We start from the raw sequence: 115,343 nt of genomic DNA, 5'->3' as shown, positions 1-115,343 counted from the left end.
GGGGCTGACGGTCGCCGAAGCCCTGCGTCACCTCTATGTGCTGCTCCCCGTCCTCGACGACGCCAAGCACTACTGGGTGTCGTCCGACGAGGTCGACAAGCTGCTGCGGGCGGGCGAGGGCTGGCTGCCGGACCACCCGGAGCAGAAGCTGATCGCCGGCCGCTATCTCTCCCGGCGCTGGTCGCTGACCCGGGAGGCCCTGGAGCGGCTCGAACTCGCCCGGCTCGCCGAGGCCGACGACATCGCGGTCGAGGAGATCGACAACGCGGTCGACGAGGAGACCGACACCGAGGAGAAGCCGGTGCCGCTCGCCGTGCTGCGCCGGGACGCGATCCTCGCCGCGCTGCACGCCTCCGGCGCGAGCCGGGTCCTCGACCTCGGCTGCGGACAGGGCCAGTTGGTACAGGCGCTGCTCAAGGACACCCGGTTCACCGAGATCGTCGGGGTCGACGTGTCGATGCGCGCGCTCACCATCGCCTCGCGCCGCCTCAAGCTGGACCGCATGGGTGAGCGGCAGGCGGAGCGCGTCCGGCTCGTCCAGGGCTCGCTCGCCTACACCGACCGCCGTCTCAAGGGGTACGACGCGGCCGTGCTCAGCGAGGTCATCGAGCACCTCGACCTGCCCCGGCTGCCCGCCCTGGAGTACGCGGTGTTCGGTTCCGCCCGTCCGCGGACCGTTCTCGTGACGACCCCGAACGTCGAGTACAACGTCCGCTGGGAGAGCCTGCCCGCCGGACACTCCCGGCACGGCGACCACCGCTTCGAGTGGACCCGCGAGGAGTTCCGCTCCTGGGCCCGCGAGGTGGCCGGACGGCACGGCTACGACGTGGAGTTCACCCCCGTCGGCCTCGACGACCCCGAGGTCGGCCCGCCCACCCAGATGGCCGTCTTCACCCTGGCCACCGGCACCACCGGCACCACCGGCACCACCGGCACCCCGAACACGAAGGAGGAGAAGGCCGCATGAGCGAGCGACACGACCAGGGGCGCGTACTGCCCGTCACCGACCTCTCCCTCGTGGTGCTGATCGGCGCCTCGGGCTCCGGCAAGTCGACCTTCGCCCGGCGGCACTTCAAGCCGACGGAAGTCATCTCCAGCGACTTCTGCCGGGGTCTGGTCGCCGACGACGAGAACGACCAGAGCGCCAGCGGCGACGCCTTCGACGTCCTCTACTACATCGCCGGCAAGCGGCTCGAGGCCGGCCGCCGGACCGTCGTCGACGCCACCAGCGTCCAGCAGGACAGCCGTCGCCGGCTCATCGAACTCGCCAAGAAGTACGACGTGCTGCCCATCGCGATCGTGCTCGACGTGCCCGAGGAGGTCTGCGCCGAACGCAACGCGGGCCGCACCGACCGTGCCGGGATGCCGCGCCGCGTGATCCAGCGCCACATCCGCGAACTGCGCCGCTCGCTGCGCTCCTTGGAGCGCGAGGGCTTCCGCAAGGTGCACGTCCTGCGCGGGGTGACGGACGTCGAGAACGCGTCGGTGGTGACCGAGAAGCGGTACAACGACCTGACGCACCTCACCGGACCGTTCGACATCGTCGGCGACATCCACGGCTGCGCCTCGGAGCTGGAGACCCTGCTCGGCAAGCTCGGCTACGTCGACGGCGTGCACCCCGAGGGCCGTACGGCCGTGTTCGTGGGCGACCTCGTCGACCGCGGTCCGGACTCGCCCGGCGTGCTGCGCCGCGTGATGTCCATGGTCGCCTCGGGCAACGCCCTGTGCGTGCCCGGCAACCATGAGAACAAGCTCGGCCGCCACCTCAGGGGCCGCCAGGTCCAGCACACCCACGGACTCGCCGAGACGATCGAGCAGATGGGCGCGGAGAGCGAGGAGTTCCACGCCACGGTGAGGGAGTTCATCGACGGACTGGTCAGTCACTACGTCCTCGACGGTGGACGCCTCGTCGTCTGCCACGCCGGCCTGCCCGAGAAGTACCACGGCCGCACCTCGGGCCGGGTGCGCTCGCACGCCCTGTACGGCGACACGACGGGGGAGACCGACGAGTTCGGGCTGCCCGTGCGCTACCCGTGGGCGGAGGACTACCGGGGCCGCGCCGCGGTCGTCTACGGCCACACCCCGGTCCCCAACGCCACCTGGCTCAACAACACCATCTGCCTGGACACCGGCGCGGTGTTCGGCGGCAAGCTCAGCGCCCTGCGCTGGCCGGAGCGCGAACTCGTCGACGTCCCCGCCGAGCGGGTCTGGTACGAGCCGTCCAAGCCGCTGGCCACCGAGGCGCCGGGCGGTCACGAGGGCCGTCCGCTGGACCTCGCGGACGTGCACGGCCGCAGGGCCGTCGAGACCCGGCACGCCGGACGGGTGGCCGTCCGCGAGGAGAACGCGGCGGCGGCCCTGGAGGTCATGAGCCGTTTCGCGGTGGACCCCCGGCTGCTCCCGTACCTCCCGCCGACCATGGCGCCGACCGCGACCTCGCACGTCGAGGGCTATCTGGAGCACCCCGCCGAGGCCTTCGCCCAGTACCAGGAGGACGGGGTCGCGCGGGTCGTGTGCGAGGAGAAGCACATGGGGTCGCGGGCGGTGGCCCTGGTCTGCCGGGACGCGGACGTCGCGCGTGCCCGGTTCGGCGTCGACGGCCTCACCGGCTCGCTGTACACCCGTACCGGCCGCCCCTTCTTCGACGACGCCGCCGTCACCGAGGAGATCCTCGGCCGGGTGCGGGCCGCCGCGACCGAGGCCGGGCTGTGGGAGGAGCTGAACACCGACTGGGTGCTGCTGGACGCCGAGCTGATGCCGTGGTCGCTGAAGGCGTCCGGGCTGCTGCGCAGTCAGTACGCCGCGGTCGGCGCCGCGTCAGGGGCGGTGTTCCCGGGAGTGCTGAGCGCGCTCGAAGGCGTGGCGGCGCGGGGCGTCGACGTCACGGAGCTGCTGACGCGCCAGCGTGAACGGGCCGCGGACGCGGCCGCGTTCACGGACGCGTACCGCCGCTACTGCTGGACGACGGACGGCCTCGAAGGCGTCCGCCTGGCACCGTTCCAGATCCTGGCCGTCCAGGGCCGGAGCCTCGCCGGGCTGCCGCACGACGAGCAGCTCGCCCTGATCGACCGGCTCGTGGAGAACGACGGGAGCGGACTGCTGCACACCACCCGGCGGCTCTTCGTCGACACCGGTGACCCGGAGTCGGTGCGGGCCGGTGTCGACTGGTGGCTGGAGATGACCGGCCGCGGCGGCGAGGGCATGGTCGTGAAGCCGGTCGGCGCGGTGGTGCGCGGCGAGAACGGGCGCCTGGTGCAGCCCGGCATCAAGTGCCGGGGCCGCGAGTACCTGCGGATCATCTACGGTCCGGAGTACACCCGCCCGGAGAACCTCGCCCGGCTGCGCGGCCGCTTCCTCAACCACAAGCGGTCCCTGGCCCTCCGTGAGTACGCACTCGGCCTCGAAGCGCTGGACCGCCTGGCCGAGGGCGAGCCCCTCTGGCGCGTCCACGAGGCGGTCTTCGGAGTCCTCTCCCTGGAATCCGAACCGGTGGACCCCCGCCTGTAGAGGTACACCCCGGCGGGCCCCGTCAGGGGCGCGGGGAACGGCGCGCCCGGCCCGCACCGGGCGGGCGGCCGAACCCCGCACTCCCCTCGGGCGGGGCGCTGTGCCCCGGTCCGGGCCCCGTCAGGGGCGCGGGGAACGGCGCGCTCAGCCCCCACCGTGCGGACAGCCGAACCCGCCCCCACCGGGGCCGCGGCCGGGGACCCGCCCCCCACCGGGGGCACGCGACCGACCCCGGCCGGGGAGAGCCCGGTCCGGGGCGGCGGGGTTCGGCACGGCCGGTCGGTGAGGGAGCGAAGCGAACCTAACCGACCAGGCGGAGCCGAACCCCGGCCACACCCACGTGCACCGTCTGCCCCCAGACCAGCTCCACCGCATCCCCCTCCATCCCGTCCCCGAAGACGATGAGCCGGTCCGACTCCACCGTGAGGGACAGCTTTCCCGAGGCGGTGAGTTCGCCGGCCACGAGCGAGGTGCCCGTGGCCGGCGACGGCCAGGCCTCGCGGACGAACCAGAGCAGCCGTTCGTCCGTGGGCCCCGGCAGCGGCATCCGCTCGCCCCGCTCCTGCCACACCGACCGGAGCCAGCCGGTGGCCCCGGTCCCGGTCCCCACCAGCACCCCGGAGGACGCCTGGGACTCGACGGCACCCCCGTACTCGTCGAGCCCCAGCCGATAGCGGGCCGTCTGATGGCCCGCGGCTCCCAGATAGATCTCGTTGAGCGCGACCAGCCGCTGGGTGTCGTCCGCGACCGCCTCGACCATGGTCAGCTCGTCGGCGCCGCCCCCGTGCGCCGAGGCCAGCAGCGCGCCCGCGTCCCGGGGCCGGTGCCGCACCAGCACGCCGGGATTGCGCCCGGGGTCGGCGTCGATCCCCACCACCGGCTGGCCTTCCAGGTACTTGGCGACGTTCGCGACCAGCCCGTCCTGCCCGACCACGACCACCACGTCCTCCGGCGCGAACAGGAAGCGGTCCAGGTCGGAACGTTCCACGCGCGCCTGACGCCAGGTCAGCGGAATGGCCGCGACCACGGCGGCGAGCGCCTCGCGGGAGCGCCGGTGCCGTTCGGCCACCTCCGCGATGTCCCGGCCGCGCGAGGCCAGGAAGAACGCCGCCTGCCCGTGCGTGCCGTGCCGGGCCGTCAACTCCTCGTACTCGGTGGTCCGGTGGACGAGGACGACCCGGGGGGCGAGACTCACGCCCGGTCCTCGGCGGCCCCGTTGCCCAGCTTGGCGAGCAGCCCGGTGAGGACGTCGGGCGAGACGGTGAGGTTCTCGATCCGCGGCAGGTTCTCCGCGAGCCGGCTCCCGGTCAGGGCGTGCAGCGTGGCGACGTCGACGTCGCCGTGGACCCGCAGCCAGGCCGCCTGCGCCTCGGCCCGCGCCGCGCCGACCTCGCGCTCGGCCTGCGCCTCGGCCCCCGCGAGCCGTACCTTGCGGGTGGCCTCCGCCTCGGCGAGCCGCAGCGACCGGGTGGCCTCGGCCTCGGCGAGCCGGACCGTGCGGGCCGCCTCCGCCCCGGCGCGCACCGCGTCCGCCGCCGCGTGTTCCTCGGCCTCGCGGCGCGCGTTCGTGCCCTTCTGCTCGACCAACTGCTCCTCGCGCCGGGCGAGTTCGATCTGGCTGGCGAGTTCGTTCTCGGCGATGGCGCGTTCCCGTTCGACGGCGACCGCCCGGCGTTCGTACGTGGCCTTGTCCGCGTCCTGCTGGATCTGCTCGCGGGCGGGGGTGCGCAGCGCCCGTTCCACCTCGGGCTCCGGGCGCAGCGCGACGACCCGTACCGCGACCACCTCGATGCCGGTGGCGGGCAGCCGGGGTTCGGCGGCGAGGCCGCCCGCGATCCGTTCCCGCACCGCGGCGACACCGTCGACCAGTGCGGACGCCAGCGATGTGCGGGCCAGCACGTCGAGCGCGTGCTGCTGGGCCGTCTCGGTCAGCAGCGAGCCCAGCTGCTCCAGCGGGGTGCCGCGCCAGGCCCCGGAGTCGGGGTCTATGGAGAAGTCGATGCGGGAGGCCGCGACCGCGGGGTCGCTGATCCGGTAGGTGACGGTCGCCTGCACCGCGATGTCCTGGAAGTCGGACGTACGGGCGTGGAAGGTCATCGCCAACTCACGGTCGTCGACCGGTACTTCGGAGAGAGCGGCGGTCAGTGAGCGGTACCAGAAGCTGAGTCCGGGGCCGTCGTGGACCAGTTGCCCCGACTTGTGGTGCCGGATGTGGGCGGTGGGCGCCCCGCGCAGATGGCGCCAGCCGAGGCGTCGTGTGATGTCGGCCATGAGTACCCCCTCGGCGCCGGGCGGTCCCGGCGGCTCCACGTCCTTCGTTGTCGTCATCAAGACGATAATGGGGGACGTGCTTATCGTCAAGGGGACGAAATGAATCCGGTGTCACGGAGGAGACGTCCCTGCCCGAAGGGCCGGGGGAAGCGCGCGCGGTGTCGTGGGGCGGACGGGAATTGTCGGGCGGACCCTGACGATCCACGGGTGAACACGCGTCCGGATGGTCAGGATGGAGGCATGGGATTCCACGTCGACTCCGAGGCCGGGCGGCTGCGCCGCGTCATCCTGCACCGGCCCGATCTCGAGCTCAAGAGGCTCACCCCCAGCAACAAGGACGCGCTCCTCTTCGACGACGTGCTCTGGGTGCGCCGGGCGCGCGCGGAACACGACGGGTTCGCCGACGTGCTGCGCGACCGCGGGGTCGTCGTCCACCTCTTCGGCGACCTGCTCGCCGAGACCCTGGCGATCGGGGCGGCCAGGTCGCTCGTCCTGGACCGGGTCTTCGACGAGAAGGAGTACGGGCCGCTCGCCACCGACCACCTCCGGGCCGCCTTCGAGGCCATGCCCGCCGCGGAACTGGCGTCCGCACTGGTCGGCGGCATGACCAAGCGCGAGTTCCTGGAAGCGCACGCGGAACCGACCTCCGTGCGCTTCCACGTCATGGACCTCGACGACTTCCTCCTGCGGCCGCTGCCCAACCACCTCTTCACCCGTGACACCTCGGCCTGGATCTACGACGGCGTCTCCATCAACGCCATGCGCTGGCCGGCCCGGCAGCGCGAGACCGTGCACTTCGAGGCGATCTACCGGCACCACCCGCTCTTCCGCGAGGAGGGCTTCAACCTCTGGTCGGAGGGGCAGGCGGACTACCCGTCCACCATCGAGGGCGGTGACGTCCTGGTCATCGGCAACGGCGCGGTGCTCATCGGCATGAGCGAGCGGACGACGCCCCAGGCCGTCGAGATGCTCGCCCACAAGCTGTTCGCGGCCGGCTCGGCGCGCACCATCGTGGCGCTCGACATGCCCAAGCGGCGGGCGCTCATGCACCTCGACACCGTGATGACGATGGTCGACGGCGACATCTTCACGCAGTACGCGGGGCTCGGCATGCTCCGCTCGTACACCATCGAGCCGGGCGCGGGCGACAAGGAGCTGAAGGTCACCGACCATCCCCCGGAGCACATGCACCGCGCCATCGCCGCGGCGCTCGGCCTGAGCGAGATCCGGGTCCTGACCGCGACGCAGGACGTGCACGCGGCCGAGCGGGAGCAGTGGGACGACGGCTGCAACGTCCTCGCCGTCGAGCCGGGCGTCGTCATCGCCTACGAGCGCAACGCCACCACCAACACCCATCTGCGCAAGCAGGGCATAGAGGTGATCGAGATCCCGGGCAGCGAGCTGGGCCGGGGCAGGGGCGGCCCGCGCTGCATGAGCTGTCCCGTCGAACGCGACCCCGTGTGAACGCGACCCCGTGCGGAGGTCCCGCCGGGGCTCCCGCCGGAGTCGCGCACGGGCTCGCGCGGGGGGTTGGGTGCGGGGGGCGGGTGCGAGGGGTGGGCGCGTGCGGGACCTCGGGCGGGGCTTCGTGCCGGGCCGCCGGTGGAACCGATGGGGGAGCGGCGCGTGGGGTCGGCACACGAGTCGAACTATTGGCCGCATATAAATGCTAGGCGTCGTATAGAATTCCAGAAGTCCGGTCCCGCCCTCACCCCGTCATCCCTGGAGCGCCCCCATGGCGACAGTCCCGACCGCCCTCGTCGGCCGTCACTTCCTCAAGGAGCTGGACTTCACGGAGGAGGAGTTCCTCGGCCTGGTCGAGCTGGCCGCCGGGCTCAAGGCGGCCAAGAGGGCCGGGGCGGAGACCCGGTATCTACAGGGCAGGAACATCGCGCTGATCTTCGAGAAGACCTCGACGCGCACCCGCTGCGCCTTCGAGGTCGCGGCCGCGGACCAGGGTGCCTCGACGACGTACCTGGACCCGTCCGGCTCGCAGATCGGCCACAAGGAGTCGGTGAAGGACACCGCCCGCGTGCTCGGCCGCATGTTCGACGCCATCGAGTACCGCGGCGACAGCCAGGCCGCGGTGGAGGAGCTGGCCGCCCACGCCGGAGTGCCGGTCTACAACGGCCTCACGGACGACTGGCACCCCACCCAGATGCTGGCCGACGTCCTCACGATGACCGAGCACTGCGCCAGGCCGGTCGGTGAGATCGCCTTCGCCTACCTGGGGGACGCCCGTTTCAACATGGGCAACTCGTACCTGATCACCGGGGCCCTGCTCGGCATGGACGTGCGGATCGTGGCCCCGAAGGCCTACTGGCCGGCCGACGAGATCGTCGAGCGGGCCCGCGGACTCGCCGCGGAGAACGGCGGCCGCGTCACCCTCACCGAGCAGGTGGACGAGGGGGTGCGGGGGGCCGACTTCGTGGCCACCGACGTCTGGGTCTCCATGGGAGAGCCCAAGGAGGTGTGGGCCGAGCGCATCGCCGCCCTCGTCCCGTACGCCGTGACCATGGACGTGCTGCGCGCCACCGGCAACCCGGACGTGAAGTTCCTGCACTGCCTCCCGGCCTTCCACGACCTCGGCACCCGGGTGGGCCGTGAGCTGTACGAGGTGCACGGACTCGACTCGCTCGAGGTCACCGACGAGGTCTTCGAGTCGGCGCACTCCGTCGTCTTCGACCAGGCCGAGAACCGGCTGCACACCATCAAGGCGATCATGGTCGCCACGCTGGCCTGACCGCTGCGGCCGCCCGGGCGGGCACCGCTACAGCACCGGCTGCCGCTGGGCGGGAATCACGGGCAGCCGGAACCAGACCGCCTTGCCCGAATCGGTGGGGCGGTGCCCACAGGCGGAGCTGAGGGCCCGGAGCAGCAGCAGGCCGCGCCCGTGCTCCTGCCAGGGGTCCGGCTCACCGGGCGGGTGCGGCAGGGTGAGGTCCAGCGGCGGCGCCGGGTCCGGGTCGTGCACCTCGACCCGGCAGCCGGTCGGCATCAGTTCCACGACCAGCTCTATCGGTCCGTCGCCCGCGGTGTGCTCGACGGCGTTGGCGACCAGCTCCGCGGTGAGCAGCTCTGCGGTGTCGCTGTCGGCCGCGTGCTCGCGTTCCGAGAACGCCCTGCGGACCAGGGCGCGGGCCACCGGCACGGCCGCGAAGGTGTGCGGCAGCGCGATGCGCCAGAAGGCGGGTGCTGGAATGTCGTGCAAGGCGGGTCCGTTCGTGGAGCAGGGCGTCCTGCTTACAACCTTAGGAATGGTACGGCGCACTCCGGGGAACGCGCGCGGTGGGCTTTCTCGGGACATCGGCCGATGTGTCCCCGGGCGGCCGCGGCCTCCTTTCGGGACGTTCGGTCCGATACGGGTCCTGTACCCGGACGAACGGTCCCCCTCCCGCGTCCGCTCCCGCCGTTACACGGCTGTCGACGACCGGTGACGCGGTGACGGACCGCGCCTCGCCCGCGGCCGTCCCTTCACTTTCTGTGGCCGCACCCTCACCGCACGCGCCCGTCGCTTCACGAATCGCAGCCATCACCCCGCACCGTGTCACCCCGCGCCGCGCCTCCCCGCCGCGTCACGTCCCGCCGCCCCCGGAGCGCCCCGGCTGCCGGTACACACGAGTGCGCGATCACTCTATCGCGGACTCGTGACGACAGTCACAAATCGGTGATAGCTTGGTAGGACAGCCGCATCGCGTCGCCCCCGCCCTAGGAGGCCGCCCGCCATGAGTCCCTTCACCGGCTCCGCCGGCCGCACCCCCGACTGGCACCATCTGAGGTACGAGCTCACCGACGGCGTCGCCACGGTCACCCTGACCCGCCCCGAGAAGCTCAACGCGCTCACCTTCGGCGCCTACGCCGACCTGCGCGACCTGCTCGCCGAACTGTCCCGCGAACGGTCCGTGCGCGCCCTGGTGCTCGCCGGCGAGGGCCGCGGATTCTGCTCCGGCGGCGACGTCGACGAGATCATCGGCGCGACCCTCTCGATGGACACCGCCCAGCTCCTCGACTTCAACCGGATGACCGGGCAGGTCGTCAGGGCCGTACGGGAATGCCCGTTCCCGGTGATCGCGGCGGTGCACGGGGTGGCGGCGGGCGCCGGGGCCGTGCTGGCGCTGGCCGCGGACTTCCGGGTGGCCGACCCGAGCGCCCGCTTCGCCTTCCTCTTCACCCGGGTCGGGTTGTCCGGCGGCGACATGGGCGCGGCCTACCTGCTGCCCCGCGTGGTCGGGCTCGGCCACGCGACCCGGCTGCTGATGCTCGGCGAACCGGTGCGCGCGCCCGAGGCCGAGCGCATCGGGCTGATCAGCGAACTCACCGACGAGGGGCACGCCGACGAGGGCGCCCAAGCACTGGCCCGCCGCCTCGCCGACGGCCCGGCCCTGGCGTACGCCCAGACCAAGGCGCTGCTCACCGCCGAACTGGACATGCCGCTCGCGGCCGCCGTCGAACTGGACGCCGCGACCCAGGCCCTGCTCATGAACGGCGAGGACTACACGGAGTTCCACGCGGCCTTCACGGAGAAGCGGGCCCCGAAGTGGCGGGGGAGGTGAGTCCGGGATGCGCGTGAACGGCGGCGCGAGGCGGGTCGCGGTGATCGGCGGGGGCCCCGGCGGCCTCTACGCCGCGGCCCTCCTCAAGCGCCTGGACCCGGACCGTGAGATCACCGTCTGGGAACGCAACGCGCCCGACGACACCTTCGGCTTCGGTGTCGTCCTGTCCGACGAGACCCTGGGCAACATCGAACACGCCGACCCGGTCGTGTACGCGGCGCTCCAGGCCGAGTTCGTCCGCTGGGACGACATCGACATCGTGCACCGCGGAGTGCGGCACACCTCCGGCGGCCACGGCTTCGCCGCGCTCGGACGGCGCCGGCTCCTGGAGATCCTGCACGAGCGCTGCCGCTCGCTCGGCGTCGACCTGCGCTTCACGGCCGAGGCCCCGCCCGTGGACGAACTGATGGCGGCGTACGACCTCGTCGTCGCCGCCGACGGCGTGCACAGCCTCACCCGCGAGGCCCACGCGGAGGTGTTCCGGCCGTCCGTCGAGGAGCACCGCTGCCGCTACGTCTGGCTCGCCGCCGACTTCGCCTTCGACGCCTTCCGCTTCGAGATCGCCGAGACCGAGCACGGCGTGATGCAGCTGCACGGCTATCCGTACTCGGCCGACGCCTCCACCGTCATCATCGAGATGCGCGAAGAGGTCTGGCGCGCCTCGGGGTTCGCGGACCTCGACGAGGCGGAGTCCGTCGAACGGTGCGGCAAGATCTTCACGGACGCGCTCGGCGGACGCCCGCTGCGCTCCAACAGATCGGCGTGGACGACGTTCCGGACGATCGTCAACGACCGCTGGTCGCACGGCAATCTGGTGCTGCTCGGCGACGCGGCGCACACCGCCCACTTCTCCATCGGCTCCGGCACCAAGCTCGCCGTCGAGGACGCGCTCGCGCTGGCCGCCTGTCTGGAGGAACAGCCCTCCCTGGAGGAGGCGCTGACCGCGTACGAGGAGGAGCGGCGCCCGGTCGTCGCCTCCACCCAGCGGGCCGCCCGCGCCAGCCTCGGCTGGTTCGAGGACCTCGCCCGCTATCTCGGCCAGCCCACCCGGCAGTTCGCGTTCAACCTGCTCACCCGCAGCCGCCGCGTCACCCACGACAACCTGCGGCTGCGCGATCCGCGTTTCGTGGCCGCGGTCGAGCGCGAGTTCCGCTGCCCGCCCGGCACCCCGCCCATGTTCACCCCGTTCCGGCTGCGCGGACTGACCCTGCGCAACCGGGTCGTCGTCTCACCGATGGACATGTACTCGGCCGTGGACGGCGTGCCCGGCGACTTCCACCTCGTCCACCTGGGCGCACGGGCCCTGGGCGGCGCGGGACTGGTGATGACCGAGATGGTGTGCGTCAGCGCGGAGGGCCGCATCACGCCCGGCTGCGCGGGCCTCTACACCGCCCGGCAGGCCGAGTCCTGGCGGCGGATCGTGGACTTCACGCACCGTCAGGCGCCGGGCGCCGCGATCGGTCTCCAGCTCGGCCACGCCGGCCGCAAGGGATCCACGCGGCTGATGTGGGAGGGCATCGACGAACCCCTGCCGGACGGCAACTGGCCCCTCGTGGCCGCCTCCCCGCTCCCGTACAAGCCGGGCAGCCAGACCCCCCGCGAGCTCTCGCGCGCCCAGCTCACCGATCTGCGCGAGCAGTTCACCGCGGCCGCCTGCCGCGGGGCCCGCTGCGGTTTCGACCTCCTCGAACTGCACTGCGCCCACGGCTACCTGCTCTCCGGCTTCCTCTCCCCGCTGACCAACCGGCGCACCGACGCCTACGGCGGATCGCTGGAGAAGCGGCTGCGCTTCCCGCTCGAGGTGTTCGACGCGGTGCGGGCGGTGTGGCCCGCCGAGCGGCCGATGACCGTCCGCATCTCCGCCACCGACTGGGCCGAGGGCGGCACCACCGGGGACGACGCGGTCGCGATCGCGCGGGCCTTCGCCGCGCACGGCGCCGACGCGGTGGACGTGTCGACCGGCCAGGTGGTGGCGGACGAGCGGCCCGAGTACGGCCGCTCCTACCAGACGCCGTACGCGGACCGGATCCGGCACGAGACCGGGCTCCCGGTGATCGCCGTCGGCGCGATCTCCTCCTGGGACGACGTCAACTCCCTGATCCTGGCCGGGCGCACCGATCTGTGCGCGCTCGCCAGGCCGCACCTGTACGACCCGAACTGGACCCTGCACGCGGCGGCCGAACAGGGCTACGAGGGGCCGGGCGCCGACTGGCCGACGCCCTACCGCGCGGGCAGCCGCCGCCCGCAGACCGGCCGCACCGACGCGCCCAAACCCCGTCTCACCCTGGGGACTTGAGCGCGTCCGGGGTCAGGACCACACCGGCACCCCGGCGAACTCCGCACCCGCGTCCCGCAGTCGCTCGTGGAGCGCCTGGAAGACGGCGGCCGAGCGGGCGCCGGGCCAGTCGCCGGGGAGCAGGGCCGGGGGCAGCCCCGGGTCGGTGTAGGGGAGGTGGCGCCAGGAGTCGAGGGCGAGCAGATAGTCGCGGTAGGCCTCCTCCGGCGGGGTGTCCGTCCGCTCCTCCCAGGTGTGCAGCACGCGCGCGTGCCGGCCGAGGAACGCCTCGTGCTCCGCGGCGATCGCGGTCAGGTCCCACCAGCGCGCCACCGCGTCGACGGTCGCGGCGAACCCCAGGTGCTCGCCGCGGAACAGCTCCACGTACGTGTCGAGCCGCAGCCGCTCCAGGGTGTGCCGGGTCTCCTCGTACAGCCGTGCCGGGGCGATCCACACCCCGGGAGCGGCCGTGCCGAAGCCGAGACCGGACAGTCGCGAGCGCAGGACGTGCCGCTTCTGCCGTTCCGACTCGGGCACGGAGAAGACGGCGAGCACCCAGCCCTCGTCCTCGGGGGGCGCCGTCGCGTACACCCTGCGGTCGCCGTCGTCGAGCAGCTGCCGTGCGTCCGGCGACAACGCGTATCCGGCCGCGCCCGCCGGCGTGCGCGCCGGCTCCAGCAGTCCGCGGCGCTTGAGCCGGGACACGGAGGAGCGCACCGAGGGTGCGTCGACGCCGACCGCGGCGAGGAGCCGGATCAGCTCGGCCACCGGCACCGGGCCGGGCGCGAAGCGGCCGTAAGCGCCGTAGAAGGTGACGATGAGGGACCGGGGGGTGTGGTGCTCTGACACGTTGATCACTCTAGTGCGCCAAGATCACTTGGGATCGCCGCTCGGGGGCAAGCCGTCCTCGGGAGCGGGGGCCGGCTCCTCGGGCACCGGGGCCGGTTCGTCGTGCGCGGGGGCCGGCGTCCCGGCGGCGCCGGAAGGGGGCTCCTCCCGCAGTCTGAACCGCTGGAGCTTGCCCGTGGCGGTCCGTGGCAGCGCGTCCAGGAAGACGATCTCGCGGGGGCACTTGTACGGTGCCAGCTCGGACTTGAGGAAGGCGCGCAGCGCCTCCGCGTCCCGGCGGGCATTCTCCTTGAGCACGGTGTAGGCCACCGCGATCTGCCCGCGCGCCTCGTCGGCCCGCCCCACGACGGCCGTCTCCAGGACGTCCGGGTGCCGCAGCAGCGCGTCCTCGACCTCGGGGCCCGCGATGTTGTACCCCGCCGAGATGATCATGTCGTCGGCGCGGGCCACGTAGCGGAAGTAGCCGTCGGGGTCGCGCACGTAGGTGTCGCCGGTGATGTTCCAGCCGCCGCGCACGTACTCCCGCTGCCGGGGATCGGCGAGATACCGGCAGCCGACCGGACCGCGCACGGCGAGCAGGCCGGGCTCGCCGTCCGGCACCGGCGTCCCCCCGTCGTCGACCACCCGCGCCTGCCAGCCCGGCACGGGCACGCCCGTCGCACCCGGGCGGATGTCCTCGTCGGCGGCGGAGATGAAGATGTGCAGCAGCTCGGTGGCGCCGATGCCGTTGATGATGCCGAGCCCGGTGCGCTCCCGCCAGTCCTGCCAGGTCGCGGCGGGCAGGTTCTCGCCCGCGGACACACAGCGCCGCAGCGACCCGATGTCGTGCCCGGACTCCGCGAGTTCCGCGAGCATCGCCCGGTAGGCGGTCGGCGCGGTGAACAGCACGGAGACCCGGTGCTCGGCGATCGCGGGCAGCATCTGCCGGGGCCCCGCCTGCTCGAGCAGCAGGGAGCAGGCGCCGGCGCGCAGCGGGAAGACCACGAGACCGCCGAGCCCGAAGGTGAACCCCAGGGGAGGACTGCCCGCGAAGACGTCGTCCTCGTGGGGCCGCAGCACGTGCTCGGAGAAGGTGTCCGCGATCGCCAGCACGTCACGGTGGAAGTGCATGCAGCCCTTGGGCCGGCCGGTGGTGCCCGAGGTGAACGCGATCAGCGCCACGTCGTCGGCGGCCGTGTCCACCGCCTCGTACGGCTCGTCCGGGGCGCCGGTGATCCGCAGCAGCAGATCGCCGGGCCCGTCGCCGCCGTACGTCGTGATCCGCAGCCCCGGGACCTCGGCCTTGACCAGGTCGTCGACCGAGCGGACGTCGCACAGTGCGTGCGTCACCCGCGCGATCGAGCACATCGTGCCCAGCTCGTGCGGCCGCTGCTGCGCGAGCACCGTGACGGCGACCGCGCCCGCCTTCAGCACCGCCAGCCAGCAGGCCGCCAGCCACGGTGTCGTCGGGCCGCGCAGCAGCACCCGGTTGCCCGGGACGACACCCAGCTCGCCGGTCAGCACATGGGCGATCCGGTCGACCCGGGCGCGCAGCTGCCCGTACGTCCACGGCGGGCCGGAGGGGGTGCGGAACACCGGCCGTCCGGCGTCGGTGCCCGCGAGGAGTTCGGCGGCGCAGTTGAGCCGGGCGGGGTAGCGCAGCCCGGGCAGGTCGAAGCGGAGCTCGGGCCACTGGTCGGGAGGCGGGAGGTGGTCGCGCGCGAAGGTGTCGACGTGGGCCGAGCGGGCCGGCTCCGGGGTGTCTTCGGGATCCAGGGGATCCACAAGGTCCATGGCGTCTCGCCCCCTTGCCTTGGTGGGCCGCCCCGGTGGGCGTCGTGGTGGGCTCGCACAAGGAGCGTATCGTGTTGGTGACGACAGTCAACGGTTCGCGATAGCGTGGGTGGCGTCCGATGGGGAGAGAGGACGGGCAATGACCGCATTCTCGCTCGATCCGGGGCAGACCGCCTGGTGTGCCGAGCTGCGCGCGCTGGCCGGGCAGCAGCTGCGCCCCCTGGCCGACAAGGGCGAACCGGGCCACGTCAACCGCCCGCTCGTCGCCGCGCTCGGCCGGCTCGGCCTGCTCTCCCGCCTGTTCTCCTCGGGCGCCCTCGACCTCTGTCTGATGCGCGAGTCCCTGGCCCAGGTCTGCACCGAGGCCGAGACGGCGCTCGCCCTCCAGGGACTCGGCGCCCATCCCGTCCACGCGTACGGCACCGCGGCCCAGCGCGCGCGCTGGCTGCCCGGGGTCACGGACGGCGACGCGGTGGCCGCCTTCGCGCTGAGCGAGCCCGGCGCGGGCTCGGACGCCGCCGCGCTGGCGCTGCGGGCGGACGAGGACGGCACCGGCGGCTGGCGGCTGACCGGCGAGAAGTGCTGGATCTCCAACGCCCCCGAGGCCGACCTCTACACCGTCTTCGCGCGCACCACGCCCGGCGCGGGAGCCCGCGGGGTCACCGCCTTCCTCGTCCCCGCCGACCGCCCCGGCCTCACCGGCACCCCCCTCGACATGCTCTCCCCGCACCCCATCGGCGCCCTCGCCTTCGACGCCGTACCCGTCACGGCGGACGACGTCCTCGGCGAGCCCGGCCACGGCTTCCGGGTCGCCATGAACACCCTCAACCTCTTCCGGCCGAGCGTGGGCGCCTTCGCCGTCGGCATGGCGCAGGCCGCGCTGGACGCCACCCTCGCGCACACGTCCCGGCGCGAGGCGTTCGGCGGCCCGCTGAAGGACTTGCAGACCGTGGCCCACCAGGTCGCCGAGATGGCACTGCGCACCGAGGCGGCCCGCCTGATGGTGTACGCGGCCGCGGCGGCGCACGACGAGGGGGCCCAGGACGTGCCCCGGCGGGCGGCGATGGCGAAGCTGCTCGCGACCGAGACCGCCCAGTACGTCGTCGACACGGCCGTCCAACTGCACGGCGCCCGCGCCCTGCGCCGGGGCCACCTGCTCGAACACCTCTACCGCGAGGTGCGCGCGCCACGCATCTACGAGGGCGCCAGCGAGGTCCAACGGGCCATCATCGCCAAGGAGTTGTACAGGACGGCCGAGCGGCCGGAAGGCGCGGTGTCCCGGTGACCGCCGGGTGTCCGGAAAGAAAGGTGTCCAGGTGACCGCCGAGCGCGTCAACCCGCCCGAACTCTCCCCGCCCGCCGGCTTCTCCCACGCCGTCGTCGCCACCGGCTCCCGGGTCGTCTTCCTGGCCGGACAGACCGCGCTGGACGTGGACGGGAAGGTGGTGGGGGAGACCCTGCCCCAGCAGTTCGAGCGGGCGCTGGCCAACCTGCTGACCGCGCTGCGTGCGGCGGGCGGCACTCCCGCGGACCTCGCCCGGGTCACGGTCTACGCCACGGACGTCGCCGACTACCGCGCCCACGCCGCCGAACTGGGCCGCATCTGGCGCCGGTCGGCGGGCCGCGACTACCCCGCGATGGCCGTCGTCGGCGCCGTGCGCCTGTGGGACGAACAGGCGCTGGTCGAACTCGACGGCTTCGCCGTGCTGGCGTAGGACCGCGGGGGAACGGGGTCCGGGCCCGGGAGCGGGCGGGTCCGGACAAGGAGGCCCGCCGCCGGGACAGCCGGGCCGGCCACTGGTCCGGCACCGGTGGACCGGGGCGGGGCCGGCAGAACGCACTCACGGCAGTCGGGCCCGCGCGGCCTCACATCCGGGATCTGAGCACGTCGACCTCGTCCATGGGCGATCAGTATCCCGGGGACGACCGCCGACGTCGCCGGGTTCACCGCGTGCGATTGCACGGCTGACCGCGTCCCGCCACCCGGCCGAGACGCTGTGTTCTGCGTCGAGGCGGCCGATACAGCCATGTCGAGCAGGAGCAGGGCGTCGTGGTCAGCGCTGCCGGGGACGGCGGTGTAGACACCGATGCGCTGGCCGGGGGTGCCTTCGACGTGCAGTGACTGCGAGGTGAGGGTGACCGTACCGACCTGCGGGTGCTGGAAGACCTTCTGGGCGGGCTTGCGTCCGGTGACTTCGTAACGTTCCCACAGGCCCGCGAAGTCGGGGCTCTTCAGGAGCAGTTCGCCGACGAGGTTGGTGAGGTCGGGGGCGTCGGGGGCGGTTCCGGCGACCGCGCGCAGCCGGGCGACACAGCCGGTGATCTGGCGGTCCCAGTCCGGGAACAGGGCACGCGCGGCCGGGTGGAGGAAGAGGTAGCGGGCGAGGTTGCGGTGCTTGGCCGGCCAGTCCTCCAGGCCCGCGTAGAGGGCGAGGCCGCCAGGGTTCCAGGCCAGCATGTCCATGCTGCGGCTGATCACGTAGGCGGGGTTCGGGCGCAGCGATTCCAGCAGCAGCTTCAGGTGGGGGCGCACGGTGCGGCTGGGGGCGGGTGGCGGTTCGGGCGCGTAGCGGGCCGCGCGGGCGGCGAGCTCACGCAGATGTTGATGCTCCTGGTCGTCCATGCGCAGGGCGCGGGCGAGAGAGTCGAGGACGGCGGGGCTGGGGCGGGTCTCCTTGCCGCGTTCCAGGCGCACGTAGTAGTCGATGCTGATGCCGGCGAGGGTGGCCAGCTCCTCGCGGCGCAGGCCGGGGGTGCGGCGGATGCCGGCGCCGACGGTGAGGCCGACGTGTTCGGGGCTGGTCTGGGTGCGGCGGGCGCGCAGGTAGTGGCCCAGCTCGGCGCCCTCGCTGTGCGCGTTCGTCGATGCCATGACTCCAGTCTCACCCGATGAGCACCCGCCCCGCGGGGCCGAGGGGGGCCCTGTCATTACCCCTGAAGAGCCCGCCCTGCCACATGGACGCGATCAGGGCGAAGGTGAAGGAGCAAGACGCCGGTACCCCGGTCTCTTCCCCGACAGCTCAGGCGCGATCCGCCGGGCCGGGTGAGAGTGAGGGGCCGGGTACGCCACGGATCGAAAGAGGGCGAGATGCGGTACATAAAACTGCGTGACCTGGAGGTTTCCCGGATCGGGCTGGGCGCGATGGGCATGTCCCACGGCTACACCGGCTCGGGCACCGACGACGCTGAGTCGATCCGGACCGTGCACCGGGCGCTGGAACTGGGCGTCACCCTCGTCGACACCGCCGAGATCTACGGCCCCTACACCAACGAGGAACTGCTCGGCCGGGCGCTGAAGGGGCGCCGGGACCAGGTGGTGCTGGCCACCAAGTTCGGCCTGGTTTCGCACGGCGGCGACGGCGCGTGGAACCTGGACTCCGGCCCGGCCAACATCCGCACCGCGGTCGAGGGCTCGCTGAAGCGTCTCGGCACCGACCACATCGACCTGTACTACCAGCACCGGGTCGACCCGAACATGCCGATCGAGGAGACCGCCGGCGCCGTGGGCGAGCTGATCGCCGAGGGCAAGGTGCGCGCCTTCGGCCTCTCGGAGTCGGGCCCGGACACGATCCGCCGCGCCCACGCCGTCCAGCCCGTCACCGCCGTCCAGTCCGAATACTCCCTGTTCACTCGCGGTATCGAGGAGCGCGTGCTGCCCGTCCTGCGAGAGTTGAACATCGGCCTAGTGCCGTTCTCCCCGCTGGGCCGCGGCTTCCTGACCGGCACCGTGCGCTCCACCGACCAGTTCGACGAGAACGACTTCCGGCGCGACAACCCCCGCTTCACCGGTGAGAACTTCCAGCACAACCTCGCGCTCGCCGACGAGGTCAAGACCCTTGCCGACGAGGCCGGTGCCACACCCGGTCAGGTGGCACTGGCCTGGCTGCTCGCCCAGGGCGACGACATCGCCCCGATCCCCGGCACCAAGCGCGTCAGCCGGGTCGAGGAGAACACCGCCGCCGACGCCGTCACGCTGACCGCCGAGCAGCTCGACAGGCTCTCCAGCCTGCCGCCCGCCGCCGGCGCCACCCACACCGAGGCCCAGGCCCGAATGCTCGAACGCTGACACCCGTCACGACCCGGTACGACCCCCGTTTGGAGCGGCACCCTCATGCGTGCAGCAGTGATGTACGGAGCCGGCGACGTCCGCGTCGAGAACCGGCCCGACCCGAAGATCGTCCAGCCTGCCGACGCCGTGGTACGCGTCGTCGCCGCGTGCGTGTGCGGCAGCGACCTGTGGCCGTACCGGTCGATGCCCGCCACCGGCACCGGCCGCCCCATGGGGCACGAGTTCCTCGGCGTCGTCGAGGAGACCGGCACGGACGTGACCGGTCTGAAGACCGGTGACCTGGTCGTCGCCCCGTTCACCTACAGCGACAACACCTGCGACTACTGCGCCAAGGGCCTGCACATCTCCTGCCGCAACGGCGGCCGGTACGGCTTCGACGACGTGGACGGCGGGCAGGGCGAAGCCGTCCGTGTCCCCTACGCCGAGGGCACCTTGGTGAAGCTGCCGGTGGCCGCCGACTCCACGCTGCTGCCGTCACTGCTGGCGCTGTCGGACGTGATGACCACCGGCCACCACGGCGCCGTCACCGCCGGCGTCGGCCGCGGCGACACGGTGCTGGTCGTCGGGGACGGCGCGGTCGGCCTGTGCGCGGTGATCGCCGCCAAGCGGCTCGGCGCCGAACGGATCGTGCTCGCCGGCCGACACGAAGCCCGCACCGGCCTGGGCCGCGAGTTCGGCGCCACCGACGTGGTCGCCCGACGTGGCGAGGAGGGCATCACCCGCATCCGCGAACTGACCGGCGGCGTCGACAAGGTGATCGAGGCCGTCGGCACCCGCCAGGCCCTCGACACCGCGCTCGGCGCGGTCCTGGACGGCGGCACCATCAGCCGCCTCGGCGTCCCGCAGTACGAGCAGGGCCCGATCGGCCCGGCCGAGTTCATGCGGAACATCACGCTGACCGGGGGCGCCAGCCCTGCCCGCGCCTACATCGAGCAACTGCTGCCCGACGTCCTGGACGGCACCATCGTCCCCGGCCGCGTCTTCGACCAGACCTTCCCCCTCGACCAGACCCCGGACGCCTACCGGACCATGGCCGACCGCCAGGTACTCAAGGCCCTCATCCGTCCCTGACCCCTGACTCGCCCGCACCACAGAGGACTTCCCCATGCAGTACGTGACCTTGAACAATGGTGTCGAGATGCCACTCCTCGGCTTCGGCGTCTACCAGATCCCCGCCGAGGACACCGAACGCGCCGTCTCCGACGCGCTGGCCGCCGGCTACCGCCTGCTGGACACCGCAGCCGCCTACGGCAACGAGGAAGCCGTCGGCCGCGCCATCGAGTCCAGCGGCATCCCGCGCGAGGACCTGTTCGTCACCACCAAGCTGTGGGTCCAGGACGCCCCTGCCCAGGACAACGCCGAGCGCGCCTTCGAGACGTCCCTGAACAAGCTGGGCCTGGACCACCTCGACCTGTACCTGATGCACCAGCCCTTCGGCGACGTCTACGGCCAGTGGCGCGCCATGGAGGCGCTCAACCGCGAGGGCCTGGCCAAGGCGATCGGCGTGGCCAACTTCTACCCCGACCGCCTGCTCGACCTGATCGTCAACAACGAGATCACCCCGCAGGTCAACCAGATCGAGACCCACCCGTTCTTCCAGCGTGCCGACTACCAGGACCTCATGCGCGAGCACGGCGTGCAGCTCCAGTCCTGGGGCGGCTTCGCCGAAGGCAAGAACGACCTGTTCACCAACCCGCTGCTCACCGGGATCGGCAAGGAGCACGGCAAGTCGGTCGCGCAGGTCGTGCTGCGCTGGCTGACCCAGCGCGGAGTCGTCACCATCCCCAAGTCCGTACGCGCCGAACGCATGGCGGAGAACATCAACGTGTTCGACTTCCAGCTCACCGACGAGCAGATGGCCCGGATCGCCACCCTCGACACCGGCGGCTCCCTGTTCTTCGACCACCACGACCCCGAGATCGTCACCTGGCTGGCCAAGCGTCGGCTGAACGACTGACCCGCACATGCACGGGGGCGAGCCGTCGGTCACAACTCCGTGGCCGTCTCGTCGGGTCCGGTCGCGGGCCTGGCCGAGCCGCTCGGGAATCGTGTGGGCGATGCCCCGCCGACGGAGCCGGTGCGGATCGCGACGGCCCCTGCGGCAGGTTCAGGCCGCGACGGCCAGCCGGTCGGCGAACACCCGGTGCGGAGCGATCACGCTGCCGTCGGGGAGCAGTTCCCCGCTGTCGTCGAAGACGATCGCGCCGTCGCACAGCAGGTTCCAGCCCTGCTCGGGGTGGGCCGAGACGATGTGCGCGGCGGCGGTGTCCGCGGACGGGCACGAAGACCGGTGTGAGCACATGGTGCACCTCCACCTGGGATGCGAAGAGTGTCGGCGGCGCTGTCGTCGCCCTCGCATGTACAGAAGATGCGCCCACGGCGAACCGAACGGAACACCCGGCCGGGAAGCGTGACAACACGAGGACAACTCTCGGACGCCCCCGAGACGGACGGTTTCGACCGGCCACGAGGGAGAGGTGGCAAATCGCCACCAAAGGGGTGATGGTCACCGCTCTCGGGACCTTGGACCGGTACCTGTTGAGCACCCTTTGCAGATCCCCGCTCCAGGAGGTACCCCATGTCGTTCCGCCAGGCCGCCAGCGCGGCCGCCGCCGGCGCCGCGCTGCTCCTGCTCCTCGCCCCCTCCGCCACCGCCCTGTCCGCCCCGTCCGGCGAGATCACCGTCGACCCCACCGTCACGGTCGCCGCCGACGGCACCATCACCCTTTCCGGCACCTACCGCTGCACGGGCGCCGCCGGGCCCGTGTTCGTGTCCTCCACGGTGACCCAGGGCGATCCCTCGGTCAGCCACCCCATCGGCGGCTCCTCGGCGGTCTGCGACGGCGCGGAGCACCGCTGGAGCAACGCGGAGAAGAACGAGCCCCACACCCTCGTCCCGGGACCGGCGCAGGTCGAGGCCACGGTGTTCGACCTCAGCGCCACCGGCCTGCCCCTGCCCACGATCCACTCCACCCGGAGGCAGGACATCACCGTCGTGCAGAACTGAACGGACGCGAGGAGGGGGCCGCCGACACCACGAGCCGGCGGCCCCCTCTCATCGGTCAGGGGCCGGAGCGCCGGTCCCCGCCCCGTCGGCTTCCGTCCGGGTGCGCCACGTTCACCGGGAAGGCACGGCCGGATTGGGTACGCGTCGGTTGAAGACCCACACGCCCTGAGACTGGGTCGCCCCCATGACCCGCCCGGCCGTCCGGAGCCATGGATTGGCCTTCTGGAACGGTGCGAAGTTGTCGTTGGAGACGATGACCCCACCGACCTCGTCGGCGATGCTGATCACCAGCGCGTCGCCCCGGCCCTCGGTTCCGGCCGGGGGCTGCACGACGGTCCCGTCCGCGATGGCCGCCTCCACGCGGGGCCGCTCCTCGGCGGACACGTCGTGGCGGAGGGTGGCGTCGACCACCACGTGGATGTCGCGGTCGGCGTGCTTGAACCGGAGCGACCGCACAGCAGCCTCCAGCGCCGCGAAACTCGGCTTGCCGCCCGCCGTGCGCGGAGGCCGCCCGTTCCAGGCGAGGTTGGACCCGTCGATCACGAGCGGCGGTGTGCCCGAAGCCGCGCCCGCAGGCTGCGGCGAGGAGCGCGGAGGCGCGGGCTTGGGCGCCCCCGGGCCCTGACCCTGACCCTGCTTCTCGGGCCGGGCCTGCTGCGGATGCGTCGGCGTGGCCGCGGGACGGGCCGTCGGGGCGAGGGCGAGCAGTCGGTCGAGCTCCTTCCTCACTTCCGGCAGGACGTTCCCGTCCCCGAACACCTTGACCTCGCCGTCGAGGACGACCTCGCCGGTCTTCTGCAGGGTCGCCCGGACGGTCAGCAGGCCTTCCTTGCTGTACGTGTACTCCAGGTCGAAGACACCGTCCTCGGCCCGGCAGCGCTGGGGGTACGTCAGGACGAGGTCGGTCAGTTTGACGTTGTCCGGGTGGTCGACGTCGCGGTCCGGGTCCCCCTCCCAGACCTCGACGGTCAGCTGGGAGATGTTGTCCTTCGTCGGCTCGTACGACTTCACGCGTTGCTGCGGCAGGTGCTGGTTGCGGTCGATGAGGGCGCTGAAACTCCGCTTGCCCTCACGGTCCTTGGTGACCGTTCCCAGGGCGTGCGAGTTGACGACCCGGATGATGCTCGGCAGTTCGCCGTCCATGGCGGCGGCGGTGATCGCCGCACCCTCGGCCACCGCGGTCATCGGGTCGCACAGCGAGGTGTCCACGAGTTCGCAGTCGAGCGCCTCCGACACCGCTGCGCGCACCGCCGGGATCTGGCTGCTGCCACCGATCATCAGCACCGCGGTGAGGTCCCGCGGATCGATACGGGCCTGCTCCAGGCACTCCTCCACCGGGTCGAGCGCACGGTTGATGAGGTCCTGGATGGCGTCGGAGAACTCGTCCTGCCCGATCTCGACCGCGACGTCGTCGGGAGTCAGGACGGTGACCGACTCCTGCTGGGAGAGCAGGATCTTGGCCCGCTCGATCTCCAGGGCGAACATCCGCTTCTCGGAATCGCTCCAACGGCCGCGTGCGGGTGCCCGGTCGAGGACCATGCCGCGCAGCCGGGCGTCGATCTCCAGGCCGCCGAGACGGTTGACGCCCCGGCTCGCCTTCTCGTCGAAGAAGCCGTTGTCGTGCAGGAGAAGGGTGGCGTCCATCGTGCCGCCGCCCCAGTCGAAGACGAGGAACTCGCCGTCGACCTCCATCTCGTGCGCGTACGAGATCGCCGCCGCCGTCGGTTCGTTCAGCAGGGTACGGACCGTGAGCCCCGCTGCGCGCGCGGCCTCGCGGGTCCGGAAGCGGGCGGCTCCGGTCGCGTTGGCGGGCACGGTGATGACGGCCTCGCGGATCTCGGTGGCCGCCTCCTCCTCCGCGGCGCCCGCGATGGCGTGGAAGACGCCGGCCGCCGCGGTGGTCGCGGCGAACCGTTCACCGCCCAGCTTGACGAAGGGCTCCTCGCGCAGCATGCGCTTGCACGCCTCGACGGCCTGCTCGGACCGGAGTTTCGCCTCCCAGCCGAACAGGGTGCCCGGCCGCAGCGAACTCGTGCCGACGACCGACGGGTAGAGGAGTTCGAACCCCTCGCGCCGCCAGTTGGCGTCCAGGCCCTGCCCGCCGATCTCCAGGACCTCGACGTACTCGCCGTTCCACTGGGCGGCGACCGAGTTGGTGGTCCCGAAGTCGATACCGGCAGCCGTCATGCTTCCTCCCCAGCCCTCACACCCGCGGATCCGGCGACGCGCCGGAGTTGCCCCGCGAGAATGACCTTTCCTGTCAACTCGTCCACGTACGCCGGACTCAGCAACTCGAAGGCGTCTCCCTCGCCCTCGGTCACCACGAACCGGTCGCTCTCCTCGGGCTCCGTCACCCGCAGCAGCCGCAACTCCCGCAGGTGCGCCGTCATCGCGCCCTCGACGGTCTCTCGGCTGTCGCCCGCGCGGGACCAGAGCAGCGCGTCGATCTCGGCGAGGCGCCCGGCGAACTGGGCACGGGTGCGGAACTCGTCGAGGACGGCCCGGCGGACGGCCGCGGTCAGCGCGCCCGCCGCGGGCACGTCCTCGGCTCCGGCGGCCGCCAGCGCGTCGGGCACGCGCGCCGCGACCCCCTTGATGACCGTCATCGCGTCGATGGGGTCGGGCTGGTGCGGAGTTTCGGGAACCCCGGTCCCCACGGTGCCGGCGGTCTCGTCCGCGCGCTTGCTCCAGCGGCGCTTCATGCCTCCGGGCTTGTGCGGGGGCGGTGCGGTCTGTGCCCCGGGCTGGATCTGACCGCACGCCGGGCACGGACGGTGCGGCCGTTTTTGCTTGTGGACGGCCGCGGGCTTCTTCTTGGAAGGCATCAGGGTTGCTCTGCTTCGTTCGGCTGGGGCGGTCGGTCAGGACTACGGCGCGGTCATGGCGCGGAACTGTGGCGGTCCAGGCGCGGCACGGTGGCCCGGAAGTCGTCGAGCAGTTCGACGGCGGCACGCGCGCGGATGGCCTCGAGGTCACCGCCACTGGTGACCGGCGTCCGGCGCGGCAGGGGTTCCACCGGGGGCACCAGATGCTTCGGCACCTCGTACGGCACCTCGTACGGCGACCGGTCGAGCGGCAGCCGGTAGAAGACGTCCCAGCCCGTGTCGCCGCGCAGCGCCCCACGGATACGCTCCTCGGCCATGTTCAGTTCCGACTGGGCCCTGGCGTCGCCCTCGCGCTGCCGGAACAGGTCCCGGCAGCGTTCCTCCCAGCCTTCGGCTCCGTGGTCCAGGCCGATGTCGAGGAAGGGATTGCCGAACGGGCCGCGGTCGTTCCTCCGCGTGCTCCTCCAGGTGCGCAGGAGCCGCAGGTTGCGCTCGGCCGATGCGTCGCCCCGTGCGGCGGCCCGCTCGGCGTGCTCCTCGGCGGAGTCCAGGAGCCGGTCCCGCGCCGCAGGGGAGTCGACCCGCTCGCTCTGTGCCACGGCCACGTACGCCGCGAGGGCGTGGGCCTCCTGTACCAGGTCCGCGGGAACCTTGCGGTTGTTGGTGCTGTCCCGGGTCAAGGAGCGGGCCTGCTGGGCCGCCTCCTCCAGGTCGCCGGCCTTCACCAGGCCGTAGGCCCGGTTCAGGGCGACGAGCGCGTAGAACGGACTGCGTCCGGCGTCGACGAGCCGCGTCGGCTGCCAGAGGCTGGTCATCAGCAGCCAGAGTCCCCGGTCCTCTGTCATGCTCGGCGGCCACTGTCCGGACAGCGCGCCCGACCGCAGGTCGCGCAGCTCGACCTGCTGGGGCCGGGGCAGGACCGCGTCGAGCGCGCCCAGGGACGCCAGGTCGCCGTCCATGACGACGTCGTACAGCAGGTCCCACACGTCGTCGGGTTCCTGCCGGACTAGGGTCTCGTCGCGGAGGAAGGAGCGTCGGCGCAGGTAGGCTTGCCAGCCCAGACGCTCGGCCTGTTCACCGGTGACCTGTGTGGGGGCGAGCCGGGCACGCAGGTAGAGGCCTTCCTCGGAGTCCCGTCGCTCCCAGGGGGCGTCCTCGGGCATGAGGCCGCCGTGGTCGATCAGGTCGTCGACGACGGACAGTGGCGCCCATGCGAGGAGTTCGTCGAGAAACCTGTTCGGCACGGGTATCGCGCCCCGTGTGGCCGCGGTCGCGAAGAGGCTGAAGGCGGGGCCGCCCGCGATCGCATGGGAACGCTTGCCGGCCAGCTCCGGACCGGGCGTCGCCGAGCACAGCACCCTGCACCGCTCCAGGCCCGCCTCGTTGAGCCAGCGCACGCCGCCGGCCCACAGACTCCGCAGATGACCGAGGACGGACTCCGGCGGCAGGGCGCTCAGACCGGCGCGCACCGCGGGCAGCAGGTTCTCGCGGTCCGGATCGCCTGCCAGGGCCTGCGTGAGGACCGCCCGTTCGGTCTCGGGCACACCGGTGGCCGCCACCGCCTCCGTGAGCATGCCCAGTACGGCTTCCACCGCCTCGGCGCCCCCGACGCCGAGCCAACGCCACTTGCGCTGGACGAATCCGCTCACGCCGGAGGAGTCCTGGCTCTCCCGGCGTTCACGCGCGCGCCTCAAGCGTTCCTGTTCAGCGGCTTTCGCAGCTCGGCGGGCGGCGACCGGGTCCGTCATGTCGTACACGCCGACAGGTTAACCGTGTGGTCTGACAATCCATATGCCCCCGCACATATCGTGACCATGGACGATGACTGTTCGAGCGTTCCTGGCCGAGTGCCGGCGGAGTGGTGTTCTCCGCGTTCCGCCGGGCACGTGCCGGACGCCGTCCGTGTCACCTTCGGGGCATCACGACATCAGTCCGTGCCCTCCACAGCGGGGCGTGCCGAACGGCGCAGCGGAGACGTCCTGTCCCGTACGTGCCGGCGCGCACCGCACAAGGGATGGGTCTCGTACGTCACTTCGGCCGGGAACCCGTCGGTCCTGAACCGCTCGGACGGGGAAGGGGATGACGACCGGCCGGGCCGGGCGGACGCCGCCCACCCGCTCACGGCGGCGGTGTCGCCGTCGCACGCCGACAGGCGCCACGCGTCCGGGGTCCAGGTGAAGATCGCGTCCTGGCCGAAGCGCCGCCCCAGTTCCCGCGCGGCGTCCTCGCTCATGCCGACGACGGCGACGCTCTCCTCGGTGTGCGTGCCGCTCGTGTCGCCTCCCGTCGCGGGCCACCAGGCGAGCCGTCGCCGGTCGAGCTCGTCGAGCAACAGGCCGTGGGCGTGGGCGTTGTACTCGGCGGAGGAGGTACGGCCGCGCGGATTCCACGCGGTGATGACATGAAGGGCGGCGCCGTCGGCCGGTTCGGGGAAGGTTCCCTCGACGGTGCCCGGTGAGCGTGGTCCGACCCGTACGGTCCGGTCGGGGAAGTGGATGTCCACGACCGCGTGACGGTAGAGCTCCCAGTTCTGGGGCGTGTCGGGTGTGCCGATGGCGTGCACAAGGGCCTCCTGTGGAACGAAGGACCCCCTTACACGTCATGCAGGGAGATCGGTGCCTGCTCCCGGCCGTGCTCGGCCGGGTCGGCCTGCTCGGCCGAGCGGCAAGGTGTCACGAATCCGGCCGCGAGACAAGGGCTTTGGATCATATTGCAAAGGCCCGTGACGGATGTTGACTTCCCGCTCGGTCGTGAGTTCCAGCGCCAAGTCCCGGCTCGCTGGACGGCATCCAGCCCGTCGCTTTCCGTACCTCGACCACTGCCAAGGCCGACTACGGAGGTGGGCGCCTCGTGCGGCCACGGCCACACGAGGCTGCCAGGTGTTCTTCAGTTGGGCTGTGCCTCAACGGAAGACGGCGATGTTGCGGGCGACCCAGCCGCCGAAGGGGCTCGGGGCGCGGCCGAGGACTCGTTCCACGTCCGGACTGATCCGCAGTTCCGCCGGGTTCGGGGCGGAGATGATGTCGAGGGTGTCGTCGGCGAGTTCCACCGGCACGAACCGGGTCATCATGGCCTTGGCCTCGTCGCGGGCGAGTTCGTGGAACCGTACGGGCGAGCCGAGCGCGGCGGCGATCGCCTCCGCCTGCTGACGCGGCGTGATCACCTCTGGCCCGGTCAGCTCGTACACCCCGCCGGTGTGCCGGTCGTCCAGCAGGCAGGCCGCCGCGACCTCGGCGATGTCCGCCGGGTCGATGACCGGCACCCCTACGTCGCCGAAGGGCGCGGCGACCGTCCCTTGCGTGCGGACGGACTCCGCCCAGGCCAGGGCGTTGGAGGCGAAGCCGCCCGGGCGCAGGACGGCCCAGGCCAGGCCGGACTCCCGCAACGCGTCCTCCACCGCGCGCATCGCGACCCGCGACGGGCCGAGCGGCCTGGTCGCCACGCCCTGCGAGGACAGCAGGACGACTCGGCGGACCCCACTGGCCGCGGCCAGGCCGATGATGTCGGCCGGCCTGGCTTCGGGGGCGTGCAGGTCGCCGGACAGCAGGAGGAACAGCGCCTTCGCCCCGTCCAGCACGGGTGTGAGGCTTGTCGGTTCGGCCAGGTCGGCCGCCACGTGCCGGACTCCGTCCGGCATCGCCACCGCGTGCCGCGACACCGCCGTCACCTGCTCGCCCGCCTCGGCCAAGGCTTGCGTCAAAGGTCGGCCCACATTCCCGGTAGCCCCGGTCACCACGATCATGTTCAGCTCCTGTTCGGTCGTGTACTACGGCGATCGACGCTAGGAGTCAGGCTTACTTTTCGTAAGAACATACCCAAAGGTAAGCTCCAGGCATGGGAGAAGGCGCGCAGCTCAGGCAGGCCGAGGTGGGCGATCGGTATGAGGTGTTTCACACCGACTGTCCCGCGCGTGACATGGTCGACCACGTGACCAGCAGATGGGGTATCTGGGTGCTGATCTCCTTGCGGAGCAACGACCTTCGGTTCTACGAGCTGCGCAACAGCATCCAGGGCATCAGCGAGAAGATGCTCGCTCAGACCCTGCGTGCGCTGGTCCAGGACGGCCTGATCTGGCGGGAGGTGGAGCCGACGACGCCGCCCCAGGTCACCTACAGACTGTCCGAGTTCGGCCAGGACGTCAGCGAGCCGCTGACGGACTTGTTCGACCGGATCACACGGCGGCTGTCGCCGCACAGCCCGGGATAGTGCGGTAGTGGCCGGCCTCGAAACCGGAGCCCACCGAGCGGGCCGCGCTCGGCCAGGGGGTGACCGTACGGCGCGGCCAGGGCCGCACCCTGCGCGTCACCGCCGCCGATACGCCCCGGCGACCGCACACGATGACACCAGAACCGACTTCAACGAGGAATACGCGACACCTCAACACGCGAGCCCACCAGTCTCGCACCCGGACTCACAGGACACACTCCGCCCACACCGTTTTCCCGGGCCCCTTCGAACGTGGCACGGAGCCCCACCGGTCGGCCACCACGGCCACGATCATCAGCCCGCGGCCGGACTCGGCGTCGCCGGGAGGCTCACTCAGGGACGGCAGGGGCACTCGCTCCGCTCGCGCGTCGGAGACCTCCAGGCGCACCAGTTCAGCCGTGGCGACGAGCCGCACCTCGAAGTCACGGCCCGGTACGCGTCCATGGCGCACCGCGTTGGTGGCGAGTTCGGCCGTGATGAGGGTCAGGGCCTCGTTGGCGGGGGAGTCGTAGGCGTGCCCCCAGGCGTCGAGCCGGTGCGACACCAGGCGTCGGGCGAGACGTGCCCCGCGCGGTGTGGAGCTGAAGCGCATCACGAACTCACGTGAGCCGAAGAGAATCTCCGGGAGGCCCGGGGCCGGGGGTGTCGTCTCGGGCGGCGGGAGTTTGCTGTTCATGCCCTCCACGCTGGCGTGATCGCAGTGCCGGCGCACAGGTCCGACGCGCGTACAGCGATGGTGTGTGGGCGGAGCCGTGTCGCCTGTACGCGGTGTACATACGGTGACAGGCGGAGCGTTGTGAACCCTTCCCTCCCCTGCTCTTCTCTCCGCTCTCCCTGCATGGTCGCGCGCACGTCCCCACCGGGACGCGGAGTCCCGCGTCCTGGTGGCGCGCGATGCCTTTCAAAGCCTTTGGGGAAATACCGACCCACCAAACCCGACCTGCTCGCCCGCGAGTTGGGGTGCCACTCGTTCGGGTGATGGGAGCCTCGATCGGCCGGTTTGGTGGGGTACGGTCGCGGCACACGACCACAAACAGAGAACGGCCCCCGGCAGGACGGCAATCCCGACGAGGGCCTGACCACTCAGGAAGAGATACCTTCCCAATGGCTGATCCGCAGTCTAACGCGGCCCTGCCCGCGTACCCGTTGCCCGAGTTGCACTCGCAGCCCGCGCCTCCAGAACTCCCGCCGGACGCACCCCGAGCCGGAGTCCTCCACGTACGGCACCGCCACGCCGAGCGGTACACCGTCGTCGGCAACCACCTCGCCCAGCACCCCCGCCTCTCCGCCGTGGCGATCGGCGTCGGCGTCCACATCCAGTCCCTCCCGGACGGTGCCTCGGTCACCGTCAAGGCACTCACCCTGCGCTTCCCGGAGGGCGAGGTGACGATGGGCAGGGCGTTGCGCGAACTGGAGGCCGCCGGGTACCTCGTCCGCTGCCGGGTGCCGCTGGGAGGCGGCCGTATCGCCACGCGTACGTTCTTCCTCGACTGTCCGGTCACGGCTGTACGGTCCGCTGCGCGAGGCAAGGGCAGCGCCGGTGGCAGTGGTGGCAGCGGTGGCAGTGGTGATGGCGGTGGTGGTGGCGGTGATGCGGAGATGGCCGGTCCTGTTCCGCCCGTCGCCGAAGTCGATCCCGAACCTCGTTCCGCACCAAGGCCGTTGGCTGCTCCAAAGCCGACTGAGGGCTCACGTCCCGACTCGCCGGCGGCTCCCGTACGTACGAGGCGCGTCACCCCCGACCCCGTCCCGACGCCCACCGGACCGGCGGCCGACCTGCTCGCACGCCTGCGTATCGCGGACCCCCGACTGCTGCTGTCCGAACGGGACGTCCGGCGACTCGCGCCCGCCGTCGAGGCCTGGCTCGCCCGCGCCGCGACGCCGGACCAGGTCACCCGCACACTCACCGCGGGCCTTCCGCCCGAAGCCGACCCCGTCCGCCACCCGGCGCGCTTCGTCGAATACCGCCTGACGACCTTCCTCCCGCCGCCGTTGCCGGCAGCGCTCCCACCTGCGGTGAGTGTGCCGACTTCGCCGCGACCGCTGCCGCTGGCCACCTGCGACGGCTGCGAACGCGCCTTCCGCACGCACGATCCGAACGCACTGTGCCGAGAGTGCCGAGATGCCCGGGCGGCGGCAGCCCACCCGGCCGCCTGAGCCGTTGCTGTTTCGGCAACTGAATGGCGTTGACTCAGGGCTTGGTTACCTCGTGGCCCGAGACGGGCCGCGCTATCCCTGTTTGGCCGCGCTCCGCAGTGATGACACCACAAGTCGTCCGTACCGGGTGGTGAGGACTGCTGCCGTTGCGACGACGGACAGGCCGACGGCGAGGAGCAGATGAGGCACGGAGTGGTCGTCGAGGACCTGAAGAACGCCGAGGGCAGTGCCGAGTGGCAGGCCGAGGATCGTGAGGACGCCGAGAGCACCGCTGATCTGCTGGCTCTCTTGGGTTTGAACAAGTCTGCTGTAGTCGGCGGCCTCGGCGAGAATCTCCTGGAAGCGCGCGGGCAGCCGGTACTGGTTCTGGAACGCGAGCAGCAGGTCGTTCGCGGCGCCGTGTGCGGTCAGGTGCTGCCGCCAGTAGGTGCTGCGGAAGACAGCGATGTTCTGTTCCAGCACGGCAACGCGGCGGGCCAGCCGTGAGGAGGCGAACACCTCGGAGAGCTCGTCGGTGAGCTCGTCGATGTGATCACGCTGAAGGGCACCGAGGAGCAGGGCGTCGAGATAGACGGTACGGGAGTGCAGCGCACCGAACTCGTAGAAGTCGCCCGCGCCGCTGTCAGGCCGATGACCGAGGAAGGCAGCTCCCTGTCGCAACACCAGGGCGCTCCAGTCCGCTGAGATCCGTAGGACGTCTTTGAGCTGATCACGCGCGGTCTCCGGCGGGAGCGGGAAGTCGGCCGACGTCGAGCGCGACGCGAGCTTCCACAGCCACCGGTCGGCAGTCGGGGGAAGTTCTCCCTCCGTGCCGTGGCGAAGCGTAGGAGCGTGTCGTGCGGTCGGCGTCATGAAAGCGATGGAATAGGGCCGGGCGATGCCGAAAGGCCCGTCGGTGTCGCGCGCGTCGGCTATGCCGGCGAGCAGCCCGGCCGGGTCGAATGCCCCGGTCAGCGGATCTTCGGTGGAAGTCTGCCGCCGTCCTGCCAACGCCCGCAGGACAGGTAGCAAAGGTCGTTCCACCCTGAAGTGCATTACCGCGAGGGCGTGTTCGGGCTTGCGGGCGGTTGCGGCGTGCAGGATCTCCATGCCGAGCAGGTGCAGCCCGTCCTGCTTGACGTCCAACGGAAGGTACCAGCGGCGGGGGCGTCCGGGGGTCCCGTAGAGGGCCCGCGCGGAGGCGGGGGCGAAATAGGTCGATCGGGTTTCGGCGTCGGTGCGTCGGCTGCCCAACTCGAACGGGAAGGGGCCTTCGTTCCAGCCGGGAGCGCGAAGCAGCCGTACCGGCAGGACGACTGTCAGTTCTTGCCGTGCCCCAGTGATGTCGTCAAGTGGCGGAGTGCTGTTGGTCACCGGTAGTACTCCGCCGGTTCGGGCTGGTCGAGTCGGATGACGAACTCCGCCCGGTCGGGACTGTCGGCACGGATGTGGAAGCGGACGCGTTCACCGGTGCGGACGGTCCGGAACCCCTCCGTCACGATCTGGCGGTAGTCGAAGGTGTAGTACCGCTCGTCCTCGTCGTCCCGCACGATGTACAGGCCGGACGCACCGCTGAGTCCGCCACCGTTGGGGCGCCTGTCGACGATGGTTCCGTGGTGCGGTCCGCCGCCGGTCATGCTGTCGTCTCCTCTGCTTCAAGGCTGTCGGTGATGTCCTGCACGCACCGGAAACCGACGGCGTTGCTTCCGCCGCGCTTTCGGTAGATGCCTTTGGAGCTGGTCTGCACAGCTCGCAGCGGATTGTCGTAGCTGCCACCGCAGATGACGGCCTCACCGGGATCGTCGAGGCTGGTTGAGGTCCATTCCCAGCAGTTGCCGACCATGTCCCGCACACCGAAAGGCGAACGGTTGTTGACGCGTTCACCGTCTGGCGTCACCCCGGCTCGACGTAGGGCGTCGCCCGCGAAATCGTGGTACCACGCCTGGTACGTCACGACAGGCCGGCCGACCCAGGAGTCGGCGCAGTTGACGGCTTGATCGTCGGGATTGTCTCCCCAGGGAAACAGCCGACCGTCCGTTCCACGTGCAGCGGCCTCCCATTCGAGGGAGGTCGGCAGACGCTTGCCGTCGAACGCGGAGAAGGCGTACGCGCTCCACCAATTGACGCAGATCGCAGGGTGGGCGTCGTAGCGAGGGTCGGTGTAGTAATCGGGCCACCGCAACCGGTCGGTCCATGGGCGGTGAGTGACGTGGGCCGGCTGGTCAGGGTGGTCCCACTGAGAGGTGCCGTCCGGGTCGAGGGCTTCCAGAAAGCGACGGTAGCGTGCGACGGTCACGGCATGCCGGTCGAAAAGGACGGGGTGTGCAATGCTGCGGAGCAGTAGCCGTTCGGCCGGACCGACCAAGTACCTACCGGCGGGCAGCACACAGTCGTTCGTCTCGGGGACGGTGGGCATGGCAGCGAGGAAGGCACGCACCTGCTCGGTGAGGAAGGCTCCGTCGGCAACGTCCAGCGCCGTGTCACGGCCCGACTCAGCGAGATACCGGGCGGCCAGCAGTTCCTGGTACGCCGTGTGCGCGAATGCGACGTGATCCGGACCTACTGGTCGCAGCAGCGGCGCGAGAACGCACGCAGCGAGGCTGAGGTCCCCGGTGGTGAAGGCGTCGGCGCCGAGCAGACGGTGCAAGTCGAGGTAGGAGAAGACCGTCCGGTCCGTGAGAAATGCGTGTCCGAACGTGGCCGCCAGCCGCCCCTCCAGATCGGGTCGGCCCTGTTCGGCCAGGGTCCGGGTGATGTGGGCACCGAGGATGTCCGCGAGTGGTTGTTTCGGCGGAAGTGCCAGAGCGTTGCTCAGCCGCCTCTCCAAAGGGGTGGTTCCTGGCTCAGCCAGGCGTACGACATGGAAGTGCGGAACGCGTGACGGCTCGACGCCGTTCGCGTACATCTGCTCGACCAGTTGCTCGGAGCGACCGGCGCCGCTGTCGAGCAGTTGACGTACCTGGGGCGAGTCGGCGAGGAAAGACACACGTGAACTCATGACCACCGCCGACTCGGCGGACAGGACGGCAGCAAGATCGGTGAAGAGCCGAAGGAAACCTGCTGGGCTGGGTTCCTCAACGCCTTCGTCGACTGCGTCGAGCACGCACAGCGCGGACCCGGAACGGATCAGATACAGGAAAAGGTCGTACGCGCGTGAGCGGTCCGATGCCATGGCCGGCGCCAGCAGACGGGCCGCGTATTCGGAGAACGGTTCATCCTTCGGTTTGAGGCCGAGGTCGAAGTAGAAGCGGAAGCGGCGGATATCCGGACTCACGGCGAGTGAACGCAGGAGGGTGCTCTTGCCGCTCCCCGGACGGCCCGTTACCAGGACGTTCGCACTGTCCTGCACCAGACGGGCCAACAGCCCGGCCGCGTCCTCGGACTGCTCCACCCGCGCTTCGCCGGTGTGTGAGTCGGTGGACATGACTGCCGCGGCCACCGCTGTGCGTGGTTCGGCCTGTTCAGGGGAGAGTAGATCTGCGAGATGCGTTTCAAGGTTGACGATGGTGTCGACGAAGCCTTCATAGCGCACGATCCGGAAATCCATGCCCAGCATCTGGTGGAGCGGCCCGGTCGTCGCGTCGTCCCCCACGTCGTCCAGGATGACGAACCGGGTGAGCTTGGGCAGTCGGGTGTGCAGCAACTGGCCCCCGCTGGAGGCGAGTACGGTATTCAGGTCGTCGGCCTTCTTGGAGAGCATCAGCTCCACGTACTCCAGGCGCATCCCCGACTCACGGCAGAACAGCTGATACACCGTGTCGGGACTGAGGACGAACCGTTTGGCTTGACGGTAGCCCAGGGTGACGTACAGTCCGGCCAGGAACTCGCACCTGCGTGCCACCTCGGGTGCCATGTCCGGCTCACCGCCGAGCAGTGCCGCGCTTCCTGTGTCGGTGAACCACACCAGCACGTCGACGAGCCTGCGGACCGCCAGCAGTCCGTCCTCGTCACTGATGTCGTATCCGTCGTGCGTGGATCGGTTGCGAAGCCGCCGGATGTCCTCGAGCGCGTCCACGACGGTGCTGCTGCGGATGTGCGGACGGCAGCGTTTGACGAGATCGTTCAGAGCCTTCGTCGAAGGGTCACCCTCGACGCCATGGTGACGCCACAACTCTTTGAGAAGCTTCTCGGTCAGCTTTCCCACCAGGGCGACCGCGTTCTCGGGGTAACCGTCGTTGAGGGATCGCAGCGGCCGTTCCAGATCGAGCCCTAATCGGTCGGCGATCCGCGTGTGATCGTCGAGTTCACTCCTCAATCGCCGTAGACGCTCATCGACCACTGTGCTCACGTACCCTCCTGCCCTCGCCTGCCGAGGATGAACGCGAACCGGTCGGGGAACACCAGGACAGGCTCCGGGTGAGAGACCCGCATCTCTTCGATGCCCTTCTCGATCTCACTGTCTGTGAAGGTGGAGAGCAGCGACATGTAGCGAGCGCGAACCATGCCGAAGTACTTGTCCCGGTCGATGCGCAGCTCATGCTCCACATGAGTGAGCGAGGCCTCCAGTCCGGCTGCGCGCAGGTGTTGCTCGATACCGGTCGGGTCAGGTTGCAATTCCTCGAAGCGCACGAGGGCCGCCTCGAAGAGCGGATATCGGATGGTGGCTGGAAGCATCACAACCAACACGCGGCCGCCGGGAGCCAACTGGTCGGTCAGACCTCGAAGGGTGTGTGCGGGGTCGGCCACATGGTGCACCGACTCCTTCAGCCACATGGCGTCGAGTTTCTCGTACGGTAGATCGGCGCGCCCTTCGGCGAGATCCTCCGCGGAGGCGACGATCGGTGTCAGATCAGGTGGCGGCGGACTGCCGAGTCGACGGAGCATCGCCTCGGACGGATCGACGCACAGAATGGGATGGAGCGGCTTGAGCCGTCTGGCTACTTCCCTGGCGAACAGGCCTGTGCCCGAGCCGATGTCGGCAACGCGGTCCGCGGGATCGAGCTGTAGGGCCTCGGCGATCCGGCCGGCCATCCAGGGAACGTAGTTGGAGTCATAGACCCAGTGCTCGTCGTACTCGGCGGCAAGGCCTTCGTAATGCCCCCGCACGTCGCGCCGCTCCACGATCCCCCTCGCGTCCCGTCCACGTCCCGGCTGTGGCGTGCCGGATCCTGGCAGGTTATCGCGGGTACGAAGGCGGCGACAGCGTGTAATCGGTCGGTGGTGGGTGAGCAGTGCCGGATTCCCAAGGCGCGCGGCGGTGAACGTGCGGTCATGCGATGAACCCTCATACCCCGTGTGAGGGAAGTTCCCTCGTTGATCGGTCCTGTGGCTCGGCGGCTTCTAGCGTGAAGGTCGCGATCTGACGGGTTCCAGGCGGCAGGTTTCTGCCAGCAGTGAGCTGTGCGTGCAGTTGATCGGGTGGGTGGTGGAGTTGAGCGGGCGCGTAAGCGAAGTGCGGGGGTGGGCGGAACAGTGACTCCGAACGCGGACACAGGCATGGAGGCGGATACCACCGCGTCGCCTGAACCGGAATCGGGCATCCTGCGGGTGTTCGGACGGCAGTTGAAACGGTTCCGGCTGCGGGCGGGTCTGGAACGAGCGGAGTTCGGCTCGGGGACCGGTTACTCGGCTTCCACGATCGCGGCGTTCGAGCAGGGGCGGAGGGTGCCGCCACCTCGGTTCATCGACGTGGCGGACAAGATGCTGGATGCGGGCGGAGTTCTTCAGGAGATGAAGGAGGAGGTCGCGAGGGCTCAGTTCCCAGCGTTCTTTAGGGATGCGGCGAGACTGGAGGCGGAGGCGGTCGAGCTGCATGTGTACGCGAGCCAGGTGGCACCAGGTTTGTTGCAGACGAAGGAGTACGCGCGGGCGGTCTTTCGCATGATGAGGCCCCCGTTGGATGATGCAACGGTTGACGAGCGAGTGGTGGGACGGCTGGCTCGTCAGGAGTTCTTCGCCCGGCGTCCCACGCCCCTTGCCACCTTTGTCATCGATGAGTCAGTGCTCAAGAGACCGATCGGTGGACGACAGGTGCTTCGTGAACAGTTGGAGCACTTCCTTCTGGCTGGCCGCAAGAGAACCGTCGACGTACAGATCATGCCTCTGGATCGAGAGGAGAACGCGGGCCTGGCAGGTCCTTTCACCTTGATCGAAACAGGTGCTGGGCGGAGGACCGCGTACGTTGAGGTGCAAAGCGCGAGCCGGCTGTTCGTCGAACGGGACTCCGTCCGCAGCTTGGAGACCAAGTACAGCAGCCTCCGGGCGCAAGCGCTCACGCCTAACGAGTCGATGGCGTACATCGAGATGTTGCTGGGAGAGCTATGAACGACGTGAGCACCAAGCGGGTCGATCCTCGGCTGCTTTGGATAAAGAGCAGCTTCAGCAGTGAGGAAGGCGGTGAATGTGTGGAGGTGGCTACCGACACCAACACTGTTCACGTGCGGGATTCCAAGGACATCACCCGCCCTGGACTGACCGTTGGCATGGACGCCTGGGCGATGTTCGTCGGTCACACGGCCAACGAGCTCCACTGAGTCGAATGAGTTGGGGCCGGGCCTGAAGCCGGCGCCCCCTGCGTCCGCGCAGTCGTCCGGACTCGGACTCCTGGCCCGCAAAAGCTGCCCGTCCGTTCTGCCGGGTTTGGCTAAGCTGCTCGGCTGTGTGGAGACAAGTAGCGCTGGAAGCCTTTCCCGATGCAGGGATCCGGGAGCCCATAGGTGCGTCGGCGCTTGCCGAGGCTGAGTTGCGGCTCGGGCGAAGTCTGCCGACGGAGCTCAAGCAGTTGCTTCTGGAGAGCAACGGTGTGATCGGCCGCACTCACGTCGACACTGTCTGGACTGTCGACCAGATCGTCGAGCAGAACCTCTTCTTCTGGTCCGACGAATCCTTGGCTCGGCTCTATATGTCTTTCGATGCCTTCTTGTTCTTCGGGGACAACGGGGGCGGTGATCAGTTCGCCTTCGTGCAGAAGCCGGAGCGTGCGGACGTGTTCGTCTGGGAGCACGAGAGCGACAGCCGCCGATGGGTGGCCAACGACCTGCGGGACTACCTCGGTCGTTCGCTGAGTGCTGGCGGCGACGACTGGTATCAGTAGTGGTAGGCAGCTCCCCATGACCTCGACGTGCCGATAGCTGGTGAGCGATCGTCAAGAGTTGTGGATCGGCTGAGATGCTGGTGTGTTCTTGCGTTCCAGCAGCGTGATGGTGATGCCGGGCGCGATCTGGCGCTCGCCGACAGGTATGAATCCGCGCCGACGATAGAGCGCGACGGCGGGCAGGTTGGCGGTTCCGGTGGAGACGACGGTCAGTTCCGCAGGCTCGATCGAGTCCAGAGCATCGAGCAGTGCCGTTGCGACGCCGCGGCGATGCGCGACGGGATGGACCACGAGGCGGCAGATGTCTAGAGCACCATTCGGCAAGCGGGTCCAAGCGACCGCTCCGAGGAGCCTCGACTCGTCGCGGATCCCGAGGAAGAACTCGTCACATGCGCGCAACTCCTCAAGGGACTCGTGCAGGGGCGGGATGCCGTCGAAGCCGATGAGCCGGGCTTCGACCGCGTAGGAGGCCCGTTGAAGATCCCACAGATGAAGCAGGGTGTCTGGATCGGACAGGTCGAGCCGGACCGGTTCGACAAAAAGCCGGTGGGATTCGGTGGCTGCGTGGCGTCGGCCGGTCATGCTGCGATCTTCTCAGAATGCTCAGCCAGGAGGCCGTTCTCGAACTTCGCGCCGGAACGGACCAGGGCAACCAGGCAAGCTCAGGTCAGGTCGCCCAGAGCGCCTATCAGGAGGATCAGTACCAGTGCCCCGTAAGCGACGATTCCGACAGCCGCCGAGACCTTGACTCCCTTGCTCAGCCGTCCGCTGCGCCGGGTGACGGCCGAGCACGACAGCCACAGCCCCAGCACCGGCGCGACCAAAAACCCGAATATCACCAACCCGCTGCTGCTCTCCTCGCTTTCCATCTGCGAAATCATCAGCCCCATGAAAGGGAGGAGCGCAAGGGCGAGGACCAGTCGGCAGACCCGGGACACTGGCCCTCTGGGGGCCTTGCTCCCCGGGGACCGAGGCGGTTGCGGCGGCACGAAGGTGGTCTGCTGCGACGGGCCGAGCGTGATCTGCTGCGACGGGCCGAAGGCGGACGGCGGCGGGCCGAAGGCGGACTGTTGTGGTGGCCCGAAGGCGGGCTGCGGCGGCGCCGGTGTCGGAGCCGGTTCCCGCAGTGCCGCACGCATCGACTCCGCGTCCGGGTAGCGCTGGTCCGGGTCCTTCGCCAGGGCGCGGGCCAGGACGGCCTCCACCACGGGGCCCGCCGCGACACCCAGGGAGGCGAGGGTGGGCGGCGGGGCGGTGAGATGCAGGTACCCGATCGAGTACCCGGAGTCCGCCTCGAAGGGGAGGCGGCCGGTGAGCATCTGGAACAGCATCACGCCGACCGAGTAGAGATCGGAGCGGGGGTCGATGCCGGAGCGGCCGAGCACCTGCTCGGGCGACATGAAGTGCGGGGTGCCGATCATCAGGCCGGTTCGCGTGAGAATGGTCCCGGTCCCCTCGGCGGCCCGCGCGATGCCGAAGTCCGCCACCTTCGCGGTGCCGTCCGCCGCCAGCAGTACGTTCCCCGGCTTGATGTCGCGGTGGACCAGCCCGTGCGCGTGGGCCGCGGCGAGTCCGGCCAGCACCTGCGAGGCGAGATCGAGGGCCTGGGGCACCGGCAGTCGGCGCCGCGCGACCAGCAGATCGGCGAGGCTGTGGCCCTCGACGAGTTCCATCACGATGTACGGGACGGGTTCGTCCCCCATGTCATGGACCGCCACCACCTGTGGATGGCTGAGGGCGGCCATGGCCCGGGCCTCCCGCCGGAACCGGGCCGGATACCCGTCGTCCGACGACAGGTCGGCGAGCATCACCTTGAGCGCGACCGTACGGGCCAGCTTCGTGTCGTAGGCCCGGAAGACCTCGGCCATGCCGCCGCTGCCGAGCTTCGCATCGATCCGGTAGCGGCCGTCGGCCAGTACCGTTCCAGGTCCCCATGCATCCCCCACGGCGCCGATCATGACACCGGCCGCCCATCACCGGGCGAAATTGATCAATTGTTCCGGCAAGGTCCCGAAAATGGTCGGATCGGACATCGGATGACTTCCGTCTGCCAAGCCGGTGGCCGGCTCACGGGAGAGGTGGTTCCACGGGACCGGCCCACACCGTGCTCACCCTTTCGGCCGCCCGCACATGCGCCCCCCGCCCGTCGATGGTGCCCTGGGGTGAGACCGGCCGAGAGGAGCACCCGTGCCCGTGACCAAGGCCGAGACCGCCGGAGGGATGGACGGCACGGCCAGTGACCTGCTGCTGCGTGGTGGGCGGTTCTTCCGGCGGGGCGAGACCTCCGCCGATCTGCGCACGCTCACCAAGGAGGGCGGGCGGAGCGGTGACGTCTTCTACCGGGACCGGTGGAGCCACGACAAGGTCGTGCGCTCCACGCACGGGGTCAACTGCACCGGTTCCTGCCGGTGGAAGGTGTACGTCAAGGACGGCATCATCACCTGGGAGACCCAGGAGACGGACTACCCGAGCGTCGGCCCGGACCGCCCCGAGTACGAGCCGCGCGGCTGCCCGCGCGGGGCCGCCTTCTCCTGGTACACGTACTCGCCGACCCGGGTGCGCTACCCGTACGTCCGCGGCGTGCTCCTGGAGATGTACCGGGAGGCCAAGGCGCGCACCGGCGATCCGGTCACCGCCTGGGCCGACGTCCAGGCCGACCCCGAGCGCCGCCGCCGCTACCAGCGGGCCCGCGGCAAGGGCGGTCTGGTGCGGGCGAGTTGGGACGAGGCGGTGGAGATCGCCGCAGCCGCGCACGTCCACACCATCAAGACGTACGGGCCCGACCGCATCGCGGGCTTCTCACCGATCCCCGCGATGTCCATGGTCTCGCACGCCGCCGGGGCCCGGTTCCACTCGCTCATCGGCGCCCCCATGCTGTCGTTCTACGACTGGTACGCCGATCTGCCGGTCGCCTCCCCGCAGGTCTTCGGCGACCAGACGGACGTCCCCGAGTCGGGGGACTGGTGGGACGCGGCGTACCTGATGATGTGGGGCACCAACGTGCCGGTCACCCGCACCCCGGACGCGCACTGGATGGCCGAGGCGCGCTACCGCGGCCAGAAGGTCGTCGTCGTGTCCCCGGACTACGCCGACAACACCAAGTTCGCCGACGAGTGGCTGCACCCCCACCCCGGCACCGACGGAGCCCTCGCCCTCGCGATGGGCCACGTCGTGCTCAAGGAGTTCTTCGTCGACCGGCAGGTGCCGTTCTTCACGGACTACGTCCGGCGCTTCACCGACCTGCCGTTCCTCGTCACCCTGCGGGAGCACGACGGCGGGCACGTCCCGGACAAGTTCCTGCGCGCCTCCGACCTCGGTGACACCGCGGAGGGCGCGGAGTGGAAGACGGTCGTCCTCGACGACGGCACCGGCCGGCCGGAGGTCCCCGGCGGATCGCTCGGCTTCCGCTGGACCGAGTCGGGCGAGGGCCGGTGGAACCTCGAACTGGGCGATCTGACGCCCCGGCTCTCCCTGCACGAGCGCGACGGAGCCGTTCCCACCGAGGTGCTGCTGCCCCGCTTCGACACCGACGGCGGGCCGCACGGCCAGGGCGGCGGGGAGGTCCGCGCCGCCGGCGTGCCCGCCGTACGCGTCGGCGGCCACCTGGTGACGACCGTGTACGACCTGCTGCTCGCCCAGTACGGCGTGGGCCGCGCCGGACTGCCCGGCACCTGGCCGACGGGGTACGACGACGCCTCCGTCCCCTGCACGCCCGCCTGGCAGGAGGTCCACACCTCCGTCCCGGCCGCGGCGGCCGTCCGCACCGCGCGGGAGTTCGCGGACACCGCCGAGCGGTCCCGGGGCCGCTGCATGATCCTCATGGGCGCCGGCACGAACCACTGGTTCCACTCCGAGACGATCTACCGGGCCTTCCTCGCCCTGCTCCAGCTCACCGGCTGCCAGGGCCGCAACGGCGGCGGCTGGGCACACTACGTCGGCCAGGAGAAGTGCCGCCCGGTGACCGGCTGGGCCACCCTCGCCGCCGCGTCCGACTGGTCGCGCCCGCCGCGCCAGGCGATCGGCACCGCCTACTGGTTCCTGAACACCGACCAGTGGCGCTACGACCACTACCGCGCCGACGTCCTCGCCTCCCCGCTCGGCAGCGGGGCCCTCGCCGGGATGACGGCCGCCGACTGCCTGGCCCAGGCGACCCGTTCGGGATGGATGCCCTCCTACCCGACGTTCGACCGCAACCCGCTCGACCTGTGCGACGAGGCCGGCGACGAGGACCCGGCCGCCTACGCGGTGAACCAACTCCGCGAAGGAAAGCTGGGGTTCGCCGGAGAGGATCCCGACGCCCCCGCCAACTGGCCCCGGGTCGTGACGCTCTGGCGGGCCAACCTGCTGGGTTCCTCGGCGAAGGGCGCCGAGTACTTCCAGAAGCACCTGCTCGGCACCACCTCCTCGCTCGGGGCGAAGGAGGCCGGGCCCGAGGAGCGGCCGCGCGATGTGCGCTGGCACGAGAAGGCACCCGAGGGGAAGCTCGACCTGCTGCTGTCGCTGGACTTCCGCATGACGTCCTCCACCCTCATGTCGGACGTCGTCCTGCCGGCCGCCACCTGGTACGAGAAGCACGACCTGTCCAGCACGGACATGCACCCCTACGTGCACTCCTTCACCCCGGCCGTCGACCCGCCCTGGCAGGCCCGCACCGACTTCGCCGCCTTCCACGCCCTGGCCCAGGCCTTCTCCACGATGGCGGCGAGACACCTGGGCGTGCGCCGCGACCTCGTCGCCACCGCCCTCCAGCACGACACCCCGGGCGAGACCGCGCAGCCCGGGGGCGTCGCCCTGGACTGGCGCAAGGGCGAGTGCGAGCCCGTACCGGGGAAGACCATGCCCCAACTGACCGTGGTGGAAAGGGACTACGGCGCCATCGGCGAGAAGATGGCCACGCTCGGCCCACTGGCGGAGAAGCTCGGCCTGCCCGTGAAGGGCATCGCCTTCGACGTCGCCGGGGAGGTGCGGCTGCTCGCCGAGCGGCACGGCGTCCGGCTGGCCGGGCCGGCGGTGGGACGGCCGCTGCTGGACACCGCCGTCAAGGCGGCGAACACGATCCTCGCCCTGTCCGGCACCACCAACGGCCACCTCGCCACCCAGGGCTTCCACACCCTGGAGCGCCGCACCGGACAGCCGATGGCCCACCTCGCCGCCGAGCACGAGGGCAAGCGCGTCACGTACGCCGACACCCAGGCGGCCCCGGTGCCGGTCATCACCTCCCCGGAGTGGTCGGGCAGCGAGTCGGGCGGGCGCCGCTACACCGCCTTCACCCTCAACACCGAGCACGCGAAGCCCTGGCACACCCTCACCGGACGCCAGCACTTCTTCCTCGACCACGACTGGATCCACGAACTCGGCGAGGCGCTGCCCGTCTACCGGCCGCCGCTGGACATGCGCCGCCTCTTCGGGGACCGGGTCTCCACCGGGGACGACGGCCGGGCGGAGGTGACCGTCCGCTACCTCACCCCGCACAGCAAGTGGTCCATCCACTCCGAGTACCAGGACAACCTCCTCATGCTGTCGCTCTCGCGCGGCGGGCAGAACATCTGGATGTCCCCGCAGGACGCCGGGACGATCGGCGTCCGGGACAACGACTGGATCGAGGCGGTCAACCGCAACGGCGTCGTCGCGGCCCGTGCGGTCGTCAGCCACCGCATGCCGCAGGGCACGGTGTACATGCACCACGCCCAGGACCGCGTCGTCGGCACCCCCAAGGCGCAGACGACGGGCAGGCGCGGCGGGACCCACAACTCCCTCACCCGGCTGCTGCTCAAGCCGACCCATCTCATCGGCGGGTACGCCCAGTTGAGCTGGGCGTTCAACTACCTGGGGCCGACGGGTAACCAGCGCGACGAGATCACGGTCATCCGGCGCCGCACCGAACCGGTGGAGTACTGACATGCGCGTGATGGCACAGATCGCGATGGTGATGAACCTCGACAAGTGCATCGGCTGCCACACCTGTTCCGTCACCTGCAAACAGGCGTGGACCAACCGCGGCGGCGTCGAGTACGTGTGGTTCAACAACGTCGAGACCCGTCCCGGACAGGGATACCCGCGCCGCTACGAGGACCAGGAGACCTGGAAGGGCGGCTGGGAACTCAACAAGCGGGGCCGGCTGAAGCTGAAGGGCGGCGGCCGCTTCTCGAAGCTCGCCAACATCTTCTCCAATCCCAAACTGCCCACCATCGACGACTACTACGAGCCGTGGACGTACGAGTACGCCAACCTCGTCGACGCCCCCCTCGGCGACGACATCCCCGTCGCGCAGCCGCGCTCGCTCCTCAGCGGGAAGCCCTTCAAGATCGAGTGGAGCGCCAACTGGGACGACAACCTCGGCGGGGTGAGCGAACACGGCGAACTCGACCCGATGGTGGCCAAGGTCCGCGAACAGGCCTCGGAGAAGGTGAGGTTCGCGTTCGAGCAGACCTTCATGTTCTATCTGCCGCGGATCTGCGAACACTGCCTGAACCCGTCCTGCGTCGCCTCCTGCCCCTCCGGCGCGATGTACAAGAGGCAGGAGGACGGCATCGTCCTGGTCGACCAGGACCAGTGCCGGGGCTGGCGCATGTGCGTGACCGGCTGCCCGTACAAGAAGGTCTACTTCAACCACCGCACCGGCAAGGCCGAGAAGTGCACGCTGTGCTACCCGCGCCTCGAAGTCGGCCTGCCCACCGTCTGTTCCGAGACCTGCGTCGGACGGCTGCGCTACCTGGGCGTCATGCTCTACGACGCCGACAAGGTCCTCCAGGCGGCCTCCGCCCCCGACGACACCGACCTCTACGAGGCCCAACTGGGCGTGTTCCTGGACCCCGAGGACCCCGCCGTACGCCGGGAGGCGGAACGCGCGGGCATCGCCCAGGACTGGATCGACGCCGCCCGCCGCTCACCCGTCCACGCCCTCATCAGCAGGTACAAGGTGGCGCTGCCGCTCCATCCGGAGTACCGCACGATGCCGATGGTCTGGTACATCCCGCCGCTCTCCCCGGTCGTCGAGGCGCTCACCGAGACCGGGTTCGACGGCGAGGACGCCGGAAACCTCTTCGGCGCGATCGACACCCTGCGCATCCCCCTGGAGTACCTCGCCGAACTGTTCACCGCGGGCGACACCGCCCCCGTACGGGCCTCCCTGGAGAAACTCGCCGCGATGCGCGCCGCGATGCGCCCCGGACTGCTCGCCGGCGACCCCTCGGGACCGGCCCCGGTCGACGAGGACGTCGCCCGGTCGGCCGGCCTGTCCGGGGAGGAGATGTACGCGCTGTACCGGCTGCTGGCCCTCGCCAAGTACGACGAGCGGTACGTGATCCCCACCGCCGCCGTCGGCGACGCACGCCGTCTGGAGGAGTCCGTCCTGCCCGACGAGTGCAGCCTCGACTACGCGGGCGGCCCCGGCATGGGCGGCTCCGGCCCCTACGGCGAAGGGTCCGGCGCGTCTCCGCCGATGTCCGTGGAGAACTTCCACGTGCTGCGCGACCGCCAGACCGCCGACGCCCCCGCCGACACCGGCCGCAGCCGCGTCAACCTCCTCAACTGGGACGGCCGGGGCCACCCCGCCGGACTGTTCCCCGCGAAGCCGGAGAAGCCAGGAGCGCCCGACGGGCCAGGTACCGCACCGCGCCCGCCCGAGAACGACGACGAGGAGGAGAGATGACCGTCCCGCACGCCGTCGTCCACGCCGCGGTCGCCCGCTGCCTGGTCTACCCCGACGACGCGTTCCACGCCGGCCTCGGTGTCCTGCGCGCGGCCCTCGACGAACGACCCGGCCCGGGAACGGGGGAGCTGCACACCTTCCTCGACCACGTGGACGCCACCGACCCCGACCGGCTCCGCCAGGACTACGTCCGCACCTTCGACTTCACCGGCCGCCGCTGCCTGTACCTCACCTGGTGGACCGACGGCGACACCCGCCGCCGCGGCCGGTCCCTGGTGCGCTTCAAGGAGATCTACCGGGAGCACGGACGGGAGTACGCGGACACCGGCGAACTCCCCGACTTCCTCCCGGCCGTCTGCGAGTTCTGCGCCCTCACCGGCACCGACACCCTCCTGCGCGAGAACCGCCCGGCGCTGGAACTGCTGCGCTTCGCCCTCGTCGAGGCCGGCTCGCCCTGGGCCGGTGTCCTCCAGGCCCTCGTCGCGACCCTGCCCGGCGCCTCCCCCCGCGACCGCGCCGCCGCCCAGGCGATGGCACGCAACGGACCACCCCGCGAGGACGTGGGCCTCGCCCCCTTCGGTACCCCGCTCCTGGAGGTCGTGACCCGATGAGCCTCGCCGACAGCCTCCTGTGGACGGCGATGCCGTACATCACGATCGTCCTGCTCGTCGGCGGGATCATCTGGCGCTACCGTTACGACAAGTTCGGCTGGACGACCCGGTCCTCGCAGCTCTACGAGTCCAGGCTGCTGCGGATCGCCTCCCCGGTGTTCCACTACGGCATCCTCTTCGTCCTGGCCGGCCATCTCGTCGGACTGTTCGTCCCCGACTCCTGGACCAGCGCGATCGGGGTGAGCGAGTCCACGTACCACTACCTCTCCCTCTACACCGGCACGCTCGCGGGCCTCGCCACCGTCGCCGGCATCGCGCTGCTGATCTACCGCCGCCGCACCAACGGGCCGGTCTTCCTCGCCACCACCCGCAACGACAAGCTCATGTACGTCGTGCTGCTCGCCGCGATCCTGATGGGCATGATCGCCAAGCTCACGCACGCGGGAGGCCACGGCTACGACTACCGCACCACCATCGCCCCCTGGCTGCGCAGCGTCTTCACCCTGCACCCGGACTACGCGCGGATGGACGGCGTGCCGGTCACCTACCAGATCCACATCGTCATCGGGTGCGTCCTCATCGCCCTCGTCCCCTACACCCGGCTGATCCACATGTTCAGCGCTCCCGTGCAGTACCTCTTCCGCCCCTACATCGTCTACCGCAGCCGCGAGCGCGGTCAGCTCGGCACCCGTTCCGAGCGGCCCGGATGGGAGAGGGTGCCGTGAGTGCGCAGACCGCCCGGAGCGCCCCGGGCCCCACGGCGGTGTCCGGCGCCGCCTACCGCAACCTGGTCGTCGCCACGATCGGCTTCGCCATCACCTTCTGGGCCTGGAACCTCATCGCGCCGATCGCCACCCCCCTGGGCGAGAAGCTCTCGCTGAGTTCCTTCGAGCAGTCGCTGATGGTCGCGGTCCCCGTGCTCGTGGGCTCGCTCGGCCGGGTGCCCGTCGGCGCGCTCACCGACCGCTTCGGCGCGAAGATCATGTTCCCCCTCGTCACCGCGTTGACCATCGTGCCCGTCCTGCTGCTGACGGTCGTGAAGGACTCCTACGGAGGCCTCCTCGTCGTCGGATTCTTCCTCGGCATGGGCGGTACGACCTTCGCGATCGGCGTCCCCCTCGTCAACTCCTGGTTCCCGCCCGAGCGCCGTGGCGCCGCCGTCGGCGTCTTCGGCGCGGGCATGGGCGGCGTGGCCCTCTCCGGCTACTTCACCCCTCGCATCTACAAGCACGGCGAGAACCTGCCGTTCGTGGTGCTGGCCATCGCCCTGGCCGTCATGGCCGTCGTGGAGTACTTCCTCCTCGCCGACCGTCCCGACCGCGTGGTCCCCACCACCTCGCTGGGCACGCGGCTGGCCGACGCCGGGCGGCTGCGGGTCACGTGGGAGCTCGCGGCCCTGTACGCGATCGGATTCGGCGGCATCGTCGCGTTCGGCGTCTACCTGCCGACGTACCTCAAGACCTGGTACGACCTGTCGCCCACCGACGCCGGGACACGGGCGGCCGGTTTCGCGCTCGTCACCGTGATCTTCCGCCCGATCGGCGGCTGGCTCTCCGACCGTGTCCACCCCGCCGTCGTCACCTCCTGGGCCCTCGGCATCGTCGGGATCATGGCGGTGTGCCAGGCGTTCGAACCCCACCTCGTCCCGGGCGGAACGGTCTTCCTCCTGGTGATGGCGGCCGGTCTCGGCACCTCCAGCGGCAGCGTCTTCGCGATGGTCGCCCGGGTCACGCCGCCGCCGAAGGTCGGCAGCGTCACCGGAATCGTCGGCGCGATGGGCGGACTCGGCGGCTTCGTCCCGCCCCTCGTCATGGGCGCCGTCTACAGCGCCAAGAGCTCCTACGCCATCGGCTTCATGCTGCTCTCCGACCTCGCCCTGGCCGGCTGCGTCTACTCCTTCGGACGCATGCGCGACGTGGGCCGGGAACGCGCCGCGTGACGGACCGGCCCGCACCGCGTGACGGACGGACCGGGACCGGTTGCCCACGGACGCCACGGTGGACGTGAGGGGCCGCCCATGGACGCCACGGCGGACGTGATCGGCCGGCCACGGACGCCCGGTGGACGGAGCCACGGCACCGGCCGCGTCCACCGGACCGCGTCCGGCAGGTCAGCCGGCCGGGCGGTCCAGCGGGTTCACCCGGACGCGCTCGGCGAGGCCACCTCGGACCGATGTGGCCGGTGAGCTCTGCGGCTTGCGGGCCGCCTGGTCCTGGAAGCAGGCCAGGAACTCGTCCGCGAGCCCCGCGCGCGGGTACCGGGCCAGCACCTCCGCCTGGAACCCTGCGGTGAAATCGTCCAGGTGCCGCCCCGAGATGTCCACGCCGGTCGCCCGCTCCAGCAGATGGCCCTCCGGGTCCTCCCGCAGGTCCACCACGTCCCACATGTGCCGGACGATGACTTCCGACAGCCGCCGCCGACGCTCCGCGGGCCACCCGGCACCCGCCGCGAACACCCAGGCCACGTGCCCGCCGGCCACGTCGAAGTCGACCGTGTGACTGTCGAACTCCGCCACCAGCCCGATGTCGTGGAGCAGCGCCGACACGTACAACAGCTCGGCGTCGTGCTCGATGCCACGCTGCGCGGCGTACGCGGAGGCCCACACGTAGGAGCGCACCGAATGGTTGAGCAGGGCGGGGGAGCAGTAGGCGGTGGCGACCTCCAGGGCGGCGGCGCAGGCGGCCGTGCCGGGGGCGACGGGTACGGTCAGGGCTCCGGGAGCGCTGTGAGCAGTCATGCCGCCGAGTATGCCTCCCGGCCCCGGTCGCCCTCCGGCTCCCCGAAGCCACAACTTCCTTTGTCACAGCGTCGGCAGACGCAGGGCGAGCAGGGCCACGTCGTCGGTGCTGCCGGGCGGCATACGGGCGAGCAGTTGGTCGCACAGCGTGTCCAGCGGTGCGTGGGCGAGAGCGAGGGCGTGGCGACGCAGCCGGTCCAGGCCGGTGTCGAGGTCGCTGCCGGGGATTTCGACCAGGCCGTCGGTGTAGAGCAGCAGGGTGGAACCCGGCGGCAGGGGGTGCGTGGCGTCCGGCCGGCCCACGCCGGTGTCCACGGGGACGCCGAGGACGATTCCCTGTCCGGCTTCGAGGTACTGCGCGTGTCCGCCGGGGGGCAGGAGGAGAGGCGGCGGGTGTCCGGCGCTGGTCCACCGCAGGGTCCATGGGCCGGTGTGCGGGTGACCCTCGACCTGTGCGAGGACGAGGGTGGCCATGGGGACGGTGGTGATGGCGGGCATGGCGTCGTCGAGGCGGTCGACGACAGCGCCGGGCGGTCCGGTGTGGTCCCAGGCCAGGGACCGCAGGATGCCGTGCAGTTGGGCCATCCCGGCGGCCGCGGTCAGGTCGTGACCCACGACGTCGCCGATGACCAGCGCGAGCGTGCCGTCCTTCAGCTCGAACGCGTCGTACCAGTCGCCGCCGACCTGGGAGCCGGCGGGGGCGGGCTGGTAGCGGGCGGCCAGCCGCAGGCGGCCGGGCTGGGGCAGCGGGGCGAGCAGGTTGTGCTGCATGGCCTCGGCGACGGCGCGCTGGCGGCCGAACAGCCGTGCGTTGTCGATGACCAGACCGACCCGGCGGCCGATGTCGCTCACCACCTCCAGGTCGGCTGTGTCGAAGGGGTGCGCCGGATCGGTGCGCACCACCGTGAGGGCGCCGGTGATCTGCTGGTAGGAGCCCAGCGGGACCGTGATGGCGGACGTCGCGTCCACCGTCCGCAGGAAGTCGCGGTGGGCGACGGCCAGGGGAGAGCCGGGCGCCGTGGTCGTCCCCGCCTCGTCCTGCGCGTCCTGCTCGTTCTGCAGCACGGGATCACCTCCGTGCAGCACCTGGACAAGAGCTGAGCGGTCCGCCTCCCCGTTGTCGGGAAGGCGCTCGCGCCGGCCCTCCAGCCCGGCATCCCGGCCCGCGGGGCCGGTCACCGCCACTCGGTGGACCTGTCCGGAACCGGTCCGGAGGTCAACCGCCACCCAGTCGGCGAGGCGAGGAACCAGCAGGCGGCCCAGCCGGGCGAGTGCCTCGTCGGTCTCCAGGGTCTGACCCAGGACATCGGTGATCTCCGCGACCAGCGTCAGCCGCTCGTTGAGGTCCTCCAGGGCACTCGTATAGGCCGCACGCTCCCGGCGCGCGCTGCGGTCGCTCATGACGTCGGTGAACAGCACGGCCATGCCCTTGAACGAGCCGCCGTCCGTCAGGGGAGAGGCGGACCACGAGATCGTGACCAGGCGACCGTCACCGCGCAGGTAGCTGTCGCCCTCCCCGCGCGCGGCGGCCCCCTCGGCCAGTGCCCGGAGCAGCAGGCACCGCTCGCGCGGGAGAGTGCCGCCGTCCGTGTCCCGGTGCAGCAGATCGTGCGCGTCCTTCCCGCGTATCGCGCGGGTGGCTCGGCCCAGCAGCCGTTCGGCGGCTGAGTTGACGGCGAGGATCCGGCCGCCCGGATCCACCACCATCAGGGCCGTGCTCAGCTGCTCGACGACCTGCCGCCAGAAGTCCGGTTCGGCCGCCAGCCACGACTGCCCCTCACCTCCCGCACCGGGCACCGCATCCTCCACCACGCCGCCCTCCAGCCATGACAGCCTCCCACCGAAGACCGCGCGCGTATCAGGGGAACCGACACGTCAGTACCGATGATCCCCCGACGGGAACCCGCTCGCACGGTCGGCACGAGCTCCTGCTCACCCGCCTTCGTCCCGATGAACGGGACCCTCCGCGCCGGCCCTCTGGCGTTGGTCCCGGAAGACAGCCGCGATCCTCCTCCTCGGTCTCCACGAGCCGTATTCCCCGGTGTGTCGGCGTGACCGTCGCGGGTGCGTCTCGGTGGGCCCAGCGGACCGTGACGAGTCCTTCGCCCACCGGACAAGTACAGGCCGCGGCCAGATCCTGCTCAGGGATCGCCAGATCGTCACGCAGTTCGGCGCCGGAGACATCAGGAAGTCCTCCGCCTCCGTGCGGCGTACAGGATTTTCATGATCGCTTCGCGGCAGTTCTTCCGCCGGTGCGGTGTTGCCATGGTTGTCACCACCCGTCCTGGCCCGAGTGCCTGGCCACGACCAGCGGGATTCATCGGGGGCTCTGTCCGTGTGAACGCGATGCCGCTTCCGAAACAGCCGCTGTTGCCGCACAGACGGGAGTACGGTGGACGGGAGGAAGACTTTCCGTATGCCGGAAATCCGATGCCGGAAATCCGGCCGGTCCCGGACCGTCGTCTCGTGTTCCGCATTTCTCCGGACCATGTGCCTTCCACAGCACTCCACCGTCCTCACATGGGCAGCCCGTGATCCGGCTGCGCCATCCGCATCCAGGCCGAGGAGCCAGGTATGCCATTGAGTCCCAGCACGTCCACGGCGGTCACGCCGCCGGCCCCGCCCCGCCACCCCAGGGCTACGACGGGACGTCCCCCTTCCCGCCGGACGGCCCGGCGCCCGCGCGCGACGGTGGTGAGCGGCTGTACGTCACGGTGACGACGGTGATCGTCGTCCTGCCGTTCGTGGCGATCGGTCTCGCCGGCTGGCTGCTGTGGGGGAGGCCGGTCCATCCCGCCGACATGGTGCTCGCCGTCGTCCTCTACGTGATCACGGGTCTCGGCGTCACGGTCGGCTTCCACCGCGGCCTCACCCGCGGCGGCTACCGGGCCGTCCGTCCCGTGCGCATCGCGCTCGCGGTGGCAGGGCCGATGAGTTTCCAGGGCGACGTCATCGGCTGGGTGCACGACGTGCGCTGGCCGACTGCGGAGCGGGTCGCGGCCCGCCGCGCCTGACGCCGACCACCCGATCTCTTACAACAGCTGGCAGGAGCCCTTCATGACCACCGCACTGCAGTCCCCGCCTCCCGCCCGCCCCCTCCTCCGGCTGCGTCTCGCGTCCCGCAGCGGCATGCCCCGGCCCATCGACGGAGCGTGGTGGCCCCGTTCGTCCGACCTGCTCGCCGAACTCCCCCAGCTGCTCGCTGGTTTGCCACGCGCGTGGGGTCACATCACCAGCGTCACCGTCCACGGGGCGACGTGGCCCGCGGTGCCCGGCCGGATGCTCGTCTTCAACCAGGTCGTACGACTGCGCAGGACCGTGGCGGTATCCGCCCCGCACACGATCGTCCTGCTCGCCCCCGGCCAGGGGCGCTGGGACCTGCTGGTCGTGCCTCCGGACACGACCGAGGAGGCCGCGGAACCGCTCATGGCAGCAGCCGCCGGCGATCACGTGTGACGGGACCCGCCCCTGTGCCGCCCGGTCGCGACGGGCGGCGCGTTCCGCGTGCCATCACATCCCGGCATTGCGTCGCTGATTCCGGCCGTGTGACGAGAGGACACCGCCGCTCCCGTCCTTCCCGGCCCGCGCCCTGCTTCCGAGGTGTGCCCGTTCCGCCGGCATGAGCGCGGTCGCGGTCCTCGGCGGACCGGTGTCCGTGCTCCCACCGGCCCCGTACCGGCTCTGCTGGATGGCGCGCGGTGGCCCCGCTCCCGCGATCTCGGGCCGAACTTCTTTCCCTCACGGCCGTATTGGATCCGTTGTGGGGGGGGGCGGATCACCCGGGTCACGGTGAATTCCACCCACTGGCCGGTCGTTCCGTTCAGGGTGTCCGTCGCCGGGCACGTGGTGAAGGTGGGCTGGTTCCTGGCCGAGCGGGACCCGCACGAACTGCTGCTGCTCTCGTACCGCATGGGTCACTGGAACCTCTTGGTGGTCCCGCCGCAGACGACTCCCGTCTCGGCCGCCTGGCCGATGGCCGCCGCAAGCGATCCACTGGGCACCTCGACCGCGAGCCGGTTGACGGAGGAGGCGGCGCGCCTGCGGACGGTGTCCGAGACGGACCGGGCAGGTGTCAGCGATCGGACCTCGGCCGCATGAGGCTCAGCCACGGCACGGCCCGGCCCGACCACAGGGACGGCATCGCCTTCATCCGCGCCGCCGTCGACAGGGCGTCACCTTCTTCGATCCCACTCCCACAGCCGTGACGCTTGTTTGACGCTCTGGGCCGTGAATCGCCGGAGGTACGGGCCAGAAAGAGATCTTGACCTGGGTTTTCTCCTGCTCCGTCTTCTGCGATGTCTTTCCGATGACGCATCATGCCGAGTGCGCAGCGACCGGAAGCCTTCGGTCCGGCCCAAAGTCCCAGAGGCGCCGTCACCTCCCTTTCCGTCCCGCGTTCATGCAGGTCGGAAAGGGAGGTGACGGCGCTTTTTCCGGCGGCGCTCAGATGTCCCGGAAGATCTCGATCTGGGCGCCGATCGAGTTCAGGCGCTCGGCGAGGTCCTCGTAACCGCGGTTGATGACGTACACGTTCCGCAGCACCGAGGTGCCCTCGGCCGCCATCATCGCGAGCAGCACGACCACGGCGGGGCGCAGCGCGGGCGGGCACATCATCTCGGCGGCGCGCCAGCGGGTCGGGCCCTCGACGAGCACCCGGTGCGGGTCGAGCAGCTGGAGCCGGCCGCCGAGGCGGTTGAGGTCCGTCAGGTAGATCGCCCGGTTGTCGTAGACCCAGTCGTGGATCAGCGTCTGGCCCTGCGCGGTGGCCGCGATGGCCGCGAAGAACGGGACGTTGTCGATGTTCAGGCCCGGGAACGGCATCGGGTGGATCTTGTCGATGGGCGCCTCCAGCTTGGAGGGCCGCACGGTCAGGTCGATCAGCCGCGTACGGCCGTTGTCCGCGAAGTACTCGGGGGTGCGGTCGTGGTCGAGGCCCATTTCCTCCAGGACCGCGAGCTCGATCTCCAGGAACTCGATCGGCACCCGGCGCACCGTCAGCTCCGACTCGGTGACCACGGCGGCGGCGAGCAGGCTCATCGCCTCGACCGGGTCCTCGGAGGGCGAGTAGTCCACGTCGACGTCGATGTTCGGCACGCCGTGCACGGTGAGCGTCGTGGTGCCGATGCCCTCCACCCGTACGCCCAGGGCCTCCAGGAAGAAGCACAGGTCCTGGACCATGTAGTTGGAGGACGCGTTGCGGATGACCGTGACACCGTCGTGGCGGGCGGCGGCGAGCAGCGCGTTCTCGGTGACCGTGTCCCCGCGCTCGGTCAGTACGATCGGCCGTCCGGGTGTGACGGACCGGTCGACCTGGGCGTGGTAGAGCCCCTCGGTCGCGGCGATGTCGAGGCCGAACCGGCGCAGCGCGATCATGTGCGGCTCGATGGTGCGGGTGCCGAGGTCGCAACCGCCCGCGTAGGGCAGCTTGAAGGCGTCCAGACGGTGCAGCAGCGGGCCGAGGAACATGATGATGGACCGCGTGCGGATGGCGGCCTCGGCGTCGATCGACTCCATGTCCAGCTCGCTCGGCGGCACGATCTCCAGGTCGACGCCGTTGTTGATCCAGCGGGTGCGGACGCCGATCGAGTTGAGGACCTCCAGCAGGCGGTAGACCTCTTCGATGCGGGCCACCCGGCGCAGCACCGTGCGCCCCTTGTTCAGGAGCGTCGCGCACAGCAGCGCGACGCAGGCGTTCTTGCTGGTCTTGACGTCGATCGAGCCGGACAGACGACGCCCGCCGACGACGCGCAGATGCATCGGACCCGCATAACCGAGCGAGACGATCTCGCTGTCCAGCGCCTCGCCGATCCGGGCGATCATCTCAAGGCTGATGTTCTGGTTGCCGCGCTCGATGCGATTGACGGCGCTCTGGCTGGTGCCGAGTGCCTCGGCGAGCTGCGACTGCGTCCAGCCTCGGTGTTGCCGGGCGTCACGGATGAGCTTGCCGATACGTACGAGGTAGTCGTCTGCCATGGCGCGACCGTATATCGGATGTGAGATAAAACGAAATGGAACGGGGCCTTCCGGGTGGCGGGGGTCACCTGACGGTGTTCGAGGGGGAGTTCGGGTGTCCCGCACCGGCGCGGCGGCGGCGCCCGCGGTGCGCCCGGTGGCCCGGCGGGCCCGCGCCGCCGTCGGCGAGTGCCATGAAGGAGTACCTCCGTGACGGTTCGTCGGAGGTAAGTGATTTGTCTCTATTGGGCTACTTTGCCTTGCGCGTCGTCTTGCGCCACCCGAACGGCCCCGGCAGGTCCATCGACGTCGTCCTGCGCCCGGTGCTGCTGTGGGTGTGCTTCGGCCCGTGGTGTCCGCCCGTGGTGATGGACCACGACTTGCGGTTGATGTTGAGCCGCACCCCGGGAAGGATGCGGAAGCTCTTGCGGAAGGTGAGCGGCATGGTGCCCCCCTGGGTCGTCGTGCCGGGGCGTTCCCGGCGGACACCGGGTACCCCCGAACGGCCGCGGTGTGCCTGTCCCGGGCTTCGGGGCGTCAAGTTCCTTGCGCGTGGGGCATGGATGCGGCCCCGTGAGGGGGCGGTGCCGGACGATGCGGACTTTCTCCCTTTCATGGGATAAGTGGAACGGCCCGGACATGCGGGCGTGCGGACATGACCTGTCCGCCCCCATGCACTAGAGTTATCTCGACATCGAGATATCTGCCGAGGCGTACCGCAGCCGCACGCCGTCATCGGGTCTGGCGGTAAGGGTTACCTAACTTAGCCTTACCTTAGCGGATCGGCCATGGCGTCGTGGCGGCAGGATGCGGTGGGAACGCGCACATCAATGAAGGAGACTGTCGTGTCGGCGAACAGCTTCGACGCCCGCAGCACGCTGCAGGTGGGCGACGAGTCGTACGAGATCTTCCGGCTGGACAAGGTGGAAGGCTCGGCTCGCCTTCCGTACAGCCTGAAGGTGCTGCTGGAGAACCTGCTCCGCACGGAGGACGGCGCGAACATCACCGCCGACCACATCCGGGCCCTCGGCGGCTGGGACTCGCAGGCCCAGCCCAGCCAGGAGATCCAGTTCACGCCCGCCCGCGTGATCATGCAGGACTTCACCGGCGTGCCCTGTGTCGTCGACCTCGCCACCATGCGTGAGGCCGTCAAGGAGCTCGGCGGCGACCCGGCCAAGGTCAACCCGCTCTCCCCGGCCGAGCTGGTCATCGACCACTCCGTCATCGCCGACAAGTTCGGCACGAAGGACGCCTTCGGCCAGAACGTCGAGCTGGAGTACGGCCGCAACAAGGAGCGCTACCAGTTCCTGCGCTGGGGCCAGACCGCGTTCGACGACTTCAAGGTCGTCCCGCCGGGCACCGGCATCGTCCACCAGGTGAACATCGAGCACCTGGCGCGTACGGTCATGGTCCGCAACGGCCAGGCGTACCCCGACACCCTCGTCGGCACCGACTCGCACACCACGATGGTCAACGGCCTCGGCGTGCTCGGCTGGGGCGTCGGCGGCATCGAGGCCGAGGCCGCGATGCTCGGCCAGCCGGTCTCCATGCTGATCCCGCGCGTCGTCGGCTTCAAGCTGACCGGCGAGCTGCCGACCGGCACCACCGCCACCGACCTCGTGCTGACCATCACCGAGATGCTGCGCAAGCACGGTGTCGTCGGCAAGTTCGTCGAGTTCTACGGCGAGGGCGTGGCCGCCACGTCGCTGGCCAACCGCGCCACCATCGGCAACATGTCGCCGGAGTTCGGCTCCACCGCCGCGATCTTCCCGATCGACGGCGAGACCCTGAACTACCTCAAGCTCACCGGCCGCTCCGAGCAGCAGGTCGCGCTCGTCGAGGCGTACGCCAAGGAGCAGGGCCTCTGGCTCGACCCGGCCGCCGAGCCCGACTTCTCCGAGAAGCTGGAGCTCGACCTCTCCACGGTCGTCCCCTCGATCGCCGGCCCGAAGCGCCCGCAGGACCGCATCGTCCTCGCGAACGCCGCCGAGCAGTTCAAGACCGACGTCCTGAACTACGTCTCCACCGCCGACGAGGCGGGCGAGGAGTCCTTCCCGGCCTCCGACGCCCCGGCCGCCACGAACGGCGTGCCGTCCAACCCGGTCCAGGTCACCGCCCCCGACGGCACGACCTACACGATCGACCACGGTGCGGTGACGGTCGCGGCCATCACCTCCTGCACCAACACCTCGAACCCGTACGTCATGGTCGCCGCCGCGCTCGTCGCGAAGAAGGCCGTGGAGAAGGGCCTGACCCGCAAGCCGTGGGTCAAGACCACCCTCGCCCCGGGCTCCAAGGTCGTCACCGACTACTTCGACAAGGCGGGGCTCACCCCCTACCTCGACAAGGTCGGCTTCAACCTGGTCGGTTACGGCTGCACCACCTGCATCGGCAACTCCGGCCCGCTGCCGGACGAGGTCTCCAAGGCCGTCAACGACCACGACCTCGCGGTCACCTCGGTCCTCTCCGGCAACCGGAACTTCGAGGGCCGCATCAACCCCGACGTCAAGATGAACTACCTGGCCTCCCCGCCGCTGGTCGTCGCCTACGCCATCGCGGGCTCCATGAAGGTGGACATCACCCGCGACGCGCTCGGCACCGACACCGAGGGCAAGCCGGTCTACCTGGCCGACATCTGGCCCTCCGAGGCCGAGGTCAACGACGTCGTGGCGAACGCCATCGGCGAGGACATGTTCAGCAAGTCCTACCAGGACGTCTTCGCGGGCGACGCCCAGTGGCAGGCGCTGCCGATCCCCGAGGGCAACACCTTCGAGTGGGACCCGCAGTCGACCTACGTCCGCAAGCCCCCTTACTTCGAGGGCATGACGATGGAGACCACCCCGGTCTCGGACATCGCCGGCGCGCGCGTCCTCGCCAAGCTCGGCGACTCGGTCACCACCGACCACATCTCCCCGGCCGGCGCGATCAAGGCCGACACCCCCGGAGGCAAGTACCTCACGGAGCACGGTGTCGAGCGCCGTGACTTCAACAGCTACGGCTCGCGCCGCGGCAACCACGAGGTCATGATCCGCGGTACGTTCGCCAACATCCGCCTGCGCAACCAGATCGCGCCGGGCACCGAGGGCGGCTACACCCGCGACTTCACCGTCGAGGGCGCGCCCGTCGCGTTCATCTACGACGCCTCGCGCAACTACATCGAGCAGGGCATCCCGCTGGTCATCCTGGCCGGCAAGGAGTACGGCTCCGGCTCGTCCCGCGACTGGGCCGCCAAGGGCACCGCGCTCCTCGGCGTCAAGGCCGTCGTCGCCGAATCGTACGAGCGCATCCACCGCTCGAACCTCATCGGCATGGGCGTCCTGCCGCTCCAGTTCCCGGAGGGCGCGAACGCCGAGTCCCTCGGTCTGACCGGCGAGGAGACCTTCTCCATCACCGGCGTCGAGGAGCTCAACAACGGCACCACCCCGCGCACGGTGAAGGTCACCACCGACACCGGCGTCGAGTTCGACGCGGTCGTCCGCATCGACACCCCCGGCGAGGCGGACTACTACCGCAACGGCGGCATCATGCAGTACGTGCTGCGCAACCTGATCCGCAACTGAGCGGTCCGGTGAAGCAGTTGTAGGACCGCTCCGTACGGAGCACGAGGGCCGCACTCCCGTCCGACGGGGGTGCGGCCCTCGGCCGTCCGGTGGACCGGGCCGGGACCCCGACGGACGCGTGCGATGCGCCAGGCGTTTACAGGGGTTCCCGGGCGCGCTACTTTCCGAGTGAGGTGGGAGCGCTCCCATGGGTGAACCGGAACTCGCGCGGGGAGTCGCTCCCGCCTCGCCCGATCCCGTACACCCCACGAAGGGATTGTCATGTACTTAACAGACTCTCCATGTGTGACGGCGGGGACGCGGCCGTCACGCGCCCGATTACGGATCCTCCGTCGTCGCCCGTCCCCCTTCCTCGTGCTCCTGGCCCTGCTGGTCGTGCTCCCGGCCCTCGCCCTGATCGTCATGACCGGCGGCCGGGCGGAGGCGCACGGCACCCCCATGAAGCCGGGCAGCCGTACGTTCCTGTGCTGGCAGGACGGGCTGACCGACACCGGTGAGATCAAACCGGTGAACCCGGCCTGCAAGGCGGCCCAACAGGTCGGCGGGACCACGCCGTTCTACAACTGGTTCTCGGTGCTGCGCTCGGACGGCGCCGGACGCACCCGCGGCTTCGTCCCCGACGGCTCGCTGTGCAGCGGCGGCAACCCCAACTTCTCGGGGTTCGATCTGCCGCGCTCCGACTGGCCGTTGACCCACCTCACCGCGGGCGCGACCGTCGACTTCGCGTACAACGCCTGGGCGGCGCACCCCGGTTGGTTCTACGTCTACATCACCAAGGACGGCTTCGACCCGACCAGGACCCTCACCTGGGACGCCATGGAGGACCAGCCGTTCCTCACCGTCGACCATCCGCCGCTCAACGGCACCCCGGGCACGGTCGAGGCCAACTACTCCTGGAGCGGCAAGCTGCCGGCGGGCAAGACCGGCCGCCACATCGTCTACATGGTCTGGCAGCGCTCGGACAGCGCGGAGACCTTCTACTCCTGCTCCGACGTCGTCTTCGACGGAGGGAACGGCGAGGTCACCGGCATCCACGATCCGGGCAACCCGACCGAGCCCCCGCCCGGCGCGTGCACGGCGACCCGGCGCACCACCAACAGCTGGCCGGGCGGCTACCAGTCCGAGGTGACCGTCACCAACACCGGTACGGTCCCGATGCTCGGCTGGATGGTCGACTGGGCGCTGCCGGGCGGTCAGTCGGTCGCCAGCCTGTGGAGCGGCAACGCGACCTACAGCGGTCAGGACGTGATGGTGCACAACGCCGACTGGAACGGCTCGCTGAGTCCGGGCGGCAGCACCACGTTCGGGTACGTCGTCCAGGGCTCGGGCGGCGATCCGTCGACGGACCTGCCCTGCCGGGTCGGCTGAACGGGCGGCGCTCGGGGCGGACCGGGCGGGTGGGTTCGGACCCGTCCGCCCGGTCCGCGAGCCCGGACGCGGCGGGGGAGGCCCTGCCCGGGATGGTGCGGCTTGTGGCGACCGCGGTGCGCGACAACGTTGTCGATCGGTCTGCGCACGACTCTACCGCCTCAACGGACAACGATGTCAAGAACGTTGACGGCTCATCTCGGCCCGTTCGTGCTTGTGGGAGGCCGGGGGCGGAGGCCAGGGCATCCGTGCGGCCCGCGGGCCCCGGCCCCGGCGGGCCGGAAGGGGGACCGCCCGGCACGCCTCCCGTGACGCCATCGGAGTGTCCGCGAGGCGCGCCCCCGGCGGCGCAGGCGGTCTTCCGTGGTACCCGTGACGCACGTTACTGTCCCTGCGGCTTGTGCGACCCCTGGTGCGCGACCCGTCCGAAGGAGGAGGGGCCGCGTCATGCGTTTCCGTCCGTCATCGTTACTGCTGGCCGTCGCCCTGACGGTCGCCGGCGCCGCCCCGGCGCTCGCCGCACCTCCGTCGGGGCCACCGGAACTCGTCAAGGACCCCACCGCGTACGTCGACCCGCTCATCGGCACCAGGAACGGAGGCAACGTCTTCCCGGGCGCCGTCACCCCCTTCGGCATGCTCTCCTGGAGCCCGGAGAACACCCGCGGCGACGCCACCCGCACGGCCGCGCCCGGCGGCTACCAGTACGACGCCACGCGCATCCGGGGCTTCAGCCTCACCCACATGTCCGGAACGGGATGCGCGGGCGGCAGCGGAGACATCCCGTTCTTCCCGTACGCCGGCGAGGTCACCTCGTCCCCGGCGACCGACACCAAGGACGCCGTCTACGCCTCCGGGTTCGCGCACGCCGACGAGGTGGCCGAGCCCGGCCACTACGAGGTGGGGCTCGCCTCCGGTGTGACCGCCGACCTCACGGCGACCGCGCGCACCGGCTCGGGCCGCTTCACCTTCCCCGCCGACAAGCCCGCCTCGATGCTGATCCGCACCGCCAACTCCGAGGTGGGGTCGACGGACTCGGCCGTGCGGATCGACCCGGCGACCAGGACCGTCTCGGGCTCCGTCACCTCCGGCAACTTCTGCGGCTACCTCGACCCCGAGGGCAGGCGCTCCTACTACACCCTGTACTTCACCGCGCGCTTCGACCGCGCCTTCAAGACCACCGGCACCTGGCAGGACGACCGGCTGAACCCGGGGAGCACCGAGGCGAGCGGCGGCACCGGAGGGTTCGAGCAGGGCGGCCGTCCCCTCGCGGGCAGGGGGGCGGGCGGCTACGTGGAGTTCGAGCCCGGCACCGACCCGGTGAACGTCAAGGTCGGCATCTCCTACGTCAGCCAGGAGGGCGCCGCCGCCAACCTGGACGAGGAGAACCCGCCGTCCCGCTCCTTCGCCTCCGTGCAACGCGCCGCCCACCGTGCCTGGCGCGAGCGGCTCGGCGCGATCGGCGTGGGCGGCGGCACCGACGGCGACCGCACGACCTTCTACACCGCGCTCTACCACGCCCTGCTGCACCCGAACGTCATCAGCGACGCCGACCGCAGATACCGGGGCCCCGACGACAAGGTGCACACCGTCGGCCGGGGCCACGAGGCGCAGTACGGCACCTTCTCCGGCTGGGACGTCTACCGCTCCCAGGTCCAGCTGCTGACCCTGCTCGACCCGGACACCGGCTCCGACATCGCGCAGTCGCTCCTCGAACTCGCCCGGCAGAACGGGGGAATCTGGGACCGCTGGCTGCACGGCGCGAGCGGCACGCACGTCATGAACGGCGATCCGTCGGCCCCCGCGCTCGCGGGCATCCGCGCGTTCGGCGGCACCGACTTCGACCTGCGCGGCGCGCTCGCCTCCCTGGTGAAGGCGGCGACCGTGCCGACCGAGAAGGACCTGTCACCGGCGGGCAAACCGGTGCTCTCGGTGGGCCAGCGCCCCTCGCTCGACAAGTACCTCGAACACCACTACATGCCGTCCGTGTCCAACGCCTGGGGCGGCGCCGCCGAGACCCTGGAGATGTCCGGCGCGGACTTCGCGATCTCCCAACTGGCCAGGGCCGCGGGGGAGAAGAAGACCGCCGCCGACTTCGCCGGGCGCTCCCAGTGGTGGCAGAACAACTTCAACGTCGCGGCCGATCCCGGCGGCGGCTACATCGCCAACCGCAAGGCCGACGGGAGCTGGGTCACCGGCTTCACCCCGGCGACCGGCAACGGCTTCGTCGAGGGCACGGCGGCCCAGTACACCTGGATGGTGCAGCACGACCCGGCGGGCCTCTTCGCCGCCATGGGCGGACGCGACAAGGCCCTCGACCGTCTCGACACGTTCTTCCACAACGCGGACGGGAGCTGGGCCTTCACCGGCAGCGGCGGGGACAAGTCCGAGATGGACAACGAGCCGTCGGTCAACGTGCCGTACCTGTACGCCTACGCGGGAGCGCCGTACAGGACGCAGGAGACCGTCCGGGCGGCCATGACCCGGCTGTGGTCGACGCGGCCCGAGGGCATCCCCGGCAACGACGACCTCGGCGAGATGTCGTCCTGGTACGTCTTCTCCGCGCTCGGCATGTATCCCCAGGTGCCCTCCCGCGCCGAACTCGTCCTGGCCTCACCGCTGTTCCCGAGGATCGAGATCGAGCGTCCGGGCGGCGCCGACATCGAGATCCGGGCCCGGGGCGCGGCCGCGGACAGTCCCTACGTCCGGTCGCTGCGGGTGGACGGCCGCACCAGCGGCAGGCCCTGGCTCCCGGCCTCCTTCGTCCGTGACGGCGGCACCCTCGACTACACGCTGTCCGCGACCCCCGACAAGAGCTGGGGCGCCGCGGAGTCCGCCGCGCCGCCCTCCTTCCGCACGGGCGAGCAGCCGTACCAGATCGGTGTGGGCCCGACCGCGGCGACGCTCGCGCCCGGCGGCAGCACCGCGCTCGACATCCGCGCCCTCGCCCTCGGCGGGGGAGCCGGGCCCGAGGTCCGCTTCCACGTGGACGTGCCCGCGGGAGTGAAGGCGGCCCCCGCCGAGGGCACGGTGAGCGACGGCGCCCAGCGGATCTCCCTCACCGCCGCCGCCGACGCGGAGCAGGGGTTCTACGACGCCAAGGTCACCGTGACCTCCGGCGACACGTCGTACACGCAGCCGGTGGCGCTCACCGTCGCGGCCCCGGGATCCCTCCTCGCGGCCTACGACAACATCGGCGTCTCGGACGACACCGGCGACCACTCCGAGGCCGACTACGACGGCGGCGGCTGGAGCTACTCCCGCCAGGCCCTCGCCGACGCGGGCCTGACCCCCGGCAGCCGGGGGACGGTGGACGGCCTCTCCTACACCTGGCCGAAGTCCCCGGCGGGCCGCCCCGACAACGCCTCCGGCAGCTCGCAGACCATCGAACTGAGCGAGCCGGCGGGCCGGTTGTCCTTCATCGGCAGCGCCGTGAACGGCAACCAGAAGACCACGGCGACCGTCACCTACACCGACGGCGGCACCGACTCCGTCGACCTGTCCTTCACCGACTGGACCGTCGGCGGCGGGGGCGGCACCGTCCAGTACGGCAACGAGACGGTCGCGAGGACCGCCTACCGCAACGTCGCCGGCGCCGACAAGGACCCGGTGGCCACCTACGTCTTCGCCACCAAGCCGTTCACGGCGCCGGAGGGGAGGACGATCAGGAGCGTCAGGCTCCCGGACGACGCGGACCTGCACGTGTTCACCCTCGCGGTCGGCGGGTGACCTGACGGGCCGGTGAGCCGGCCCGCGCGCGAACACCCGTACACGGACGCGGGGCGGGCCCGGAGTCTCCTCCGGGCCCGCCCCCTTTTCCGTCGGGCGCGGCTCAGGCCAGCAGTTCCACCTCCGCGAGGGTCGACTCGCCGTCGAGGACGAGACGGTAGTGGGCGTACGAGCCGGGGTCCGCGACCGTGAACGCCCGGGTCTGCCGGTCCCAGGGGAAGGACTCACCGGAGCGCTTGTCGAGGTCCGTCCAGGTCGTGCCGTCCGGGGAACCCTGGAGCGTCCACCCGGTCGGGGCCTTGGCGTGGTCCGAGGAGGTCAGCGTGTACTGGACCCCCTTGGTGCCGGCGCCGGCCGGCAGGTCCACCGAGGTGACGGTGGCGTCCGTCGCCGAGGTGTCGTCGAAGAGGGCGCCGTCCCCCTTGAGCGTGTCCGCGCGCGGCGAGGGCACCTTGTCGTCCTCGGTGACCGACACCGGTGCCGCGTCCTTGCCGGTGCCCCACTTGGACGGCTCGGCGCCCATGTCGAACTCCAGCACCCCGCCACGGGTGATCAGCGAGTGGGGGAGCGAGGTCGAGTTCCAGCGCTTGCCGTTGAACCGGACGCCCTGCACGTACACGTTCCTCGTGCTGTTGCGCGGTGCCTTGACGACCAGGTCCCTGCCGTTCTCCAGATGGACCGTGACCTTCGTGAACAGCGGGGAGCCGATGGCGTACTCGCCACTGCCCATCACCAGCGGGTAGAAGCCGAGCGAGGAGAAGAGGAACCAGGCCGACTGCTCGCCGTTGTCCTCGTCGCCGTGGTAGCCCTGTCCGATCTCGCTGCCGGTGTAGAGGCGGGAGAGGACCTCGCGGACGTTCTTCTGGGCCTTCCAGGGCTGCCCGGCCGCGTCGTACATGTAGTTGACGTGGTGGGCCACCTGGTTGGAGTGCCCGTACTGGCCCATCCGCACGTCCCGGGCCTCGGTCATCTCGTGGATGACACCGCCGTAGGAGCCGACGGTGTCGGGCGAGGCCGTCTCGGGGGTGGAGAAGTACGTGTCGAGCTTCTCCGCGAGCGCGGCCCGGCCGCCGTACAGGTTGGCGAGACCGCGCGAGTCCTGCGGCGCGGTGAACGCGTACCCCCAGCCGTTGGTCTCCGTGTAGTCGTAACCCCACACGCGCGGGTCGTACTTGGCGGAGTCGACCCGCCAGTCGCCCTTGGCGTTACGGCCCTGGAAGAAACCGGCCTTGGAGTCGAAGAGGTTCACGTAGTCCCGGGAGCGGTTGAGGAAGTAGTCCGACTCCTCCTTGTAGCGCTTCTCCCCGGTCTTCTCGTAGAGCGCCTTGCCCATCCGGGCGATGCCGTAGTCGTTGACGTAGCCCTCCATGGCCCAGGACAGGCCCTCGCCCGTGGAGGTGCTCGTGTAGCCGAGGAAGGGGGAGGTGGCCATGCCCTTGCGGCCCACGCCGGAGGTCGGCGGGACGACGGTGGCGTTCTTCAGGGCCGCGTCGTACGCCGCCTTCGCGTCGAAGCCGACGCCCTTGACGTACGCGTCCGCGAACGCCACGTCCGAGGAGGTGCCGGTCATCAGGTCCGCGTAGCCGGGCGAGGACCAGCGCGAGGTCCAGCCGCCGTCCTTGTACTGCTGCACGAATCCGTCGACCATCTCGCCCGCCTGACCTGGTGTCAGGAACGAGTACGCGGGCCAGGTCGTGCGGTAGGTGTCCCAGAAGCCGTTGTTGACGTACACCTTGCCGTCGACGATCTTCGCCCCGGTGTGGGTCGGGGTGTCCGGACCCGGCATCGGGGAGAACGGCGAGGCGTACTGGTACTTCGAACCGACCTTCTCGAAGCCGGAGTTCGGGTAGAGGTAGAGCCGGTACATGCTGGAGTACAGCGTGGTGAGCTGGTCCGGCGTGGCACCCTGCACCTCGATCCGGCCGAACAGTCGGTCCCACTGCCTGCGCGCGTCCTTCTTGACGGCGTCGAACGAGGTGCCGTCCGGGATCTCCTGGCGCAGGTTGTCCTTGGCCTGGTCGAGGCTGATGAGCGAGGTGGCCAGGCGCAGGGTGACGGTGTGGTCGGAGCCGGCCTTGAACCTCAGGTAGCCCTTGACGCCGCTGGAGGAGCCCTCGGTCACGGGCGCGTCGAAGACGCCGTAGACGAAGAGCCGGGTGGCACCGGTCGACAGGCCGGACTTCACGTCCGAGTAGCCGGTGATCACGCCCGCCGAGGTGTCCAGCGTCAGGCCCGCCTGCTCGGTGACGTTGTCGAGGACCACGCTCGCGTCGTCGCCGGGATAGGTGAAGCGCAGGGCGGCGGCGTGATCGGTCGGGGCCATCTCCGCCTTGAGACCGTTCTCGAACGTCACGCCGTAGTAGTACGGCCGCGCGGTCTCGTTCTCGTGCCGGAAGGCCAGTTCACGGGCTTCCCGGCCGGTGTCCGGGGTGCCGGAGGCGGCCGACGGCATCACCTGGAAGGTCTGCCGGTCGCCCATCCAGGGGCTCGGCTCGTGGCTCGCGCTGAACGCCTGGATGGTGGGCAGGTTGTCCGCGTTGTTGGCGCGGGCGTAGTCGTACAGCCAGCTCAGCGAGCCCGCGTTGGTCACCGGCGTCCAGAAGTTGAAGCCGTGCGGCACGGCCGTCGCCGGGAAGTTGTTGCCGCGCGAGAATCCGCCGCTGGAGTTGGTGCCGCGGGTCGTGAGCGCGTAGTCGGCCAGGTGCGCCGGGGGCTTCTGCGGAGCGGCCGTGCGCAGCGCGACGTCGTCGAGCCAGCCGCGGAACTTCGCGGGGCCCTTCGGCGAGTCGTACGCGAGGAGGATCCGGTCGACGGTCTTCCCGGCCGCGACGGAACCGATCCGCGAGGAGACGTTGTTCCACTGGTTGACGTACAGCACCTTGGCCGCGCCCTGCCCCTGCGGCGTCAGCGTGAATCCGTGCTGGTCCACGGCGTTCAGGCCGCTGAGCGAGGTGCCGTCGGTGAAGACCAGGTCCACGGCCACGTTCGTGGCGTCGTAGTCCCGGTCGCCGTCCGCCATCGAGGGGAAGATCCGGTACGACAGTTCGGTGCCGCGCCCGACGGCGACGTTCACGTCGAACACCTTGTTGTACGAGTACGCCCGGCCCTCGCCCTTGTGGGTGCCCGCGTAGCGCAGGGCCCGTTTGCCCGTGAAGCCCGCGCCCGCCTTCGCGGTCGGCGAGCCGCTCGGCCCCCGGTCCACGAGCGAGAGCATGTCCTTGGGCGTCGGGTCGTCGTCCCGTCCCGTCGAGAACTGGACGTCGGCGATCTGGAGGATGTCGCCGCCGTCGTTCTTCGTCACGTCGAGCCGGAAGTGCTGGTACTCGACGGGGCTCTGGATGTCGTACGTCTTCGTCTGGAACCGCTCGCCGAAGGACTCCCCGGAGCGGGTGTCGAGGGTCTTCCAGTCCTTGCCGTCGGTGGAGCCCTGGAGCGTCCAGTCCTTCGGGTCGCGTTCGTCGTGGTCGTTTGCGGACGTGAGCGCGTACGTGACCGCCTTGACCGGTGCGTCCAGGTCGAACTCCGCCCAGCCGGTGGGCTCGAAGGTCAGCCACTTGGTGCTCGACTCACCGTCGACGAGGTTCTCCTTGACCTCGCCCGCGCCGGTGTTCTCGCCGCTGGCCCGCACGTCGGTGACGTGGTCGGTCACGTTGCCGGGGATGCCGGTGCTGTAGCCGCCGTCGACGCCGGAGGACCGCTTCGTCCCGTCGGCGGCGGTGTCCACCGTGTTGAGCCAGTCCGGGGCCGGATCACCCGCTTCGAACGAGGAGCTGAACTCCCGGTCGGGCTTGGCGGTTTGGACGGGCAGGGCGACCGCGACGCCCTGGGAGGCCGCTAACAGGGAGAGGGCCGCCACTCCCAGTGCACCCGGGGAACGCCATCCCCTCCGTCGCGTGGAACCCTGTCTGTACCGAGCTCTGTGCTGCATGCGCGAGCACCCTCCCTGCACGTGGACAACGTTGTCAATTTCGATGCGCAAGGACCATTTGGGCGTCAAGTTGACAGGGATGTCAAGGGTGTTGGGTGTGGCATCCGGGGTGAATACCGTGTGACGAAACGTGCATTGCGTTCATTGCGGGAGGCCGGCGTCCTGTGGATCTTCGCCGGGGTGGTCCTGGGGTGCCCCATATTTCCGTGAGGTCTCAACTCGGAAAAGACCGGCGGCCAAACCTGCATTCGATCTTGCTCCGCTGGCGGGAAGTGGACTATACCTGTCGCGTCCGGCCGGTCGAGCGACCGGCTCTGGACAGGCAGGACCCAGAGGGTAATTCCGCGGGACGTCGGAGCGTGGTCCATACACGTAATACCGGTCCGTCCCGTTGAATCCCCCACGCACGACCCCAGCTTGAACTGACCGCGGTGCCGGGGAGGATCCGGTTCACCGCCTGAGTCCTGGAGAAGGCGAGGACTTGAGCATGGGATCCACTTCCGCCGAGAACAGCAGCCCCGAGGGTGTCGGCCGCCGCGACCTCATCAAGAGGTCGGCCGCACTTGGCTTGATCACTGTCCCCACGATGAGCTTCCTGTCCGCGTGTGCGAGCGGGGGCGGTGACGACAAGTCGGACGACAAGGGCACCGGCAAGACCAGCAAGGACAACCCCTTCGGAGTGAAGAAGGGCGGCGGCAAGCTCGACGTCGTCGTCTTCAAGGGCGGCTACGGCGACGACTACGCCAAGGCGTGGGAAGCGGCGTTCGACAAGAAGTGGGGCACCAAGAGCGCCCACACCGGTACCCAGGAGATCACCGGCAAGCTCCAGCCGCGCTTCAACGGCGGCAACCCGCCGGACATCGTCGACGACTCGGGCGCCCAGCAGATCAAGCTGGACGTGCTCTACAAGAACGGTCAGCTCCTCGACCTGGCCGCGGTCCTCGACGCCCCGTCCATCGACGACCCGTCGAAGAAGGTCCGCGACACGCTGATCCCGGGCACCCTCGACCCGGGCCTCCAGGGCGGCAAGGTCGTGGCCCTCAACTACATCTACACGGTGTGGGGGTTGTGGTACTCCGGCAAGCTCTTCAAGGAGAAGGGCTGGGAGGTGCCCAAGACCTGGGACGACTTCCTCGCCATCTGCAAGGACGCCAAGTCGCAGGGCATCGGCGGTCTCGCGCACCAGGGCAAGTACCCGTACTACATCAACGTCGCCATCATGGACCTGATCGCCAAGCAGGGCGGCCTGGACGCCATGAAGGCGATCGACAACCTCGACCCCAAGGCGTTCGTCGGCTCCGACGCCGCCAAGGCGGCCATCGAGGCCGTCTACGAGGTCGTGGAGAAGGGCTACTTGCTGGCCGGCACCAACGGCCTGACCCACACCGAGTCGCAGACCCGGTGGAACCAGTACAAGGCCGCGTTCATCACCTGTGGCTCCTGGCTGGAGAACGAGCAGCTCAAGCAGACCCCGCCGGACTTCGACATGAAGTTCATGCCGATGCCGAGCCTGCCGGGCGACAAGCTGCCGTTCGAGGCGATCCGGGCCGGCTCGGGCGAGCCGTTCATCATCCCCGCGAAGGCCGCGAACCTGCCCGAGGCACAGGAGTTCATGCGCTCCATGCTCTCCAAGGAGTGGTCGACGCTCTTCGCCCAGAAGGCCAACTCGCTCACCATCCTCAAGGACGGCGTGTCCGACGGCGTGCAGCTGCGTCCCGGTACGCAGTCCACGGTCGAGGCGTCCAAGGCCGCGGGCGAGAACTCCTTCAACTACCTGTACCCCAACTGGTACAGCGAGATGGACGTGGCGATCCAGAACGCGTCCAACGAGCTGATGGCCAAGCGCATCCAGCCCAAGGAATGGCTGAAGCGGGCCCAGGCGGCGGTCGACAAGGCGGCCAAGGACCCGGCTTCCAAGAAGAACCACCGCGACTGATCACTCAAACCCGGAACACCAGGGGCAGGATGCCATGCGAAAAGGGCAGTACCGGTTCGTCGCGGGGTTTCTCCTCGCACCTTTGGCGCTGTATCTGATCTTCGTGATCTGGCCTTATGTACAGACCATCGGTTACTCCTTCACCGACTGGCAGGGCCAGTCGCAGACGTTCGGATTCGTCGGCCTGGACAATTACAAGGCGTTGTTCCAGGACGACGTATTCCTCCAGGCGATCTGGCACAACATCCTGTTCCTGGTGTTCATCCCGGTGATCACCATCCTGCTCGCCCTCTTCTTCGCCTTCATGGTGAACGCGGGCGGGCGGGGCGGCGCCGGCGGCGTCCAGGGCGTCGCCGGCTCGCGCTTCTACAAGATCGTGTACTTCTTCCCGCAGGTGCTGTCGCTCGCGATCCTCGCGGTGCTCTTCGGAGCCGTCTACCGCAGTGACGGCGGCGGTCTGCTCAACGGCCTGCTGATCAAGCTCCACCTGGTCGACGGCAACAGCCCCGTCGAGTGGATGAACGAGCCGAACCTGGTGCTCTGGTGCCTGATGGCGGTCGTCGTCTGGCACGGCGTCGGCTTCTACCTGGTGCTGTTCTCCGCCGCCATGCAGTCCATCCCGAGGGACATCTACGAGGCCGCGCTGCTGGACGGCGCGAGCCGCTCCCACACCTTCTTCCGGGTCACCCTGCCCCTGCTGTGGGACACGGTGCAGACCGCCTGGGTCTATCTGGGCATCATCGCGATGGACATGTTCGTCCTCGTCTCGACCATGACCCAGGGCACCGGCTACGGCGGCGGGCCCGACCACCACAGCGAGGTCATGGCGAACGTCATGATGCGCAACTTCCTCTACTTCGGAAAGAGCGGCTACGCCTGTGCCATGGGCGTCGTCATGCTCCTCCTCACCCTCGTCCTGTCCGTGGTCACGCTGCGCGCCACCCGCCGCGAGCGCATCGAGTTCTGAGCGGGAGACACGACTATGAGCGCACCCATGACGGAGCCGGCGAAGGTCGACGGCGCCGCAGTACCCCCGCAGCGAAGCGCCAGGAAGGCGCCGCCGCGGCCGGGCGACAAGCGCACCGAGGGCATGGCCCTCAACGTCTTCTCGCACGGCTTCCTCGCCCTCTGGGCGGTCCTCATCATCCTGCCGCTGCTCTGGCTGGTCCTGAGCTCCTTCAAGACCGACGCGCAGATCGGCGGGTCGGCCCTCAGCTGGCCCTCGAACTGGCAGCTCGACGTCTTCGGCCGGGCCTGGAACAAGGGCATCGGCGACTACTTCGTCAACACCCTGATCGTCCTGGTGTTCTCGGTCCCGCTGACGATGCTGCTCGGCGCGATGGCGGCGTACGTGCTGGCCCGCTACGAGTTCCCGGGCAACCGGATCATCTACTACTTCTTCGTCGGCGGGGCCATGTTCCCCGTCTTCCTGGCCCTGGTGCCGCTGTTCTTCATGGTCAAGCGCCTCGACATGCTGAACACCTACCAAGGCCTGGTCCTGGTGTACGTGGCCTACTCGCTGCCGTTCACGGTGTTCTTCATGCACGCGTTCTTCCGGACGCTGCCCACCGCGGTCTTCGAGGCGGCGGTGCTCGACGGGGCCTCGCACACCCGGGCGTTCTTCCAGGTCATGCTGCCCATGGCCAAGCCCGGACTGCTCAGCGTCGGCATCTTCAACGTCCTGGGCCAGTGGAACCAGTACATCCTGCCCTCGGTGCTGATGCAGCCGCAGACCAGCTCGGACCCGGAGCGCTACGTCCTGACCCAGGGTCTCATCCAGCTCCAGCAGCAGCAGGGGTACGCCACCGACCTGCCGGTCCTGTTCGCCGGCGTCACGATCTCCATGATCCCCATGCTGATCGTCTACCTGTCCTTCCAGCGCCAGGTCCAGGCAGGTCTCACTTCGGCGACTCTCAAGTAACGAATCGTCCCGTCCGTCACGTGCGCCACCTCCGTCCCGGGGGTGGCGCACGTGTGTCCGGGGCAGGTCACGATTCGAACATGACTGGGCGGCCCTGATTTCCGTCAAGGACTTGACTGCGGTAACCCGTTCAGCGGAGCTTGGAGTTCACAACTTGTAAGTGACCGGGGTCCCGTTGACGTGACCCAGATCACACGGGCGGCATCGGGGCCGCCCGGCTATGGGCAGGAGTGGATGAGTCGATGGAGACTCCGGGGTCGCAGTCGTCGCTGCACCGAGCCAATCTGGAGCGCGTCGTGCGAGCGGTGCGGCTTGCCGGTTCGCTCACGCAGGCGGAGATCGCGAGGACGACGGGCCTGTCGGCCGCGACCGTTTCCAATATCGTTCGTGAACTCAAGGACGGCGGGACGGTCGAGGTCACACCCACTTCGGCCGGCGGTCGCAGGGCGCGCAGCGTGTCCTTGAGCGGGGACGCCGGCATTGTCATCGGCGTCGACTTCGGGCATACCCATTTGCGCGTCGCTGTCGGGAATCTGGCCCATCAGGTGCTGGCCGAGGAGTCCGAGCCGCTGGATGTGGACGCCTCCGCGGCGCAGGGCTTCGATCGGGCCGAGGAGCTGGTCAGCCGCCTGATCGAGGCGACGGGCGTCGACCGTTCCAAGATCGCGGGCGTGGGGCTCGGCGTGCCGGGCCCCATCGACGTGGAATCGGGCACCCTGGGCTCCACCTCGATCCTGCCGGGCTGGACCGGCGCCAGGCCCGCCGAGGAGCTGCGGGGGCGGCTCGGCGTGCCGGTGCACGTGGACAACGACGCCAATCTGGGCGCACTCGGCGAGATGGTCTGGGGCAGCGGGCGCGGGGTCCGGGATCTCGCGTACATCAAGGTCGCCAGCGGTGTCGGGGCGGGCCTGGTCATAGAGGGCAAGATCTACCGCGGTCCGGGTGGCACGGCGGGAGAAATCGGGCATATTACACTTGATGAATCCGGCCCCGTCTGCCGTTGCGGTAACCGTGGGTGCCTGGAGACCTTCGCGGCGGCGCGCTACGTGCTGCCGCTCCTCCAGTCCAGTCATGGTACCGATCTGACCATGGAGGGTGTGGTCAGGCTGGCGCGGGACGGAGATCCGGGCTGCCGTCGGGTGATCGCCGACGTCGGCCGTCACATCGGCAGTGGAGTCGCGAATCTCTGCAATTTGCTGAACCCGAGCCGGGTGGTCCTCGGCGGCGATCTCGCCGAGGCCGGAGAGCTCGTTCTCGGGCCCATCAGGGAGTCTGTCGGCCGCTATGCGATCCCCAGCGCCGCACGTCAACTCTCGGTGTTGCCAGGGGCGCTCGGGGGCCGCGCGGAGGTGCTCGGGGCGCTCGCTCTCGCACTCAGCGAGATGGGCGATTCGACCCTTCTGGACGGTTCTCTGTCGGCCGCAACTCCTGCCTTCACTTAGAGAACGCATGGCACCGTTGCCATCTCGTTAAGTATTTACTTCTTGACGTCGCACGTGTGGCCGAGTTGACTCCAGTCCACCTCGGCCGCAACGACGCGGCCTCGTCAGGGAGGTTTGAGAATGAACACGCAGATGCGTCGTGCCGCCGTTGCCGTTGCCGCCGGTGCAATGGCTGTCTCGCTGGCCGCTTGTGGCAGCGCCAAGGAGTCCAAGGGCGGCGACAGCTCCGCCAGCTCCGAGAAGAAGGGCGACGCGATCAAGGTCGGTCTGCTCCTTCCGGAGAACCAGACGGCCCGCTACGAGAGCTTCGACAAGCCGCTGATCGAGAAGAAGGTCAAGGAGCTCACGAACGACAAGGGCGAGGTCGTCTACGCCAACGCCAAGCAGGACGCGAGCACGCAGAGCCAGCAGGTCGACACCATGATCACCAACAAGGTGGACGTGCTGATCGTCGACGCCGTGGACTCCGCCGCGATCAAGAACTCGGTCCAGAAGGCCAAGGACGCCGGCATCCCGGTCGTGGCCTACGACCGCCTCGCGCAGGGCCCCATCTCGGCCTACACCTCGTTCGACAACAAGACCGTCGGCAAGACGCAGGGTGAGGCGCTCCTCGGCGCGCTCGGCTCCAAGGCCAAGTCCGGCAAGATCGTCATGATGAACGGTTCGGTCACCGACCCGAACGCCGCTCAGTTCAAGGCCGGCGCCCACGAGGTGCTCGACGGCAAGGTGAACGTGGGCAAGGAGTACGACACCAAGGAGTGGAAGCCGGAGAACGCCAACGCCAACATGGAGGCGGCGATCTCGGCCCTCGGCAAGAAGAACATCATCGGTGTCTACTCCGCGAACGACGGCATGGCTGGCGGTATCATCACCGCGCTGAAGGCCGCCGGCATCAAGGTCCCGGTCACGGGCCAGGACGCCGAGCTCGCGGGTGTGCAGCGCATCCTCGCGGGTGAGCAGTTCATGAGCGTCTACAAGCCGTACGCCCCGGAGGCCGACGCGGCCGCCGAGCTGGCCGTCGCGCTCGCCCAGGGCAAGTCGCTCGACTCCGTCGCCAAGGACAAGGTCGACAGCCCGACCGACAAGCAGATCCCGTCCCTCCTGGTCCCGGTCACCTCGCTGACCAAGGAGAACATCAAGGACACCGTCGTCAAGGACGGTCTGTACAAGGTCGAGGACATCTGCACCCCGGCCTACGCCGCGGCCTGCAAGAAGGCCGGCCTGCAGTAACCGACCGCGAGTCGTCCACGCGTACGGGAATTCGCAGCCGCTGAATTCCCGTACGTGACTCGTATATCCAAAGCTCCTCCGGTGCCCCGCATCCAACAGCCCCGCAAGCTAAGCGGGGCACCGGAAGGAACCCCCACCGCATACTTCTGCACAACCTCCCGCCGGGTCAGGCGGCGAAGGAGATGGTTCACGTGTCCGCTACGCCTGTTCTGGCGTTGCGCGGGGTCTCCAAGCGATTCGGTGCCGTCCAGGTGCTCACCGACGTAGAGCTTGAAGTCCACGCAGGTGAAGTGGTCGCCCTGGTGGGCGACAACGGCGCCGGAAAGTCCACGCTGGTCAAGACGATCGCCGGCGTGCACCCCATCGATGAGGGCTCCATCGAGTGGGACGGCAAGGCTGTTCAGATCAACCGCCCGCACGACGCCCAGAACCTGGGCGTCGCGACGGTCTACCAGGACCTCGCGCTCTGCGACAACATCGACGTCGTGGGCAACCTCTACCTGGGACGCGAACTCAAGAAGCGCGGCGTCCTGGACGAGGTCGAGATGGAGCGCCGCTCCCGCGAGCTGCTGGACACTCTGTCCATCCGCATCCCCAGCGTCCGCATCCCGATCGCCTCGCTCTCCGGCGGTCAGCGCCAGACCGTGGCGATCGCCCGTTCGATGCTCGGTGAGCCCAAGCTCGTCATCCTCGACGAGCCCACCGCGGCCCTCGGCGTCGAGCAGACCGCCCAGGTCCTCGACCTGGTCGAGCGCCTGCGCGAGCGGGGCCACGCGGTCATCCTCATCAGCCACAACATGGCTGACGTGAAGGCCGTGGCCGACAAGGTCGCCGTCCTGCGCCTCGGGCGCAACAACGGCGTCTTCGAGGTCAAGTCGACCTCGCAGGAAGAGATCATTTCCGCCATCACGGGCGCCACGGAGAACGCCGTGACCCGTCGGGCGGCGCGCAGCGGGGAGGCTCAGAAGTGAGCATCGACAAGACTTCTGAGGCAGCCTCCCACGAGGTGGAGAACAAGGCGGCGGCCGCCAAGGCGGTCACCGCCGTCGACCCGCGTCTGCTCGTCCGCGAGCAGGGCCTCGCCGGTTACGTCGGCGAGTTCAAGCGCAAGATGAGGTCCGGCGACCTGGGTTCCATCCCGGTCGTCATCGGCCTGATCGTCATCTGGGCGATCTTCGCGAGCCTGAACTCGAACTTCCTCACCGCGGGCAACATCTCCGACATCTCCGTCGCCATGGTCGGCACGGGCATGATCGCGGTCGGCATCGTCTTCGTGCTGCTGCTCGGTGAGATCGACCTGTCGGTCGGTTCGCTCTCCGGTGTCGCCGGCGCCACGTTCGCGGTGCTCAGCGTCACCCACGGCATGAACGAGTGGCTCGCGTTCGTCCTGGCCATCCTCACCGGCACGGTCGCCGGTGCGATCCAGGGCTTCTTCTTCGCGCGCATCGGTGTGCCGGCCTTCGCCGTCACCCTGGCGGGTCTGCTGTTCTGGAACGGCCTCATGCTCCAGATCCTCGGCAGCAACGGCACCATCAACCTGGACAGCGAGGGCGTCGTCGCCAAGCTGACCAGCTACTACTTCACTGATGTCGCCGCCGCCTACGCACTCGCGACCGTCGTGACCGTCGGGTTCTTCCTCAGCTCCTACCTCGGCAACAAGCGCCGCGAGGCGGCCGGTGTGCCGTCCCGCCCGGTGGGCGAGACCATCGCCCGCACGGTGCTGCTGGGTGTTCTCTCCTTCGGCGTGGCGGTCATGTACAACCAGTACAAGGGCCTGCCGCTCGCCGTGGTGATCTTCCTCGCGGTCCTGCTGGTCACGGACTTCGTGCTGCGCCGCACCGCCTTCGGCCGGAAGATCTTCGCGCTCGGCGGCAGCGTCGAGGCCTCCCGCCGTGCCGGTATCAGCGTCGAGATGATCCGGATCTCGGTCTTCTCGATCTCCGGTACCTTCGCCGCCATCGGCGGTCTGTTCATCGCCTCGAAGATCGCCTCCGCCAACCAGGGCGCGGGCGGCGGTGACCTCCTGATGAACGCCATCGCGGCGGCCGTCATCGGTGGCACCAGCCTCTTCGGTGGCCGTGGCCGCACCTGGAACGCCCTGCTGGGTGTCCTGGTGATCGTCTCGATCCAGTACGGTCTGGCCCTGCAGGGCATCGCCTCGCCGGTCCAGTACATGATCACCGGTGGCGTTCTGCTCGCCACGGTCGTCATCGACGCCGTCACCCGCAAGACCCAGAAGTCCGCGGGTCGCGCGTAAGGGTTATCACCCACCCAGGCCTGTGCCCGGCACCAATGGCGGTGCCGGGCACAGTCACGTCCGGACGGGAACACATGTTCCCGTCCGGATGCGCCGTTCGCGTGGCGTGGATCGCCGGACCCGGCCCGCGCCCGAAATGGCGGAACATTAGACTCGACGAACCCGGCAACAGCTCGATCACTGCAAGGAGGCACGGGTGGCGCTGCTGACCCGCATCACGGGACCGCGCGATCTGGACCGGCTGACCCTGGAGCAGCTCGACCAGCTGGCCGGGGAGATCCGGACCTTCCTCGTCGACGCGGTCTCCAAGACCGGGGGCCATCTCGGCCCCAACCTCGGCGTCGTGGAGCTGACCATCGCCCTGCACCGCGTCTTCGAGTCACCGAAGGACAGGGTGCTGTGGGACACGGGCCACCAGTCCTACGTCCACAAGCTGCTCACCGGCCGGCAGGACTTCTCCCGGCTGAAGATGAAGGGCGGCCTCTCCGGCTACCCGGCGCAGGCCGAGTCCGAGCACGACGTCATCGAGAACTCGCACGCCTCCACCGTCCTCGGCTGGGCCGACGGACTGGCGAAGGCCAACGAGGTCCTCGGCCGGAACGACCACGTGGTCGCCGTCATCGGTGACGGCGCGCTCACCGGCGGCATGGCCTGGGAGGCGCTGAACAACATCGCCGACGCCAAGGACCGCCCGCTGGTCATCGTCGTCAACGACAACGAGCGTTCGTACGCGCCGACCATCGGCGGCCTCGCGAACCACCTGGCGACCCTGCGCACCACCGACGGCTACGAGCGCTTCCTGGCCCGTGGCAAGGACCTCCTGGAGCGCACCCCGGTCGTGGGCAAGCCGCTCTACGAGACCCTGCACGGCGCGAAGAAGGGCCTGAAGGACTTCATCGCCCCGCAGGGCATGTTCGAGGACCTCGGCCTGAAGTACGTCGGTCCGATCGACGGCCACGACATCGAGGCGCTGGAGTCGGCCCTGACCCGCGCCAAGCGCTTCGGCGGCCCGGTCATCGTGCACTGCCTCACCGAGAAGGGCCGCGGCTACCAGCCGGCCCTCCAGGACGAGGCGGACCGCTTCCACGCCGTCGGCAAGATCCACCCGGACACGGGCCTGCCGATCGCCTCCTCCGGCGCCGACTGGACCTCCGTCTTCGGCGACGAGATGGTGGCGCTCGGCAAGGAGCGCGAGGACATCGTCGCGATCACCGCCGCGATGCTCCAGCCGGTCGGCCTCGACCGGTTCGCCAAGGTGTTCCCCAAGCGGGTCTACGACGTCGGCATCGCCGAGCAGCACGCCGCCGTCTCCGCGGCGGGCCTCGCCACCGGTGGACTGCACCCCGTCTTCGCCGTCTACGCGACCTTCCTGAACCGGGCCTTCGACCAGGTCCTCATGGACGTGGCCCTGCACAAGTGCGGTGTCACCTTCGTGCTGGACCGCGCGGGCGTCACCGGCACCGACGGCGCCTCGCACAACGGCATGTGGGACATGTCCATCCTCCAGGTCGTCCCGGGCCTCAGGCTCGCCGCGCCGCGTGACGCCGACCAGGTCCGTGCCCAGCTGCGCGAGGCCGTCGAGGTGAAGGACGCGCCGACCGTGGTGCGCTTCTCCAAGGGCGCGGTCGGCCCGGCCGTCCCCGCCGTGGGCCGGATCGGCGGCATGGACGTCCTGCGGGAGCCCGGCACCGACACGCCCGACGTGCTGCTGGTCTCCGTCGGCGCGCTCGCCCCGATGTGCCTGGAGATCGCCTCCCTGCTGGACCGGCAGGGCATCTCCACCACCGTCGTCGACCCCCGCTGGGTCAAGCCGGTGGACGAGGCCATGGCGCCGCTCGCCGAGCAGCACCGCGTGGTCGTCACCGTCGAGGACAACTCCCGGGTCGGCGGTGTCGGCTCGGCCGTCGCACAGGCCCTGCGCGACGCGGGCGTCGACGTCCCGCTGCGTGACTTCGGCATCCCGCCGCGCTTCCTCGACCACGCCTCCCGCGCCGAGGTCATGGCCGAGATCGGGCTGACCGCGCCGGACATCGCCCGCCAGGTCACCGGCCTCGTCGCCAAGCTCGACGGGCGTTTCGAGGGCACCGACGCGCAGACCGTGGACGCGGTACAGCCCGCGCGCGACTGACGCATCCGCACACCGCCGATGGGCCGGTTCCAGCACCCTGTACGGGTGGCGGAACCGGCCCGTCGGCGTGATGCGGGTCATATCGGGGCATACGTGCTACCTGCGCCCTCTCGATCATGTCGAGGACGACAAGCGTGGGAGGTACGTCCGTGAGCAACACCCTCTTCAGGACGAAGAAGGTCGAACAGTCGATCCTGGACACCGAGGAGCCGGAGCACGCGCTCAAGAAGTCGCTGTCCGCTCTGGACCTCACCGTGTTCGGCGTCGGTGTCATCATCGGTACCGGCATCTTCGTCCTCACCGGCAAGGTGGCCAAGGAGAACGCGGGGCCGGGAGTCTCGCTGGCGTTCGTCGCCGCGGGTGTCGCCTGCGGGCTGGCGGCCCTCTGCTACGCGGAGTTCGCGTCCACGGTCCCGGTCGCGGGGTCCGCGTACACGTTCTCCTACGCCTCCCTCGGGGAACTGCCCGCCTGGATCATCGGCTGGGACCTGGTCCTGGAGTTCGCGCTCGGCACGGCGGTGGTGGCCGTCGGCTGGTCGGGCTACGTGCGCTCGCTGATGGACAACGCCGGCTGGCACCTTCCGGACTCGCTCGGGGGCCGTGACGGGGCCACCGGCTTCGGTTTCGACATCCTCGCCGCCGCGCTGGTACTGGTGCTCACCGCCATCCTGGTCGTCGGCGTGAAGCTCTCCGCCCGGATCACCACGCTGGTCGTCGCGATCAAGGTCACCGTCGTCCTGATCGTGATCATCGCGGGCGCCTTCTTCATCGAGGGCGACAACTACAAGCCGTTCATCCCCAAGGCGCAGGCCGTGGAGGCGGGCAGCGGGATCAAGGCGCCGCTGATCCAGCTGATGTTCGGCTGGGCGCCGACCAACTTCGGCGTGATGGGCATCTTCACCGCGGCCTCCGTCGTGTTCTTCGCCTTCATCGGCTTCGACGTGGTCGCGACGGCCGCGGAGGAGACCAAGAACCCGCAGCGGGACATGCCGCGCGGCATCCTCGGTTCGCTCCTCATCTGCACCACGCTCTACGTCCTGGTGTCGATCGTGGTCACCGGCATGCAGAAGTACACCGAACTGTCCATCGACGCACCGCTCGCCGACGCGTTCAAGGCGACCGGACACCCCTGGTACGCGGGCGTCATCAGCTTCGGCGCCGCCGTCGGACTGACCACGGTCTGCATGATCCTGCTGCTCGGCCAGACCCGTGTCTTCTTCGCGATGAGCCGCGACGGACTGCTGCCGCGGTTCTTCTCCCGCGTCCACCCGAAGTTCCGCACCCCGCACCGGCCGACCATCCTGCTCGGTGTCGTCATCGCGATCCTCGCGGGCTTCACCACCCTCAGCGAGCTCGCCGAACTGGTCAACATCGGCACGCTCTTCGCCTTCATCGTGGTCGCGGTCGGCGTCGTCGTGCTCCGCCGCACCCGCCCCGACCTGCACCGCGCCTTCCGTACCCCGTGGGTGCCCTTCGTACCGATCCTGTCGGTGCTCGCGACGCTGTGGCTGATGCTGAACCTGCCGGCGGAGACCTGGCTGCGGTTCGCGATCTGGATGGTGATCGGCATCGTCGTGTACTTCCTCTACGGGCGCACGCACAGCCGTCTGGGGCGCGGTCCGGAGTCGGTCGCGGACGGTTCCCAGGACCCGCCCGGCGGCGCGGTCCGGTAACACGCCCGGTGATGTCCGTCGGCCCCGCGCCTCCCGCACCCCGCCGGGAAGCACGAGGCCGAAGCGCGCCGGTCCCTCCCCGCCTCCCCGGCGTCCGTGTCCGTGCCGTCCGCCGTCAGGGCCGGGGACGCACGGTGCGCGGTCCCGCGACCTCGGCGCCCAGTTCGCCGACCCGTCGCCGCAGTTCGCGGTCGGCCGTGACCACGAGACAGCGGCGGTCCCGCGCCCCGGCCACCAGCTCCACCATGCGGTCGTCGCCGCTGCCCGGGGCCTGCTCCACCCGGACCCCCGGAACGGAGGCCACCCCGCGCGCCGCGCCCTCCACCACCAGGACGATCTCCAGCGGGCCGGGCCGGCCGGGCAGACCCCGCCCGGCCGACTCCGCCAGGCTGTCCCTGAGCCGCTCGGCGGCGCCGCGACGGTCCCGCCACCAGCCGTCCGGTACGGACCCCACCACATTGGCGCCGTCCACGATGAGCAGGGTCGTCATGTCCCGCGGATCCGTCATTCCCCCACCCTTTCAGAAGACCGTTCGGCCCGGCGACGGGCGACGACGGGAAGAACTCCGGCGGCCCCGGCCGGCCGCGCGGACCGGTCCCGGCGGTCCGTCCCCGATCAACGGGGGACCCGGTCCGGACTAAGGTGAAGCGGTGAACGTCGACTGGCTCATACGCGGTCGCGACGGCAGGCTCAGCGCGTACCTGCTGTCGGAGGCCACCGTCCGCTGCCGGGCGGAGCACGGACCCGGCGGCTCCTGGGATCCTCCCCGCACCGTGGGGGGCGACCAGCGCCTGCACTCCGTACTGGCCCTGGGCCAGGGGCCCGACCGGTACACCCATCTGGTCTCCTGGCGCCCGACGGTCAAGGCCGAGTCGGGCCTCGTCCACTCGACCCACTTCCGGCCGGACCTCGCCGCCCTCGACTGGAACCCCATCGGCCACCCCGACCGCACCGGGGACCGCACGGGCAACCCCGCCGTCGCGGTCGACGCGCAGGGGCGCGCCCATGTCTTCGTGCGCAACAAGGGCGGCGGAGTCAGCATGATCGCCCAGAAGGAGAAGGGCGGCTGGGGGCCCTGGAGCGACCTCAAGGGGCACGACGTCCGCGGGGACCTCGCGGCCGTCACCGGGACGTCCGGCCGCGTCGAGCTGTACGCGGCCGTGCCGGGCGGTGTCCTGCACTGGAGCCAGGAGGAGGCGGGCGCGGTCCCCGCACTGGACGAGGCGCTGGAGGCGTCCGTCCGCCCGGACACCCTGCAAGCCCTCGCGACCTCCGCGGAGTCCACCACGCTCTTCTTCACCGACGACTCGGGCGACGTGTGCGCCTGGCGCCCCGGCACCCGGCCCGTGACCCTGCTGGCCTCGGCCGGCCCGGGTCCCGTCCGGGTCATCCGCTGCGAACTCGACGGCCACGACTGCACGTTGCTCGCCCAGCGCGCGGCGAGCGGCCGGGTGGCCTTCGCCGCCTATCCGACCGAGGAGGAGTCGGCGGGCGCGTGGTGGACGGAGTCCGGGCCCGAACTCCCCGCCGACGCCCTGCTGGCGCTCGCGGAGGACGAGGAGGGCCGGGTGGTCGCCGCGACGCTCTCCCCGACGACCGGCGAACTCCGTGTCACCCGGCGCAAGGACGAGCCGGGGATCGCCCTGGAGGCCTGGCGGGCGGTCTGACGCCGGGGCCCTGACCGGGCTCGCCCGTCAGCCCACGAGCACGCCGACACTGCCGTACCGAGGGCCGGTACGGCAGTGGGGCGAGTCGACCGTGCGGTGAGCAGGCGCAGTCGGACCGCGCGGTGGGAGCGTGTCTCGCGCTCCGTGTCAGGAACTCCCGCCGGTGGCGGGCGACTTCTTCGCCGACTCGGGGATCGCGGAGTCGGAGCGCAGCGCCTTCCACAGCGTCGACGCCTGCGGTTCGGCCGCCACCACCCGGTTCGGGTCGACCTTGTCGTACGCCACCGGGAGCATGATGGTCTCCATGGTGGACGGGTCGACGCCGTTCATGCTCCGGCCGAACTCGGCCAGCGCCTTGAGCGAGGCGAGGTCGGAGTCGGTGGTGAGCGCCTGGGTCAGGCTGTCGGCGATCCCGTACGTCTTCGCGGGGCTGCCCAGCAGGTCCTGCTTCTTGATCTCGGAGAGCAGCGCGGTCATGAACTGCTGCTGTAGCCCGATGCGTCCGAGGTCGCTGCCGTCGCCGATACCGTGCCGGGTCCGTACGAACTCCAGGGACTGCGTGCCGTTCAGCCGGTGCGTCCCGGCGGTGAGGTCGAGGCCGCTGGAGGTGTCGTGGATGTCCTTGTCGACGGTGACGGTCACGCCGCCTATCGCGTCGACCAGGCCCTTGAAGCCGGCGAAGTCGATCTCCATGTAGTGGTCCATGCGGATCCCGGAGATCTGCTCCACGGTCTTCACCACGCAGGCCGAACCGACCTGGGAGTAGATCGAGTTGAACATGACGCGCTGGGCGGAGGGGACCTTCGAGCCGTCGGCCCTGGTGCACTCGGGGCGGGTCACCAGGGTGTCGCGCGGGATGCTGACCGCGACGGCCTTCTCGCGGCCCTCGGGTATGTGCACCACCAGCGCGGTGTCGGAACGCGCCCCGGAGACGTTGCCCGTCTTGAGGGCGGCGTTGGCGCCGGCGCGCGAGTCGGAACCGAGGACGAGGAGGTTCTGCCCGGAGGTGGGCAGCTTCGCCGGCCGGTCGTCGCCGATGGCCTCGTCGAGGTCGACGCCCTTGATGTTGCCGTCGAGGCCGCTGTAGAGCCAGTAGCCGGTGCCGCCCGCGGCCAGCAGCAGGACCAGGAGCGACAGCAGCACGATGCGGCCCCAGCGCCTTTTGCGGGGTCCGGAGCCGCGTCGTCCGGTGCCATCGGTCTTGCCGTCATGTCGGTTTTCGGACGTGGTGTCGCGCGTCATCGGACTCGGTTCTCTCCTCACGGGCTCCGCACATGCGGAGTTGCCGGGTCCGGGAGGGGGAGCCGGCCCAACTGATACGAAGCAGTGCAGTGGAGAACTATAAGCACCCCCCGTGACCATGCTTTAAGGGAGGGTGGCCTGCGGTTTAACCTCGGATGAACGTCACATTGTCTCTTCTTGACCATGATGCAGAATCGGCTAAGAATGTGCAGGTCCTGTGATCTCCGGCAGAGGGGGCTCGTGCCCGAGTTCACGGGGACAGCGGTGTCCGCGCAGCAAGGGGGCTTGCGGACCCGCCGGGTCACGGGGGTGCCCAGTGTCGGTTGTTCGATGGACTCATTGGGTGCATTGCCCCGGTTGGAGTGGAAAGTGGCGCATAAGCCGCGTCTCGGTGTTGTTGTCCCGTTTCAGAACGTCGAGGCCTATCTCGCCGAGTGTCTGGAATCGATAGCGCGTCAGTCGTTCGGTGACTTCGAGGTGATCCTCGTCGACGACGGGTCCACCGACCGCTCGACACACATCGCGGCCGAGTTCTGCGTCGCCGACCCGCGCTTCCGGCTGATCCGGCAGGAACCGCACGGGCCCGGACACGCCCGGAACACCGGCCTGCGGGCCATCCATCCGCGCGCCGAGTTCATCGCCTTCGTCGACGGCGACGACGTCATTCCCGAATACGCCTACGAACTGCTGGTGCGCACCCTGGAGGAGTCCGGCTCGGACTTCGTCTCCGGCAACGTGCAGATGATGAACTCCACCACGAAGTGGCAGTCCCCCCTGCACCGCAGCCCGATGCAGAAGAGCCGGCGCGGCACCCACATCACGAAGTTCGACGCGCTCATCTACGACCGGACGGTGTGGAACAAGGTGTTCCGGCGGTCCTTCTGGGACTGCCACTTCATCAAGTTCCCCGAGGGCGTCCTCTACGAGGACTCCTGGGTCAACATGTACGCCCATTTCCGCGCCGCCAAGGTCGACGTCGTCGCCGACACCGTCTACTTCTGGCGGCGGCGCGACGGCGGTGCCGCCCCCTCGATCACCCAGCGCCACACCGAGCTGTCCAACCTGCGCGACCGGGTCGCCGCCGTGCAGTCCGTGAGCCGCTTCCTCGCCGAACGGCGCTCCCAGCTCTACCGTGAGAGCAAGCGCAAGTACGACCTCGCCTGCCTGAAGTCCGACCTGATGCTCCACCTGAAGGTGCTCCCGGACGCCGACGAGGAGTACCGCCAGGCCTTCATGCGGTGGGCCAACGAGTTCCTCGACGAGGCCGACCCCACCATCATCGACGAACTGCCGGCCGACCTCCGGGTCAAGTGGCTGCTGGTGCGCGAAGGGCGGCTGCCCGAGCTGCTGGAGGTCGTCCAGTTCGAGCGGCGCGGCGGCCCGATGCCCGTCCAGCGGCGCCTCCACCGCTACCTGAAGTACCCCCACCTCGGCGACCGGGAGGTCGGCCTCGACAAGAAGGCCTACCGACTGGACAAGGAGTTCTCGCTGCACGGGTCGCTCGGCGGCGCCCGCTGGAACGCCGACGGTCATCTGCTCACCCTCACGGGTGCGGCGTACGTCCGTTTCATCAACGTGCACAAGAAGCACATGTCGGTGAAGGCCGTCGCCCTGCGCAACAAGAAGCAGGGGCGGATGCTCCTCGCCACCGCGAAGACCACTTACGCGCCCCAGGCCACCGAGCACTCCAACCAGAGTCGTTACTGCTACGACTGGGCCGGCTTCGAGACGCACATCGACACCAGCCGGCTCAAGCACAAGGGCGAGTGGGCCGAGGGCACCTGGGACGTCGCCGTCGGCGTTTTCAGCCGCGGACTGTTCCGCTACCGGGGCATCGACCGCGGCGGCGCCGGAACCGCCGCCAACCCGCCGTACCGCTACGTCGACCGCAACACCCGCGTGCTGCCCGTGTTCCTGCAGGGCAAGCTCAAGCTGCGCGTGGAGATCGTGCGCTGCCGGATCACCGGCCACCGGGTCAGCGGCGACCAACTGGAGCTCAACGGCGTCTACCTCGGCCCCAGGATGCCCGAATGGGGCAAGCTCCGGGTCACCAGCATGAGCGGCGCCGGTCGCCACGACGCCATGGTCCACTTCCGGCCCGGCGGCGACGGCTGGTGCACCTTCACCGCCCGGATCCCGTTGCGCGTCCTGGTGCCCGGATACCGCGCCGACGCCGTGTCCGGCATGGACGTGCCCCAGTCCTGGAGCATGGGCAGCAACGGCTGGAAGACCACCTTCCACGTCGAGGGCCGCAAGATGACCATCTACCCGGTGGTCGCCGAGGAGATCCCCGACGGGCACTACCCCATGCCCGCCCCGCTCCAGACCCGTGAGGGGGACCGCGAGGTCGTCGTCCACCGCAACGGCTCCGGCTACCTGGTGCTCTTCGAACGCGCCACCCTGCCCACGGCGACCGGCTTCGCCTGGCGCGAGGACGGCTCCCTGGAGATCACCGGCCGTTATCTCGCCGCCGACCGGCTCACCGAGCGCGAGTACCGCGACGCCCACCTCGTGGTCCGCTCGCGCGCCCACGGCGCCGAACGCCCCGTCCCCGTCCAGTGGGACGGCGACGAGTTCCGGTCCGTCCTGACCCCGGCCGCCATGCGCACCCTGGCCGGGGACATCCCGCTCGCGTCCGGACGCTGGGACTTCTTCCTGCGCCGCCAGGACCTGTCCGCGGTGGCCCGGGAGGACCGGCTCGAAGACCTCACGGTGAAGATCGAGCAGGAGATCGTCGCCGCCTTCCCGGAGGAGTACGAGGCGGACGAACGCCGTTACGAACTCCAGGCCGAGGCCTACGACCGGCTCTCCCTCCTCGTCCACTCCGCCATGCCGGACCACGCCCGCGGCCCCTACCGCCAGAAGCTGCTGCGCACCAAGGCCTACCCGGCGGCACGCCGCGAGAAGGTACGGCCCGCGATCCTCCTGGACGCCTTCAAGGGCACCCAGTACTCGGACAGCCCGCGCGCCCTGCACGAGGAACTGGTGCGCCGGGGCCTCGGCCTCGAACACCTGTGGGTCGTACGCGACGACCAGGTCCAGGTCCCGCCGACCGCCACACCCGTGCGCATGTGGTCCCCGCAGTGGTACGAGGCCCTGGCCACCAGCCGGTACGTGGTCGCCAACAACCACCTGCCCGACTGGTTCCAGAAGCGCGACGGCCAGGTCGTCGTGCAGACCTGGCACGGCACCCCGCTGAAGAAGATCGGCCACGACATCGAGGCCATCCACTTCGCCGACCAGCGCTATCTGGAACGGGTCGAGAAGGAGGTGCAGAACTGGGACATGCTGGTCTCGCCCAACAGCTTCTCCACCCCGATCCTCAAGCGCGCCTTCGGATTCCCGGGCGAGATGGTCGAGTGCGGGTATCCGCGCAACGACGTCCTGCGCAGGCCCGGCACGGAGCACCAGGTGCGGGAGATCCGCCGCCGCATCGGACTGCCCGACGGCAAGCGGGTCGTGATGTACGCGCCGACCTGGCGCGACGACCAGTACTACGCGCCCGGCAAGTACAAGCTGGACTTCCGCGTCGACCTGGAGGACGCGCGCGCCCGGCTGGCCGACGACCACGTCCTCCTGGTGCGCCGTCACCCCAACGTGGTGGACCCGGTCCCCGGAGCCGGCGACGGTTTCGTCTTCGACGTCTCCGACTACCCGGACATGGCCGACCTGTCCCTGATCGCCGACGTGATGATCACGGACTACTCGTCCCTGATGTTCGACTACGTCAACACCGGTCGACCGATCCTGTTCTTCACCTACGACCTGGACCACTACCGCGACACCCTGCGCGGCTTCTACTTCGACTTCGAACGCAGGGCGCCCGGTCCCCTGGTGCACACGTCCGAGGACCTGGTGAGCGCGATCCGGGACATCGACCGGATCCAGGACGCCTACGCCGAGCGCTACCGCTGGTTCCAGCGCGAGTTCTGCGACCTCGACGACGGCTTCGCCGCGGCCCGCCTGGCGGACCGGATGCTGATCGCCGGAGGCGACCTCGCCCCCGAGGAGGCGCGGGCCCCCGCGGCGGGTTCCGCGGACACCCGGTCCCAGGGGCGCCCTCTCACGCCGCTCCGCCGGGACGCCGAGGGCTGGTTCGCACCGCAGCGGACCCCGGTGGAGGCGGGCCCCGGCCGGCCCCTGAACGCCCTGCCCAGCCAGTCCGCGCGGGGTGACGCCGTCGGCAGCCGGGTTCCCGGGGACGGGATCGTCGAGGGCACGACCGTATAGCCCCGTACGGCCGTACCACTCCCACGGCCGTCCGCGTTCCCGCCCCGGGCCCCGGTGCGTCCGCCGGGGGCCCGGGACGGTGAGCGCCCGGCCCGTCCGGTCGCGCCGGGAGCGGGGCCGGAACGCCGTGTGCCGGGACCGGCCGGGACCCGTCGTCCAGGCCCGGTCCGGTGCCGCAGGTCTCCCGCGCGAAGGTCCCCCGCGCCCCCGCGGTGGTGGCGGACAGGCCCGGCGGCCGGACGCGTCGCGAAACGACGGCCTGTCCACCGAGCAGGATCCATGTCCTCCCATGAGCAAGGAAAGTTCGAAATGTCTGAATCAGCCGCCAAGGGGCGCCAGGTGATCCGAGGGATCGACGCCTCGGGCGCTCATCCCGTGGAGTACCGGTTCGCCCACGCGAGGGGCGGCAACCGGCATCTCACGGTCGTCTTCGCCGACACCCACGGGCCGGACGACCATGGCTGGGCCACCGGCATGTTCGACGACCTGCGCTCCAACATTCTCTGGATCCGCGACCGGTTCGACGACGGCAACACCTACTACCTTTGCAAGGAGGGGGACTTCGGGATCGAGGAGTCCGTGATCGGACTCATCCAGAAGGTGGTGAAGGCCCTCGGGCTGACCCCTGCCGACGTGACCCTGTGGGGCAGCTCGAAGGGCGGTAGCGCCGCCCTCCACTTCGGTCTCAAGTACGGCTTCCGGAACATCGTCGCCAGTGTCCCGCAGCTGCGGATCGGCACCTTCGTCCGCGACGTGCATCCCGACACCGGCCGGCACATGCTCGGCGAGACGATGCCCGAGGACAGGGTCCGGCTCCTCGACTCGGTCCTGACCGACCTGCTGGTCTCCGAGGTCAACCCGGGCGCGCACCTCTACCTGGTGTCCTCGCCGCAGGACGAGCAGTACGCCACGCAGATCGAACCGTACCTGGGACTGCTCCAGCGGTACCCGAACTTCAACTTCCTCTTCAGCGAGTCCCCGCACATCACCGGCCACGACGAGGTCACCCGGCGCAACACGCCCCCGCTGCTGGGCATCGCCCACCTCCTCGTGGAGGGCATCAGCCCGAGACTGGGCGTCACCCGGCACGGCCACGAGGAACCCGACGCCGACCGGTCGGGCATCACCGGATTCCTCGCCTCCACCTCGATCGTGCAGGACCGGCTCGCGCCGCCGGTCGTCACCATGCCGCTCCCGCACGATCCGCTGCCCGTGACCGGCGTCCCCCTCACCGGCCGGGCACCCGGGGCGGTACGCGTCAGCATCTGGGAGAACGGCGGCTACCTGGCCTCGGCGCCCGTCGGTCCCGAGGGCGACTGGACCTGGCGGCGCGAGGAGCCCTGGAGCACCGGCGAGCACACGGTGCGGCTCTTCGCCGTCGACCGGAACGGGATCCAGTCGGCCCGCACCGACGTGACGTTCACGGCGTCGGACCGGATCACCGTCCCGCGGGCACCGGACGCCACGGAACCCGAGCAGCGCTTCGACACCGAGCAGTACTTCGACACCGAGGGGGCCCGGGTGGTCCTGCTGCCCCCGCTGCCGCACACCCCCGAGCCCGGCCAGCAACTCCTCGCCACCAGCATCCGTTTCACCGGCGCCTCCAATGCCGCCACCCGCGTGGGCTTCCGGGAGAACGGCGTCCTGCTGGGCTCCTGTCCGGTCGCCCACGGCGGCCGCTGGCTCTGGGACGCGGTCCGCGACTGGTCCGCCGGCACGCACACCGTCGAGGTCGTCGCGGCGAACGACGCGGGAGAGGTGTCCCCGCCCGCGACCGTCACCTTCGCCGTCATACCCGTCCCCGGCCAGTGAACCGGAGCACATCCCAGGAGCGGAATCAGCCCATGTCCCCAGCACCCGTCGGCGGTAGGCAGCTGCTCACCGGTATCGAAACAGCAGGGACGTTCCCGGTCGAATACCGGTTCACCCATGGTCAGAAGGGCAACCGGCACCTGGTCGTCGTCTTCGCCAACTTCTCCGCGCCGTCCGACTACGGCTGGTCCAACGGTGTGTTCGACAAGCTGCGCGCGAACATCCTGTGGATCCGGGACAGGTTCGAGGGGGAGCAGAGCTACTACCTCTGCAAGGAGATGGACTTCGCCCTTGAGCAGTCCGTCGTCACGCTCATCTCGAAGGTGATGGAGGCCCTCGACCTCACCGCGGACTCCGTGACGCTGTGGGGCGGTTCGAAGGGCGGCAGTGCCGCCCTCTACTTCGGTCTCAAGTACGGCTTCCGGAACATCGTCGCCCTCGTGCCCCAGTTCTCGATCGGCACGTACGTGAAGAACGAGCGTCCTGCCACTGCCCGGTTCATGCTCGGTGAGGGCGTACCGGAGGAGAACGTGCGGACCGTGGACTCCCTCATACCCGACCTGGTGCGCTCCGGCGCCAACCGCACCGCCAACATCTATCTGCTCTCCTCGCTCCAGGACGAGCAGTATCCGGTCCAGGTCGAGCCGTTCCTCGGCCTGTTCTGGCACTACGAGAACTTCAACTTCGTCCTCAGCGATTCGCCGCACATCGCCGACCACACCCAGGTCACGGGACGCAACGTCCCCATGCTGATGGGACTCGTCAACTTTCTGATCGACGGCATCGCGCCGCGGCTGGGCTCCGTGCGCAACGGGTTCGAGGAGCCGGACCGCGACCGGTCCGCCATCGATTCCTACCTGACCGCCACGGCCCTCGTGCGCGGCGCCGAGTTCCCGCCCCCGGCGGTCGCGGCACCCGGGCCGCGGACCCGGGTGCACAGGAACACCGTCCGGTTCGAGGGCCGTGCTCCGGGAGCCGTACGCGTGGCCGTGTGGGAGCACGGCAGGTATCTCGGCCAGACCGGTGTGGCCGCCGACGGCACCTGGTCCTGGGAACTGGGCAGGCCCTGGGGCGTGGGCGAACACCTGGTGAAGCTGTACGGCGTGGACGCGGCGGGCTTCCAGTCCCGGCGTACCGAACTGGGTTTCACTGCGGTGGACGACACCCGGGCGGACTCCGTGACCCCGGCCGCGCCCCCGGCTCGCGACGGCGGTGCGATGCCGTAGGCACCCGGGCCGGCTTCCGCTTCCGAGGGGCCGTGCGGACGACAAGGGGGGCCTCCGGACATCCGGAGGCCCCCCTTTCAGCCGTCAGGCCGTTACGCCGGGACCGACGCCACGCCCGCTTCCAGGAACCGCTTCCCGGTCACGCGCTCCGAGACGCCCTCGCGGTCCAGGTACGGCGTGATGCCGCCCAGGTGGAAGGGCCAGCCCGCGCCGGTGATCAGGCAGAGGTCGATGTCCTGGGCCTCGGCGACGACGCCCTCGTCGAGCATGAGCCCGATCTCCTGGGCGACCGCGTCGAGGACCCGGTCCCGCACCTGCTCCTCGGTCAGGACGACGTCGCCCTGCTGGAGGAGAGCCGCGACCTCGGGGTCCAGCTCCGGCTTGCCGGAGTCGTAGACGTAGAAGCCGCGCTTGCCCGCCTTGACGACGGCCGCGAGGTTCGGGGAGACCGTGAAGCGGTCCGGGAAGGCCCGGTTGAGGGTCTCCGAGACGTGCAGACCGATCGCGGGGCCGACCAGCTCGAGGAGGACCAGCGGGGACATCGGCAGGCCGAGCGGCTCCACCGCCTTCTCCGCGACCTCGACCGGGGTGCCCTCGTCGATGACGTTCTGGATCTCGCCCATGAAGCGGGTCAGGATGCGGTTCACGACGAACGCCGGGGCGTCCTTGGTGAGGACCGCGGTCTTCTTCAGCTTCTTGGCGACGGCGAACGCCGTGGCCAGCGAGGCGTCGTCCGTCTTCTCGCCGCGCACGATCTCCAGGAGCGGGAGGATCGCGACCGGGTTGAAGAAGTGGAAGCCGACGACCCGCTCGGGGTTCTTCAGCTTCGACGCCATCTCCGACACGGAGAGGGACGAGGTGTTGGTCGCGAGGATCGCGTGCGCCGGGGCGACCGCCTCGACCTCCGCGAACACCTGCTGCTTGACACCGATCTCCTCGAACACGGCCTCGATGATGAAGTCCGCGTCGGAGAAGCCCTCCGCCTTGTCCAGGACACCGGAGACCAGGGCCTTGAGACGGTTGGCCTTGTCCTGGTTGACGCGGCCCTTGAGCAGCAGCTTGTCGATCTCGGAGTGGACGTAGCCCACACCCTTGTCGACGCGCTCCTGGTCGATGTCCGTGAGGACGACCGGGACCTCGAGGCGGCGCAGGAAGAGCAGGGCGAGCTGGCTGGCCATCAGGCCCGCGCCGACGACGCCGACCTTGGTGACCGGACGCGCGAGGGACTTGTCCGGCGCACCGGCGGGACGCTTGCCGCGCTTCTGGACCAGGTTGAAGGCGTAGATGCCGGAGCGCAGTTCGCCACCCATGATCAGGTCGGCGAGCGCCACGTCCTCGGCGTCGTAGCCCTTCTGCAGGTCCCCGTCCTTGGCCGCGGCGATGATGTCCAGCGCGCGGTAGGCGGCCGGGGCGGCCCCGTGCACCTTGCTGTCGGCGATGAACCGGCCACGGGCGACGGCCTGGTCCCAGGCCTCGCCGCGGTCGATCGCCGGGCGCTCGATCGCGATCTCGCCCTTGAGGACGGAGGCCGTCCACAGCAGCGACTGCTCCAGGAAGTCCGCACCCTCGAAGAGCGCGTCGGCGATGCCGAGGTCGTAGACCTGACCGCCCTTGAGCTGCTTGTTCTGGTTGAGCGAGTTCTCGATGATCACCGAGACGGCCTTGTCCGCGCCGATCAGGTTCGGCAGGATCGTGCAGCCGCCCCAGCCGGGGACCAGACCGAGGAAGACCTCGGGCAGCGAGAAGGCCGGCAGGGCCGCGGAGACGGTCCGGTAGGTGCAGTGCAGACCGACCTCGACGCCACCGCCCATCGCCGCGCCGTTGTAGTACGCGAAGGTCGGGACCGCGAGGCCCGACAGGCGCTTGAAGACCTCGTGGCCGCCCTTGCCGATGGCGAGCGCGTCCTCGTGGCGCTTGAGCAGCTCGACGCCCTTGAGGTCGGCGCCGACCGCGAAGATGAACGGCTTGCCGGTGACGCCGATGCCGACGATCTCACCGGCCGCGGCCTCCTGCTCGACCTGGTCGATGGCGGCGTTCAGGTTCGCCAGCGACGCGGGGCCGAAGGTGGTCGGCTTGGTGTGGTCGAAGCCGTTGTCGAGGGTGATGAGCGCGAAGCGCCCGGCATCGAACGGCAGGTCGAGGTGGCGTACGTTCGCCGAGGTCACGACCTCGTCGGGGAACAGCTCGGCCGCTCCCTTGAGGAGTTCAGCGGTGCTCACTTGTCGCCTCCGGCGTCCTTGTGGTGCGGGTTCTCCCAGATCACCGTGGCGCCCATGCCGAAGCCGACGCACATGGTGGTGAGGCCGTAACGGACCTCCGGCTGCTCCTCGAACTGGCGGGCCAGCTGCGTCATCAGACGGACGCCGGAGGAGGCGAGGGGGTGGCCGTAGGCGATGGCGCCGCCGTACTGGTTGACGCGCGCGTCGTCGTCGGCGATGCCGTAGTGCTCCAGGAAGGCGAGCACCTGGACGGCGAAGGCCTCGTTGATCTCGAAGAGGTTGATGTCCTCGATCGACAGACCGGCCTGGGCGAGGGCCTTCTCGGTGGCGGGGATCGGGCCGTAGCCCATGACCTCCGGCTCGACGCCCGCGAAGGCGTACGAGACCAGGCGCATCTTGACCGGCAGGCCGTTCTCGCGGGCGAAGTCCTCGCTGGCGATGATCGACGCGGTGGCGCCGTCGTTCAGACCGGCCGCGTTTCCGGCGGTGACCCGGCCGTGCACACGGAACGGGGTCTTGAGGCCGGACAGGTTCTCCAGCGTGGTGCCCGGACGCATCGGCTCGTCGGCGGTGACCAGGCCCCAGCCCGTCTCACCGGCGTCCGGGTTGGTGTTGCGCACCGAGATCGGCACCAGGTCCTGCTGGATCTTGCCGTTGGCGTACGCCTTCGCGGCCTTCTCCTGCGAGCGCACGGCGTATTCGTCGGCGCGCTGCTTGGTGATGGTCGGGTAGCGGTCGTGCAGGTTCTCGGCGGTCATGCCCATGAACAGGGCGGACTCGTCGACCAGCTTCTCGCTGACGAAGCGCGGGTTCGGGTCCACGCCCTCGCCCATGGGGTGACGGCCCATGTGCTCGACACCGCCGGCGATGACGACGTCGTACGCGCCGAAGCCGATGGAGCCCGCGACGGAGGTGACGGCGGTCAGCGCGCCCGCGCACATGCGGTCGATGGAGTAGCCCGGGACCGACTGCGGCAGTCCGGCGAGGAGGCCGGCCGTGCGGCCCAGGGTCAGACCCTGGTCACCGATCTGCGTGGTCGCGGCGATGGCGACCTCGTCGATCTTCTTGGGGTCAAGACCGGGGTTGCGGCGCAGCAGCTCCCGGATGGCCTTCACGACGAGGTCGTCGGCGCGGGTCTCGTGGTAGATGCCCTTCGGGCCCGCCTTGCCGAACGGGGTGCGGACGCCGTCGACGAAGACGACGTCCCTGACGGTACGAGGCACGATGGCTCTCCTCCAGATGCGGGATGGCACTGCTGCGCGACACACGCCTGAGCGCGCGCTCAGCACCCATGCTACTTACGAGTAACCAGCCTGCCCAGTCCCGAGGGCGGGAGCGGCGAAGGTCACATCCGGAAGGCCCGCGCGTTCCGGCCCGGCCGCCCGGGGAGCGCGGTGCCGGCGGTCGTGACGGACGGTCCGCTCGCGGCCCGTCCGGCCTGCCGCGACGGTGTTCGAGGTGGTCCGGACGCCCCTGGTGCCGTCCGCGCCCGGATGTCCCGGGATCTTGGCGTGATCTCGCCGCTCGTCCGACGGGCCGGTTCCGTTTCGATGACCCGTTCGGAGTAGAGAGGGCGGCGTGCCGGGTGCCGGGCGCGGTCGTCCGCGGGGCGCACCGATGTGTCGCCCGGCGCGCGTGTCGCGTACCGGAGTGCGCCCGGTCGCGGTCGTGCACCGGGTGCGCCGGTACGCGGGGGAGACCTCCGTGACGGAGGGGGCTCCCGGTCCGCCTCGGACCGGGCCCTCCCCGTGCGCCGAGCTTCTAGACGGTCCTCGGGGACAGCGCGGTCACCAGTGCCGGCGTGACCAGTTCGACCTGCCAGGGCCGGGCCCCGCAGGCGGTCAGCGCCGCGCCCACGGACTCCGCGTCGGGCGTCTTCGGCGGCTCCCAGCACACGCGCCGCACGGTGTCCGGGGTGATCAGGTTCTCCTGGGGCATGTTCAGCCGCTCGGCCAGCGCCGACACGGCGGCTCGCGCGGCGGAGAGCCGGGCGGCCGCGACCGGGTCCTTGTCGGCCCAGGCCCGCGGCGGGGGAGGCCCGGTCACCGGCTGCCCGGGCTGCGGCAGCTCGGCGTCCGGCAGCGCCTTCGCACGGTCGACGGCGGCCTGCCACTGCTCCAGCTGGCGCCGGCCCATGCGGTGTCCGAAGCCGTTCAGGGCGGCCAGGGCGTGCAGGTTGGCGGGCACGGCCAGCGCCGCCTCGACGATCGCCGCGTCCCCGAGCACCTTGCCCGGAGAGATGTCCCGGCGCTGCGCGATCCGGTCCCGGGTCTCCCACAGCTCCCGGACGACGGCCATCTGCCGGCGGCGGCGCACCTTGTGCATCCCGGACGTGCGTCGCCAGGGGTCCTTGCGCGGCGGCGCGGGCTCGGCCTGCGCGATGGCGTCGAACTCCTGCCGGGCCCAGTCCAGCTTGCCCTGCCGGTCGAGCTCCTTCTCCAGGGCGTCGCGCAGGTCGACCAGCAGTTCCACGTCGAGCGCGGCGTAGCGCAGCCAGGGTTCGGGCAGCGGGCGCGTCGACCAGTCGACGGCGGAGTGGCCCTTCTCCAGGACGAAGCCGAGGACGCTCTCGACCATGGCGCCGAGGCCCACGCGGGGGAACCCGGCCAGGCGTCCGGCCAGCTCGGTGTCGAAGAGGCTGGTGGGGACCATGCCTATCTCGCGGAGACAGGGCAGGTCCTGGGTCGCCGCGTGCAGGACCCATTCGGCCCCGGAGACGGCCTCGCCGAGACCGGACAGGTCGGGGCAGGCGACGGGGTCGATGAGCGCGCTCCCGGCGCCCTCGCGGCGCAGCTGCACCAGATAGGCGCGCTGGCCGTACCGGTAGCCGGACGCGCGCTCGGCGTCGACGGCCACCGGGCCGGACCCGGCGGCGAACGCGGCGATCACCTCGGCGAGCGAGGCGTCGTCGGCGATCACGGGCGGGATGCCGTCTCGGGGCTCGAGCAAAGGTGTCGGCGCCGGTTCGACGTCGTCCGGAGGGCCGCCTCCGGTGGTTCGCAGTGAGCTGTCTGCTGCGGTCTCTTGGGCGTCGGTCACCTGTCAAGGGTATCCGTGGATGGACAACGCCCGTCGACGGAACGTTCCGTCGACGGGCGTCGGATGGTCGTAAACCAGTCAGGTGAGCGCAAGGCCCGGTTCACTCGGGGGGAGCCGGGGCGGGGCGGGACGGGGAGCCGGGGTGAGGCGGGGAGGGGTCAGTGGATGATTCCGGTCCGCAGGGCGACCGCGACCATTCCGGCGCGGTCGCCCGTGCCGAGCTTGCGGGCGATACGGGCGAGGTGGCTTTTGACGGTCAGCGCGGACAGGCCCATGGAGACGCCGATGGCCTTGTTCGACTGGCCCTCCGCGACCAGTCGCAGGACCTCGACCTCTCGTCCGGACAGCTCGCGGTAGCCGCCCGGGTGGCTCGGGGCACCCGGGGGGCGGCGGTGCATACGGGCGGCGGCCGAGCCGATGGGCGCGGCGCCCGGCCGGGTGGGGAGCCCGACGTTCGTACGGGTGCCGGTGACGACGTAGCCCTTGACGCCGCCCGCGAGGGCGTTGCGCACGGCACCGATGTCGTCGGCGGCGGAGAGGGCGAGGCCGTTGGGCCAGCCCGCGGCTCGGGTTTCGGAAAGGAGAGCCAGGCCGGAACCGTCCGGCAGGTGGACGTCGGCGACGCAGATGTCGCGCGGGTTGCCGATTCGGGGACGGGCCTCCGCGACGGACGACGCCTCGATGACGTCGCGCACTCCGAGCGCCCACAGATGGCGGGTGACCGTGGAACGGACCCGGGGGTCGGCCACGACCACCATGGCGGTCGGCTTGTTGGGGCGGTAGGCGACCAGGCTTGCGGGCTGCTCGAGGAGAACGGACACCAGGCCTCCTGGGATGCGGGACGGAACCGGGCTCTGGGGGGCGAGCCGGGGCGAACCGTGCTTTCAAGGTCACAGAGGTCTTCGGCATCAAACCTGTCGACCTTTAGGGAATGATCACGATGGGGTGAGTAACAATCCGTGCAATTCGGACACGCGATCGATCATCGGAAGATCGAACCGAATCGTTCCGCGTCGATACGCGGCCGAAAGTGGTCGTATCGACATGTGGCCGGTAAGGAAAAGGAAAGGGCGCGCGCGTCGGCGCGCGCCCTCGCGGGGGTCAGCGGGACTGTGGTCCCCGGCGCTGCGGCAGGGTGACCACCGAGGCGTCACCCGGAGTCACCGGCGGCAGTCCGGCGACCTGGCACAGCAGGTCGCACCAGCCGGCGAGGTGCGTGGCCGTGTCCGGCACGCCGCCGAGTCCCTCCCGGGGGGTCCAGGACGCGCGGATCTCGATCTGCGAGGCGGCCGGGCGCTCCGCGAGCCCGCCGAAGTAGTGCGAACTCGCGCGTGTCACGGTGCCGCTGGGCTCGCCGTACGACAGACCGCGGGCCTGGAGCGCGCCGGTCAGCCACGACCAGCAGACCTCGGGCAGCAGGGGGTCGGCGGCCATCTCCGGCTCCAGCTCGGCGCGGACCAGCGTCACCAGACGGAAGGAGCCCTGCCAGGCGTCGTGCCCGGCCGGGTCGTGCAGCAGGACGAGGCGGCCGTCCGCCAGGTCCTCGTCGTCGGCGACGACCGCGGCCTCCAGCGCGTACGCGTACGGAGCCAGACGCTGCGGTGGTCGTGTCGGGTCGATCTCGATGTCCGGCCGCAGCCGGGCGGCCTTCAGCGCGTCGACGGCCGCCCGGAAGGGCAACGGGGCCGTCTCCGCCGTATTCCTGTCCCCCTCCTTCTTCTCCCTCGCGTCGTCCATTCCGCCAGCGCCGTCCGACAGTCGTCCCTGAGCCGCAGCCATGCCGGGAAGATTAAGGGGAACGGAGCCCGCGCGCAGGGAGAGACACCCGTGCGTGGGACCCCTGTCCGGATCACGCCGGACGGACGCCGTCCCGCGTGCGGGCCGTCCGGAGGACCGTGGCCGGGGCGGCGGGCGCACCGGAGCCCGGGGCGGGAGCGCCCGTGAACCGTGGGAGACTTTCCGTCGTGAGCGCCAACCACAGCCCCGCCGGGCCCCAGCCGACAGCGACGTACGAGTCCGCCTTCCTCAAGGCGTGCAGGCGCGAGCCCGTGCCGCACACGCCTGTGTGGTTCATGCGGCAGGCCGGCCGCTCACTGCCCGAGTACCTCAAGGTGCGCGAGGGCATCCCCATGCTGGAGTCCTGCATGCGGCCCGAGCTGGTCGCCGAGATCACGCTCCAGCCGGTCCGCCGGCACCACGTGGACGCCGCGATCTACTTCAGCGACATCGTGGTCCCGCTGAAGGCCATCGGTGTCGACCTGGACATCAAGCCGGGCGTCGGCCCGGTCGTCCAGAACCCCGTCCGCAGCCGTGCCGACCTGGCCCAGCTGCGCGATCTGACCCCCGAGGACGTCTGGTACGTCACCGAGGCGATCGGGCTCCTGACGGCAGAGCTCGGCGAGACCCCCCTCATCGGCTTCGCGGGCGCGCCCTTCACCCTCGCGAGTTACCTCGTGGAGGGCGGTCCGTCCAAGAACCACGAGCACACCAAGGCGCTGATGTACAGCGACCCGCAGCTCTGGGCCGACCTGCTCGACCGTCTCGCCGAGATCACCTCCGACTTCCTCAAGGTGCAGATCGAGGCCGGCGCGAGCGCCGTCCAGCTCTTCGACTCCTGGGTCGGCGCCCTGGCTCCCGCCGACTACCGCCGCTCCGTGATGCCCGCCTCGTCGAAGGTCTTCGACGCCGTCGCCTCCTACGGCGTGCCGCGCATCCACTTCGGCGTCGGCACCGGCGAACTGCTCGGCCTCATGGGCGAGGCCGGCGCGGACGTCGTCGGCGTCGACTGGCGCGTGCCGCTCGACGAGGCCGCCCGCCGCGTCGGCCCCGGCAAGGCGCTCCAGGGCAACCTCGACCCCGCGGTCCTGTTCGCCTCCACCGAGGCCGTCGAGGCGAAGACCCGCGAGGTGCTCGACGCCGCCGCCGGTCTGGAGGGCCACGTGTTCAACCTCGGGCACGGGGTCATGCCGAGCATGGACCCGGACGCGCTGAGCCGTCTGGTGGAGTACGTCCACACGCAGACCGCCCGCTAGGACGCAGACCGCCCGCCAGGACCTGCCGTCGGCCGGTTCACGGTTCACCAGCCGTGCCGCGCCTGTCTGCCCCACAGCAGGCGGCGCGGTTCCGGCGGTGGCGGGGTTCCCGGACGCAGCGGCCAGGCCAGGAGCATGCCGGCCAGGAAACCGACGACGTGCGCCGCGTACGCCACGGTGCCCGCGGCGGGCACGGCGGCGCCGGACGAGTACGCCGCCTGGAGCACGAACCAGAAGCCCAGCACGAGCCATGCGGGCAGCCGGAGCGGCAGGAACACCAGGAACGGGACGAGGACCCAGACCCTGGCCCTCGGGTACAGCACCAGATAGGCGCCGAGGACCCCGGCGACAGCCCCCGAAGCCCCGATCAGCGGGTCGCCCGAGTCCTCGTTCACCAGGGCGAAGCCGTACGCCGCCGCGAAACCGCAGGCCACGTAGAACAGCGTGAAGCGCACGTGGCCGAGCCGGTCCTCGATGTTGTTGCCGAAGATCAGCAGGAAGAGCATGTTGCCCAGCAGGTGCAGCCAACTGCCGTGCAGGAACATCGCCGTGAGCACCGACAGCGGCGGCGACTTGTCGTAGCCCGGCGGGCCCAGCACGCAGCCCGACCCGTGCGGACCGGCGCCGACCTCGCCGGTCGGCACCAGACGCGGCATGTGATGGTGGATCAGTTCCTGCGGCACGGCGGCGTAGTGGTCCATGAACGCGCGCAGATGACACAGCTGCGACAGGGCGCTGTCGCCCGCCACCGATCCGGCGAGACCGGGGGTGTAGAGGAAGACGAGCACATTGGCGGCGATCAGCGCGTACGTCACATAGGGCGTGCGCCGCACCGGGTTCACGTCATGGACGGGAATGACCACGAGGAACTACTGCCCTCGGAGCGCGGGGTGAATCCGCGGCGCGCGGGGCTCGGCCGGGCGCCCGGCCGGTCCGGCCGCCGGACCGGTTCCCGCCGGGCGCACTGAACACATGTGCCCCCGGGGCCGTATGTCTTCTCAGCCCCTCCGCGCCGCGCCCACGACGCGACGGGGTACGACGACGCGACGACGTGAAGACGTGAGGACACAGGCCATGAGCGACCGAGTTACTCCTCCGACGATGCACGCCCTGCCCGACGGCGAGGCGGAGATCGCCCTGGTGCTGCACCTCCCCTGGGAGGACGTCGCCGCGCTCGGCCAGGAGGCCGGACGGCTCGCGGCCCGGCTGCAACGGCCCGTGACCCTGGACGAGGCCGTCAGCCATCGCCTGCGCTCCTCCCGGTCGGCGGCGCACGCCAAGCCGGCGCAGACCCCGCCCGCGGTCACCGCCGCCGGCTCGGTCTCCTCGCTGCCGCCCCGCCCGCCGGCGGAGCAGGCCCGCCAGGCGATAGACCGGATCAACGGGACGGCCGGGAACGAGTCCGCGTAGCCCCCGCGCGGGCGTGCGCCCGCCGGGCGGACCGTGCGGGCGGGGCGGGAGCGCACCGCCCCGCGCCGGTCACGGGGCTGCCCGGCGCACCTTCGCCACCGCCTTGCGGGCCGCCACCAGGACGGGGTCCCAGACCGGCGAGAACGGCGGCGCGTAGCCGAGGTCCAGCATCGTCATCTGCTCCACCGTCATGCCCGCGGTCAGTGCCACCGCCGCGATGTCCACGCGCTTCGCCGCGCCCTCCCGGCCGACGATCTGCACGCCGAGCAGCCGTCCCGTGCGGTGCTCCGCGAGCATCTTCACCGTCATGAGGGCGGCGTTCGGGTAGTAGCCCGCGCGGCTCGTCGACTCGATGGTGACGGTCTCGAACCTGAGACCCGCCCGGCGCGCGTCCTTCTCCCGCAGCCCGGTGCGGGCGATCTCCAGATCGCAGACCTTGCTCACCGCCGTGCCGACGACCCCGGGGAACGTGGCGTAGCCGCCGGCCACGTTGGAGCCGATCACCTGACCGTGCTTGTTCGCGTGGGTGCCGAGCGCGATGTGCCGCTCGCGCCCCGAGACCAGGTCGAGCACCTCGACGCAGTCGCCGCCCGCCCAGATGTCCTCGTGCCCGCGCACCCGCATCGACAGGTCGGTGAGCAGCCCGCCGTGTTCGCCGAGCGGCAGCCCGGCCGCGCGGGCGAGCGACGTCTCGGGGCGGACACCGATGCCGAGCACCACCACGTCCGCCGGGTACGTGGCGTCCTCGGTGACGACCGCGCGGACCCGGCCGTCGTCACCGGTGAGGAACCCGGTGACCTCGGTGTCGCCGACCATGGTGATCCCGAGGCCCTCCATGGCGGTGTGCACCAGGCGGCCCATGTCCGGGTCGAGCGTGGCCATGGGTTCCCGGCCCCGGTTGACGACGGTCACCTCGTACCCGCGGTTGATGAGCGCCTCGGCCATCTCCACGCCGATGTAGCCCGCGCCGACGACCACCGCACGGCGGCCCTCCGTCACCGCGAGCGAGTCCAGCAGGGCCTGTCCGTCGTCCAGGGTCTGCACGCCGTGCACGCCCGGCGCGTCGGCGCCCGGCAGCTCGGGGCGGACCGGTCGCGCGCCGGTCGCGACGACGAGCCTGTCGTACGACGTCCACGCCTCGGCGCCGGTCCCGAGGTCCCGGGAACGCACCCGGGCGCCCGCGACGTCGATCTCGGTGACCTCCGTACGCATCCGCAGGTCGATGGAGCGCTTCCGGTGCTCCTCGGGGGTCCGCGCGATCAGCCGGTCGCGGTCGGGGACGTCGCCGCCCACCCAGTACGGGATGCCGCACGCCGAGTACGACGTGAAGTGCCCCCGCTCGAACGCCACGATCTCCAGCTCGTCCGGACCGCGCAGCCTGCGCGCCTGGGACGCGGCGGACATGCCCGCCGCGTCCCCTCCGATGACGACCAGTCGTTCCCGGGCGCCGCGCCCACCGCCCGTCCCGTCCGTCCCCCGCGTACCACCGGTGTCGATCACGCCGCTCGGGCCACTGATGCTCATGCGAACACGCTACGGGGGCACGGCACTTCAGTCCTCCCCGCCGCCCTCCGGAGCGGTGCCGGACGCCGGGGCCGATGCCTGGCCGGAGGCCGGTTCCGAAGCCGGGCGGGCGGCCGGGACCGGGCCGGGGCCCACCGACGCCGCCGGAGAGGGAACCGCGGCCGGGGCCGGGGACGACGGGCCCGCAGCCGGGGCCGGACCAGGGGCCGCCGCGAGGGACCGGCGGCGGCGCAGCCGCGGGCTCACGCCGCGCGTCCACACCAGGGCGACCAGCCCCAGGACCACCGCGAAGGGGAGCACCGCCCCGATGGCCAGGGCCAGCCAGCGCACCACGGTGACCAGCACGTCCCAGCCACCCGAGAGCGCGTCCAGGAAGCCGGGGTCGGACTCCTTCTTCTCGGCCTTCTTCACCGGGGTCTCGGACAGCGTGAGCGTGATCGTGGCCAGGCTCGTACGGTCCTTCAGCGACGCCTGCTGGGCGAGCAGCGCCTCCAGGTCGGACTGCCGGCTGCTCAACTCCCCTTCCAGCGCCACCACGTCACTGAGCCTGGTCGCCTTGTCCATCAGCTCGCGGACCCGGGCCACGCTGGCGCGCTGCGACCTGACGCGGCTCTCCACGTCCACGACCTGATCGGTGACGTCCTGCGCCTTGGCCGTCCGCTCGACGACCTTGCCGGCGCCCTCCAGATCGGCGAGCACCTGGTCGTACCGCTCGGAGGGCACCCGCAGGACGACCCGCGTGCGCTCGTGGTCGTGCCCGTCACGGGTGGTGGTCTCGTCGCCGACGTAGCCGCCGGCGTTCTCGGCCGCCGCGCGGGCGTCGTCCAGCGCCGCGGGAACGTCCTTGACCACGACGGTCAGGGAAGCGGTACGGATGATGCTGTTCACGCTCACCTTGGGCGGGGCGGCCGCCTTGCGGCCGTTCGAGCCGGAGCTTCCCGCAGCCCCCGAGTCCGCCTGCTCCGCGGGGGCTGCGTTCTCGCCACCGGCGCCCCGCGCGACCGACTTGTCGCTCGCGGTCTCCGCGTTGTCGGCGGCGCCGCACCCCGCCAGCGCGAGCGAGGCGACGAGGAACGCACCCGCCATGACCCGGGTGGCGCGGACGGCGCGCACCGGCGCCACGGGCGAGACGGGCGAGACGGAAGAGACGGGCGTCGCGGACGAGGCCGACCGGACGGGTGCCATGGGCCGGAGCGGATGTCCGGAGCTGCGTGTGCGCATGTGGGCCTACCCCCAGGGTGGTGACGACTGACGCTCCTTCGACGCCGGAGGGGCGCGGGACGTTGGAGGGTTCCGGTTCCGATGCGGTCACGGTCGGGACTCGAAGGGGCCGCACGGCCCTGGTGGGAGGGCCGGTCGGGTCTGAGAGGGTGGGGCCATGAGCGCATCGGGTACGGGAATCGGGCACGTCGTCGTCATCGGGGCCGGCATCGCCGGGCTGGCCGCCGCGCACCGATTGCTCGGGCGCGGCACACGCGTGACCGTCGTCGAGGCCTCGGACCGCGTCGGCGGCAAGCTGCTTCCCGGGGAGATCGCGGGCGTCCGGGTCGACCTGGGCGCCGAGTCCATGCTGGCGCGCCGCCCGGAGGCGCTGGACCTGGCACGCGAGGTGGGCCTGGCCGACAGCCTGCGGCCGCCGGCCACGGCCACGGCCTCGATCTGGACCCGGGGTGCGCTGCGCCCGATGCCCAAGGGACATGTGATGGGCGTGCCGGGCACCGCCGCCGCCCTGGCCGGTGTCCTGTCGGACGAGGGCCTCGCCCGCATCGAGCGCGACGCCGAGCTGCCCCGTACCGAGGTCGGCGACGACGTGGCCGTCGGGGAGTACGTGGCGGCCCGCCTCGGCCGCGAGGTCGTCGACCGCCTGGTCGAGCCGCTCCTGGGCGGCGTCTACGCGGGCGACGCGTACCGCATCTCGCTGCGCTCCGCCGTCCCTCAGCTCTTCCAGGCCGCGCGGACCCACGACTCGCTGACGGAGGCGGTCCGGGAGATCCAGGCCAAGGCGGCCGCGAGCGGGCAGACCGGGCCGGTCTTCATGGGCATCGAGGGCGGCGTGGGCCGGCTGCCGCTCGCCGTGGCGCGTTCGGTCGCGGCCCGCGGCGGCGAGATCCTGACCGGGACACCGGTGACGGAACTGCGCCGGACGGCACCGACGGGCTGGCAGGTGGTCGCCGGCGAGCGCGTCCTGCACGCCGACGCGGTGGTCGTCGCCGTCCCCGCGCCGGCCGCGGCCGCGCTGCTGGGCACCGAGTCGCCCGCGGCCGCCGCCGAACTGCGCACGGTCGAGTACGCCTCCATGGCGCTGGTCACCCTCGCCTACCGCCGTACCGGCCTCTCCCTCCCCGAGGGCAGCGGCTTCCTGGTGCCGCCGGTGGACGGCCGCACGATCAAGGCGTCGACCTTCGCCTCCCGCAAGTGGGACTGGATCGCCGACGAGGACCCGGACGTGCTGGTGCTGCGCACCTCCGTGGGGCGGTACGGCGAGACGGAGATCCTGGACCGGGAGGACGCCCACCTCGTCGACGTCTCCCGGCACGATCTGCGCGAGGCCACCGGCCTGGACGCCGAGCCGCTCCAGACCCGTGTCACCCGCTGGGACGACGGCCTGCCCCAGTACCCGGTCGGCCACCACGCGCGCGTGGCCCGCATCCGTGACGAGGTCGCCAAGCTGCCGGGCCTCGCGGTGTGCGGCGCGCAGTACGACGGCGTCGGCATCCCGGCCTGCATCGCGAGCGCGTACGCCGCGGTGGACCAGCTGGGCGGTGACGCGCGCGGTGTGCAGGAGCTCACCGCGAACCCGGTGCAGAGTCTGCACGGCGGAGCAGGAGAATAGGAACCATGAGTGACGACGCCCCCACCACCGAATCCGGCAGGGTCCCGAACAAGGGCAAGCTGGCCAAGGACCTGAACGAGGTCATCCGCTACACGCTGTGGTCGGTCTTCAAGCTGAAGGACGCGCTCCCCGAGGACCGCGCCGGTTACGCCGACGAGGTCCAGGAGCTGTTCGACCAGCTCGCCGCGAAGGACGTCACCGTCCGCGGCACCTACGACGTGTCGGGGCTGCGCGCCGACGCCGACGTGATGATCTGGTGGCACGCCGAGACCAGCGACCAGCTCCAGGAGGCGTACAACCTCTTCCGGCGCACCCGGCTGGGCCGTGCCCTGGAGCCGGTCTGGTCGAACATGGCGCTGCACCGGCCCGCCGAGTTCAACCGCTCGCACATCCCGGCGTTCCTCGCCGACGAGACGCCGCGCGACTACGTCAGCGTCTACCCCTTCGTGCGCTCCTACGACTGGTACCTGCTGCCCGACGAGGACCGCCGCCGGATGCTCGCCGACCACGGCAAGATGGCCCGCGGCTACCCCGACGTCCGCGCGAACACGGTCGCCTCGTTCTCGCTCGGCGACTACGAGTGGATCCTCGCCTTCGAGGCCGACGAGCTGTACCGCATCGTCGACCTCATGCGTCACCTGCGCGCGTCCGAGGCCCGGATGCACGTCCGTGAAGAGGTCCCGTTCTACACCGGCCGCCGCAAGGACGTCGCCGACCTGGTCGCGGGTCTCGCCTGACCCTCCGTGCGGAAAAGGCGGGCGTCCCCCGGAGGGGCGCCCGCCTTCGGCTTTCCGGGTTCCCCGTCAGGGCGCCCGCCGTACCGGCTTCGCGGTCCCGGAACCCTTCACGGACGCCGTGCCCTTGGCGCCCTTCGCACCCCGGGCGGGGCTGCCGGACGCCTTCGGCACCGGCTCCCGGTGCGGTGCGCACGCCGCGCTCCGCACCGGGAGCCGGCCCTCCAGCAGGTAGGCGTCCAGATAGCCGTTGACGCACTCGTTGGGGCCGTTCGCGATCCCGTGCGTACCGGCGCCCTTCTCGGTCACCAGCACCGCGCCCGACAGCCGTCGCTGCAACTCCACGGCCCCCTCGTAGGGGGTCGCCGCGTCCCGTTCGGCGGCGAGGATCAGCGTCGGCGGCAGCTTCCCGGGCGCTGTCCGCACGTCGAGCGGCTTCTGCCGGGGCGCGGACCAGTACGCGCACGGCAGGTTCATCCACACGTTGTCCCAGGTCTCGAACGGGGCGAGGCGTGCGAGACGGGTGTTGTCGCGGTCCCAGGTGCGCCAGTCGGTCGGCCAGGGCGCGTCGTTGCACTCCACGGCCGTGTAGACCGCGTTGCCGTTCTCCTGCTCGGCGGCCGCCTCCGGATGCGGTCCCGCCACCTGGATCAGCGGCTTCGGGTCACCCTTCAGATAGGCCGACAGCGCCAGCGCGCGCTGCGGCCAGTAGTCGTCGTAGTACCCGGCTTGCAGGAACGCGCCCTGCAGTTGGGCGGGCCCCACCTTGCCGCCCGCGGGCGAGGCGGCGAGCCTGGCCCGCGCCTTCTCGTAGGAGCGCCGCACCTCCTCGGGGGTGCGGCCGAGCCCGTACACCTTGTCGTGCCGGGCCATCCACGCGCGGAAGTCCGCCCAGCGGAGCTCGAACGCGGCGGACTGGTCGAGGTTGTTCCGGTACCAGACCTTCTCGGGGGCGGGGTTCACCGCCGAGTCGAGGACCATCCGGCGTACGTGCGAGGGGAACAGCGTCGCGTACAGGGAGCCGAAGTACGTCCCGTACGAGGCGCCCATGAACGTCAGCCTCCGCTCACCGAGCGCGGCGCGCAGCACGTCCAGGTCACGGGCGTTGTTCAGCGAGGTGTAATGGCGCAGGGCGGGGCCCGAACGCCGGGCGCAGCCGCGGGCGTACGCCTTCGCCTCCGCGATCCGTGCCTTCTTGAACGACTCCGAGGGGACCGCCGGGGCCTGGAGGAGCGGCTTCGGCGAGTGCCGGGGGTCCCGGCAGGACAGCGGCGCCGACCGGCCGACCCCTCGCGGGGCGTAGCCGACCAGGTCGTACGCGGCCCCGATCCGCTTCCACTGCGGCAGGACGCCGATCAGCGGGAAGAACATGCCGGAGGCGCCGGGGCCGCCGGGGTTGTAGACGAGGGCGCCCTGGCGCGGCACCTTGTGCTTCGCGTTGTGCGGGTCCTTGCCGGTCGCCCCGACACGGCTGACGGTCAGTCTGATCCGCTTGCCGTCGGGGAGGGCGTAGTCGAGGGGCACCGTGACCGTGCCGCACCGGAGGCTGGAGGGCAGGTGCTCCTCCTTGGGGCACTTGCCGAAGCGGATGCCCGCGGCGGCGGCGCGCTCGGCGGCGACGGCGGTGCCGCGCGTCTCGGCGGATCCGGCCGGTCCCGGCCGGGCTGGCGCGCCGCCCGCCGGGACGGCGACGAGGCCGGTCAGGAGCAAGGACCCTGCGGTTCCGTGGAGGACGGCAGCTCTCATCGAGAATCCCTTCAGCGCGTGGCGGCGACAGAAGGATGCTTCGTTCGGCGGCCGGCGAAGTAAAGCACCGCCCGCCGGTGTCGGCGCCAATGACCCCGATGCGCCCCCCGGGCGCGCTCTCAGCCCCCCTGCCGCCAGGCGGTGTCGCGGTCCCGGTGCGCCAGGGCCGCCCGCAGTTCCGGCTCGCCGATCGCGCGGACGCCGCGTACGGCGACGGAGGTGAGGTACGTACGGTCGTCACCGGAGGCGTCGGAGTGCCGGGCCAGGGTGCCGAGCAGCCGCTGCCCGGCGGGGGAGGCCCAGCGGGTGCAGGGGTGCACCTCGATCCGGGCTATGGCGAGACAGCTCACCGTCAGGATGAGCGGGAGCAGGAACCAGACGGCCACCGGGACGTCGCTGCCCGGGGTCTGACCCGGCAGCAGCAGGGCCGCGGCACCCAGTACGAGGACCGCGGCCGCGGCCGCCTGGACCTGGCGGACGGCCCCGGCGACCGTGGTGCGGGCCCCGTCGGGGACGGCGAGGCCGGCCGCGACGAGGCGGTCGGCGAGACGGCGCACCGAGTCGGCGGCGGCGGTGGCCGCCCGCAGCGGCGCTATCCGGGACTGGCCCTCGGGGCCGATGGCTCCGATGACCGAACGCTCCATGTCGTCGCGCCCGCGCGGGTCGACGACCGTGGCCCAGCCGGTGTGCGCGAGCAGCAGGCGGCGCTGACGGGCCATCGACACCAGGGTCAGGTCGGCCACCCGGGCCGGGCCGCCGGACAGGAACGCGGCCTCGTACAGCGTGAGGTCGTGTCCGTGCGCGGCGTCGGCGTCCAGTGACGCGGCGTGGACGGCGGCCAGGCACAGCCGGGTGCAGGAGACAGCGGCCGCCGCCCAGGCCAGGAGCAGGAGAAGGACCCAGAACATGGCGTTTTTCTATGCGATGGTCCGGGCGGGCGTCATGCTCCATTCACTATGTGGGACGTGGTCGTTGCCGGTGTGTGACGTTCCGTTTTCCGGGCGGCGCGGAGCGGCGGCGCCGGGCACCCGCCCGGCCCGCCCGCTCAGCGGCGCAGCAGCACCCTTCGGGTGGCGCGGGCCAGCCGGGCCACGGGACGCGCCGAGAGCGGGGCCGGACCCGATCGCTCCAGCCACCACGCGCGCAGCCGCCGCGTCCCGGCGCCCTCCGGGAGTCCCGTGAGCAGGAGGTGTTCGGCGAAGTCCAGTGCGTCGCGGCGGTAGCCGCCGGTCATCGGACGCCGCTGCGCGTACGCGAGGAACGCCGGCCGGTAGCCGTCGGCCAGGATCTCCGGCAGTTCCGGGGCCACCTTCGCCACGACGTCGGCCCGTTTGGCGGCGAGGGCGCGCGCCTGCACCCCGAGCCGGACGCGGTCGAAGCCCTCGGGCGCGGGGGTCCCGGCGACGAGCGCGGACAGCAGGGCGGCCTGTGCCAGCGCCACCCGCTGGCGAGGGGCGTCCCCGGCGCCGGCGCGTGGGTCCGTGCAGGGTCGGTGTGGTTCCGTGCCGGACCCGGGCGAGTCCGTGCCGGGAGCCTCGCCCGGCGCGGTCCCGGTGCCGTCCGGTGTCCGGGACGTCGGTGCGCCCGCCGGGGGAGCCGCGGCGAGGGCGCCGGGGTCCGCCGCCCGCACCGTCCCCGTGGCCGCGGCGGCCGCCGACGGGCCGACCCGGCCGCCCACCGGTGCTGCCGCGCCCCGCTCGGCCGCAGGAGCGGCGACCCGGCGGCCGGCCAGGACCGCCGTGCTCCGTCCGGTCGCCGGGGCCGCGCGTCCCGCCTTCTCCAGGGTCTCCCGGATCGCGGCCAGCTCCCGTTCCAGTTCGGCCGGTCCGGGGAAGTTCTCGTCCCGCTCGAGGAGGACCCCCGGCGGGGTCACCCGGGACGCGAGGTCGGCGAGGATGTCGAGCACGGGCCGCGCGACGGGATGGGCGTGGCTGTCGTGCCACACGCCGTCCCGCTCGAAGCCCCCGGCGACGTGGACGTAGGCGATGGCCTCGACGGGCAGTTCGTCGAGTGCCCGGGCGGGGTCCTCCCCGCGGTTGGCGTGGTTGGTGTGGAGGTTGGCCACGTCGATCAGCAGCCGGACGCCGGTGCGGTCGGCCAGGTCGTAGAGGAACTGTCCCTCGGTCATCTCCTCGCCGGGCCAGGAGATCAGCGCGGCGATGTTCTCCACGGCGAGGGGGACGGGCAGCGCGGCCTGCGCCGCGCGGACGTTCTCGCACAGGACGCGCAGCGCGTCCCGGGTGCGCGGAACGGGCAGCAGGTGACCGGCCTCCAGCGGCGGTGACGCGGTGAGCGGGCCGCCCGCCCGGACGAACGCGATGTGTTCCGTGACGAGCGGGGAACCCAGCGCCTCGGCGCGTTCGGCGAGGGCCGTCAGCCGCGCCTCGTCGGGCCGGTCGGCACCGCCGAGGCCCAGGGAGACCCCGTGCGGCACCACCGTGACACCCCGTTCGCGCAGCCGCAGCAGCGACTCGGGGAGATGGCCGGGGCACACGTTCTCCGCGACCGCCTCGACCCAGTCGACGCCGGGCATGTTCTCCACGGCCTCGGCGATCTCCGGCCGCCACCCGATTCCCGTGCCCAGCCGCATCGGTTCCCCCATGTCCCCTCCTCCGTCACGGCCCCGGTCGTGCCCGCCCGTGCGTCGCTCCCCACGACGGCCGGTGCCCCGGCGTGACCAGGTCATGGCCCCGGGAGTCGGGACCGAACCCCCCGGGGCCGACGTTCAGAGCAACATTTGAGGTTCGGCGCCGGGCCGGACGGCGAAGAGCGGACCGGTGCCGACGAGGCCGAGGACCGGGACGCGGTGGCGGAGCACCGGCCGGCCGTCGAGACCGAGTGCGGCCGGCCGGTGCTCCGCTGATCGGCCGTTTCGCGCCACCTCGCCGAACGGGGGACGCAAGTTGGCCCAAAAGCCCCCTCGCGTCCCCCGTTCGGGGCTGGCAACGCCAACTTCCGTTTCCCTAGGATGTATTGCCGGTCGGGCCGGTCAGGCCGGCCGACGGTGATCTGGGGGAACGATGCAGCCTGGCGAGCAGTTGTCCACGTCGATCGATGCCACGGTGCCCACGGCCGCGCGCATGTACGACCACTACCTCGGCGGCAAGGACAACTACGCCGCCGACCGGGCGGCCTGCGAAGAGCTGGACAAGGTCGTGCCCAGCACGCGCGCGCTCGCGCTGAACAACCGGCGTTTCCTCCAGCGGGTGGTCAGGACGCTCGCGGACGGATACGGGATCAGGCAGTTCCTCGACCACGGATCGGGTCTGCCCACCCAGAACAACGTGCACCAGGTCGCCCAGAGGGTCGACGAGACGTGCCGGGTGGTCTACGTCGACAGCGACCCGATGGTGCTGGTGCACGGCCGGGCCCTGCTGGACCAGAACGAGCGGACCGCCGTCATACACGCCGACATGCGGCAGACGGAGCAGATCTTCTCCCACCCCGACACCCGGCGACTGATCGACTTCTCGCAGCCGGTGGCCGTGCTGTTCAACTCGGTGTTCCACTGCATCCCGGACAGCGAGACCGACGGCCCCCTCCCGGTGATCCGCCGTGTCGCCGAACGGCTGGCGCCCGGCAGTTTCATGGTGATGTGCCAGCTGGTCAGCGAGAACGCCGAGGTGCGCGACTTCGTCACCGGCTTCATGGACAAGGCGACCCAGGGGCACTGGGGCCGGGTGCGCCAGGAGAAGGACGTGGAGGGGTTCTTCGACGGCATGGACGTCCTCGAACCCGGGCTGGTCGAGGTGTCCACCTGGCGCCCGGACACCGACGTCGTGCCGCGCCAGCTCACACAGGAGTGGATCGAGTTCGGCGGGGTCGGCCGGATCAGCTAGATCCGGTCCGGCGGACCGTCTCCGCGGGTGCGGCGGGATCCGCCGGCGGATCCCGCCGACGACGGCCGGACTCGCCCTGGCGCTCCGTCAGCGCGACGCGCCGTAGCGCTGTTCCACCGTGCTGCGCAGCAGCGCCAGGGACTCGCGGGGGCTGAGGGCCTCGTCGGCGAGTCGGTCCAGCACCACCCGGTACTCCTCCGTCTCGTCCCGGTCCTCCAGGAAGTTGGCGCTCCTGATGTGCTCCAGGTAGACGATGTCGGGCAGTTCGGCACCGCCGAAGCGCAGATAGGTGACGGGGATGGCCGGCGCCGAGGCGTTGGTGACGTCCAACGGCACGATCTGCACGACCACATGGGGCCGCCGGGCCATCTCGATGAGGTGCTCCAGCTGAGTGCGCATCACCTCACGGCTGCCCAGGACGCGCAGCAGTACGGACTCGTCGACGACGGCCCACAGATAAGGGGCGTCCGCCCGGTCCAGCAGCTCCCGCCGGCGCATGCGCAGCTCCACCCGGCGCTGCACCTCGGCCGCCGGCGCCGTCGGCAGCCCGCGTTCCACCACGGCCCGGGTGTAGTCGGCGGTCTGCAACAGGCCCGGAACGTACTGGATCTCGAAGGTCCGGATGGTGGTGGCCGCCTCCTGGAGTCCGACCAGCCGGTCGAACCACTCGGGCATCAGCCGCTTGTCGTAGCGCTGCCACCAGCCCGGCTCACCCGCGCGCTTGAGCAGTCTGAGCAGGACCGACACCTCGTAGTCATCGGTCCCGTACAGCTTCAGCAGGGCGAGGACGTCGTCCTCCGTGGGCGGCCGGCGCCCCTTGCCCGCCTCTATGCGCGACAGCTTCGCCGCGCTGAACCCGAGGGAGCGCGCCGCCTGTTCCTGGGAGAGGCCCGCGTCCTCGCGCGCGCCGGCCAGCTGAACGCCGACCAGCATCTTCAGCAGAGTGGGGGCGGGCTCCTCCCGGCTCAGATACGGTTCGAGGCGGGAGGCACGGGGTGACTCGACGGACATCCTGACTCCCTGTCGACCGGCAGAAGACAGCCAAAATTATCGCACTGCGCCGGACCCTGCCGCAGGGGGAGACAGAAGTGGGCAACCGCCCTTCCGTTTCAACCGGGTTCGGGACACGGGGAGCCGGTCTCAGAGCAGGTGATCGAACTCCCCGTCCTTCGCGCCGGCCAGGAACGCGGCCACTTCCGCCGGGGTGTAGACGAGGGCCGGGCCGTCGGGGTCGCGGGAGTTGCGCACCGCTATGCCTCCGTCGCCCAGGGCCGCCACCTCGACGCAGTTGCCCTCGGCGTTGCTGTGCCTGCTCTTGATCCACCGGGCGTCCAGCGAACTCGCCCGCACCCCGTTCGGCACTGATGGCACCAACGCACTCTCCTTGCTGACGTTCCGCCGGGTGCGCGCCCGGCCGTCCGCCCGGTCGCGGGCTCCGGCCGGACCTCACGCGGCCCATGCCTCTCTCCGTCTTCATGCAATTTCTCGTGCAATTGCACGAAGACGCTGTCGGCGTGGATAATAGCCGTGGCGCCAACCTCGTTACCAGAGGCCTGTACTGACGTCGGCTCAGCCGCTCCCCGAGGAGCGTGATCGTCCGGGACGGGCCGTCGGTCCGCTCGTGCACCTGTCACTGTCCGACGCCTCCGGAGGGAGCGGAAATGGCAACACCACTCAGGAACCTGGAACGCGTGTCGTGGGGCGAGATCAAGGACTCCAAGGGGTCGGCGGAAGCGATCCCCTTCCTGCTCAACACCGTGGCCTGGGGAGACGCGGCGACGGCCAGAGCGGCACTCCAGGACCTGCGGGAACGAATCTGCCAGTTCGGGTTCGTCGTGGAGCAGGCGACGGCCGCCACCGTCCCCTTCCTCTGGGAGCTCGCCGAACTCCCCCAGGTGACCTGCCGGGTCCAGATAATCCAGCTCCTGAGGGACATCGCGGAGGCCCGGCAGTGGGAACGCACGGCAGCCGCCTACCCCAAACTCCTCAACCGCCGTGAGAACTGGGTGGGCTGGGAGCGCGAGGCCCGCCAGGCCGTGCGCGCCCACCGCGGCACCCTCCAGCATCTGCTCGCCGAGCCGGACACCGAACTCGTCCGGGTCACCGCGGAGCTCGCGACCACGCTGGCCGACTGAGGCGGCCCGCCGTCAGCCCGCCGCCTCCGGGGAACGCTTCGGCAGGGCGCCGGCACGGTCGTGCCCCTCGACGGCGACCGTCAGTCCGGGAGCGATCTCCGTGAACCCCGCGTCACGGACCAACGGGATCCCGGAGACGCTGAGCTCACGCCAGCGGGCCGGGTCGGCGGTGCGCACGGAGAGGGCGAAGCCCGCCTCGCGCCAGGCGATCCGCTCCTTCTCCGACAGCTCCCACCAGGCCAGTTGGGCGCCATGGCCCGTCTGCGCCATCGTCTTGCCGGCCGACATGTCGAGTCCCGGGTTCAGCCACAGCACGGGCGCCGCCGGATCGGCCGGTGCCGGCGGCTCCGGATCGTCGAGGTCCGTGCCGGACACCTGGAGCCGCGCCAGGTCCTTGGGCCAGCCGTCCAGCGGCACCGGCGGGAAGACCCGTACCTCCGCGGACCGCCCGGTCACGGTGATCCCGGGCAGCGCCTCGGCCCGCCGCCACTCGGCCCCGCGCGCCCGCCGCACGACCTTGCGGATCCGGGCGTCCTGCCAGTCCCGCATCGCCTGCGCCCAGACGCCGTCCCCGAGCGAACGTTCGTCGCTCAGGATCGTCAGCACGGCCCGCGCGGAGGTCTCCAGAGCGTCGGTGCGGGCCGGGGGAGCGTCCTTCTCGATGTGCACCACCAGCGGCAGTACGAACTGTTGCGCCTCGTCGCGCGCGGTGGGCTCGTCGCGGAACGGGCTGTCGCCGGCGGGGTTCGGGTCGTCGCTGTTCACGCCCTCAAGTCTGCCAGGCGGAAGATCCGTTCCGGACGGACGGTCCGGTTCCGCTCGGCGGGCGACCGTCTCGCGGACCGGTGCCCGCGCCGGTCAGCCCGAACACGCGGTGCGCTGTGCCTCCTGCCAGGCGCAGACAGGGCACAACGTGATCCCCTTGTGCGCCTCCGGGTACTCGGTCGGCTCGCGGCACAGCACGCACTCCGCGTACGGCGGTCCGCCCCGCCCCGCCGTGCCGAGGGCGTCGCGGAGATCCCCGGCCGGCCCGTCCGCGCGGCAGTCGTCGCTCATGCCCCCAGCTTACGGGGAGCGGCGGCCCGGACCCCGCCGAGTTCCATCGGCGGGAACACGTCGTCGCCGTGGTGCGACCAGTGCCCCGAGATCTCGTACAGCTCCTTCTTGCCCAGCACCGGTGAGTACACGTGCCGGTAGCCCGCCCGCCGCTCGGCGTCGCGGACGTACTCCTCCAGGGCGTACCGCACGGTGGCGCCGTCCGGCAGCCGGTACGGAAGGCCGGCGTCCATCAGGGGGTCGGTGTCGAACAGGCCGAGTTCGCGGCCGAGTCGGCGGTGGTCGTTCAGGGTGGTCTCCTCGCTGGGGAGGGCGAGTGACCACACGGCGAAGCCCCGGGGCACTCGCCCCGGGGCTTCGCCTCACGTCAGCGGTCAGCGCGCCGGGACACTCTCCGGCGTCGTCGTGTTCATCGCGGCACGCTTCATGGCGCTCACGCCAGCAGCGGATCCCGGGGCGGGCACGGGAATATGCGGTGCGGTGTGGCGTGGGCCGGGACCGTGCCGCGCGGGCACGGGTCTAACCCGCCGGCGCATCCGGCTCCGCGCGTTCCTCCACGTTCCCGGAACTCCCGGACCGGCCCGCGTCGTTCCCGAAGGCGTCCGGATCCCCGGAGTCCTCCGGTCCCTCCGGCTCCATCGGCACCCTGGGCTCGCCCAGGATCCCGAACGTGTCCGGGACGCCGAGCCCGTCCGTGTCCGCGAACGCCTCCGGAAGACCGAGCGCCTCCAGCGTTCTGCCGATCCGGTCCGGCGCGGGGGGAGGTTCGACGGGATCGACGCCGGGCTGCCGTTCCACCGGGGGCTGCGTGCTCGACGGCCGCTCCGGCCGTGCCGGGGCCGTCGGCCGCTCTCCTTGCCCCTGCACTTGCACTTGTCCCGGTCCTTGTCCTTGTCCTGACTGGGCGCGTTCCAGGAAGCGCAGGAGTTCGACCGGGAAGGGCAGGACGAGGGTGGAGTTCTTCTCGGCGGCGAC

General features: G+C 70.7%; 87 protein-coding genes and 3 pseudogenes (1 of these 90 running past the window's edge). 47 read left to right on the top strand and 43 right to left on the bottom strand.

The features are described from left to right. Nucleotides 1–967 carry the 3' portion of a 3' terminal RNA ribose 2'-O-methyltransferase Hen1 gene (locus tag CW362_RS05310; protein ID WP_103548168.1) on the top strand. It extends 536 nt beyond the left edge of the window, so 967 of the gene's 1,503 nt are visible here — the last part of the coding sequence; its start codon lies beyond the left edge, outside the window; its stop codon occupies nucleotides 965–967. Then, the gene (locus CW362_RS05305; protein ID WP_103548167.1) at nucleotides 964–3,507 is read left to right on the top strand and encodes a polynucleotide kinase-phosphatase; all 2,544 of its coding nucleotides are present in this window, start codon (nucleotides 964–966) and stop codon (nucleotides 3,505–3,507) included. The genes CW362_RS05310 and CW362_RS05305 overlap by 4 nt, the downstream gene beginning before the upstream one ends. Before the next feature lie 301 nt (nucleotides 3,508–3,808). On the opposite strand, the gene CW362_RS05300 is transcribed toward CW362_RS05305, so the two are convergent. Together CW362_RS05300 and CW362_RS05295 are read right to left on the bottom strand one after the other, a co-directional pair. Beyond that, a complete protein-coding gene (locus tag CW362_RS05300; RefSeq protein WP_103548166.1) occupies nucleotides 3,809–4,702 on the bottom strand; it encodes a hypothetical protein in 894 nt (297 codons plus the stop codon). Further along, nucleotides 4,699–5,778: an SPFH domain-containing protein gene (locus tag CW362_RS05295; RefSeq protein WP_103548232.1), complete on the bottom strand. Its 1,080-nt coding sequence runs from the start codon at nucleotides 5,776–5,778 to the stop codon at nucleotides 4,699–4,701. Before CW362_RS05295 ends, CW362_RS05300 begins: the two co-directional genes overlap by 4 nt. Before the next feature lie 240 nt (nucleotides 5,779–6,018). Here CW362_RS05295 and CW362_RS05290 point away from each other — a divergent pair, with 240 nt between their 5' ends. After that, nucleotides 6,019–7,242 carry an arginine deiminase gene (locus CW362_RS05290; RefSeq protein WP_162683963.1) on the top strand — a complete coding sequence of 408 codons (1,224 nt, stop codon included), beginning with the start codon at nucleotides 6,019–6,021 and terminating at the stop codon, nucleotides 7,240–7,242. A gap of 271 nt (nucleotides 7,243–7,513) precedes the next feature. Then, nucleotides 7,514–8,521 (top strand): ornithine carbamoyltransferase, encoded by a 1,008-nt coding sequence (gene argF / locus CW362_RS05285; protein ID WP_103548164.1) that lies wholly within the window; start codon nucleotides 7,514–7,516, stop codon nucleotides 8,519–8,521. Between the two features lie 27 nt (nucleotides 8,522–8,548). On the opposite strand, the gene CW362_RS05280 is transcribed toward argF, so the two are convergent. Then, the gene (locus tag CW362_RS05280; RefSeq protein ID WP_240657651.1) at nucleotides 8,549–8,989 is read right to left on the bottom strand and encodes an ATP-binding protein; all 441 of its coding nucleotides are present in this window, start codon (nucleotides 8,987–8,989) and stop codon (nucleotides 8,549–8,551) included. A gap of 514 nt (nucleotides 8,990–9,503) precedes the next feature. Between CW362_RS05280 and CW362_RS05275 the strand changes: the two genes are divergently transcribed. Further along, entirely contained in the window at nucleotides 9,504–10,331 is an 828-nt protein-coding gene (locus tag CW362_RS05275) for an enoyl-CoA hydratase family protein (RefSeq protein WP_103548162.1), read from the top strand. A gap of 7 nt (nucleotides 10,332–10,338) precedes the next feature. Then, a complete protein-coding gene (locus tag CW362_RS05270) occupies nucleotides 10,339–12,627 on the top strand; it encodes a bifunctional salicylyl-CoA 5-hydroxylase/oxidoreductase (RefSeq protein WP_103548161.1) in 2,289 nt (762 codons plus the stop codon). A gap of 12 nt (nucleotides 12,628–12,639) precedes the next feature. On the opposite strand, the gene CW362_RS05265 is transcribed toward CW362_RS05270, so the two are convergent. Both CW362_RS05265 and CW362_RS05260 read right to left on the bottom strand, forming a co-directional pair. Further along, entirely contained in the window at nucleotides 12,640–13,464 is an 825-nt protein-coding gene (locus CW362_RS05265; protein ID WP_103548160.1) for a PaaX family transcriptional regulator, read from the bottom strand. Nucleotides 13,465–13,479: 15 nt separating this feature from the next. Beyond that, the gene (locus CW362_RS05260) at nucleotides 13,480–15,228 is read right to left on the bottom strand and encodes an AMP-binding protein (protein WP_103548159.1); all 1,749 of its coding nucleotides are present in this window, start codon (nucleotides 15,226–15,228) and stop codon (nucleotides 13,480–13,482) included. Nucleotides 15,229–15,367: 139 nt separating this feature from the next. Between CW362_RS05260 and CW362_RS05255 the strand changes: the two genes are divergently transcribed. Further along, entirely contained in the window at nucleotides 15,368–16,513 is a 1,146-nt protein-coding gene (locus tag CW362_RS05255; protein WP_103548158.1) for an acyl-CoA dehydrogenase family protein, read from the top strand. A gap of 31 nt (nucleotides 16,514–16,544) precedes the next feature. After that, nucleotides 16,545–16,943, top strand: a complete 399-nt coding sequence (locus CW362_RS05250; protein WP_103548231.1) for a RidA family protein — start codon at nucleotides 16,545–16,547, stop codon at nucleotides 16,941–16,943. Nucleotides 16,944–17,212: 269 nt separating this feature from the next. On the opposite strand, the pseudogene CW362_RS05245 reads toward CW362_RS05250, so the two are convergent. Further along, nucleotides 17,213–18,100, bottom strand: a pseudogene (locus CW362_RS05245) (helix-turn-helix transcriptional regulator); the annotation flags it as partial. Between the two features lie 216 nt (nucleotides 18,101–18,316). On the opposite strand from CW362_RS05245, the gene CW362_RS05240 reads away from it, so the two are divergent. Genes CW362_RS05240 through CW362_RS05230 form a run of 3 tightly spaced genes read left to right on the top strand, consistent with a single transcriptional unit; the run spans nucleotide 18,317 to nucleotide 21,254 of the window. Further along, nucleotides 18,317–19,294 carry an aldo/keto reductase gene (locus CW362_RS05240; protein ID WP_103548157.1) on the top strand — a complete coding sequence of 326 codons (978 nt, stop codon included), beginning with the start codon at nucleotides 18,317–18,319 and terminating at the stop codon, nucleotides 19,292–19,294. Between the two features lie 45 nt (nucleotides 19,295–19,339). Continuing rightward, complete coding sequence (locus CW362_RS05235; RefSeq protein ID WP_206300866.1) at nucleotides 19,340–20,368, top strand: zinc-binding dehydrogenase; 1,029 nt, start codon at nucleotides 19,340–19,342, stop codon at nucleotides 20,366–20,368. A 34-nt stretch (nucleotides 20,369–20,402) separates the two neighbouring features. Beyond that, nucleotides 20,403–21,254 (top strand): aldo/keto reductase, encoded by an 852-nt coding sequence (locus tag CW362_RS05230; protein ID WP_103548155.1) that lies wholly within the window; start codon nucleotides 20,403–20,405, stop codon nucleotides 21,252–21,254. 150 nt (nucleotides 21,255–21,404) lie between these two features. Here the strand turns inward: CW362_RS05230 and CW362_RS05225 are convergent, their stop codons facing one another. Next, entirely contained in the window at nucleotides 21,405–21,599 is a 195-nt protein-coding gene (locus CW362_RS05225; protein WP_103548154.1) for a DUF5999 family protein, read from the bottom strand. A gap of 276 nt (nucleotides 21,600–21,875) precedes the next feature. On the opposite strand from CW362_RS05225, the gene CW362_RS05220 reads away from it, so the two are divergent. Then, nucleotides 21,876–22,304 (top strand): DUF6299 family protein, encoded by a 429-nt coding sequence (locus CW362_RS05220; protein ID WP_103548153.1) that lies wholly within the window; start codon nucleotides 21,876–21,878, stop codon nucleotides 22,302–22,304. A gap of 111 nt (nucleotides 22,305–22,415) precedes the next feature. On the opposite strand, the gene CW362_RS05215 is transcribed toward CW362_RS05220, so the two are convergent. The 5 genes from CW362_RS05215 to CW362_RS05195 all read right to left on the bottom strand — a co-directional run bounded on the left by CW362_RS05215 (nucleotide 22,416) and on the right by CW362_RS05195 (nucleotide 28,871). Then, nucleotides 22,416–24,491 carry an Hsp70 family protein gene (locus CW362_RS05215; protein ID WP_103548152.1) on the bottom strand — a complete coding sequence of 692 codons (2,076 nt, stop codon included), beginning with the start codon at nucleotides 24,489–24,491 and terminating at the stop codon, nucleotides 22,416–22,418. Beyond that, a complete protein-coding gene (locus CW362_RS05210; RefSeq protein ID WP_240657650.1) occupies nucleotides 24,488–25,129 on the bottom strand; it encodes a hypothetical protein in 642 nt (213 codons plus the stop codon). The genes CW362_RS05215 and CW362_RS05210 overlap by 4 nt, the downstream gene beginning before the upstream one ends. A 53-nt stretch (nucleotides 25,130–25,182) precedes the next feature. Then, nucleotides 25,183–26,778, bottom strand: coding sequence for a hypothetical protein (locus CW362_RS05205; RefSeq protein WP_206300865.1), 1,596 nt, complete (start codon nucleotides 26,776–26,778; stop codon nucleotides 25,183–25,185). Nucleotides 26,779–27,056: 278 nt separating this feature from the next. Beyond that, nucleotides 27,057–27,692, bottom strand: a complete 636-nt coding sequence (locus tag CW362_RS05200; protein WP_103548151.1) for a DUF3293 domain-containing protein — start codon at nucleotides 27,690–27,692, stop codon at nucleotides 27,057–27,059. Nucleotides 27,693–28,031: 339 nt separating this feature from the next. Continuing rightward, entirely contained in the window at nucleotides 28,032–28,871 is an 840-nt protein-coding gene (locus CW362_RS05195; protein ID WP_103548150.1) for an SDR family oxidoreductase, read from the bottom strand. Nucleotides 28,872–28,963: 92 nt separating this feature from the next. On the opposite strand from CW362_RS05195, the gene CW362_RS05190 reads away from it, so the two are divergent. After that, nucleotides 28,964–29,335 (top strand): winged helix-turn-helix transcriptional regulator, encoded by a 372-nt coding sequence (locus tag CW362_RS05190; protein WP_103548149.1) that lies wholly within the window; start codon nucleotides 28,964–28,966, stop codon nucleotides 29,333–29,335. A gap of 205 nt (nucleotides 29,336–29,540) precedes the next feature. Here CW362_RS05190 and CW362_RS05185 read toward each other — a convergent pair whose 3' ends face one another. After that, the gene (locus CW362_RS05185) at nucleotides 29,541–30,011 is read right to left on the bottom strand and encodes an ATP-binding protein (RefSeq protein WP_420856857.1); all 471 of its coding nucleotides are present in this window, start codon (nucleotides 30,009–30,011) and stop codon (nucleotides 29,541–29,543) included. A gap of 428 nt (nucleotides 30,012–30,439) precedes the next feature. Here CW362_RS05185 and CW362_RS05180 point away from each other — a divergent pair, with 428 nt between their 5' ends. After that, entirely contained in the window at nucleotides 30,440–31,492 is a 1,053-nt protein-coding gene (locus tag CW362_RS05180; protein WP_103548148.1) for a hypothetical protein, read from the top strand. A gap of 72 nt (nucleotides 31,493–31,564) precedes the next feature. Here the strand turns inward: CW362_RS05180 and CW362_RS05175 are convergent, their stop codons facing one another. From CW362_RS05175 to CW362_RS05160, 4 genes are read right to left on the bottom strand one after another with little or no spacing between them, the layout of a single operon-like run. Continuing rightward, the gene (locus CW362_RS05175) at nucleotides 31,565–32,845 is read right to left on the bottom strand and encodes a hypothetical protein (RefSeq protein WP_103548147.1); all 1,281 of its coding nucleotides are present in this window, start codon (nucleotides 32,843–32,845) and stop codon (nucleotides 31,565–31,567) included. Continuing rightward, nucleotides 32,842–33,108, bottom strand: coding sequence for a hypothetical protein (locus CW362_RS05170; RefSeq protein WP_103548146.1), 267 nt, complete (start codon nucleotides 33,106–33,108; stop codon nucleotides 32,842–32,844). The genes CW362_RS05175 and CW362_RS05170 overlap by 4 nt, the downstream gene beginning before the upstream one ends. After that, on the bottom strand, nucleotides 33,105–35,759 hold the full coding sequence (locus tag CW362_RS05165) for an SUMF1/EgtB/PvdO family nonheme iron enzyme (protein WP_103548145.1): 2,655 nt from the start codon (nucleotides 35,757–35,759) through the stop codon (nucleotides 33,105–33,107). Before CW362_RS05165 ends, CW362_RS05170 begins: the two co-directional genes overlap by 4 nt. After that, nucleotides 35,756–36,532, bottom strand: coding sequence for a class I SAM-dependent methyltransferase (locus tag CW362_RS05160; RefSeq protein WP_103548144.1), 777 nt, complete (start codon nucleotides 36,530–36,532; stop codon nucleotides 35,756–35,758). Before CW362_RS05160 ends, CW362_RS05165 begins: the two co-directional genes overlap by 4 nt. Before the next feature lie 375 nt (nucleotides 36,533–36,907). Between CW362_RS05160 and CW362_RS05155 the strand changes: the two genes are divergently transcribed. The 3 genes from CW362_RS05155 (at nucleotide 36,908) to CW362_RS05145 (ending at nucleotide 38,504) form a co-directional block, all read left to right on the top strand. Then, nucleotides 36,908–37,735, top strand: coding sequence for a helix-turn-helix domain-containing protein (locus tag CW362_RS05155; protein ID WP_103548143.1), 828 nt, complete (start codon nucleotides 36,908–36,910; stop codon nucleotides 37,733–37,735). After that, entirely contained in the window at nucleotides 37,732–37,944 is a 213-nt protein-coding gene (locus tag CW362_RS05150; protein ID WP_103548142.1) for a DUF397 domain-containing protein, read from the top strand. Before CW362_RS05155 ends, CW362_RS05150 begins: the two co-directional genes overlap by 4 nt. Nucleotides 37,945–38,069: 125 nt before the next feature. Then, nucleotides 38,070–38,504 carry an SMI1/KNR4 family protein gene (locus CW362_RS05145; protein WP_103548141.1) on the top strand — a complete coding sequence of 145 codons (435 nt, stop codon included), beginning with the start codon at nucleotides 38,070–38,072 and terminating at the stop codon, nucleotides 38,502–38,504. 51 nt (nucleotides 38,505–38,555) lie between these two features. Here the strand turns inward: CW362_RS05145 and CW362_RS05140 are convergent, their stop codons facing one another. Next, entirely contained in the window at nucleotides 38,556–39,086 is a 531-nt protein-coding gene (locus CW362_RS05140; RefSeq protein ID WP_103548140.1) for a GNAT family N-acetyltransferase, read from the bottom strand. Between the two features lie 80 nt (nucleotides 39,087–39,166). After that, nucleotides 39,167–40,450, bottom strand: coding sequence for a protein kinase domain-containing protein (locus CW362_RS05135; protein WP_162683962.1), 1,284 nt, complete (start codon nucleotides 40,448–40,450; stop codon nucleotides 39,167–39,169). A gap of 274 nt (nucleotides 40,451–40,724) precedes the next feature. Between CW362_RS05135 and CW362_RS05130 the strand changes: the two genes are divergently transcribed. From CW362_RS05130 to CW362_RS05110, 5 genes are read left to right on the top strand one after another with little or no spacing between them, the layout of a single operon-like run. Further along, complete coding sequence (locus CW362_RS05130; RefSeq protein ID WP_103548227.1) at nucleotides 40,725–44,402, top strand: nitrate reductase subunit alpha; 3,678 nt, start codon at nucleotides 40,725–40,727, stop codon at nucleotides 44,400–44,402. A 1-nt stretch (nucleotide 44,403) separates the two neighbouring features. Continuing rightward, complete coding sequence (gene narH, locus CW362_RS05125) at nucleotides 44,404–46,155, top strand: nitrate reductase subunit beta (RefSeq protein ID WP_103548138.1); 1,752 nt, start codon at nucleotides 44,404–44,406, stop codon at nucleotides 46,153–46,155. Next, the gene (gene narJ / locus CW362_RS05120) at nucleotides 46,152–46,766 is read left to right on the top strand and encodes a nitrate reductase molybdenum cofactor assembly chaperone (RefSeq protein ID WP_103548137.1); all 615 of its coding nucleotides are present in this window, start codon (nucleotides 46,152–46,154) and stop codon (nucleotides 46,764–46,766) included. The genes narH and narJ overlap by 4 nt, the downstream gene beginning before the upstream one ends. Further along, nucleotides 46,763–47,491: a respiratory nitrate reductase subunit gamma gene (narI, locus tag CW362_RS05115; protein WP_103548136.1), complete on the top strand. Its 729-nt coding sequence runs from the start codon at nucleotides 46,763–46,765 to the stop codon at nucleotides 47,489–47,491. Before narJ ends, narI begins: the two co-directional genes overlap by 4 nt. After that, nucleotides 47,473–48,705, top strand: coding sequence for a nitrate/nitrite transporter (locus CW362_RS05110; protein WP_103548135.1), 1,233 nt, complete (start codon nucleotides 47,473–47,475; stop codon nucleotides 48,703–48,705). Before narI ends, CW362_RS05110 begins: the two co-directional genes overlap by 19 nt. Before the next feature lie 171 nt (nucleotides 48,706–48,876). Here CW362_RS05110 and CW362_RS05105 read toward each other — a convergent pair whose 3' ends face one another. Together CW362_RS05105 and CW362_RS05100 are read right to left on the bottom strand one after the other, a co-directional pair. After that, a complete protein-coding gene (locus CW362_RS05105; RefSeq protein ID WP_103548134.1) occupies nucleotides 48,877–49,503 on the bottom strand; it encodes an HD domain-containing protein in 627 nt (208 codons plus the stop codon). Between the two features lie 63 nt (nucleotides 49,504–49,566). Next, nucleotides 49,567–51,315, bottom strand: a complete 1,749-nt coding sequence (locus CW362_RS05100) for a SpoIIE family protein phosphatase (RefSeq protein WP_240657648.1) — start codon at nucleotides 51,313–51,315, stop codon at nucleotides 49,567–49,569. Between the two features lie 719 nt (nucleotides 51,316–52,034). Here CW362_RS05100 and CW362_RS05090 point away from each other — a divergent pair. From CW362_RS05090 to CW362_RS05080, 3 genes are all read left to right on the top strand, one after another. Beyond that, nucleotides 52,035–52,517 carry a hypothetical protein gene (locus CW362_RS05090; protein WP_338069049.1) on the top strand — a complete coding sequence of 161 codons (483 nt, stop codon included), beginning with the start codon at nucleotides 52,035–52,037 and terminating at the stop codon, nucleotides 52,515–52,517. Nucleotides 52,518–52,560: 43 nt separating this feature from the next. Next, nucleotides 52,561–52,959 (top strand): DUF5994 family protein, encoded by a 399-nt coding sequence (locus CW362_RS05085; RefSeq protein ID WP_103548133.1) that lies wholly within the window; start codon nucleotides 52,561–52,563, stop codon nucleotides 52,957–52,959. Nucleotides 52,960–53,103: 144 nt separating this feature from the next. Beyond that, entirely contained in the window at nucleotides 53,104–53,601 is a 498-nt protein-coding gene (locus tag CW362_RS05080; RefSeq protein ID WP_240657647.1) for a DUF5994 family protein, read from the top strand. A 345-nt stretch (nucleotides 53,602–53,946) separates the two neighbouring features. Here CW362_RS05080 and CW362_RS05075 read toward each other — a convergent pair whose 3' ends face one another. Then, nucleotides 53,947–55,476, bottom strand: a complete 1,530-nt coding sequence (locus CW362_RS05075; RefSeq protein ID WP_103548132.1) for a helix-turn-helix domain-containing protein — start codon at nucleotides 55,474–55,476, stop codon at nucleotides 53,947–53,949. A gap of 229 nt (nucleotides 55,477–55,705) precedes the next feature. After that, the gene (locus tag CW362_RS05070; RefSeq protein ID WP_103548131.1) at nucleotides 55,706–55,900 is read right to left on the bottom strand and encodes a DUF4236 domain-containing protein; all 195 of its coding nucleotides are present in this window, start codon (nucleotides 55,898–55,900) and stop codon (nucleotides 55,706–55,708) included. 400 nt (nucleotides 55,901–56,300) lie between these two features. On the opposite strand from CW362_RS05070, the gene acnA reads away from it, so the two are divergent. The 3 genes from acnA (at nucleotide 56,301) to CW362_RS05055 (ending at nucleotide 64,109) form a co-directional block, all read left to right on the top strand. After that, a complete protein-coding gene (gene acnA / locus CW362_RS05065) occupies nucleotides 56,301–59,015 on the top strand; it encodes an aconitate hydratase AcnA (protein WP_103548226.1) in 2,715 nt (904 codons plus the stop codon). 261 nt (nucleotides 59,016–59,276) lie between these two features. Next, a complete protein-coding gene (locus CW362_RS05060) occupies nucleotides 59,277–60,383 on the top strand; it encodes a lytic polysaccharide monooxygenase auxiliary activity family 9 protein (RefSeq protein WP_103548130.1) in 1,107 nt (368 codons plus the stop codon). Between the two features lie 447 nt (nucleotides 60,384–60,830). Next, entirely contained in the window at nucleotides 60,831–64,109 is a 3,279-nt protein-coding gene (locus CW362_RS05055) for a GH92 family glycosyl hydrolase (RefSeq protein WP_103548129.1), read from the top strand. Nucleotides 64,110–64,212: 103 nt separating this feature from the next. Here CW362_RS05055 and CW362_RS05050 read toward each other — a convergent pair whose 3' ends face one another. After that, nucleotides 64,213–68,037 carry a GH92 family glycosyl hydrolase gene (locus CW362_RS05050; RefSeq protein ID WP_206300863.1) on the bottom strand — a complete coding sequence of 1,275 codons (3,825 nt, stop codon included), beginning with the start codon at nucleotides 68,035–68,037 and terminating at the stop codon, nucleotides 64,213–64,215. 487 nt (nucleotides 68,038–68,524) lie between these two features. Here CW362_RS05050 and ngcE point away from each other — a divergent pair, with 487 nt between their 5' ends. The 9 genes from ngcE (at nucleotide 68,525) to CW362_RS05005 (ending at nucleotide 80,624) form a co-directional block, all read left to right on the top strand. Next, nucleotides 68,525–69,973, top strand: a complete 1,449-nt coding sequence (gene ngcE, locus CW362_RS05045; RefSeq protein ID WP_103548128.1) for an N-acetylglucosamine/diacetylchitobiose ABC transporter substrate-binding protein — start codon at nucleotides 68,525–68,527, stop codon at nucleotides 69,971–69,973. Nucleotides 69,974–70,007: 34 nt separating this feature from the next. After that, complete coding sequence (locus CW362_RS05040) at nucleotides 70,008–70,940, top strand: carbohydrate ABC transporter permease (protein ID WP_103548127.1); 933 nt, start codon at nucleotides 70,008–70,010, stop codon at nucleotides 70,938–70,940. Nucleotides 70,941–70,955: 15 nt separating this feature from the next. Next, complete coding sequence (locus CW362_RS05035) at nucleotides 70,956–71,894, top strand: carbohydrate ABC transporter permease (protein ID WP_103548126.1); 939 nt, start codon at nucleotides 70,956–70,958, stop codon at nucleotides 71,892–71,894. A gap of 242 nt (nucleotides 71,895–72,136) precedes the next feature. Then, nucleotides 72,137–73,336 (top strand): ROK family transcriptional regulator, encoded by a 1,200-nt coding sequence (locus CW362_RS05030; protein WP_103548125.1) that lies wholly within the window; start codon nucleotides 72,137–72,139, stop codon nucleotides 73,334–73,336. 132 nt (nucleotides 73,337–73,468) lie between these two features. Next, a complete protein-coding gene (locus tag CW362_RS05025) occupies nucleotides 73,469–74,566 on the top strand; it encodes a substrate-binding domain-containing protein (RefSeq protein ID WP_103548224.1) in 1,098 nt (365 codons plus the stop codon). Between the two features lie 182 nt (nucleotides 74,567–74,748). Further along, nucleotides 74,749–75,537, top strand: coding sequence for an ATP-binding cassette domain-containing protein (locus CW362_RS05020; protein ID WP_162683961.1), 789 nt, complete (start codon nucleotides 74,749–74,751; stop codon nucleotides 75,535–75,537). Next, the gene (locus CW362_RS05015; RefSeq protein WP_103548123.1) at nucleotides 75,534–76,823 is read left to right on the top strand and encodes a sugar ABC transporter permease; all 1,290 of its coding nucleotides are present in this window, start codon (nucleotides 75,534–75,536) and stop codon (nucleotides 76,821–76,823) included. Before CW362_RS05020 ends, CW362_RS05015 begins: the two co-directional genes overlap by 4 nt. 196 nt (nucleotides 76,824–77,019) lie before the next feature. Further along, the gene (gene dxs, locus CW362_RS05010; protein ID WP_103548122.1) at nucleotides 77,020–78,951 is read left to right on the top strand and encodes a 1-deoxy-D-xylulose-5-phosphate synthase; all 1,932 of its coding nucleotides are present in this window, start codon (nucleotides 77,020–77,022) and stop codon (nucleotides 78,949–78,951) included. A gap of 149 nt (nucleotides 78,952–79,100) precedes the next feature. Then, nucleotides 79,101–80,624, top strand: coding sequence for an amino acid permease (locus CW362_RS05005; RefSeq protein WP_103548121.1), 1,524 nt, complete (start codon nucleotides 79,101–79,103; stop codon nucleotides 80,622–80,624). A gap of 115 nt (nucleotides 80,625–80,739) precedes the next feature. Here the strand turns inward: CW362_RS05005 and CW362_RS05000 are convergent, their stop codons facing one another. Further along, nucleotides 80,740–81,132, bottom strand: coding sequence for a PIN domain-containing protein (locus CW362_RS05000; RefSeq protein WP_103548120.1), 393 nt, complete (start codon nucleotides 81,130–81,132; stop codon nucleotides 80,740–80,742). A gap of 142 nt (nucleotides 81,133–81,274) precedes the next feature. Between CW362_RS05000 and CW362_RS04995 the strand changes: the two genes are divergently transcribed. Continuing rightward, the gene (locus CW362_RS04995; protein ID WP_103548119.1) at nucleotides 81,275–82,291 is read left to right on the top strand and encodes a PLL family lectin; all 1,017 of its coding nucleotides are present in this window, start codon (nucleotides 81,275–81,277) and stop codon (nucleotides 82,289–82,291) included. 147 nt (nucleotides 82,292–82,438) lie between these two features. Here the strand turns inward: CW362_RS04995 and CW362_RS04990 are convergent, their stop codons facing one another. Continuing rightward, nucleotides 82,439–83,533 carry an LCP family protein gene (locus CW362_RS04990; protein ID WP_103548118.1) on the bottom strand — a complete coding sequence of 365 codons (1,095 nt, stop codon included), beginning with the start codon at nucleotides 83,531–83,533 and terminating at the stop codon, nucleotides 82,439–82,441. 369 nt (nucleotides 83,534–83,902) lie between these two features. Between CW362_RS04990 and CW362_RS04985 the strand changes: the two genes are divergently transcribed. The 3 genes from CW362_RS04985 to CW362_RS04975 all read left to right on the top strand — a co-directional run bounded on the left by CW362_RS04985 (nucleotide 83,903) and on the right by CW362_RS04975 (nucleotide 90,801). After that, a complete protein-coding gene (locus CW362_RS04985; protein WP_240657646.1) occupies nucleotides 83,903–87,763 on the top strand; it encodes a bifunctional glycosyltransferase/CDP-glycerol:glycerophosphate glycerophosphotransferase in 3,861 nt (1,286 codons plus the stop codon). A 309-nt stretch (nucleotides 87,764–88,072) separates the two neighbouring features. Beyond that, a complete protein-coding gene (locus CW362_RS04980) occupies nucleotides 88,073–89,575 on the top strand; it encodes a hypothetical protein (protein ID WP_103548116.1) in 1,503 nt (500 codons plus the stop codon). Between the two features lie 32 nt (nucleotides 89,576–89,607). Continuing rightward, nucleotides 89,608–90,801, top strand: coding sequence for an accessory Sec system protein Asp2 (locus tag CW362_RS04975; protein ID WP_206300862.1), 1,194 nt, complete (start codon nucleotides 89,608–89,610; stop codon nucleotides 90,799–90,801). 92 nt (nucleotides 90,802–90,893) lie between these two features. Here CW362_RS04975 and CW362_RS04970 read toward each other — a convergent pair whose 3' ends face one another. The 5 genes from CW362_RS04970 to CW362_RS04950 all read right to left on the bottom strand — a co-directional run bounded on the left by CW362_RS04970 (nucleotide 90,894) and on the right by CW362_RS04950 (nucleotide 97,838). Next, nucleotides 90,894–93,020, bottom strand: a complete 2,127-nt coding sequence (locus tag CW362_RS04970) for a 3-hydroxyacyl-CoA dehydrogenase NAD-binding domain-containing protein (protein ID WP_103548115.1) — start codon at nucleotides 93,018–93,020, stop codon at nucleotides 90,894–90,896. After that, a complete protein-coding gene (locus CW362_RS04965) occupies nucleotides 93,017–94,243 on the bottom strand; it encodes a thiolase family protein (RefSeq protein WP_103548114.1) in 1,227 nt (408 codons plus the stop codon). The genes CW362_RS04970 and CW362_RS04965 overlap by 4 nt, the downstream gene beginning before the upstream one ends. 538 nt (nucleotides 94,244–94,781) lie before the next feature. Then, nucleotides 94,782–96,059: a ribonuclease D gene (locus CW362_RS04960; protein WP_103548113.1), complete on the bottom strand. Its 1,278-nt coding sequence runs from the start codon at nucleotides 96,057–96,059 to the stop codon at nucleotides 94,782–94,784. Between the two features lie 158 nt (nucleotides 96,060–96,217). Then, nucleotides 96,218–96,880 (bottom strand): response regulator transcription factor, encoded by a 663-nt coding sequence (locus CW362_RS04955; RefSeq protein ID WP_103548112.1) that lies wholly within the window; start codon nucleotides 96,878–96,880, stop codon nucleotides 96,218–96,220. 280 nt (nucleotides 96,881–97,160) lie between these two features. Beyond that, nucleotides 97,161–97,838 (bottom strand): DUF3000 domain-containing protein, encoded by a 678-nt coding sequence (locus CW362_RS04950; RefSeq protein ID WP_103548111.1) that lies wholly within the window; start codon nucleotides 97,836–97,838, stop codon nucleotides 97,161–97,163. 185 nt (nucleotides 97,839–98,023) lie between these two features. Here CW362_RS04950 and hemE point away from each other — a divergent pair, with 185 nt between their 5' ends. Then, complete coding sequence (hemE, locus tag CW362_RS04945) at nucleotides 98,024–99,091, top strand: uroporphyrinogen decarboxylase (RefSeq protein WP_103548110.1); 1,068 nt, start codon at nucleotides 98,024–98,026, stop codon at nucleotides 99,089–99,091. Nucleotides 99,092–99,135: 44 nt separating this feature from the next. Here hemE and CW362_RS04940 read toward each other — a convergent pair whose 3' ends face one another. Beyond that, on the bottom strand, nucleotides 99,136–99,954 hold the full coding sequence (locus CW362_RS04940) for a rhomboid family intramembrane serine protease (RefSeq protein ID WP_103548109.1): 819 nt from the start codon (nucleotides 99,952–99,954) through the stop codon (nucleotides 99,136–99,138). Nucleotides 99,955–100,165: 211 nt separating this feature from the next. Here CW362_RS04940 and CW362_RS04935 point away from each other — a divergent pair, with 211 nt between their 5' ends. Then, nucleotides 100,166–100,501, top strand: a complete 336-nt coding sequence (locus tag CW362_RS04935; RefSeq protein ID WP_103548108.1) for a hypothetical protein — start codon at nucleotides 100,166–100,168, stop codon at nucleotides 100,499–100,501. A 69-nt stretch (nucleotides 100,502–100,570) separates the two neighbouring features. On the opposite strand, the gene CW362_RS04930 is transcribed toward CW362_RS04935, so the two are convergent. Then, on the bottom strand, nucleotides 100,571–102,025 hold the full coding sequence (locus tag CW362_RS04930) for an FAD-dependent oxidoreductase (protein WP_103548107.1): 1,455 nt from the start codon (nucleotides 102,023–102,025) through the stop codon (nucleotides 100,571–100,573). A gap of 27 nt (nucleotides 102,026–102,052) precedes the next feature. Further along, entirely contained in the window at nucleotides 102,053–103,111 is a 1,059-nt protein-coding gene (locus tag CW362_RS04925; RefSeq protein ID WP_103548223.1) for a DUF4349 domain-containing protein, read from the bottom strand. 292 nt (nucleotides 103,112–103,403) lie between these two features. On the opposite strand from CW362_RS04925, the gene hemG reads away from it, so the two are divergent. Together hemG and hemQ are read left to right on the top strand one after the other, a co-directional pair. Further along, on the top strand, nucleotides 103,404–104,858 hold the full coding sequence (gene hemG / locus CW362_RS04920; RefSeq protein ID WP_103548106.1) for a protoporphyrinogen oxidase: 1,455 nt from the start codon (nucleotides 103,404–103,406) through the stop codon (nucleotides 104,856–104,858). A gap of 5 nt (nucleotides 104,859–104,863) precedes the next feature. Further along, a complete protein-coding gene (hemQ, locus tag CW362_RS04915) occupies nucleotides 104,864–105,595 on the top strand; it encodes a hydrogen peroxide-dependent heme synthase (RefSeq protein ID WP_103548105.1) in 732 nt (243 codons plus the stop codon). 66 nt (nucleotides 105,596–105,661) lie between these two features. Here the strand turns inward: hemQ and CW362_RS04910 are convergent, their stop codons facing one another. The 3 genes from CW362_RS04910 to CW362_RS04900 form a co-directional block, all read right to left on the bottom strand. Further along, complete coding sequence (locus CW362_RS04910; RefSeq protein ID WP_103548104.1) at nucleotides 105,662–107,338, bottom strand: alpha/beta hydrolase; 1,677 nt, start codon at nucleotides 107,336–107,338, stop codon at nucleotides 105,662–105,664. A 119-nt stretch (nucleotides 107,339–107,457) separates the two neighbouring features. Next, nucleotides 107,458–108,246, bottom strand: a complete 789-nt coding sequence (locus tag CW362_RS04905) for a TIGR04222 domain-containing membrane protein (protein ID WP_103548103.1) — start codon at nucleotides 108,244–108,246, stop codon at nucleotides 107,458–107,460. A gap of 137 nt (nucleotides 108,247–108,383) precedes the next feature. Next, nucleotides 108,384–109,940 carry an MbnB/TglH/ChrH family RiPP precursor modification enzyme gene (locus tag CW362_RS04900; RefSeq protein ID WP_240657645.1) on the bottom strand — a complete coding sequence of 519 codons (1,557 nt, stop codon included), beginning with the start codon at nucleotides 109,938–109,940 and terminating at the stop codon, nucleotides 108,384–108,386. 418 nt (nucleotides 109,941–110,358) lie between these two features. Here CW362_RS04900 and CW362_RS04895 point away from each other — a divergent pair, with 418 nt between their 5' ends. Further along, nucleotides 110,359–111,177, top strand: a complete 819-nt coding sequence (locus CW362_RS04895) for an SAM-dependent methyltransferase (RefSeq protein ID WP_103548102.1) — start codon at nucleotides 110,359–110,361, stop codon at nucleotides 111,175–111,177. An 87-nt stretch (nucleotides 111,178–111,264) separates the two neighbouring features. Here CW362_RS04895 and CW362_RS04890 read toward each other — a convergent pair whose 3' ends face one another. Next, complete coding sequence (locus CW362_RS04890) at nucleotides 111,265–112,188, bottom strand: helix-turn-helix domain-containing protein (protein ID WP_103548101.1); 924 nt, start codon at nucleotides 112,186–112,188, stop codon at nucleotides 111,265–111,267. A gap of 129 nt (nucleotides 112,189–112,317) precedes the next feature. Continuing rightward, nucleotides 112,318–112,548: a DUF397 domain-containing protein gene (locus tag CW362_RS04885; protein WP_103548221.1), complete on the bottom strand. Its 231-nt coding sequence runs from the start codon at nucleotides 112,546–112,548 to the stop codon at nucleotides 112,318–112,320. Between the two features lie 290 nt (nucleotides 112,549–112,838). On the opposite strand from CW362_RS04885, the gene CW362_RS04880 reads away from it, so the two are divergent. After that, on the top strand, nucleotides 112,839–113,312 hold the full coding sequence (locus CW362_RS04880; protein WP_103548100.1) for a hypothetical protein: 474 nt from the start codon (nucleotides 112,839–112,841) through the stop codon (nucleotides 113,310–113,312). 12 nt (nucleotides 113,313–113,324) lie between these two features. Here CW362_RS04880 and CW362_RS04875 read toward each other — a convergent pair whose 3' ends face one another. The 4 genes and pseudogenes from CW362_RS04875 to CW362_RS44000 all read right to left on the bottom strand — a co-directional run. Continuing rightward, nucleotides 113,325–114,077: an aminoacyl-tRNA hydrolase gene (locus CW362_RS04875; RefSeq protein WP_103548099.1), complete on the bottom strand. Its 753-nt coding sequence runs from the start codon at nucleotides 114,075–114,077 to the stop codon at nucleotides 113,325–113,327. A gap of 93 nt (nucleotides 114,078–114,170) precedes the next feature. After that, nucleotides 114,171–114,368 carry a hypothetical protein gene (locus CW362_RS04870; protein ID WP_103548098.1) on the bottom strand — a complete coding sequence of 66 codons (198 nt, stop codon included), beginning with the start codon at nucleotides 114,366–114,368 and terminating at the stop codon, nucleotides 114,171–114,173. Between the two features lie 32 nt (nucleotides 114,369–114,400). Continuing rightward, nucleotides 114,401–114,658: pseudogene (locus CW362_RS04865) on the bottom strand (threonine--tRNA ligase); the annotation flags it as partial. Nucleotides 114,659–114,887: 229 nt separating this feature from the next. Further along, a pseudogene (locus tag CW362_RS44000) lies at nucleotides 114,888–115,343 on the bottom strand (hypothetical protein); the annotation flags it as partial.

The sequence above is a fragment of the Streptomyces populi genome (assembly GCF_002911015.1).
In the GTDB taxonomy this organism is placed as follows: Bacteria; Actinomycetota; Actinomycetes; order Streptomycetales; family Streptomycetaceae; genus Streptomyces; species Streptomyces populi.
The sequence above is the reverse complement of the archived record's forward strand: the minus strand, read 5'-3'. Positions and strand labels throughout refer to the sequence as shown.

Bases quoted from the DNA above. Each gene is read 5' to 3' on its own strand.
- CW362_RS05305 (WP_103548167.1), top strand. From the start codon at position 964: ATGAGCGAGCGACACGACCAGGGGCGCGTACTGCCCGTCACCGACCTC.
- CW362_RS04950 (WP_103548111.1), bottom strand. From the start codon at position 97,838: ATGGCTGCGGCTCAGGGACGACTGTCGGACGGCGCTGGCGGAATGGAC.
- CW362_RS05185 (WP_420856857.1), bottom strand. From the start codon at position 30,011: ATGAACAGCAAACTCCCGCCGCCCGAGACGACACCCCCGGCCCCGGGC.
- argF (WP_103548164.1), top strand. From the start codon at position 7,514: ATGGCGACAGTCCCGACCGCCCTCGTCGGCCGTCACTTCCTCAAGGAG.
- CW362_RS05220 (WP_103548153.1), top strand. From the start codon at position 21,876: ATGTCGTTCCGCCAGGCCGCCAGCGCGGCCGCCGCCGGCGCCGCGCTG.
- CW362_RS05190 (WP_103548149.1), top strand. From the start codon at position 28,964: ATGGGAGAAGGCGCGCAGCTCAGGCAGGCCGAGGTGGGCGATCGGTAT.
- CW362_RS04990 (WP_103548118.1), bottom strand. From the start codon at position 83,533: ATGACGCGCGACACCACGTCCGAAAACCGACATGACGGCAAGACCGAT.
- CW362_RS05270 (WP_103548161.1), top strand. From the start codon at position 10,339: ATGCGCGTGAACGGCGGCGCGAGGCGGGTCGCGGTGATCGGCGGGGGC.
- CW362_RS05170 (WP_103548146.1), bottom strand. From the start codon at position 33,108: ATGACCGGCGGCGGACCGCACCACGGAACCATCGTCGACAGGCGCCCC.
- CW362_RS05075 (WP_103548132.1), bottom strand. From the start codon at position 55,476: ATGGCAGACGACTACCTCGTACGTATCGGCAAGCTCATCCGTGACGCC.
- CW362_RS05050 (WP_206300863.1), bottom strand. From the start codon at position 68,037: ATGCAGCACAGAGCTCGGTACAGACAGGGTTCCACGCGACGGAGGGGA.
- CW362_RS05025 (WP_103548224.1), top strand. From the start codon at position 73,469: ATGCGTCGTGCCGCCGTTGCCGTTGCCGCCGGTGCAATGGCTGTCTCG.
- narJ (WP_103548137.1), top strand. From the start codon at position 46,152: ATGACCGTCCCGCACGCCGTCGTCCACGCCGCGGTCGCCCGCTGCCTG.
- CW362_RS05180 (WP_103548148.1), top strand. From the start codon at position 30,440: ATGGCTGATCCGCAGTCTAACGCGGCCCTGCCCGCGTACCCGTTGCCC.
- hemQ (WP_103548105.1), top strand. From the start codon at position 104,864: ATGAGTGACGACGCCCCCACCACCGAATCCGGCAGGGTCCCGAACAAG.
- CW362_RS05260 (WP_103548159.1), bottom strand. From the start codon at position 15,228: ATGGACCTTGTGGATCCCCTGGATCCCGAAGACACCCCGGAGCCGGCC.
- CW362_RS04975 (WP_206300862.1), top strand. From the start codon at position 89,608: ATGTCCCCAGCACCCGTCGGCGGTAGGCAGCTGCTCACCGGTATCGAA.
- CW362_RS05275 (WP_103548162.1), top strand. From the start codon at position 9,504: ATGAGTCCCTTCACCGGCTCCGCCGGCCGCACCCCCGACTGGCACCAT.
- CW362_RS04980 (WP_103548116.1), top strand. From the start codon at position 88,073: ATGTCTGAATCAGCCGCCAAGGGGCGCCAGGTGATCCGAGGGATCGAC.
- CW362_RS05240 (WP_103548157.1), top strand. From the start codon at position 18,317: ATGCGGTACATAAAACTGCGTGACCTGGAGGTTTCCCGGATCGGGCTG.
- CW362_RS04935 (WP_103548108.1), top strand. From the start codon at position 100,166: ATGAGCGACCGAGTTACTCCTCCGACGATGCACGCCCTGCCCGACGGC.
- CW362_RS05020 (WP_162683961.1), top strand. From the start codon at position 74,749: ATGGTTCACGTGTCCGCTACGCCTGTTCTGGCGTTGCGCGGGGTCTCC.
- CW362_RS04930 (WP_103548107.1), bottom strand. From the start codon at position 102,025: ATGAGCATCAGTGGCCCGAGCGGCGTGATCGACACCGGTGGTACGCGG.
- CW362_RS04905 (WP_103548103.1), bottom strand. From the start codon at position 108,246: ATGTTCTGGGTCCTTCTCCTGCTCCTGGCCTGGGCGGCGGCCGCTGTC.
- ngcE (WP_103548128.1), top strand. From the start codon at position 68,525: ATGGGATCCACTTCCGCCGAGAACAGCAGCCCCGAGGGTGTCGGCCGC.
- CW362_RS05030 (WP_103548125.1), top strand. From the start codon at position 72,137: ATGGAGACTCCGGGGTCGCAGTCGTCGCTGCACCGAGCCAATCTGGAG.
- CW362_RS05235 (WP_206300866.1), top strand. From the start codon at position 19,340: ATGCGTGCAGCAGTGATGTACGGAGCCGGCGACGTCCGCGTCGAGAAC.
- CW362_RS05060 (WP_103548130.1), top strand. From the start codon at position 59,277: ATGTACTTAACAGACTCTCCATGTGTGACGGCGGGGACGCGGCCGTCA.
- CW362_RS05155 (WP_103548143.1), top strand. From the start codon at position 36,908: ATGGAGGCGGATACCACCGCGTCGCCTGAACCGGAATCGGGCATCCTG.
- CW362_RS05150 (WP_103548142.1), top strand. From the start codon at position 37,732: ATGAACGACGTGAGCACCAAGCGGGTCGATCCTCGGCTGCTTTGGATA.
- CW362_RS05040 (WP_103548127.1), top strand. From the start codon at position 70,008: ATGCGAAAAGGGCAGTACCGGTTCGTCGCGGGGTTTCTCCTCGCACCT.
- CW362_RS05140 (WP_103548140.1), bottom strand. From the start codon at position 39,086: ATGACCGGCCGACGCCACGCAGCCACCGAATCCCACCGGCTTTTTGTC.
- CW362_RS04910 (WP_103548104.1), bottom strand. From the start codon at position 107,338: ATGAGAGCTGCCGTCCTCCACGGAACCGCAGGGTCCTTGCTCCTGACC.
- CW362_RS05255 (WP_103548158.1), top strand. From the start codon at position 15,368: ATGACCGCATTCTCGCTCGATCCGGGGCAGACCGCCTGGTGTGCCGAG.
- CW362_RS05230 (WP_103548155.1), top strand. From the start codon at position 20,403: ATGCAGTACGTGACCTTGAACAATGGTGTCGAGATGCCACTCCTCGGC.
- CW362_RS04880 (WP_103548100.1), top strand. From the start codon at position 112,839: ATGGCAACACCACTCAGGAACCTGGAACGCGTGTCGTGGGGCGAGATC.
- CW362_RS05130 (WP_103548227.1), top strand. From the start codon at position 40,725: ATGGACGGCACGGCCAGTGACCTGCTGCTGCGTGGTGGGCGGTTCTTC.
- CW362_RS05000 (WP_103548120.1), bottom strand. From the start codon at position 81,132: ATGACGGATCCGCGGGACATGACGACCCTGCTCATCGTGGACGGCGCC.
- CW362_RS04895 (WP_103548102.1), top strand. From the start codon at position 110,359: ATGCAGCCTGGCGAGCAGTTGTCCACGTCGATCGATGCCACGGTGCCC.
- CW362_RS04890 (WP_103548101.1), bottom strand. From the start codon at position 112,188: ATGTCCGTCGAGTCACCCCGTGCCTCCCGCCTCGAACCGTATCTGAGC.
- CW362_RS05225 (WP_103548154.1), bottom strand. From the start codon at position 21,599: ATGTGCTCACACCGGTCTTCGTGCCCGTCCGCGGACACCGCCGCCGCG.
- CW362_RS05110 (WP_103548135.1), top strand. From the start codon at position 47,473: ATGGGAGAGGGTGCCGTGAGTGCGCAGACCGCCCGGAGCGCCCCGGGC.
- hemG (WP_103548106.1), top strand. From the start codon at position 103,404: ATGAGCGCATCGGGTACGGGAATCGGGCACGTCGTCGTCATCGGGGCC.
- CW362_RS05195 (WP_103548150.1), bottom strand. From the start codon at position 28,871: ATGATCGTGGTGACCGGGGCTACCGGGAATGTGGGCCGACCTTTGACG.
- CW362_RS04925 (WP_103548223.1), bottom strand. From the start codon at position 103,111: ATGGCGGGTGCGTTCCTCGTCGCCTCGCTCGCGCTGGCGGGGTGCGGC.
- CW362_RS04870 (WP_103548098.1), bottom strand. From the start codon at position 114,368: ATGAGCGACGACTGCCGCGCGGACGGGCCGGCCGGGGATCTCCGCGAC.
- CW362_RS05290 (WP_162683963.1), top strand. From the start codon at position 6,019: ATGGGATTCCACGTCGACTCCGAGGCCGGGCGGCTGCGCCGCGTCATC.
- CW362_RS05070 (WP_103548131.1), bottom strand. From the start codon at position 55,900: ATGCCGCTCACCTTCCGCAAGAGCTTCCGCATCCTTCCCGGGGTGCGG.
- narI (WP_103548136.1), top strand. From the start codon at position 46,763: ATGAGCCTCGCCGACAGCCTCCTGTGGACGGCGATGCCGTACATCACG.
- narH (WP_103548138.1), top strand. From the start codon at position 44,404: ATGCGCGTGATGGCACAGATCGCGATGGTGATGAACCTCGACAAGTGC.
- CW362_RS05215 (WP_103548152.1), bottom strand. From the start codon at position 24,491: ATGACGGCTGCCGGTATCGACTTCGGGACCACCAACTCGGTCGCCGCC.
- CW362_RS05295 (WP_103548232.1), bottom strand. From the start codon at position 5,778: ATGGCCGACATCACACGACGCCTCGGCTGGCGCCATCTGCGCGGGGCG.
- CW362_RS05085 (WP_103548133.1), top strand. From the start codon at position 52,561: ATGACCACCGCACTGCAGTCCCCGCCTCCCGCCCGCCCCCTCCTCCGG.
- CW362_RS05210 (WP_240657650.1), bottom strand. From the start codon at position 25,129: ATGCCTTCCAAGAAGAAGCCCGCGGCCGTCCACAAGCAAAAACGGCCG.
- CW362_RS04900 (WP_240657645.1), bottom strand. From the start codon at position 109,940: ATGGGGGAACCGATGCGGCTGGGCACGGGAATCGGGTGGCGGCCGGAG.
- CW362_RS05055 (WP_103548129.1), top strand. From the start codon at position 60,831: ATGCGTTTCCGTCCGTCATCGTTACTGCTGGCCGTCGCCCTGACGGTC.
- CW362_RS05105 (WP_103548134.1), bottom strand. From the start codon at position 49,503: ATGACTGCTCACAGCGCTCCCGGAGCCCTGACCGTACCCGTCGCCCCC.
- CW362_RS05035 (WP_103548126.1), top strand. From the start codon at position 70,956: ATGAGCGCACCCATGACGGAGCCGGCGAAGGTCGACGGCGCCGCAGTA.